This window comes from Niallia laureatilytica, assembly GCF_046613985.1.
Lineage (GTDB): Bacteria > Bacillota > Bacilli > Bacillales > Cytobacillaceae > Niallia.
Window position 1 is genome coordinate 1 of record NZ_JBKKHP010000011.1, and the last position, 115,343, is coordinate 115,343.

Annotated in this window: 114 protein-coding genes, 2 pseudogenes and 1 riboswitch; of the genes and pseudogenes, 32 read left to right on the plus strand and 84 right to left on the minus strand. The window is 34.6% G+C overall.

Features of this window, described 5'->3' with window-relative positions:
• Positions 1-43: 43 nt before the first annotated feature.
• From ACLIJJ_RS21135 to ACLIJJ_RS21165, 7 genes are all read right to left on the minus strand, one after another.
• Positions 44-1,786 carry an ABC transporter ATP-binding protein gene (locus tag ACLIJJ_RS21135; RefSeq protein ID WP_396953826.1) on the minus strand — a complete coding sequence of 581 codons (1,743 nt, stop codon included), beginning with the start codon at positions 1,784-1,786 and terminating at the stop codon, positions 44-46.
• An 85-nt stretch (positions 1,787-1,871) separates the two neighbouring features.
• Positions 1,872-3,629 carry an ABC transporter ATP-binding protein gene (locus ACLIJJ_RS21140; RefSeq protein WP_341080392.1) on the minus strand — a complete coding sequence of 586 codons (1,758 nt, stop codon included), beginning with the start codon at positions 3,627-3,629 and terminating at the stop codon, positions 1,872-1,874.
• Between the two features lie 295 nt (positions 3,630-3,924).
• A complete protein-coding gene (gene cls / locus ACLIJJ_RS21145; RefSeq protein WP_237943996.1) occupies positions 3,925-5,376 on the minus strand; it encodes a cardiolipin synthase in 1,452 nt (483 codons plus the stop codon).
• Between the two features lie 196 nt (positions 5,377-5,572).
• On the minus strand, positions 5,573-6,076 hold the full coding sequence (locus ACLIJJ_RS21150) for a MarR family winged helix-turn-helix transcriptional regulator (RefSeq protein ID WP_233315589.1): 504 nt from the start codon (positions 6,074-6,076) through the stop codon (positions 5,573-5,575).
• 312 nt (positions 6,077-6,388) lie between these two features.
• A complete protein-coding gene (locus ACLIJJ_RS21155) occupies positions 6,389-7,060 on the minus strand; it encodes an NAD(P)H-dependent oxidoreductase (protein ID WP_411411586.1) in 672 nt (223 codons plus the stop codon).
• A gap of 102 nt (positions 7,061-7,162) precedes the next feature.
• The gene (locus ACLIJJ_RS21160; protein WP_233315591.1) at positions 7,163-7,456 is read right to left on the minus strand and encodes an HPr family phosphocarrier protein; all 294 of its coding nucleotides are present in this window, start codon (positions 7,454-7,456) and stop codon (positions 7,163-7,165) included.
• A 344-nt stretch (positions 7,457-7,800) separates the two neighbouring features.
• Entirely contained in the window at positions 7,801-7,995 is a 195-nt protein-coding gene (locus ACLIJJ_RS21165) for a hypothetical protein (protein WP_411411587.1), read from the minus strand.
• A gap of 297 nt (positions 7,996-8,292) precedes the next feature.
• On the opposite strand from ACLIJJ_RS21165, the pseudogene ACLIJJ_RS21170 reads away from it, so the two are divergent.
• Positions 8,293-9,038 (plus strand): annotated as a pseudogene (locus ACLIJJ_RS21170) (SDR family oxidoreductase).
• 173 nt (positions 9,039-9,211) lie between these two features.
• Here the strand turns inward: ACLIJJ_RS21170 and ACLIJJ_RS21175 are convergent.
• Both ACLIJJ_RS21175 and ACLIJJ_RS21180 read right to left on the minus strand, forming a co-directional pair.
• A complete protein-coding gene (locus ACLIJJ_RS21175; RefSeq protein ID WP_411411588.1) occupies positions 9,212-10,294 on the minus strand; it encodes an RNA-guided endonuclease TnpB family protein in 1,083 nt (360 codons plus the stop codon).
• Between the two features lie 346 nt (positions 10,295-10,640).
• Entirely contained in the window at positions 10,641-10,895 is a 255-nt protein-coding gene (locus ACLIJJ_RS21180; protein ID WP_233315595.1) for an HPr family phosphocarrier protein, read from the minus strand.
• A gap of 318 nt (positions 10,896-11,213) precedes the next feature.
• On the opposite strand from ACLIJJ_RS21180, the gene ACLIJJ_RS21185 reads away from it, so the two are divergent.
• From ACLIJJ_RS21185 to ACLIJJ_RS21195, 3 genes are all read left to right on the plus strand, one after another.
• Entirely contained in the window at positions 11,214-11,624 is a 411-nt protein-coding gene (locus ACLIJJ_RS21185) for a MerR family transcriptional regulator (RefSeq protein WP_233315596.1), read from the plus strand.
• 195 nt (positions 11,625-11,819) lie between these two features.
• Complete coding sequence (locus ACLIJJ_RS21190; protein WP_411411677.1) at positions 11,820-12,995, plus strand: MFS transporter; 1,176 nt, start codon at positions 11,820-11,822, stop codon at positions 12,993-12,995.
• A gap of 29 nt (positions 12,996-13,024) precedes the next feature.
• Positions 13,025-13,732: an SDR family oxidoreductase gene (locus tag ACLIJJ_RS21195; protein ID WP_411411589.1), complete on the plus strand. Its 708-nt coding sequence runs from the start codon at positions 13,025-13,027 to the stop codon at positions 13,730-13,732.
• Between the two features lie 52 nt (positions 13,733-13,784).
• Here ACLIJJ_RS21195 and ACLIJJ_RS21200 read toward each other — a convergent pair whose 3' ends face one another.
• The 5 genes from ACLIJJ_RS21200 to ACLIJJ_RS21220 all read right to left on the minus strand — a co-directional run bounded on the left by ACLIJJ_RS21200 (position 13,785) and on the right by ACLIJJ_RS21220 (position 17,364).
• Positions 13,785-14,681, minus strand: coding sequence for an EamA family transporter (locus ACLIJJ_RS21200; RefSeq protein ID WP_233315599.1), 897 nt, complete (start codon positions 14,679-14,681; stop codon positions 13,785-13,787).
• Between the two features lie 240 nt (positions 14,682-14,921).
• A complete protein-coding gene (locus tag ACLIJJ_RS21205) occupies positions 14,922-15,875 on the minus strand; it encodes a sensor domain-containing diguanylate cyclase (RefSeq protein WP_233315600.1) in 954 nt (317 codons plus the stop codon).
• A 101-nt stretch (positions 15,876-15,976) separates the two neighbouring features.
• Positions 15,977-16,171 carry a hypothetical protein gene (locus ACLIJJ_RS21210; protein ID WP_233315601.1) on the minus strand — a complete coding sequence of 65 codons (195 nt, stop codon included), beginning with the start codon at positions 16,169-16,171 and terminating at the stop codon, positions 15,977-15,979.
• 136 nt (positions 16,172-16,307) lie between these two features.
• On the minus strand, positions 16,308-16,856 hold the full coding sequence (locus tag ACLIJJ_RS21215) for a GNAT family N-acetyltransferase (RefSeq protein WP_233315602.1): 549 nt from the start codon (positions 16,854-16,856) through the stop codon (positions 16,308-16,310).
• A 46-nt stretch (positions 16,857-16,902) separates the two neighbouring features.
• On the minus strand, positions 16,903-17,364 hold the full coding sequence (locus ACLIJJ_RS21220; protein ID WP_411229193.1) for a GNAT family N-acetyltransferase: 462 nt from the start codon (positions 17,362-17,364) through the stop codon (positions 16,903-16,905).
• A 100-nt stretch (positions 17,365-17,464) separates the two neighbouring features.
• On the opposite strand from ACLIJJ_RS21220, the gene ACLIJJ_RS21225 reads away from it, so the two are divergent.
• Positions 17,465-18,286 carry a MerR family transcriptional regulator gene (locus ACLIJJ_RS21225; RefSeq protein ID WP_411411590.1) on the plus strand — a complete coding sequence of 274 codons (822 nt, stop codon included), beginning with the start codon at positions 17,465-17,467 and terminating at the stop codon, positions 18,284-18,286.
• 104 nt (positions 18,287-18,390) lie between these two features.
• Here ACLIJJ_RS21225 and ACLIJJ_RS21230 read toward each other — a convergent pair whose 3' ends face one another.
• The 10 genes from ACLIJJ_RS21230 to ACLIJJ_RS21275 all read right to left on the minus strand — a co-directional run bounded on the left by ACLIJJ_RS21230 (position 18,391) and on the right by ACLIJJ_RS21275 (position 26,602).
• On the minus strand, positions 18,391-19,023 hold the full coding sequence (locus ACLIJJ_RS21230; RefSeq protein WP_267913364.1) for a hypothetical protein: 633 nt from the start codon (positions 19,021-19,023) through the stop codon (positions 18,391-18,393).
• A 554-nt stretch (positions 19,024-19,577) separates the two neighbouring features.
• A complete protein-coding gene (locus ACLIJJ_RS21235; RefSeq protein ID WP_396953853.1) occupies positions 19,578-19,781 on the minus strand; it encodes a YjcZ family sporulation protein in 204 nt (67 codons plus the stop codon).
• A 145-nt stretch (positions 19,782-19,926) separates the two neighbouring features.
• Positions 19,927-20,778 (minus strand): protein-glutamine gamma-glutamyltransferase, encoded by an 852-nt coding sequence (locus tag ACLIJJ_RS21240; protein ID WP_411411591.1) that lies wholly within the window; start codon positions 20,776-20,778, stop codon positions 19,927-19,929.
• 217 nt (positions 20,779-20,995) lie between these two features.
• On the minus strand, positions 20,996-21,382 hold the full coding sequence (locus tag ACLIJJ_RS21245; RefSeq protein ID WP_411411592.1) for a collagen-like protein: 387 nt from the start codon (positions 21,380-21,382) through the stop codon (positions 20,996-20,998).
• A 401-nt stretch (positions 21,383-21,783) separates the two neighbouring features.
• A complete protein-coding gene (locus ACLIJJ_RS21250) occupies positions 21,784-22,710 on the minus strand; it encodes a stage II sporulation protein P (RefSeq protein ID WP_411411593.1) in 927 nt (308 codons plus the stop codon).
• On the minus strand, positions 22,700-23,236 hold the full coding sequence (locus tag ACLIJJ_RS21255) for an RNA polymerase sigma factor (protein ID WP_411411594.1): 537 nt from the start codon (positions 23,234-23,236) through the stop codon (positions 22,700-22,702). The genes ACLIJJ_RS21250 and ACLIJJ_RS21255 overlap by 11 nt, the downstream gene beginning before the upstream one ends.
• Positions 23,237-23,663: 427 nt before the next feature.
• On the minus strand, positions 23,664-24,107 hold the full coding sequence (locus ACLIJJ_RS21260) for an ASCH domain-containing protein (protein WP_237943049.1): 444 nt from the start codon (positions 24,105-24,107) through the stop codon (positions 23,664-23,666).
• A gap of 172 nt (positions 24,108-24,279) precedes the next feature.
• Entirely contained in the window at positions 24,280-24,732 is a 453-nt protein-coding gene (locus ACLIJJ_RS21265; protein WP_248574499.1) for a CBO0543 family protein, read from the minus strand.
• 153 nt (positions 24,733-24,885) lie between these two features.
• Entirely contained in the window at positions 24,886-25,665 is a 780-nt protein-coding gene (locus ACLIJJ_RS21270) for an SDR family oxidoreductase (RefSeq protein ID WP_411411595.1), read from the minus strand.
• A gap of 346 nt (positions 25,666-26,011) precedes the next feature.
• Positions 26,012-26,602, minus strand: coding sequence for a hypothetical protein (locus ACLIJJ_RS21275; protein ID WP_411411596.1), 591 nt, complete (start codon positions 26,600-26,602; stop codon positions 26,012-26,014).
• 561 nt (positions 26,603-27,163) lie between these two features.
• On the opposite strand from ACLIJJ_RS21275, the gene ACLIJJ_RS21280 reads away from it, so the two are divergent.
• Both ACLIJJ_RS21280 and ACLIJJ_RS21285 read left to right on the plus strand, forming a co-directional pair.
• The gene (locus tag ACLIJJ_RS21280) at positions 27,164-27,346 is read left to right on the plus strand and encodes a hypothetical protein (RefSeq protein ID WP_411411597.1); all 183 of its coding nucleotides are present in this window, start codon (positions 27,164-27,166) and stop codon (positions 27,344-27,346) included.
• A 333-nt stretch (positions 27,347-27,679) separates the two neighbouring features.
• Positions 27,680-28,507 (plus strand): STAS domain-containing protein, encoded by an 828-nt coding sequence (locus ACLIJJ_RS21285; RefSeq protein WP_411411598.1) that lies wholly within the window; start codon positions 27,680-27,682, stop codon positions 28,505-28,507.
• Positions 28,508-29,804: 1,297 nt separating this feature from the next.
• Here ACLIJJ_RS21285 and ACLIJJ_RS21290 read toward each other — a convergent pair.
• The 3 genes from ACLIJJ_RS21290 to ACLIJJ_RS21300 all read right to left on the minus strand — a co-directional run bounded on the left by ACLIJJ_RS21290 (position 29,805) and on the right by ACLIJJ_RS21300 (position 32,271).
• Entirely contained in the window at positions 29,805-30,278 is a 474-nt protein-coding gene (locus ACLIJJ_RS21290) for a hypothetical protein (protein ID WP_411411599.1), read from the minus strand.
• A 304-nt stretch (positions 30,279-30,582) separates the two neighbouring features.
• On the minus strand, positions 30,583-30,846 hold the full coding sequence (locus ACLIJJ_RS21295) for a hypothetical protein (RefSeq protein ID WP_411230194.1): 264 nt from the start codon (positions 30,844-30,846) through the stop codon (positions 30,583-30,585).
• A gap of 912 nt (positions 30,847-31,758) precedes the next feature.
• Positions 31,759-32,271 (minus strand): DUF3231 family protein, encoded by a 513-nt coding sequence (locus ACLIJJ_RS21300; protein ID WP_411411600.1) that lies wholly within the window; start codon positions 32,269-32,271, stop codon positions 31,759-31,761.
• An 879-nt stretch (positions 32,272-33,150) separates the two neighbouring features.
• Between ACLIJJ_RS21300 and ACLIJJ_RS21305 the strand changes: the two genes are divergently transcribed.
• Positions 33,151-34,542 (plus strand): amino acid permease, encoded by a 1,392-nt coding sequence (locus ACLIJJ_RS21305; protein ID WP_411411601.1) that lies wholly within the window; start codon positions 33,151-33,153, stop codon positions 34,540-34,542.
• A 55-nt stretch (positions 34,543-34,597) separates the two neighbouring features.
• Here ACLIJJ_RS21305 and asnA read toward each other — a convergent pair whose 3' ends face one another.
• A complete protein-coding gene (gene asnA / locus ACLIJJ_RS21310) occupies positions 34,598-35,611 on the minus strand; it encodes an aspartate--ammonia ligase (protein ID WP_411411602.1) in 1,014 nt (337 codons plus the stop codon).
• A gap of 225 nt (positions 35,612-35,836) precedes the next feature.
• Here asnA and ACLIJJ_RS21315 point away from each other — a divergent pair, with 225 nt between their 5' ends.
• A complete protein-coding gene (locus tag ACLIJJ_RS21315) occupies positions 35,837-36,463 on the plus strand; it encodes a LysE family transporter (RefSeq protein ID WP_411411603.1) in 627 nt (208 codons plus the stop codon).
• A 159-nt stretch (positions 36,464-36,622) separates the two neighbouring features.
• On the opposite strand, the gene ACLIJJ_RS21320 is transcribed toward ACLIJJ_RS21315, so the two are convergent.
• The 3 genes from ACLIJJ_RS21320 to ACLIJJ_RS21330 all read right to left on the minus strand — a co-directional run bounded on the left by ACLIJJ_RS21320 (position 36,623) and on the right by ACLIJJ_RS21330 (position 37,801).
• A complete protein-coding gene (locus ACLIJJ_RS21320; protein WP_411411604.1) occupies positions 36,623-37,027 on the minus strand; it encodes a VOC family protein in 405 nt (134 codons plus the stop codon).
• Positions 37,028-37,301: 274 nt separating this feature from the next.
• A complete protein-coding gene (locus ACLIJJ_RS21325; RefSeq protein WP_411411605.1) occupies positions 37,302-37,601 on the minus strand; it encodes a spore coat protein in 300 nt (99 codons plus the stop codon).
• On the minus strand, positions 37,601-37,801 hold the full coding sequence (locus tag ACLIJJ_RS21330) for a hypothetical protein (RefSeq protein WP_411411606.1): 201 nt from the start codon (positions 37,799-37,801) through the stop codon (positions 37,601-37,603). Before ACLIJJ_RS21330 ends, ACLIJJ_RS21325 begins: the two co-directional genes overlap by 1 nt.
• Positions 37,802-37,939: 138 nt before the next feature.
• On the opposite strand from ACLIJJ_RS21330, the gene ACLIJJ_RS21335 reads away from it, so the two are divergent.
• Positions 37,940-38,767 carry a manganese catalase gene (locus ACLIJJ_RS21335; RefSeq protein WP_411411607.1) on the plus strand — a complete coding sequence of 276 codons (828 nt, stop codon included), beginning with the start codon at positions 37,940-37,942 and terminating at the stop codon, positions 38,765-38,767.
• A 146-nt stretch (positions 38,768-38,913) separates the two neighbouring features.
• Here ACLIJJ_RS21335 and ACLIJJ_RS21340 read toward each other — a convergent pair whose 3' ends face one another.
• On the minus strand, positions 38,914-39,093 hold the full coding sequence (locus tag ACLIJJ_RS21340) for a DUF2187 family protein (protein ID WP_411411608.1): 180 nt from the start codon (positions 39,091-39,093) through the stop codon (positions 38,914-38,916).
• A gap of 231 nt (positions 39,094-39,324) precedes the next feature.
• On the opposite strand from ACLIJJ_RS21340, the gene ACLIJJ_RS21345 reads away from it, so the two are divergent.
• Positions 39,325-39,507, plus strand: a complete 183-nt coding sequence (locus ACLIJJ_RS21345) for a hypothetical protein (protein WP_411411609.1) — start codon at positions 39,325-39,327, stop codon at positions 39,505-39,507.
• 659 nt (positions 39,508-40,166) lie between these two features.
• Here the strand turns inward: ACLIJJ_RS21345 and ACLIJJ_RS21350 are convergent.
• The 5 genes from ACLIJJ_RS21350 to ACLIJJ_RS21370 form a co-directional block, all read right to left on the minus strand.
• Positions 40,167-40,493: a hypothetical protein gene (locus ACLIJJ_RS21350; RefSeq protein WP_233317188.1), complete on the minus strand. Its 327-nt coding sequence runs from the start codon at positions 40,491-40,493 to the stop codon at positions 40,167-40,169.
• A 732-nt stretch (positions 40,494-41,225) separates the two neighbouring features.
• On the minus strand, positions 41,226-41,786 hold the full coding sequence (locus ACLIJJ_RS21355) for a hypothetical protein (protein ID WP_233317189.1): 561 nt from the start codon (positions 41,784-41,786) through the stop codon (positions 41,226-41,228).
• Positions 41,787-41,912: 126 nt separating this feature from the next.
• Entirely contained in the window at positions 41,913-42,428 is a 516-nt protein-coding gene (locus tag ACLIJJ_RS21360) for a thioredoxin domain-containing protein (protein ID WP_411411610.1), read from the minus strand.
• 225 nt (positions 42,429-42,653) lie between these two features.
• On the minus strand, positions 42,654-43,166 hold the full coding sequence (locus tag ACLIJJ_RS21365) for a DoxX family protein (protein WP_233317190.1): 513 nt from the start codon (positions 43,164-43,166) through the stop codon (positions 42,654-42,656).
• 280 nt (positions 43,167-43,446) lie between these two features.
• Positions 43,447-44,667 carry an MFS transporter gene (locus tag ACLIJJ_RS21370; RefSeq protein WP_233317191.1) on the minus strand — a complete coding sequence of 407 codons (1,221 nt, stop codon included), beginning with the start codon at positions 44,665-44,667 and terminating at the stop codon, positions 43,447-43,449.
• Positions 44,668-44,906: 239 nt separating this feature from the next.
• Here ACLIJJ_RS21370 and ACLIJJ_RS21375 point away from each other — a divergent pair, with 239 nt between their 5' ends.
• From ACLIJJ_RS21375 to ACLIJJ_RS21385, 3 genes are all read left to right on the plus strand, one after another.
• On the plus strand, positions 44,907-45,482 hold the full coding sequence (locus ACLIJJ_RS21375) for a TetR/AcrR family transcriptional regulator (protein WP_411411611.1): 576 nt from the start codon (positions 44,907-44,909) through the stop codon (positions 45,480-45,482).
• A 323-nt stretch (positions 45,483-45,805) separates the two neighbouring features.
• On the plus strand, positions 45,806-46,906 hold the full coding sequence (locus ACLIJJ_RS21380) for an NAD(P)/FAD-dependent oxidoreductase (protein WP_411411612.1): 1,101 nt from the start codon (positions 45,806-45,808) through the stop codon (positions 46,904-46,906).
• Complete coding sequence (locus ACLIJJ_RS21385) at positions 46,900-48,564, plus strand: nucleoside recognition domain-containing protein (RefSeq protein ID WP_411411613.1); 1,665 nt, start codon at positions 46,900-46,902, stop codon at positions 48,562-48,564. The genes ACLIJJ_RS21380 and ACLIJJ_RS21385 overlap by 7 nt, the downstream gene beginning before the upstream one ends.
• Positions 48,565-48,744: 180 nt before the next feature.
• Here the strand turns inward: ACLIJJ_RS21385 and rpsN are convergent, their stop codons facing one another.
• From rpsN to ACLIJJ_RS21405, 4 genes are all read right to left on the minus strand, one after another.
• Complete coding sequence (rpsN, locus tag ACLIJJ_RS21390) at positions 48,745-49,014, minus strand: 30S ribosomal protein S14 (RefSeq protein ID WP_233317195.1); 270 nt, start codon at positions 49,012-49,014, stop codon at positions 48,745-48,747.
• Between the two features lie 67 nt (positions 49,015-49,081).
• A complete protein-coding gene (gene rpmG / locus ACLIJJ_RS21395; protein ID WP_233317196.1) occupies positions 49,082-49,231 on the minus strand; it encodes a 50S ribosomal protein L33 in 150 nt (49 codons plus the stop codon).
• A gap of 23 nt (positions 49,232-49,254) precedes the next feature.
• Positions 49,255-50,415 carry a GTP-binding protein gene (locus ACLIJJ_RS21400; protein WP_233317289.1) on the minus strand — a complete coding sequence of 387 codons (1,161 nt, stop codon included), beginning with the start codon at positions 50,413-50,415 and terminating at the stop codon, positions 49,255-49,257.
• A 479-nt stretch (positions 50,416-50,894) separates the two neighbouring features.
• Positions 50,895-51,233 (minus strand): hypothetical protein, encoded by a 339-nt coding sequence (locus tag ACLIJJ_RS21405; protein WP_411411614.1) that lies wholly within the window; start codon positions 51,231-51,233, stop codon positions 50,895-50,897.
• 531 nt (positions 51,234-51,764) lie between these two features.
• Between ACLIJJ_RS21405 and ACLIJJ_RS21410 the strand changes: the two genes are divergently transcribed.
• Positions 51,765-52,775 carry a DUF3231 family protein gene (locus tag ACLIJJ_RS21410; RefSeq protein ID WP_233317198.1) on the plus strand — a complete coding sequence of 337 codons (1,011 nt, stop codon included), beginning with the start codon at positions 51,765-51,767 and terminating at the stop codon, positions 52,773-52,775.
• Between the two features lie 93 nt (positions 52,776-52,868).
• Here ACLIJJ_RS21410 and ACLIJJ_RS21415 read toward each other — a convergent pair whose 3' ends face one another.
• The 6 genes from ACLIJJ_RS21415 to ACLIJJ_RS21440 form a co-directional block, all read right to left on the minus strand.
• The gene (locus ACLIJJ_RS21415) at positions 52,869-53,045 is read right to left on the minus strand and encodes an SE1832 family protein (RefSeq protein ID WP_233317199.1); all 177 of its coding nucleotides are present in this window, start codon (positions 53,043-53,045) and stop codon (positions 52,869-52,871) included.
• Positions 53,046-53,425: 380 nt separating this feature from the next.
• Positions 53,426-54,706: a Na+/H+ antiporter NhaC family protein gene (locus ACLIJJ_RS21420; RefSeq protein ID WP_411411615.1), complete on the minus strand. Its 1,281-nt coding sequence runs from the start codon at positions 54,704-54,706 to the stop codon at positions 53,426-53,428.
• A 102-nt stretch (positions 54,707-54,808) separates the two neighbouring features.
• Positions 54,809-54,916: riboswitch (SAM riboswitch) on the minus strand.
• 171 nt (positions 54,917-55,087) lie between these two features.
• A complete protein-coding gene (locus tag ACLIJJ_RS21425; protein ID WP_233317201.1) occupies positions 55,088-55,540 on the minus strand; it encodes a hypothetical protein in 453 nt (150 codons plus the stop codon).
• Positions 55,541-55,542: 2 nt separating this feature from the next.
• Positions 55,543-56,313 carry a hypothetical protein gene (locus ACLIJJ_RS21430; protein WP_233317202.1) on the minus strand — a complete coding sequence of 257 codons (771 nt, stop codon included), beginning with the start codon at positions 56,311-56,313 and terminating at the stop codon, positions 55,543-55,545.
• 402 nt (positions 56,314-56,715) lie between these two features.
• Entirely contained in the window at positions 56,716-57,714 is a 999-nt protein-coding gene (locus ACLIJJ_RS21435; RefSeq protein WP_411411616.1) for a DUF3231 family protein, read from the minus strand.
• A 246-nt stretch (positions 57,715-57,960) separates the two neighbouring features.
• Positions 57,961-58,506 (minus strand): TetR/AcrR family transcriptional regulator, encoded by a 546-nt coding sequence (locus ACLIJJ_RS21440; RefSeq protein WP_411411617.1) that lies wholly within the window; start codon positions 58,504-58,506, stop codon positions 57,961-57,963.
• Positions 58,507-58,678: 172 nt separating this feature from the next.
• Between ACLIJJ_RS21440 and ACLIJJ_RS21445 the strand changes: the two genes are divergently transcribed.
• Positions 58,679-60,130, plus strand: coding sequence for a DHA2 family efflux MFS transporter permease subunit (locus tag ACLIJJ_RS21445; protein WP_411411618.1), 1,452 nt, complete (start codon positions 58,679-58,681; stop codon positions 60,128-60,130).
• A 107-nt stretch (positions 60,131-60,237) separates the two neighbouring features.
• On the opposite strand, the gene ACLIJJ_RS21450 is transcribed toward ACLIJJ_RS21445, so the two are convergent.
• Positions 60,238-61,428 (minus strand): Ger(x)C family spore germination protein, encoded by a 1,191-nt coding sequence (locus ACLIJJ_RS21450; RefSeq protein WP_411411619.1) that lies wholly within the window; start codon positions 61,426-61,428, stop codon positions 60,238-60,240.
• An 835-nt stretch (positions 61,429-62,263) separates the two neighbouring features.
• Here ACLIJJ_RS21450 and ACLIJJ_RS21455 point away from each other — a divergent pair.
• Together ACLIJJ_RS21455 and ACLIJJ_RS21460 are read left to right on the plus strand one after the other, a co-directional pair.
• Entirely contained in the window at positions 62,264-63,364 is a 1,101-nt protein-coding gene (locus tag ACLIJJ_RS21455) for a YibE/F family protein (protein ID WP_411411620.1), read from the plus strand.
• Positions 63,361-64,137: a YibE/F family protein gene (locus ACLIJJ_RS21460; RefSeq protein ID WP_411411621.1), complete on the plus strand. Its 777-nt coding sequence runs from the start codon at positions 63,361-63,363 to the stop codon at positions 64,135-64,137. Before ACLIJJ_RS21455 ends, ACLIJJ_RS21460 begins: the two co-directional genes overlap by 4 nt.
• 75 nt (positions 64,138-64,212) lie before the next feature.
• Here the strand turns inward: ACLIJJ_RS21460 and mnhG are convergent, their stop codons facing one another.
• From mnhG to ACLIJJ_RS21495, 7 genes are read right to left on the minus strand one after another with little or no spacing between them, the layout of a single operon-like run.
• Positions 64,213-64,572 (minus strand): monovalent cation/H(+) antiporter subunit G, encoded by a 360-nt coding sequence (gene mnhG, locus ACLIJJ_RS21465; RefSeq protein WP_233317209.1) that lies wholly within the window; start codon positions 64,570-64,572, stop codon positions 64,213-64,215.
• On the minus strand, positions 64,556-64,825 hold the full coding sequence (locus ACLIJJ_RS21470) for a Na(+)/H(+) antiporter subunit F1 (RefSeq protein WP_396953849.1): 270 nt from the start codon (positions 64,823-64,825) through the stop codon (positions 64,556-64,558). The genes mnhG and ACLIJJ_RS21470 overlap by 17 nt, the downstream gene beginning before the upstream one ends.
• Before the next feature lie 14 nt (positions 64,826-64,839).
• Complete coding sequence (locus ACLIJJ_RS21475; RefSeq protein WP_341080322.1) at positions 64,840-65,316, minus strand: Na+/H+ antiporter subunit E; 477 nt, start codon at positions 65,314-65,316, stop codon at positions 64,840-64,842.
• 4 nt (positions 65,317-65,320) lie between these two features.
• On the minus strand, positions 65,321-66,802 hold the full coding sequence (locus ACLIJJ_RS21480; RefSeq protein WP_411411622.1) for a Na+/H+ antiporter subunit D: 1,482 nt from the start codon (positions 66,800-66,802) through the stop codon (positions 65,321-65,323).
• Complete coding sequence (locus tag ACLIJJ_RS21485) at positions 66,795-67,136, minus strand: Na(+)/H(+) antiporter subunit C (RefSeq protein WP_233317213.1); 342 nt, start codon at positions 67,134-67,136, stop codon at positions 66,795-66,797. Before ACLIJJ_RS21485 ends, ACLIJJ_RS21480 begins: the two co-directional genes overlap by 8 nt.
• Positions 67,136-67,558 carry a Na(+)/H(+) antiporter subunit B gene (locus tag ACLIJJ_RS21490; protein ID WP_233317291.1) on the minus strand — a complete coding sequence of 141 codons (423 nt, stop codon included), beginning with the start codon at positions 67,556-67,558 and terminating at the stop codon, positions 67,136-67,138. Before ACLIJJ_RS21490 ends, ACLIJJ_RS21485 begins: the two co-directional genes overlap by 1 nt.
• Positions 67,545-69,944: a Na+/H+ antiporter subunit A gene (locus ACLIJJ_RS21495; protein ID WP_411411623.1), complete on the minus strand. Its 2,400-nt coding sequence runs from the start codon at positions 69,942-69,944 to the stop codon at positions 67,545-67,547. The genes ACLIJJ_RS21490 and ACLIJJ_RS21495 overlap by 14 nt, the downstream gene beginning before the upstream one ends.
• 183 nt (positions 69,945-70,127) lie before the next feature.
• On the opposite strand from ACLIJJ_RS21495, the gene ACLIJJ_RS21500 reads away from it, so the two are divergent.
• Positions 70,128-70,361: a hypothetical protein gene (locus ACLIJJ_RS21500; protein ID WP_411411624.1), complete on the plus strand. Its 234-nt coding sequence runs from the start codon at positions 70,128-70,130 to the stop codon at positions 70,359-70,361.
• 497 nt (positions 70,362-70,858) lie between these two features.
• Positions 70,859-72,310, plus strand: coding sequence for an alanine/glycine:cation symporter family protein (locus ACLIJJ_RS21505; RefSeq protein WP_411411625.1), 1,452 nt, complete (start codon positions 70,859-70,861; stop codon positions 72,308-72,310).
• A gap of 83 nt (positions 72,311-72,393) precedes the next feature.
• On the opposite strand, the gene ACLIJJ_RS21510 is transcribed toward ACLIJJ_RS21505, so the two are convergent.
• The 8 genes from ACLIJJ_RS21510 to ACLIJJ_RS21545 form a co-directional block, all read right to left on the minus strand.
• The gene (locus ACLIJJ_RS21510) at positions 72,394-73,194 is read right to left on the minus strand and encodes an SMI1/KNR4 family protein (RefSeq protein ID WP_411411626.1); all 801 of its coding nucleotides are present in this window, start codon (positions 73,192-73,194) and stop codon (positions 72,394-72,396) included.
• Between the two features lie 72 nt (positions 73,195-73,266).
• Positions 73,267-74,187, minus strand: coding sequence for a hypothetical protein (locus tag ACLIJJ_RS21515; RefSeq protein ID WP_411411627.1), 921 nt, complete (start codon positions 74,185-74,187; stop codon positions 73,267-73,269).
• 4 nt (positions 74,188-74,191) lie between these two features.
• Positions 74,192-74,728 carry a sigma-70 family RNA polymerase sigma factor gene (locus ACLIJJ_RS21520; RefSeq protein ID WP_411411628.1) on the minus strand — a complete coding sequence of 179 codons (537 nt, stop codon included), beginning with the start codon at positions 74,726-74,728 and terminating at the stop codon, positions 74,192-74,194.
• 200 nt (positions 74,729-74,928) lie between these two features.
• The gene (locus ACLIJJ_RS21525) at positions 74,929-75,678 is read right to left on the minus strand and encodes an ABC transporter permease (RefSeq protein ID WP_237943735.1); all 750 of its coding nucleotides are present in this window, start codon (positions 75,676-75,678) and stop codon (positions 74,929-74,931) included.
• On the minus strand, positions 75,679-76,440 hold the full coding sequence (locus tag ACLIJJ_RS21530; protein WP_411411629.1) for an ABC transporter ATP-binding protein: 762 nt from the start codon (positions 76,438-76,440) through the stop codon (positions 75,679-75,681).
• A gap of 234 nt (positions 76,441-76,674) precedes the next feature.
• On the minus strand, positions 76,675-77,016 hold the full coding sequence (locus ACLIJJ_RS21535; RefSeq protein WP_233317221.1) for a DUF1048 domain-containing protein: 342 nt from the start codon (positions 77,014-77,016) through the stop codon (positions 76,675-76,677).
• A 51-nt stretch (positions 77,017-77,067) separates the two neighbouring features.
• A complete protein-coding gene (locus ACLIJJ_RS21540; protein WP_233317292.1) occupies positions 77,068-77,388 on the minus strand; it encodes a PadR family transcriptional regulator in 321 nt (106 codons plus the stop codon).
• Positions 77,389-77,713: 325 nt separating this feature from the next.
• Positions 77,714-78,871 (minus strand): sulfite reductase subunit alpha, encoded by a 1,158-nt coding sequence (locus tag ACLIJJ_RS21545; protein ID WP_341080305.1) that lies wholly within the window; start codon positions 78,869-78,871, stop codon positions 77,714-77,716.
• 598 nt (positions 78,872-79,469) lie between these two features.
• On the opposite strand from ACLIJJ_RS21545, the gene ACLIJJ_RS21550 reads away from it, so the two are divergent.
• On the plus strand, positions 79,470-80,474 hold the full coding sequence (locus ACLIJJ_RS21550; protein ID WP_237943717.1) for an aldo/keto reductase: 1,005 nt from the start codon (positions 79,470-79,472) through the stop codon (positions 80,472-80,474).
• Positions 80,475-80,558: 84 nt separating this feature from the next.
• Here ACLIJJ_RS21550 and ACLIJJ_RS21555 read toward each other — a convergent pair whose 3' ends face one another.
• Positions 80,559-81,404 carry an aldo/keto reductase gene (locus ACLIJJ_RS21555; RefSeq protein ID WP_411411630.1) on the minus strand — a complete coding sequence of 282 codons (846 nt, stop codon included), beginning with the start codon at positions 81,402-81,404 and terminating at the stop codon, positions 80,559-80,561.
• Between the two features lie 439 nt (positions 81,405-81,843).
• Positions 81,844-82,725, minus strand: a complete 882-nt coding sequence (gene pdxS / locus ACLIJJ_RS21560) for a pyridoxal 5'-phosphate synthase lyase subunit PdxS (protein WP_233317225.1) — start codon at positions 82,723-82,725, stop codon at positions 81,844-81,846.
• Between the two features lie 146 nt (positions 82,726-82,871).
• Between pdxS and pdxR the strand changes: the two genes are divergently transcribed.
• Positions 82,872-84,293 carry a MocR-like pyridoxine biosynthesis transcription factor PdxR gene (gene pdxR, locus ACLIJJ_RS21565; RefSeq protein WP_411411631.1) on the plus strand — a complete coding sequence of 474 codons (1,422 nt, stop codon included), beginning with the start codon at positions 82,872-82,874 and terminating at the stop codon, positions 84,291-84,293.
• A 90-nt stretch (positions 84,294-84,383) separates the two neighbouring features.
• On the opposite strand, the gene ACLIJJ_RS21570 is transcribed toward pdxR, so the two are convergent.
• Positions 84,384-85,022, minus strand: a complete 639-nt coding sequence (locus tag ACLIJJ_RS21570) for a YcnI family copper-binding membrane protein (RefSeq protein WP_237943713.1) — start codon at positions 85,020-85,022, stop codon at positions 84,384-84,386.
• A 256-nt stretch (positions 85,023-85,278) separates the two neighbouring features.
• Between ACLIJJ_RS21570 and ACLIJJ_RS21575 the strand changes: the two genes are divergently transcribed.
• The 3 genes and pseudogenes from ACLIJJ_RS21575 (at position 85,279) to ACLIJJ_RS21585 (ending at position 87,742) form a co-directional block, all read left to right on the plus strand.
• The gene (locus ACLIJJ_RS21575) at positions 85,279-85,851 is read left to right on the plus strand and encodes a DeoR family transcriptional regulator (RefSeq protein WP_237943711.1); all 573 of its coding nucleotides are present in this window, start codon (positions 85,279-85,281) and stop codon (positions 85,849-85,851) included.
• A gap of 47 nt (positions 85,852-85,898) precedes the next feature.
• Positions 85,899-87,245: pseudogene (locus ACLIJJ_RS21580) on the plus strand (PepSY-associated TM helix domain-containing protein); the annotation flags it as partial.
• Between the two features lie 26 nt (positions 87,246-87,271).
• Positions 87,272-87,742 (plus strand): FixH family protein, encoded by a 471-nt coding sequence (locus tag ACLIJJ_RS21585; RefSeq protein ID WP_237943709.1) that lies wholly within the window; start codon positions 87,272-87,274, stop codon positions 87,740-87,742.
• An 89-nt stretch (positions 87,743-87,831) separates the two neighbouring features.
• Here ACLIJJ_RS21585 and ACLIJJ_RS21590 read toward each other — a convergent pair whose 3' ends face one another.
• Entirely contained in the window at positions 87,832-88,191 is a 360-nt protein-coding gene (locus ACLIJJ_RS21590; protein WP_237943707.1) for a MerR family transcriptional regulator, read from the minus strand.
• Positions 88,192-88,326: 135 nt separating this feature from the next.
• Here ACLIJJ_RS21590 and ACLIJJ_RS21595 point away from each other — a divergent pair, with 135 nt between their 5' ends.
• Positions 88,327-89,169 carry an SDR family NAD(P)-dependent oxidoreductase gene (locus tag ACLIJJ_RS21595; RefSeq protein WP_411411632.1) on the plus strand — a complete coding sequence of 281 codons (843 nt, stop codon included), beginning with the start codon at positions 88,327-88,329 and terminating at the stop codon, positions 89,167-89,169.
• A gap of 125 nt (positions 89,170-89,294) precedes the next feature.
• Here the strand turns inward: ACLIJJ_RS21595 and ACLIJJ_RS21600 are convergent, their stop codons facing one another.
• Positions 89,295-91,373, minus strand: coding sequence for a methyl-accepting chemotaxis protein (locus ACLIJJ_RS21600; RefSeq protein ID WP_411411633.1), 2,079 nt, complete (start codon positions 91,371-91,373; stop codon positions 89,295-89,297).
• A gap of 216 nt (positions 91,374-91,589) precedes the next feature.
• Here ACLIJJ_RS21600 and ACLIJJ_RS21605 point away from each other — a divergent pair, with 216 nt between their 5' ends.
• Positions 91,590-91,952, plus strand: a complete 363-nt coding sequence (locus ACLIJJ_RS21605) for a hypothetical protein (protein WP_233317234.1) — start codon at positions 91,590-91,592, stop codon at positions 91,950-91,952.
• A gap of 116 nt (positions 91,953-92,068) precedes the next feature.
• On the opposite strand, the gene ACLIJJ_RS21610 is transcribed toward ACLIJJ_RS21605, so the two are convergent.
• Together ACLIJJ_RS21610 and ACLIJJ_RS21615 are read right to left on the minus strand one after the other, a co-directional pair.
• On the minus strand, positions 92,069-92,509 hold the full coding sequence (locus tag ACLIJJ_RS21610) for a cell wall hydrolase (RefSeq protein ID WP_233317235.1): 441 nt from the start codon (positions 92,507-92,509) through the stop codon (positions 92,069-92,071).
• A 113-nt stretch (positions 92,510-92,622) separates the two neighbouring features.
• Positions 92,623-93,978: a TrkH family potassium uptake protein gene (locus ACLIJJ_RS21615; protein WP_411411634.1), complete on the minus strand. Its 1,356-nt coding sequence runs from the start codon at positions 93,976-93,978 to the stop codon at positions 92,623-92,625.
• Between the two features lie 278 nt (positions 93,979-94,256).
• Between ACLIJJ_RS21615 and ACLIJJ_RS21620 the strand changes: the two genes are divergently transcribed.
• Entirely contained in the window at positions 94,257-94,763 is a 507-nt protein-coding gene (locus ACLIJJ_RS21620) for a CBO0543 family protein (protein ID WP_411411635.1), read from the plus strand.
• 121 nt (positions 94,764-94,884) lie between these two features.
• On the opposite strand, the gene ACLIJJ_RS21625 is transcribed toward ACLIJJ_RS21620, so the two are convergent.
• The 7 genes from ACLIJJ_RS21625 to ACLIJJ_RS21655 form a co-directional block, all read right to left on the minus strand.
• Complete coding sequence (locus ACLIJJ_RS21625) at positions 94,885-95,295, minus strand: MerR family transcriptional regulator (protein ID WP_251647876.1); 411 nt, start codon at positions 95,293-95,295, stop codon at positions 94,885-94,887.
• A 106-nt stretch (positions 95,296-95,401) separates the two neighbouring features.
• Entirely contained in the window at positions 95,402-96,580 is a 1,179-nt protein-coding gene (locus ACLIJJ_RS21630) for an MFS transporter (protein ID WP_411411636.1), read from the minus strand.
• 271 nt (positions 96,581-96,851) lie between these two features.
• Positions 96,852-97,712, minus strand: a complete 861-nt coding sequence (locus ACLIJJ_RS21635) for an EamA family transporter (RefSeq protein WP_411411637.1) — start codon at positions 97,710-97,712, stop codon at positions 96,852-96,854.
• Between the two features lie 282 nt (positions 97,713-97,994).
• Complete coding sequence (locus tag ACLIJJ_RS21640) at positions 97,995-99,014, minus strand: hypothetical protein (RefSeq protein ID WP_411411638.1); 1,020 nt, start codon at positions 99,012-99,014, stop codon at positions 97,995-97,997.
• A gap of 13 nt (positions 99,015-99,027) precedes the next feature.
• The gene (locus tag ACLIJJ_RS21645; protein WP_233317243.1) at positions 99,028-99,519 is read right to left on the minus strand and encodes a hypothetical protein; all 492 of its coding nucleotides are present in this window, start codon (positions 99,517-99,519) and stop codon (positions 99,028-99,030) included.
• Between the two features lie 664 nt (positions 99,520-100,183).
• On the minus strand, positions 100,184-100,513 hold the full coding sequence (locus ACLIJJ_RS21650) for a PadR family transcriptional regulator (RefSeq protein ID WP_233317244.1): 330 nt from the start codon (positions 100,511-100,513) through the stop codon (positions 100,184-100,186).
• A 1,351-nt stretch (positions 100,514-101,864) separates the two neighbouring features.
• Entirely contained in the window at positions 101,865-102,716 is an 852-nt protein-coding gene (locus ACLIJJ_RS21655) for a helix-turn-helix domain-containing protein (RefSeq protein ID WP_411411639.1), read from the minus strand.
• A gap of 264 nt (positions 102,717-102,980) precedes the next feature.
• Between ACLIJJ_RS21655 and ACLIJJ_RS21660 the strand changes: the two genes are divergently transcribed.
• From ACLIJJ_RS21660 to ACLIJJ_RS21670, 3 genes are read left to right on the plus strand one after another with little or no spacing between them, the layout of a single operon-like run.
• Positions 102,981-104,141: a Gfo/Idh/MocA family protein gene (locus tag ACLIJJ_RS21660; RefSeq protein WP_411411640.1), complete on the plus strand. Its 1,161-nt coding sequence runs from the start codon at positions 102,981-102,983 to the stop codon at positions 104,139-104,141.
• Positions 104,142-104,168: 27 nt separating this feature from the next.
• On the plus strand, positions 104,169-104,906 hold the full coding sequence (locus tag ACLIJJ_RS21665; RefSeq protein ID WP_411411641.1) for a ThuA domain-containing protein: 738 nt from the start codon (positions 104,169-104,171) through the stop codon (positions 104,904-104,906).
• Between the two features lie 34 nt (positions 104,907-104,940).
• A complete protein-coding gene (locus ACLIJJ_RS21670) occupies positions 104,941-106,032 on the plus strand; it encodes a Gfo/Idh/MocA family protein (protein WP_411411642.1) in 1,092 nt (363 codons plus the stop codon).
• A 126-nt stretch (positions 106,033-106,158) separates the two neighbouring features.
• Here ACLIJJ_RS21670 and ACLIJJ_RS21675 read toward each other — a convergent pair whose 3' ends face one another.
• The gene (locus ACLIJJ_RS21675) at positions 106,159-107,409 is read right to left on the minus strand and encodes an MFS transporter (protein WP_411411643.1); all 1,251 of its coding nucleotides are present in this window, start codon (positions 107,407-107,409) and stop codon (positions 106,159-106,161) included.
• A gap of 101 nt (positions 107,410-107,510) precedes the next feature.
• Here ACLIJJ_RS21675 and ACLIJJ_RS21680 point away from each other — a divergent pair, with 101 nt between their 5' ends.
• Entirely contained in the window at positions 107,511-108,323 is an 813-nt protein-coding gene (locus ACLIJJ_RS21680; protein WP_411411644.1) for a MerR family transcriptional regulator, read from the plus strand.
• Positions 108,324-108,978: 655 nt separating this feature from the next.
• Here ACLIJJ_RS21680 and ACLIJJ_RS21685 read toward each other — a convergent pair.
• The 6 genes from ACLIJJ_RS21685 to ACLIJJ_RS21710 form a co-directional block, all read right to left on the minus strand.
• Entirely contained in the window at positions 108,979-109,254 is a 276-nt protein-coding gene (locus ACLIJJ_RS21685) for a hypothetical protein (protein ID WP_411411645.1), read from the minus strand.
• 163 nt (positions 109,255-109,417) lie between these two features.
• The gene (locus tag ACLIJJ_RS21690; protein ID WP_237943660.1) at positions 109,418-109,555 is read right to left on the minus strand and encodes a hypothetical protein; all 138 of its coding nucleotides are present in this window, start codon (positions 109,553-109,555) and stop codon (positions 109,418-109,420) included.
• Positions 109,556-109,938: 383 nt separating this feature from the next.
• Complete coding sequence (locus ACLIJJ_RS21695) at positions 109,939-111,990, minus strand: beta-galactosidase (protein ID WP_411411646.1); 2,052 nt, start codon at positions 111,988-111,990, stop codon at positions 109,939-109,941.
• A 51-nt stretch (positions 111,991-112,041) separates the two neighbouring features.
• Complete coding sequence (locus tag ACLIJJ_RS21700; RefSeq protein WP_411411647.1) at positions 112,042-112,782, minus strand: carbohydrate ABC transporter permease; 741 nt, start codon at positions 112,780-112,782, stop codon at positions 112,042-112,044.
• 86 nt (positions 112,783-112,868) lie between these two features.
• A complete protein-coding gene (locus ACLIJJ_RS21705; protein ID WP_341081598.1) occupies positions 112,869-113,723 on the minus strand; it encodes a carbohydrate ABC transporter permease in 855 nt (284 codons plus the stop codon).
• A gap of 133 nt (positions 113,724-113,856) precedes the next feature.
• The gene (locus ACLIJJ_RS21710; protein ID WP_411411648.1) at positions 113,857-115,167 is read right to left on the minus strand and encodes an ABC transporter substrate-binding protein; all 1,311 of its coding nucleotides are present in this window, start codon (positions 115,165-115,167) and stop codon (positions 113,857-113,859) included.
• Positions 115,168-115,343: the final 176 nt, after the last annotated feature.

The following is a 115,343-nucleotide window of genomic DNA, read 5'->3' on the forward strand; positions in this document are numbered from 1 at the left end:
ATATATCTATAGACTTTTACTAATTAATATTTTTGTAATCTTTTTAAGATGCCTCTTCAAATTGGCTATTATATAGTTCTGCATAGAAGCCGTCTTGGCTGATTAATTCTTGATGGTTACCAGCTTCGATAATATCGCCATCTTTCATTACTAAAATCAAATCGGCATTTTTTATCGTAGACAATCTGTGCGCGATAACAAAGGATGTTTTTCCTTCCGTTAGTTTATCCATTGCTTGCTGGATAAGCACCTCTGTGCGCGTATCGACTGAGCTTGTTGCTTCATCGAGAATAAGTAATGGCGCCATTTTCACCATAGCCCGGGCAATGGTAATCAGCTGCTTTTGTCCTGCAGATAAACTTGACTTGTCATTTAAAATCGTATCATATTTATCAGGCAATGTTTTAATAAAGTGATCTAGCCCTACTGCTTTGCAGGCTGCTTCTACCTCTTGATTTGATACATCATCCCTTGAATAAACAATATTATCGCGAATAGACCCCTCAAACACCCATGTATCTTGAAGCACCATACAGAACAGATCATGCAAACACTCTCTTGTCATTTGATTAGTCGAAATGCCGTCAATCGTGATTTCTCCGCCATTTAATTCATAAAATCGCATCAGTAAGTTGATTAGCGTTGTTTTTCCCGCACCTGTTGGCCCTACAATAGCAACTTTTTGCCCTGCTGCCACCTTTACAGAAAAATCCTTAATAATTAACTTATCTTCGTCATAACCAAATTGCACATGCTTAAATTCCACATTTCCATTAACATTTTCTAACTTTTCTAATTTGTTGCTTTCTTTCGCAAGCTCTTCTTCTCCTAAAAATTCAAAGACTCTTCCACTCGCTGCCGCAGTAGACTGTAAATTAGTGGCTGCTTGGGCCAGCTGTTGAAGCGGTTGTGTAAATAGCCGAATATAAAGCATAAATGCAACAATTACACCAAAGGAGATCGTGCCATTTACTGCAAGGGCAGCCCCAACAATACAAACGACTACATATCCAAAGTTTCCGATGAACATCATGAGTGGCATCATAAGACCTGACATGAATTGGGATTTCCATGCACTATCATATAATCTTGTGTTAATGACAGAAAAATCATTCTGCGCTTGTTTTTCGCCATTATATGCCTTTACCACATTATGCCCTGAATAAGTCTCCTCAATATGACCATTGAGCTTACCTAGGTCTGCTTGCTGCTGTGCAAAGTAGGTTTGAGATTTTGATATGATAAAGACCATCAATACAAACCCAACTACGGTTGAAAGCACAGCTGAAATTGCCATAATCCAGTTTGTGTAAAACATCATAATTAATGATCCTACAAACATAGTAATGGCTGTAATTAAACCACTGATGCTTTGGTTCATCGTTTGACCGACCATATCTACATCATTAGTTACTCGGCTTAACACATCTCCTGTTGTAGTCGAATCAAAATACTTCAAGGGAAGACGATTTATTTTCTCGGAAATATCATGTCTTAATTGCTTAGAAACTCTTTGTGTAACAGTCGCCATAATATAGCCTTGGATATAGTTGAAAATGAATCCTACGCCATACAAAAACACAAGTAAAATAGCAACATCGAAAACAGCGTCCATATCAATACTGCCCACTAAACCTTCTGTGATAAGATCTGTCATCTTGCTTAGCTGATTAGGGCCAACGATACTAAAGATGGCAGCCGCCATAGCAAGAATTAAGGCAATAATTATTGCTGGGAAGTAAGCCTTCGAATACGAGGCAAGCTCATTTAAGCTTTTTATATTCATGCCTTTTTGCGCGCTCTGAATGTTAGCATCTTTTGGTTGTTTATCTGGTTCCATGTTTGTATGCTCTTGACCAGCTTGACTTTTTTCATCCAATTTCAAGCTCCTCCTTTGACAATTGTGAATAAGCAATTTCTTGGTATACATCACATGTCTGCATTAATTCATCGTGTCTGCCAATTCCTACTATTTTGCCTTCATCTAGGACAAGAATGCGATCCGCGTCTTTGATTGTACCGATTCTCTGCGCAATAATAATGGAAGTAGCATCCTTAATTTCCTGCTTTAACTTAGAACGGAGGACACGGTCTGTTTTATAATCTAAAGCAGAAAAGGAATCATCGAATAGATAAATTTCAGGCAATTTATAGATGGCACGTGCAATGGATAGTCTTTGCTTCTGACCACCTGAGAGATTGGTACCACCTTGTGAAATAGCTGCCTCGTATTGCTGATCCATTTTTTCAATAAAGTCTTTTCCTTGCGCTATCTCTACGGCTCTCTTTATTTCGCTTTCAGCTTTTATGCTTTTGTCTGCTTCACCAAAAGCAATATTGGAAGAAACGGACCCGCTGAACATAACCGCCTTTTGGGATACATAGCCTAATTTATCTCTTAACGATTCTAAATTATATTCTTTGACATTAAGACCATCCACAAGAATTTCGCCTTCTGTTGCTTCCATAAAACGAGGAATCAAGTTAACAAGGGTACTCTTTCCGCTGCCTGTAGAACCGATAATAGCAAGCGTTTCTCCCTTAGACGCTTTGAAACTTACATTCTGTAAAACATATTCAGATGCCCCAGGGTATTTAAAGCTGACATTTCGAAATTCAATTTCTGCTTCTGTAGTTCCTTCTGTTGCTGTTCCATCCTTAATGCTGACTTCCGTATCGAGAACTTCATTTATCCTCTTTGCAGAAACAGCTGCACGAGGCAGCAAAACAAAAGTAATGGAAACCATCATAAATGCCATAATTATCTGCATCGCATAAGAAGAAAATACGACCATATCAGAGAATATCGTCAGTTTATTTGTCATTGGCGCATCATTTATTAATACGGCGCCAATCCAATAAATCGCAAGACTGATTCCGGACATAATAAGCGAAATAGTCGGCATTAATATAGCCATTGTTCTCGTTGTAAACAGGTTTGTGTCTGTTAAGTCGTTGTTCGCTTTTTCAAATTTACTTTGATGGAACTTAGTAGAATTGTAGGCATGAACAACACGTATTCCCGTTAAATTTTCTCTTGTAACCATGTTTAAATTATCTGTTAATGTTTGAATAACTTTGAATTTAGGTAATGCGATTAAAACTATGATAGCAATTAACACCAATAGTACGAACACAGCGACTCCAGTCGCGGCAGTCCACTGCCAAGATTTCCCCATAATCTTCAAAATAGCCCAAACCGCTAGTATCGGGGCTTTCAAAACAACTTGCAACCCAAGTATGATGAGCATTTGAACCTGCATAATATCATTTGTGGAACGTGTAATTAAACTTGCCGTAGAAAAACTAGAAAGCTCCTGCATCGAGAAGGATAAAGTTTTATCAAACACCATTCCCCTTAATCTGTTTGAAAATCTCGCTGCTACTTTTGCGGCAAAATACACAGTGATGATGGAAGCGGCCATACTTCCCACCGCACACAGAAGCATAAATCCGCCTTGGGAAAGAACATCACTAATTTCACTTCCCTCTGTTTGAACAAGCCTAGTAATTTCCGACATATAATCTGGAAGCTTCAGATCAAGCCAGACTTGCATAACAATGAATACTAACGCACATGTAATTAACAGCCAATCTTTTCTTTGAAAGTGGCTAAATATTTTTAACATTGCTGAAATCCTCCCTTTGCATAAAACCTGCTCCTTTTGTCCATTTCAAAGTCTTGTTAGGTGTTAGTTCATTTCTGATTCCGAACCTTTTAATGCTTCAACATAATGTGCTTTTTCACCTGCTAAAACACAAGTGAATTTTTTACAGTAGTAACAATTTGCAAACTACATCGCACAGGATATATCGTATAATATGCATCTTATACGATATAATTTCGATTGTCAATTTTTAATAAAAGGATGTATTTTCATTAAAAAAACGGAAACTCTTCCGTTTTCCGTTTCCGTTTCCATCTTATAAAATAGGCGCTAAAAGCCTTGATATAGCTTCTTTAAATTTTATGCTTAGTGGTCTTTCCTCATATCTTTCTATTGTTAAGTGGGAGCAGTTTTTTATATCCTCATGAAAGATATGTGCAAGCTCGTCTGCAATAGCTTTGTCATATACAGTTGCATTAACTTCGAAATTCAACTTAAAGCTTCTATTATCTATATTGGTCGTTCCAACAGACGATGTCTTTTGATCGACTACAATTGTCTTAGCATGCAAGAAGCCTTTCTCATACAAATAGATTTTAGCTCCATATGATAACAGTTCACCTGCAAATGCCCATGTGGCCCAATACACAAAGGGATGATCAGGCTTATTCGGAATCATAATACGCAAATCCACACCAGATAAAAGGGCCATTTTACATGCGTCCATAAAACTCGCATCTGGAATAAAATACGGTGTCTGGATATAGATACTTTTCTTCGCAGACATAATAAGTCTTACATACATATTTTTTAAATGCTCTGTTTTTGAGTTTGGGCCGCTTGAAACAATTTGAACAGGACTGTTTCCGTTATGCTCCCCTTTTGTAAAGGAGAAATCCTCTCCAGCTACTTGCTCAGCTTTACTTGAATAAACCCAATCCAAGATAAATCTCGCCTGCACGTGATTAACCGCATTACCCGTAATTTTCAAGTGAGTGTCACGCCAATATCCAAACTTTTTTTTCATGCCCATATACTCATCACCAACATTAAATCCGCCTATATAAGCAATATTTCCGTCAATAATACAAAGCTTTCGATGGTTGCGATTGTTAATACGAAAGTTAATTAATCTTAGAAAAGAAGGAAAAAAAACTTCGACCTCTCCGCCATTCTTAATAATCTCTTGATAGAAAGAGGGTGATATTTTCTTCGAACCAATTGCATCAAAAAGCAAACGCACTTTAACTCCTTCCTTCGCTTTTTGAACTAATAAATCTCTTAGTTGTTTACCAAGATTATCAGGTTGAATAATATAGTATTGTATATTCACTTCTTCTTTTGCCTTCTTGATATCCTCAAAAAGTGAAGCAAATTTTTCCTGCCCAGTGGTAAAGATATTAATTTCATTATCAGTAGTTAAGAATGCATTAGAAGAGTTTAAATTCATATTAATTAAATCCGAATATTGATCCAGCATTTCATTATGCGAATAATGTTCTTTTACCGCTTCTAGCTCCCTATTAACAGCCATCTCAAAATCACTTTTTTCAAAATCAGTTAACTTATAAAAATTCTCTTTTCTCACTTGGCGGCCTAAGAAAATATAAATAAGAAAACCTACGACCGGAACAGTAAACAGTATTAATAACCAAGCCCATGTATAGCCAACATCCCTTCTTTCGAAAAAGATAACAGCAATACCAAGCGCTATATTTATAAAAGAAATTAACGAAATTAACAGCGTTATTATGTTGCTTGTTTCCATATATTCAGTATTATCCTTTCTCCTGCAATAATCATTAAAAGTTATCCATACAAAAAAACGCTATTCATGATGAAAAGCGATTATTTTAAGTATATTGCTACTTGTAAACTTATATGTATGAGGCTTGAATGCTAATTCACCTAAAGTCTTTCATCATGCCCACTACAAGTATTGTTAATAACATTACAATAGAAAATTATTGTTTATTTTCATGAGTAGGAAATAGCATTACATCAAAGGACTCCTTATAGTTCATTCCTTCTGATGTCATTTTATCTTTTACGGCTCCGACGAGCAGCTGCATTCCCTTCATAACGATTTCTTGTTCTTCGGCATTAAGCTGACTCAGCGCACCGGTTATCATTTCATTTAAATGGGTGTAATCCTTTTTGTTTATTCCATCTTCTGCACCCTTCGTTAATGTGATAACCACTGAGCGTTTATCTTTAGGATTGGGAGTTTTCTCAAGTATGCCTTTTCCGATAAGTCTTTCCACTATATCAGAAACAGAACTTTGGGTCATTTTCAAATTATGAGTTAATTGCTTAATACTTGAAGTTTTATTTGTCATTACTTCCGCAATAACCCTAATCTGAGGCACTGTAAATCCATAGCCCTCAGCTTCCTTCTGCATACTTTTTGCTATAAACCGCTGTAAAAAATCGATCGACTCTCGAAGATAATCAGCTCTTTCTAACATTTTTTCAATCCTCTCATTAACATCAGTTACGATACATCGTGTTAGATATATTTATTAAAATACATCTTACATGATGGATTTATTAATGTCAATTGCCTATCTATGGTATAACTCTTTTAAGCACATAGTATTACTTGTTTTTTTTATAATGAGAAATATAGCCAAATTTACTACTACTATTTGTTTAATTTACGCTTCAGCGTTTCCCCAAGTTTTATCTCATATTTCCCCCTTATTCTTTGTGTATATGCAAAAAATAAGTCCATGCAGCCCAAACAATCGCTGCACAGACTTCTTAGTATCGTTTATCCATTAGTCTATCCACTGTACTACATCTTCCATAGCTCGGCGTGTTTTCGGACGGTCTGGATTTTCTGCGCGATAGCCAAAAGCAACCATAGCAGATACCGCAAGCTTGCCATTCTCCAACAAACCTTTTTCCTCCAAAAGCTGATTCACTTTTTCAGGACTAAAGCCTTCAATTGGACAAGAATCAATTCCGACTTGTGCCGCTGCTGTCATCATATTGCCAAGGGCGATATATGTTTGCTTGCTAGCCCAGTCAAACAATGCTCTATCGCTTTCCAACAGCTTCATACCCTCTTGAAAACTTTTGTACGCAGACTTCATCTTTTCAAATATATCTTCCGGTATGTGCTTCACGTTTTTTTGCAGTTGCCATACATACTCAGAATCGTATCTTGCATCTGTCCGTGCAAGAATGATAACAAAATGACTAGCAGTCGGAAGCTGACCTTGCGCTCCCCATGCAACCTCCTTCAATCGCTCACGAAACTCCTTATTTTGCACGATAAGAAATTTCCATGGTTCATAACCAACAGAGCTTGGAGATAAACGACCAGTTTCTAGGATAAATGAAAAGTCCTCTTTAGAAATTTTCTTCGTAGGGTCAAATACCTTTGTAGCATGACGAAAGTTAAATGCATCTAAGATTTCCTGCTTTTTTGTTTCGTAATTACTCATGATCGATTCATCTCCTTCTTACTGGATTTATCCAGTTGAATATGGATATTGTATCGGGTTTTACATGCCACAAACAAAAAATTTGCTCTATGACTTCTTCCCTTAACAAGCATTAAACTTCTTATAATTGTCTCCAAGCCCTTTATCACCTAAAAGAAAACCTTTAAGAAAATACAATGCCTTTTGTTCATCCGTTCCTTTCGCAATAATCGTTATTTCCTGTCCCTTTTTCACGTTCAAATCCATAATTTCCATTATCTCCATACTGCTTGTAACGTCCTTATATGTAATGGTAATTTCACTTGCAAAAGACGATGCAATCGTAACGAAATCAACAGTGTTCTTAGCAGACTGAAGTCCTCTTGGAAGACTAACTATAACTCTACTTATCAACATAATCTTCATCCTTATACATTTAATTAGTTTTATATCCGTTTACAAAAGAATTAAACTCAAGATTCATCTTAACTACAGAAAATAAAGGGCAACTTATATTAATATCATAATCCTAACGTATTACTAAAGTAAATAAAGGCAACTAGTCTGAATTAGACAAGTGTCTTAATTAAATTTACTATTCTTGCAGGAATATATGGTGAATTAAATCCAATAGAAAGATAGTTTTACAGAAATATTTGGAACATCTACGGCTGATCCATGTATCACAATTAAGTTGCATACATGTTGAAACTTTTCCTTAAGCAGTTGATAAAATGCTGGATTATTTTCAATTAAAATAATTACTGTGTCCTTATTTCTTCTTTCGATAACCTTTCGGTGAAAACGCCTGTTCCTGGGCCATATTCAATAATGTATTTTGTATCCTTAAAATGGATTGCTTCTATCATTTTATTACTGAGAAATTGCGAACTGGGCCGGACTGCCCCAACCGTCTTTGGATTAAATATTGATAAAGAAACAAACTTTTTTTTCATATAACTGCTCCTCTTCAGTGTTGATTTATAGATAAAATATAAATGCAAATTCTGAAGGGAAACTCCATAAAACCTTAAGAATGCTTAAGATTAATTTCTCTTTTTATGCCTTTAGTCCAACATTCTCTGCTAATTTATTACAAATATCCCCATTATTTATTACTTATTTCATCCTATTTTATTGAAGGTATTATCTTCTCAAAAGTGAGATAGTTTAAAAGTTTTTCAAGCTTCCCCCTTGTATTAGAGTTAACTCTATCCTTTAAACTCTACCTAAATGTAAAGGAGGAATGAAACATGGCAGTGGAAAACAAAGTAGTTATCATAACTGGAGCATCTTCTGGAATCGGTGAAGCACGGCAAAATTATTGGCCAGAAAAGGCGCTAAACTTGTTCTAGGAGCGCGCCGTGAAGACAAATTGAAGGCTTTGACTGAAGTTATTCAAAAGGCTGGCGGACAAGCGACATATCGTGTTACAGATGTAGTTAACCCTGATGATAATCATCAGCTTGTTCAATTGGCTAAAGATACTTTTGGTGGTGTTGATGTTATATTCTTAAATGCTGGATTAATGCCGAATTCACCGCTTTCTGCATTAAAAACGAACGAGTGGAACAGCATGATTGATGTTAATATTAAAGGTGTTTTAAATGGGATTGCGGCAGTATTGCTGTCATTTACAGCGCAGAAGTCCGGGCATATTATTACTACTTCATCGGTTGCCGGACTAAAAGCTTATCCAGGTGGTGCAGTATATGGTGCAACAAAGTGGGCTGTTCGTGACTTAATGGAAGTATTGCGCATGGAGTCTGCCCAAGAAGGCACAAATATCCGTACAGTCACTATTTATCCAGCAGCAGTCAATACGGAATTATTGGATACGATTACGGACGAGAATATTTCAAAAGGCATGACGGCAACGTACGAGCAATATGGTATATCACCAGATTGTGTTGCTAATGTTGTAGCGTTTGCGATTGACCAGCCTGAGGATACGAATGTTAATGAGTTTACAATTGGACCAACTAAACAACCTTGTTGACACTCCCACAGCTAAAGCAATGGGATTCTAAAGTGCTATTGCGTTCGCAATTCATTTCTGCTTTGAACTAGCCTTTAGTTAAGGGGTATGTCATTACCCCATCCTGTTACGTTCTATACACCTTTGGTGTATATGTACCTAAACAGGCGGTGCTGCTTTTACCACAACACTAGTTAGGATGCTTTTTTCTTTTTAGAAATACCACTTACAGATTTTGATATATTAAGTCCAGCATTCACATCAGCATGGCTTTTATATCCACATTTTCCGCACTGAAATAGATGACGGTTTCTATTATTTTTATCAACATGACCACATTTACACATCTGCGATGTGTTATAAGGATTTACATATTGAACTTCCATGCCTTCCATCTTTGCTTTGTATTCAATGAAAGTTTGAAGTTGATATTGTGCCCAAGAATGTAGATTTCGACCTGCTTCTTTCTTTGATTTTGCTGTTTTTCTAATGCCTGTTAAATCTTCCATTCGTATTAGACGAACACCGTTCTCTAATGCGAAGTTTACGATTTTTCGGCTTATGACATGATTTAATTCCTTCATCCATTGCGATTCTTTGTTTTTGGATTTGCGAATAGCATCCAACTTTTTGTTCTGTCCAAGGACTCGTCTTTTCGAAGCATATTTCCTGCGAATAAATGCTGCCTCATTTCCTTTAAAAAACAACGAAGTTGTTCCAACCATAGCAACAGCAAGATAGTTTAACCCTACATCAATGCCCATTATTGGAGGTTTAATAGATTCAAATTTCGGTGTTTTTGGTTCAAAAGAGATAGAAATGGAAACATACCAACGCCCCTTTTTCTCATACAACTCCGCTGCTCCTTGTTTTGCTTTCCCTTCCAAAACTTTATCTAACCAATGTTTTTGGTATGTTTCTATTACAACTGGTACACCAACACGTTTCTTAAGAGTAGGAAATGAAACTTTATAGAGGTTGTTTTCTTTCTCTACTTTCAAATTTTGGTTGTTGAACCCACACCAAAAACGGCGAAAAACCTTCGCTTTTTGATTATTTTTCTTAGATTTAACCTCTCGAATGGTTTGGTTCACAATAGCCGAGGAGAATTTCCCATCAGAAAACAACTTATAAACTTTCGATGTTGCATCCTTTAGACCTTGATATTCCAATAACCAGTTCGCAAAAGATGTATTGATATTTGTCATTTCTTTGTACATCTCTTTTTTAGCTTTAGTAGGATTTAATAATTCTAGTTTCAAAGAAATTGTTTCCAAGTTAGTTCACCACCCATCGAACGTACGTTTCTTACATTATAACAACAAGAGATTCAAATGCCTAGTGGATTACTCTGAAAAATAAAAAACCGTTCACTTTCATCCCACACCTCAAGGAATGGGCTTTCTCGTTCCGTAAAATCTGTAATAAGAAAAAGAGGGGTACCAATTCATTGGTTATTCCCCTTTTCTTTATGATTAACTTCAGCTGTATTTTCTGAATAGGAAAACTTCGTCGTCATGGACAGATGTGATATGAATTATCGGAATAACGTTCTTGGTAGTGAGTCTTTTTTGCAGATTGGTCATAGAAAATTCCAAGTACATAGACCCTTACTAAATATTTCTACTTATTAAATAGAAAATTTTTTAATGTATGGATGGCGTTCTTCTCATCTGGTCCATCGACTAACAAGGTGATTTCATCACCAGTGTTTACATTTAAGTCCATTACCTTCATAATTTCTTTTCCATTTGAAGCTTTACCATTCTTAGTTAGAAACACATCACTACTAAAAGAACGGGCTTTAGCAACAAATATCGTCGTATTTCTTGCTTGCAGTCCCCGGATCAGTCTTACCGTTTCCTTTGTTACCAACATGATAATCACCTTCCTATTAGAAATTCAGTTAACTGTTTTGGATATAAAATAACACCTAATAAAAAGCAGTTAACTTTCATGTTAATAATTTAGTTTAAACACAAAACAAATTACACTATATTCCTAGTTAAAACTTTTACTAGCAAATATGATAAACCTTAAAGTTAACTCTAAGTCAAGTAAATTATCCATTTTTATGATAATTTACAATATTTTTAAAATCAGCTTTGACAATCAGTAAAAAACCATGATAGAATTGGCCTCGCGTCCTAGAGTTAACTCTAAATCTATATTTATAGAAGAATAAGGAGTGAAACAATGAACACATACTCTATTAGTGAAGTAGCGAAAGAATTAAACCTTACCACCTATACGCTCCGTTATTATGACAAAGAAGGCCTTTTGCCTTTTGTAGAACGAACAACTAATGGAACAAGATTGTTTAAAGAGTCGGATATTGGCGCATTAAGGATCATTGAATGTCTGAAATCTACTGGGATGCCTATAAAGGAAATTAAAAGTTTCATTGATTGGTGTCAGGATGGAGATGCTACCCTCCAGCAGAGATATGACATGTTTTTAGAACGGAAAGCCGCTGTTGAAGCACAGCTGGCAGAAATAAATAAAACGATGGAAATTATTAAACATAAATGCGACTATTATAAGACTGCCTTAGAGGCAGGCACAGAAGATATTCATAAAACTGAAAAAATTGGCAGTTTAAATTAACATAGAGCCATCTAACCTACAACCAATAGGTTAGATGGCTTTTTTTATTAAATGCCCCTCCCTCCAAATAAAAAAAACAATTTTTTTCAAAAATACTTCTTGAACTAGAGTTAACTCTAACCTTTATACTTACAAAAAACTTGTCATCGCGTAATACCTTTGCTGCACCGGTAAAATGAAGAATTTTATGGAGGGATTTTTTTGTATAATAAAAAATTATTAATATTCATCTTAACTATAGGAGTTTTTGGCATCTTAAATACCGAAATGGGGGTTATCGGGTTATTGCCCTCGATTGCTGAACAATTTAATGTCAGTGTATCAACTGCCGGCTTGCTGGTGAGTCTGTTTGCACTTGCGATTGCTATTTCTGGTCCAATAATGCCGTTATTGTTTTCAGGGATAAATCGAAAAACAGTCATGTTAATTGTTTTAGGCATGTTTGTGCTAGGGAATATTGTGTCTGTATTTACTACTAATTTTACTGTTTTATTATTAACACGAGTCGTTCTAGGTTTTTTTCATCCTATTTATTGTTCGATGGCTTTTACAGTTGCTGCTTCCTCTGTCAGTAAAGAAGAAGCTCCAAAAGCTGTTTCTAAAGTATTTATTGGCGTATCTGCGGGTATGGTAGCCGGTGTGCCAATCGCAAGTTTTATTGATAGTGTCCTATCTTATGAAATGGCGATGGCATTCTTTGCTGTTGTTACTGTTATAGTCTTTATTGCGACATTCATTTTTGTCCCTTCTATGCCTGTCGAAGTAAAACAATCTTACGGTGCACAGCTGTCTGTCTTAAAGAAATCAATAATCTGGATTTCTATTGTGACAGTTATTTTATTAAATGCATCTGTATTTGGAGTTTACAGCTACTTCACGGAATATTTGAAGACAGTAACGAATATGTCTCCAAATACAATAACTTTAACGCTGTTTATTTTTGGCGGGGCCAATATGATTGGTAATATTGTCGCAGGAAAGCTGCTTACGCAAAACCCGATTAAATCTGTAGTATATTTCCCTCTACTATTAAGTGCTGTTTACATCCTCTTATTCTTCACAGGACAGTATCCGCTGCCAATGGCAATGCTTACTTTCATTTGGGGAATTTTAGCAGGGGGAATAATGGCGAATATTAATCAATATTTAATTACGTCTTCAGCCCCTGAAGCACCTGATTTTGCTAACGGACTCTTTATCTCTTCTTGTAACGTTGGGACAACTGTCGGGTCAGCTGCAGGCGGACTTTTAATAGCATCAATGGGTACGCAATATATTGTATTAGTTGGAATTCTTTCATTAGTGTTAAGTTTAGTAACTATTGTACTTAGAAACTATATGATGACTCCTGTACATCAAGTGTCAAGATAAATTCCATTCTTTTCAAGGAGGATAATAATATGTTTACAGACTCAAAAGTTGCCCTAGTCACTGGCGGTAATCGCGGAATTGGCTATGAACTGGTCCGCCAATTGGCTTTGAAAGGTTTTAAAGTTATCTTAACAAGCCGAGACTCAAAAAAAGGGCTAGAAGCTGTTAAAAAACTCCGCAAATCAAATTTAGAAGTATCTTTTCTCGAGATGGATGTGAACAATCATGAAAGCATTCGCCAAGCCGCCATCACGGTAGATCAGCACTTTGGAAGATTAGATGTTTTGATTAATAATGCAGGTGTTTATTTAGACGAAGATGACAGTTTATTAACTATGGACCCTGCCATTTTGGAAAAAACAATGGAAACAAACTTTTTTGGGGCTTACTATACCATTCAGTCCTTTCTGCCTCTCATGGAAAAATACGGATATGGAAGAATTATTAATATTTCTTCTGATTATGGCCGTTTAAGCCAATTAACATCTCCAGAAGTCGGAGCGTATAAATTGTCTAAGTTTGCTTTAAACGGTTTAACACAATTAATTGCGGGAGAAGTCAAAGATGATATCAAAGTAAACGCAGCCGATCCTGGCTGGGTAAGCACAGATATGGGTGGAACTTCTGCTCCAACGACACCGAAGCAAGCTGCTGAGTCCATTTTATGGTTAACTGCTATTGGGTCTGACGGACCATCGGGAAAATTTTTCAGAGGCAAAAACAGTATTGATTGGTAGCATGCCATAAACTGGAGCTGTCCATTAATTAATGGACAGCTCCGCATATCCCTTACCAATTGGGACTTGAAATATTTCTTGGTTTAAACATTTTGACATTACTCACCATAATGCCTCCTAATATGAGAGCAACACCAAACCATTGCCAAACACCTACTTGTTCACGCAGTATTAACGCAGACATTAATACAGCTACCGGAAGCTCTGAAGCTGTCAGGATTGTGCCGAGTCCTGGGCCGACTTTAGGCATACCAATGGATAATAAAAGCGGCGGAAGCACTGCACCAAATATTCCTAGTATTAATCCATATTGTATAAATCCGCCTAGAACAGACACATCCACAAAATAAACTGGTGGAAAGATGATAAAAACAACGATTAAGCCGCCTGAGGAAAGCAGTGCGCTTTTCAACAGCGGTTCCGTATTATGTCCAACTGTACCGCTCAGAAAAATAAACGTTGCAAAGGTTATAGCAGCAAGCAGTCCCCACATCATACCTTGCCATGTAATGTGAACACCAGTTTCCGAGGTAATCCCCGCAGCTAATAGCGACCCTGCCAGCAGAATACCTATTGCTATTAATTTTTCCTTCGAAGGCTTGTTCTTTAAAAACACCATTTCTAATAATGATCCTATCCAGATATATTGAAACAAAAAGATAATGGCTAATGAGGCATGAAGTGTTTGTAAGGATTGATAATAAAATATGCCTGTCAGTCCAAATGGAATGCCCGATAAAATTAACTTTATGGCTTGATTACCAGAAACTCCCCTCTTTTTCATAAACAAAACGAGTATCCAAATAATTAAAGTACCAATAAAATATTGTCCCCCCGTTACCTCGTTAACAGATAACCCAGCTCCGTATGCAAGCTTTACAAACGTAGATAATATTCCGTAACTGCAGCCACCTAAAAAAACAAATAATACATAATGCCATTTACTCAAATTTAAATCCCCCTTCTGCGCATAAAAAAAGCCACACAAATGTCTCACAACATTTGTGTGGCGAAAATAGAGTTCACTCTAGAAAAATCCACGACCTAAATAATTTTAGTATTCGAATTTCGTTTTTCATTATAATTACAACTAATGTAGAAGTCAATAAATAATTTCCCTGCTTATTTGCTTAGTTTTGGATATTTTTTGTGCTCTACTGGTTCTGCACATATAAATCTCATCCAAAAATCAAAAAAAGCAGTAGGTACTTTTCCCACTAGTTTTCGCCCGATATAAAGCATTATCTGCTTTTTTCAGCAGTTTATTTAACGTCAGTTTCATTGTATTTGTGTATTGAACAATGCCAATGCTCACAGATAAGTTAAACTCCTTGATTTGAAAATCCCAGGACGATAATCTTTCAATAAAAGCCTCTGCTATTTCCTCGATTTCTTGAACGCTTAATTTTCCAACTAAGTTAATAATAAATTCATCTCCGCCTAACCGAAATACCGCTCCATTTATATTCCTCTGCCGCATGACTGCCTCCATTCTAAGGGCGACTTCTTTTAATATCAAATCACCTGTATCATGGCCAAGGCTATCATTTATCTCTTTAAAACAATCTAAATCTAGAAAGAAAATTGCGCCATCCTCATGGGCAAATTCATTAAAATATCTTTCAAGAAAATGCCGATTATAACTGCCTGTTAAATGGTCTCTGTATGCTAATTGCTCTAGCTCTAAGTAATAAGAAAACATTTTCGCAATTTTTTCAATCAGCTTTATACTTTTCTCATTAAACTGTGCAGCCTTCTCATGAACAGCACATAAAGTCCCAAAAACCTCGCCATCCCTTAAGATTACCGGCACACCTAAATAAGCGTTCACATTCGTGTTAGAGTATATTCCCTTGATATCATCTAGGCTAGATTCCTTACTTATATCCTCATAGACTAATGGGATACCTTTAGTAAAATCAATCCTGCTGCAAACTGCCACTTTCAGCGGGAGCGATATTCCCTCTCTAATGTTAATATGCTCCGTATTAGGAGAAGTCTTCAAAATATGCTGTTCATTATTGACAATGGCACTTAAAAACAGAAAGCTGTCTGGTAATATCTCTTTTGCCAAGGTTAAAATATCAACGGCAAGTTCATTAAAGTTATCATATAATAGATACTCTTTTATATTAGTTATCATTAGTGTGCTCCCCAAAGTTTAGATACGTATTACATTTATCTACTTTTATTATACTCGTTAAGCCTTCATTGACAAAACCAGCCAAAAGTTATAAAAATACGTTAATTTCCATCTGCCTTTTGAAAGGACGAAGCGGACAATAATAAGGAAAGGCCAATAGGAATAAATAAGAAAGGCTCCATCTCCACAAAAAAGCTGCCTGGCAAATATCCACTAAAAAAAGCCAATATCCCCATTAGTACAAATAGCGTACCTGCAATTAAATTTATCTTTCCGATAGTCGATAGTTTTTTCATTTTGATTTACCTCCTTTTGGTTCAAGAGACTTTATTCGTAATAGGCTTTGTTTACATATACGAAATATAGAACAATAGGTTTCAGACATAAAAAAAGATCAAAGCCAATTTTTACATTAGCTTTGATATGTTGAATCTATCGGATAAATTTCGGCTTAAAAAATAGATATAGCAATCTTCCAGTAAATCGCTTTAACAGATTAGCGTATTCTGCTACTGTAACATCGCTGTTATTTACTAAAACTTCAAATAAATCATTACTATTCTCTTCTATCATAAGACTAGCGTTTTTAAACCCATTATTTATATAAAACTTCTTTCTTTTAACTCTTTGCTCATAATTACTTGCATTTTCTTTAACTGCTTCTATGTTAAGCATGATTCGATTATTTGGGCAATACTCCCTCAACTTACTAATTGCCATACTACCAAACCCCTTTGATCTATGCTTATTATCAATAGCAAAATACAAAACAAAGGTTAAATCTTTATGTGTAATTAAATAAATAAAACCTACTAACGAATTATCAGCATATACACCTAATAGGTCTACGAAGTTTTTCTTCGACTTCCATAGAAGAAACCAAAATGGAATTTGCTCATTTCTAGGGAATGATTCGGAGATTAATGCTTTCACTTTATTAAACTCCTTTGTAGTTTTAATAGCTTCGATTTTAAAATGCATTTGCTTATTGCTCCTTTTTTTCTGGTCTAAAATGATACATAAAAAGCTATACGATTAATTCCATCACTTTTTCTCCGTTAAAATCCAATTCTCCATTAAAGGTGAAACCATAGCGCTTATAAAGGCTTAAAGCATGTATGTTAGTATCATAAATACTTAAAAAAATCTTTGTGCATGCGAATTCATTAATTAACTTGCTGATTAGCGTTTTTAAAAATATACTGCCTAGACCTTGGCCTTGAAATCTTTCATCAATTAAATACCGATCTAGCCATACTTTTCCCTTTTTATGATTTTCATCATATTCAGGAAACCATCCGTACATGGCAAAACCAACTAAAACACCTTCCTTATAAAGACCGACAGGCTTGTAGTAAACGCAATTTTTTGCGTCTTCTAAACACTGTTCGGTTGTTTCAATATAGTGCCTCTGGCTTTCATTGACTTTTAAGGCTAGAACTTCTGAAGCATTTGCTTTGGTTACTGGCCTAATCTCAATAGTTTTCATATAGACATCTCCCTCCTTAAATGTGGACTACATAATGATTGATTTTGAAATCATCTTAATGTATATAGTAACTATATAGTCAAGAAGGAGATTCAAAAATATGGAACATGAAAATTCAAAATATTTCACTACTGGCGAGTTTGCCAAACTATGTAAAGTTAATAAGCAAACAGTAATTTATTATGATCAAATTGGCCTTTTATCACCTGTTATAAAAGACTCTAAGGGCTATCGTTACTATTCTATTCGCCAATTAGAGTTATTTATTGTAATTGATTTATTAAAAGATTTAGGAATGTCATTAAACGATATCCAACAATATACGCAGAATAAATCACCAGAAGAATTTTTATCACTAATGTATCAACAAAAAGATTTATTGATACAAAAAAGGAAGGAATTAGAGAAAAACGAGCAGATTATCGAAGCAAAAATTAAGCTAATGGAACAAGCCTCAAGCCTCAACTTTGAGCAAATATCACTAGAACAAATTTCTGTAGCTAACCTGTATTTAAGCAGGAATATAAAAGACATACCTGATGAAGAATTTGTGGAGGCTGTGTCTGATTTTATTACCGAACTATATGTGAAAGAACTAGATACAGGCTATCCAATCGGCGGTATGACTATGCGTGAGGAAGTACTAAAAGGAGAGTACACTAACTATACTTATTTATATATGGAGCAACCGAAACAAAAAGACAGCTACACATTCTATCCATCTTTAAAGGGTTATTATTTAATCGGCTACCACATCGGTTTAGAAAAAGACATCGATAAAACATATACGCGTATTTTTGCTGAAATGAATCGTTTAAATTTAACCTTAGGAGAGTATGTTTTTGAGGAATATATATATGATAATGTGGTCAAAAATCGAGAAGAAGAGTACATCACAAAAATTATGGTTCATGTCATTTAGTATTTAAAACCATCGATCATTTCTCTAAATGGAAAACCCAAAAGGCATCAACCTGATGATTAATGCCGCTAGTAGTTTAATCCATTTACTGAAAAAAAAACGCATTAAAAGGATTTTTCTAATTTGGGAACTAATTCTCTGTATCTAATAAAAAATTCCTCAATAGCTAAAACTGCAAAAGAAGGAGAGGACGGACTATTAGCTAATAAACATTTGTCATAAATTAAACTAATGTACAATGAGTTTTGTGGAGTTTTTCCCCTTTCTTTCAGTAAATTAGATAAATCCTCATATAATTTTCCAATCGTTGATGAATCAATGGATCTTTCCAGTGAAAAAGATCCTGCCAAGCTGTTCCACCATGCTTGAAAGCTTTTATAAATCTGATTAAAACATTCGGGGGCCTCTGTCTTACCCTCCAATAATCTATCGTAAAATAATTTTTTATCTTCATTGGATAGTTCATATATATAGCTATTATCTAGTTTGACCTTTTCTGTAATAGCCTTCCATAATTGTTCATATTGCTTGGGAAAATCCTCTTTAAAGGCTATTTCTGTTGATGAATAAGGGAATCTTATTTCTTCATCTGTTTGATTTTGATTGAGATAGATATTTTGTATATAAATTAAAAAATTTAATGTAAAAGATGTTCCTGTAACCAATAAAAGTGTATTTTCCACTTCTACTCTCCTCCATCCCCTTTTTGTTCCATTATTACCAATATGAAGTTTCATTACAACTATCTTGTAATGTCATAGAAAAAGCACTCCTATTCTGAGTGCAATTGTTAATGTTTTTTTCTTTTTCTATTTATTTCCGAACAAACCTAAGGCAGCGGCTACACCAATACCTACCGCAAACCATGAAGCGGTACTTTATATATATTCTTAAAAATATATAGATTATAGAATTTCTTTAATAGTTTAATTTTTTATTCACTATAACTATGGATGCGTAAATTCTATATTATTTGTTTTCTTCAACTAACGCCCCTATCGAATTATAAGATCAGCCAGAATTTCTTAATCAGTAAGCTTTTTTTAAAAATAGAATATGTAAACTGCCTTTTCAACAATCTACCTATTCGCATACAAAGAAAAGCACTCCCCTTTAAAAAAAGGAATGCACTCCCCCACTTTATCTCTTACGTTTTTTATTACAGCTTTGCCACGACATTGCTAGGGGGACTTTCTATATTCTCTTGCATTGTAATTGTAAATCTCATTGTTACCGTATCTTTAATACCACCAAATGTGCTATATTTTTTCTACCTAAGCAGAAAAAATATTTAACAGATACATGCTCCAACAATGATTAATAAAATAAATAACACGACAATTAAGATAAAGTTATTATTTTGATATGTTGGACAGGCATAACTGTAAGCTGGAGCCGTATAGGATGGGAATGATTGAACAAAAGTAGGGGCCGTAGTCGGTTGAGGAGGAACATTTGCTCCTACAGTTGGAGGTGCGTTCACGTTTGCATACATATTTAAACATCCTTTCTTTTTAAGTAAGCTTATCACTACATGATACGCTCAAATATGAAAATGGAGCCCGTCTACTGAAAATTGGGTTTTTACCCGGTAATTAAAAATGCAATTTATCGTATAATTTGCTTATGCTTATTTTATCTTAGAAGAACTGATATCCCAATGAAATTATATAATTATAATAATTTAGTAATGATATGGAACTCCGGTTATGGTGCACGACATGTTGTTTTATTTTGAAATCACTGCTAGTCTGTTGTCTGTTTGTTAATGCTGATAAACGGGAAAAAGAAGGTCTTGTCAACAAACTTGTCAGGACTGCGGACTGTTTACTCCCTTCCATTCTCTTTTTATTTAGAACCTGAACAATTTCTTCATCTGTCTTAATGGAAAATCCATGTCCGAAATATCTCCAATCATCTAAAAGTATGGCATTTACCCCTCTAAACCATGGTGTTTGTGAATTATAGTCAGGATTATCAAAATAAACAACGTCACCAGGTAAAAAACCATCTGAATAAAACGTAACTAGACCAAGATCTGTATCTGTATGCCAGCTATATAGATAAAGTTCTTGAAAATGTGCATTAAATAAATGATGTCCAATGGTCTTTAACGTAGCATAGTAATAGATAATCACAGAAGCTGTTGCACATTCAAACGCATACAGCGAACTGTTCTTAAAAATGTCCATAATTGCATCAGAAGGCCTTACATCCTTTCTTAACAAAAAACCACCAGCCTTAGTTAATTGCCAGTAATTCCGGTTACATCGAGCTTGCTCAAAAATAGTAAATTCAGGCTTGGTTTCATTCATTTCTTTTGCACTTTTAATAATATTTTTCCGTAATTTAATTTCAAAAAGTAATTCTCTCGAAGAAATATAAGAATATACGATATGATCTTCTTGCATATATTGCAGTATATTTTTTTCAACTTGATCCAATTCCAAATTCCCTTGGAATTCAAAGGATTTACCCATTACTTGTATCACTTTTATTCCTCCATTCTCTGCTTTTTTATTCCCGTCTTCTTTAAAAAATGAAATCAAATCTTGTTGGTAGGAAGCTATTTATGCATAATGACTAAGTAAATATTAAATCCTTGATTAAGTTGCTCCCTCAATAAACAGATTCTTTAATCTAAATGCCAATTCATTCTTAACTAAGTAAAAGGGCGATGCTCTAATGAAAGCATCACCCTAAATGTATTTAGTAACATGTAAATGAAATAATTCTTCTTGTGTCAATACCAAAAATCACCCAAGTCCTTCCATTCCATCTGAAACCAGCAACAGATCTTGGACCTACGAATACGGGATAAAACCAAAATCCTGTACCATTACTTAGCCAAATAAAAGTATTACGAAACAGGCAAAATCTTATTGCTCCAGGATCCACAGCAAATGGTGAAGCAGCTGCTTGTTGAGGAATAAATGGTGGAGGAGGAGCTGTTGGAGCTTGTGAAGGTTGTAATGGTGGTAGACCTGATGGACCTCCAAACCCAGGTCCCGGGAAACCAGGTGGACCTGATGGGCCTGGAAATGATGGTAATAAAAAGTTTAGAAATTGTCGATCATCATTTATATTTTGATACATTTGAAACATCGCCACCTTATTTTAAATAAATCTCTAAAGGTATTGTATGTTTTACTGTTTTTTGTGAAGCTTATTCGCCCTAAACTTAGGCAGTGAAATTATAAAAGTTCAAAACCTTTAGGAATATAAAAAGCCTCTTAAAACGTCATTAAACGTTCTAAAAGGCTCATGCAGTTGATTGATAACATTGCATATTGATTCTTTTATTACATTTTACTATAAATTTTCACGGTTCGCAGAACTTCACTGTTGATTTTACTAAAAAAAAGAAACACGAAAACACCTTGTGTTTCGTAATTCTTGTTTAACTATTGCCCCCTATAGTTTAAGTGTAATACTTCACAAAGTTTTGCCTTGTAACAAAAAATGCTGCCAATGGCAGCAAAGTGAAATTCCAACATTTATCTGTTTTCCTTCAATAACATTTCAATAATTTCTGCTAACGCATCAACAGTATTGTATCCCTCTTCTAATGAATTCTCTATCCCACCAATTTCAATAATAACGGACTGGCTTAAAAGATCTTGGTTATAATCACTTGTCATCTCTGTGGACTTACCAAATATTCCTCGAGAAAGTCCAGGATACAATTCTTGTACTTTTTCATGGAATTCTCTTGCAAATTCCATATTCTCCTTATACTTTTCATCTTCTTGATTTACAACAAATGCAAGCTTTGAATAACTATTACCGTTTATCTCTACAGTGGTATTTCTTTTTAGTGTAGTATCTCTGTGGAGGTCAAAAACCATTTGTATATTATTATATCTAGTTAAAGTTTCTTCTAATTTTTCTCTGGATACGTTATAAGCATCTTTTCTAGACAATCCACGTTGTTCAACTAACTTCATATTATTGGTTGTATCAACAATATTATTAATATGTCTATTTTTAAGAGCCTTACTTAATCTTTGTCCGACTAATGTAATATTGATATTTTCGTCATAGCTATTCTCCTGATCGAATTTCCCTTTTGGATTCACAGTTTTCAATTCGGGGATAAAGGATTCATCATTATGAGTATGATAAATATAAACAAGTGGTTCTTTACTATTGTTAGAAAATGAAGATATATTATTTTCAATGTTAGGGGTAGAAGTAGATAAGTTTATTAACGGTTCTTCACCTTTTTGGATTACATAAGTGAAAACAAACAAACAAGCAAGCAATGCACTTACTGAAATAATCCATCGACTATATGTCTTCTTTCTTACTAACCTTCTTGCTTTTTCTCTTAATAAATTTTCTGTTTCTAAAACAAACTCTTCCCTTGGATTAAGTGAAAAAGATTTTTTAATTAATTCAGTTAATTCCCTGTCATCTTGCATTACTTAGCACCTCCATTGATATTGGATTTAAAATCTTTTTTAGTTCTTTTAATGCTCTGTGATAATCAACCTTCACCTTCGATTCACTACATTGAAGAATATCAGCAGTTTCCTTTATTGAACATTCATTAATCGCTCTAAGTATTACAACTGACCTAAAATGGGGTTTTAATTTAGCAATTCCTGCATGAATACCTTTTTTTAATTCGTCTAACTCTAAAATGTCTATTGGCTGATGTCCACTTGCTACGTTTCTTAAAATCTTTTCATTAATCAATACTTGCCAACGTTTTTTTCGATAATGATCAATTGCCGTATGTCTTGCAATAGAAAGTATCCAAGCTTTTAAGTGATGAATTCGATTTTTATCCGCGAGATTTTTGAGAACCCGAATAAACACTTCTTGTGTTAAATCTTCTGTATCATTGTGATTCCCTGTAAAACAAATTAGATATCGGTATACATCCAAATAATAAAGTTTATAAATTTCTATTATTTCATCTTCGGTTTTGTCATTATTAAACACAATCTCCCCCCTTTTTTATACAAATATAAATCGTTTGAACTTGGTTAAAAGTTACAATTATTTTTAATTTTTTCCTAAATAAAAAAAACGTCTCTAAGACGGATTATTAAATGAATTTCAATTTTCAAGTTAGAATATCCTGTTTTAATTTAGTTCGGTTTTCTAAATCTTCTTTAATTAACCTGCCCTGTTTCTACCATAAGCAAGTTTTCATTTATTACAGGAATGCTGCCACGTTTCTTCCATAAGCTATGTTTTCATTTTTCACAGGAATGCTTCCCTGTTTGTGGTACAAGAAAAAATATTTATAACAAGGATGATAAACTTTTAAAATAAAAAAACAAGTTGGCTATATTCAACTTGTTTTTAGGAATAGGGTACAACTATTAAATCAAATGTTATTATTATTCTTTATCATTTGATTTGCTTATTTAGGATATACTTTTTTAAATCGTTCACACACAACTAACATATTGGGTGTAAATGCTATATCATATTCTTTTAATAATTCTGTAAAGAACTTCCGGTGAGCATCCCACCAAAATTGATAATCACCTTCACCCTCGGCTAAAGCAAATTCCTCGGTTACCTCATTCATTGGAACAATTTGAACAGATTCAATTTCAATAACAGCAACTGGATTTTCCTTACCATTTAAAACAATATAATGTTCACCAACTTTAGGAATATCTTCTTTTTCTTTTTCATAAAACACGAAACCGGAAGTTGTAGCTGTCTTTTTTCCATTAACAACTAATTCTGCTAACCAATCAGCAGAAGCACCAAAACGGAAAGCATCTATATATTGAACCCCTTCTTTTTGGGTGTCTATACAAAATTGATTCCAAAATTCTTTAACCCTGTTATTCATTTGACTACTTCCTTTATTAATATTTTAAATCCTTCAATCTAAATACTTATTCTAGGTTACTTTGAATTATCCTTCTTGCACTATCCTCCCTCGTTAGTGCCAAAACAAAAAAGGAACATTAGTCCTTCTTGGATTAATGCCCCAGTTAATTTAAGAAGAAATTGCGACTTTATTACTGAGTTTCTCTTCTATCCGCCGTGTATTCCAATATGAAATAAAGGATGTACATTGAAATAAAGTAAACCACCGCCGAATAGATTATATTCCATTCACCATAATGTAAAACTTTAATATAAACTGCATACAACTCAAGCAGTACAAGAATGCATGTCCATCCCAAGATATATATAAATTTCTTAATGGCATTTGATTTCAGGGGAAAATAATTAAAAAAAATTACTAATACAGCAAGCTCACCTAGGGCTACAGCTAGGTACGACCACTCTATTTGTTCTTTATCAAAATACCAATACAATTTGTACTTTAAATCAAGATATAAATCAGTTACAAAATTCATTAATAATGCAAACTGTATTGTAGCTAGTAATTCGTGCCTAGTTCTTCTTCTGGGCATTTTTAGGGCAACTAAAAGCACTAATATAACTGTCACTATAAATAGCTTCACCAAGAGGAACACCTCATTTCTTTAAACAACAATATCAGATATATTATCATTATTTATTCGATGAATTATTCTTCTTTAGCTAACCTGCCTTTATAGTTTCAAAAGAATCCCATAAAGAAAGGAACTACCGTAGTAGTCCCTTTCTTAGTAAAACTATTTACCTAAAAATCCACCTTCACACCTAATTGTTTGGCCTGTTAGCCAATAAGAATCATCACTGGCTAGAAATGTTATTACTTTTGCTGCGTCTTCAGGCTTCCCTATACGGCCAGTAGGAAACTGAGGTAGTAAATAATCCTTTATATCTTCATTAATCCATCCAGAATCAGTTGGTCCGGGATTAATGGAATTAACCGTAATTCCAATAGGTGCAAGTGCTACGGATAATGGCTCTGTTATCGCAATAATCATTCCTTTAGTGGCAATGTACGCTAAATTATTGGGATCTGGCCCACCAGAAACAAGATTTATTATTCGACCATCTTTTTTATTCACAAATACTTTTTCATATCTTTTAGCAAACTCAACAGATAACATAAGTGTACCGCTATTATTTACTTTATAATGTTTATCTAACATTTTTGTATTCAAGTTACGAAAATTTGATGGAGATTCATAGGTTGCATTATTAACTAAAATACAAGCCGTTCCAAGAGTTTCTTCAACTACTTCTAACAGTTTTGTTGGAGATTCATCTAAGCTCAAATCTAATGGTATATGTTCTGATCTTACCCCAAAACTTTTTATCTTTTCACTTAGAATGGTTGGGAAACCGACTTCTAATCCATTGCCCTCTTTCTCATCAAATTTAGACCAATGCGTAAAGAATATATCCGCACCTGCTTTGGCAAGAGAGAGACAAATAGCTGCCCCAATACCAGTTGATCGACTTGCTCCAGTTACTATAGCTACCTTTCCATTTAAAGGCTTCATGTTTATCCTCCTTTTAATGAGGACGCACTTAAAGAGATGAGTATTCAGTTATATAGCACGTCCTAATGCTTTTAAAAAATGACACACTTCTCCCGTTTGGGGAATAAGGATTTTAAATTTTTAAAAAGTCATAGGATAGTTGCCATCATAATTCTCCTTATATCATCTCTAATAAGATAATAACATTCTATATTGCATTTGGGAATCTTTGTTAAACTAACCTGCCATATTTGTGACACAAGACGGATTCCCATCATTTATTACAGGAATGCTGCCATCAGTGTTATATAAGTAGAGCTCTGTATATTTACCTGTAGGATCAGCCACAACATTTAATCATAAAAATTTAAAACACTTGTTTTGCCTTAAAACTTTTTGCCACAACGAAAGAATCCTCAAACATAAGCAACTTAAATGGTCCACTTTCAGTGTTTGAATAATCTATAACAGTTGTCTTAAATCCATTGTTAGACAATACCTTTTCGTGTACCTTGATTATATTAAGTGGCCCTTTACTAAATAACCCTTCTCCCTGCTGTAATAAATCCACCAAATCTCCAGTGAGATTTAGATATTTTTCCATAGGTAGCTGTCCCTTTACTTTATTAGAGTGATTAATATACAACTCTCTTACCACTTGATTAATATCATAACAAACTCCCTTAAAAAATAAATCCGCTAAAGGATTATTGTATTTCCAAAGATACACGTGATCATCTAATACCTTAAATTCTTCGAAATAGTGTACATTTAACTGATGCTCCCTAAAATCTGTACAGGTCACTTTCCATAGCTGTAGTACTTCATCATTATTTTCATAAGTTACCTGAATAGTTAACTCTAAATCATCATTATTAATTTTTATTCCATCAAGACTTAGATACACATCACTTAAAAATTGGCCATCTTCTAACGCTTTTGAAATGTTTGATATCATTCTTTTATTTCACCAACATTTACCTAATTTATTTTCATTTATTACAGGAATGCTGCCACTTTAATAACAGTATATATGATTAAGTTTGAACATGTTTAATAAATGAGATATTCCTTTTTTTTATATATTATTAAGGATTGGGAAAAAGTAAGAAGAAGAAAGGTGTGAATTCACTTGGTGGAATGGTGGAATCATTATTGGTACATGATTATCCCGTTATTGTTACTACTGGTTTTGTTCTTATTTATTTACAGAAAGATGGATTAAATATTAATAGGATATACTCCCTTAAATATTTTGAGGAAAATTTGATTATTTTCTTATTACGTTAACCTGTCTTGTTTGTGACATAAGAAGTATATTTCTCAGTTGATACAGGAATACTGCCCTTTTAGCGACTTTAGAAAGGGAATTCCTTTTCTTTAAGGGAATTGATCTCAAATTTAATAATGAATTGGTAATCAAATGTAAAATTCATGGGATTGAATTAAAATTTCTTTTCTTTCTCTAGTTTAGCTGATATTATTCCTGTATATACAGTAGGAATAGTGGGTGTTTCGGATGTCTTTTTATGATGATTTACCAAGTGAGGTTTTAATTCTGTTTTATAATGAAGTGGTAATTAAGATTTTAAAAACTGTTGATCCTAAGAATCACTACTATTGTGAATTAGAATTAATACTAGCCGCAGCATCAAAAAGAGGATTAAATTTAGAAAAAAAGCATATAGGAAAATGTTGTTAAAATAATGATACATTTTATTCTGAATTTCAAACTCACCTTTCTATTCAGATCATATTAAATGTCAATCTCTATAAAATTGTATCTAATAATATACCTAAGTCTTATTTGTCTTTTCATGAATCTCATCACCAAGTAAGCTTTATATAATATTACGAGGCAAAATATTGCTAAAAGATTCTTATTTGCTAAACTGCCCCGTTAGTGGTAGTTTTTAAATCTCTCATTAAGAAGTTGATTCAGAGTTGATGAAGCTACCATTATTATTTGTTTGAATTCTGAATATAAGATTTTTGGTATAATTATTATATATGAACTAGCAAAGGTGGTTTTCTAATGAGTATTTCAACAAATATTGTTGTACAAAAAATAACTACAGAAATAATACACAAAAAATCCAGTTTAGCAGTACAACGATACACCACGGATTTGAATCATTATTCAATGGAAGTTGATAAGGAACTCAAAAAGTGGAGAGAAAACCTAATTGATATTTTTGCAAAATCTATCTCAGATGATTTAGAAATGACCTATCAACATTTAACACATTGGGGTAATGAAGGCGTAAAATTGTTAATAAAATTAAATTTACCACTAGATGTAGGTGTAGAGGAAGTTAGATTCTATCGTAATGAAATTGGAGAAATTATAAAAAATGAAGCTATCCAAAATCATATGTCTCTTTCTGAGTTCTACAAAATAATTTCTAATTTTGATTCGGTTGTTGATCGAGCTGTACATTTACTAAGTTTATCCTATTCTGAAAATTTTCTTTCACGAATAAAGGCAGCTGAAATAACAGCAATGGAGTTATCTATACCGGTCATTCAAATTACAGAAAATATAGGAATTCTACCATTAATAGGAGATATTGATACCCAAAGGGCTCAGGAACTTATGGAGAAGGCTTTAGAATCTGCTTCTAAGTTAGGGTTATCTCATGTTTTTATTGATTTATCAGGGGTTCCTATAATTGATACAATGGTAGCAAATCATCTATTTAGAGTAATAGATGCATTAAATTTAGTAGGTGTAAAATCAATACTTTCCGGAATACGTCCAGAAATCGCCCAAACGATGATGCAATTAGGGATTAAAACGCAAGATCTAACTACATTTTCAAGTTTGCATAAAGCAATAAAGTATATCAATATCAATCCATAATATTTGGTATATAGAATTAAGGTTTAGTATAAAAGAATTAATGATATTAAAATTAGTCTCCCATAAACTAATCTAAGTATGGAGTAGTTTCATACATGAAATGATTCAGACTTTTTTATTTAAGATGCTTAAATTTGTCATACATACTGACCAAATCAGTAAGTTTATTCCTACTTAATATTCATATCTTCATAATCGGGATTATGTTATCCTTGAATTACTCCAAAATAATATTACATACAGCTATACATCACTTTCTGTATAAATCAAATATTATTTTTTTGAATACCATTTTAGGATGATGCCATATTGAATTCGGTCAGACAGTTATATATAGGAGCAGAATCCACTTTGTTTTTTTTGACTATGAAAACGGCTTGTTAGAAGTCCAAAATCCAAGAACTAAAGCGATAATCTTAACAAAATATGAGGATATAATTATTCGAATAAAATAATGCCGTCTTCGACGGTTTTTTTATTGGCCCCTTATAGGAATTAATGAAACTAACCTACACCAAGCTCTGGAAAGTCTATAGGAATTATGAATTAAAGTATCCAGAGGAAGAGTAAAAGAACGAGTTACATATATGGTTCTTTTAACTATCAATTTCGGGAAACTTTGCGAAAGATTGAACTTAAACTATACTGCCCCTTTAGTAACATAAAAAAATAATTCTAAATGTGAGACTATTTTTCAGTTTAATTTCTATCAGTTGATAAGTAAAACGGGATTTACTTATAGGCAAGTACTATGTTACGGTTTCTATACATCACATATTATATTGGGTTCTATTAGACTTTTCTTAGTCACCTTCCCTTTATACAGTGAAGGGGGCTAAGAAAATATTGTCATGTCAACAGCCAAGTATTTAGACCATATTAGTATTATCTCGTTCGGTCAAAAAGTTATATACAACAGTAAAATACACTTTTGTTTCTTTGATCATGAAAATGGGTTATTAGAAATTATAGATCCTGATACAAACTCTATTTTTTTAGTTAGACAAAAATCACTCATCTATAGGATTAAGTAAAACCATCAATAGTTAGCATTGATGGTTTTACTTAATCCTTCTTTCACTAACTGCCAAATTTTTTATTTAATACTGCCAATGCTGATAGTATTCAACATCTAAACTTAGTTCACTATTCTATAACTAGTTATCTGGTCTAAACTGTAATACTTGGTTTCTCAAAGACATATTCTTCACCCTTTCATTTGGTTTAGTCCTTGCTGTTGGAAAGTCGGAACAATGAATGTTAATAACCTTCCTTTCTCCAAAATAAAAAGGCGTCATTACAGACGCCCTACTTTATCTCTTATAAACTTTTCAGATTCTTCAAGTGAATCATTCTTTATATTATGAAACTCAGTCATTAAATAAACTTCAGCTATTAGAGCTTCTGCAATTTTCCAAGCATTTATTTCTAATGTCATATAGTCATCAATTATTTGCTGCCTTTGATAACTATAATCATTTCCAGCTCCGATGTTATTAATAATAGTTTCTTCGTGTACAGCAATTCTTTGCATTATTAAGTCCATACTGCCATCTAACGCATGACCTATTTCATGATACATAATAATAACTATGTATTCATCGAAACTTAATCCGTAACTCGTATTCTTATAATCCTTGAATAAAGTATAACTGTTAAATCTAATTGTTTTATAACGATGGTTATAAGACATAACATAAGTTGGATCATTAAATTCCTCTAAAATAATATTGTCCAGATTATGTTTTTTTAATATATCCTTACACAACATTTCTATATGAATTTTAGTATTTATCTCCTTTACCTCCCCTCCCCTTAATTATTAGAGAAAGGAAATAAATGGACAAACATTATTGCTCGTCAAATAACGACATATCATAAGGAAAACTCATTAGTAAATATTATGAATAAATTTTTATGTTACTGGACAATTTAAATTCTGTAGAGCTGATTTTTCTACATCACCTTTGTTGCTCACTTCATTCCATGCCAAAGATTGGGTGAGCAACCCTTCTTCTTTAGAATAAAAAGCACCCAAAATTATGAGCACTTTCCTTAAAATATTTTCAGATCCTTTAGTATGGCTCTTTTTTTATCTTAATCGTAATAGTTCGTTCTTCTCTAGAGAATTTATCTTCGAATTCAACCTTTATTCCAACTATTCTTTTTACTACACTTTTGAAGGTTAATAGTAACCCATTCAAGTTAGTTCCATCTTTAATTATTAATTGTGGAGTTAATAGGGGATTAGCAGCCAAAAGTATTTCTTCTGTAAAATAAATTTCTTTATTTAAGTCCAAATCAAAAAACTTAATATTAATTTTAATTTCTTTTCCCATATTACATCTCCATTTCCTATTAATTATCAAGGAAAGGATCTAATAAGACAAATAAAATTTTCCAGATAAAGAAATCAAGTAGACTTAGACAATCTCTTTGATTATTTACAAAATCCCACAAAGTTTTTTTGCAATTCCGTCTTTCATGAAACTGGCCATTTAGTGACGTATTCAGGATTTTCTTTGTTTATTACAGAAAGCACTTATCTTTTTCACAGACTACCTCACAAAAATACGCCATTTGGACAAGTGCCGTTCAAAAAAATTAAATAAATGAATAGACTATAGTGTGATGTGGAAGTCACAAGTCATTTTTTCAATTTTCTCCAAACCCATTATAGGGTAAGGTGTGCCAAAAGGTTGCTCTTAGGAGAAGTCAAAAAAAGAACTCTACTGCATCTATAGAGTTCTTTTTTGATTCTTCATTAAAGGAAAGCTTAAGACTAAATAGTCTCAATATATTATTCAATAAGTTTTGTTTTCGATACTTGTTCTAAAAAACTTCGTAAAAGTATCTGGTCAAGCTTCTCCTAACTCTTAGTTACTGGGTATACCTCTTTTCCTTATGTAGGGGACACCCCCACCAAGGTTGTCTCCGAATACAATTGAGTGATGGAATCAATATATAATATGTTAATAAAAGACATTGCTAAAGGCTAATTAATTATTTATCTTCATTATTTATCCTGCCTTTGTTTTTCTTTTTCAAAATACTATTTGCTCCATATGTTCACAAAAAAAGGGGCTACATAAGCAACGATACGTTTATTGCAATAATAAGTTTAAAAACTACTTTAGTATAGTTGTGAATAAATGTAATTAAACAAAACTGCCCTGTTTAGCACCAGAGTATAAAGAAGCATTAATCCTTCTTGGATCAATGCCTGTTTAGTGAGTGAACAGTTTTGTTGTTTAGTAATCACCTGATTTGTTTAAATGCAACGGAGGAGGTATTATCCAGCCTTTTTCTTTATTCAAGCGCAGCATTTTTGTGGCAAGTGCAGCTTTTTGTGTATGAAATTGTTCATACATCATTCCCACATCTTCTCTGATTGCTTTGGCCATGATTTGACTCATTAAAACAAGTCCTGCCGCGGTATCAAGAGATAATGCACTTGCAACTGCTGGATCAGGTAGTCTTGCACCTGCAGGAATATCCTCTAAACATGCCTCTGGCTGTTCAGGCATGCTTGGCGGCAAGGCAATCCCGTTTTCTTTCAAAATGTTTTCCAATTGTTCTTTTTGCTTTTTACACAGGTTGACTGCTTCATCCAACAACTCTTGTAAGTCACTATCACCAGTATGATTCTTCATAATCTGATAACTTGCAATCATCCCGTTTGCACCAAATACTGTTGACCAAATATCAAAAACTTCACCATAATGCAATGGTTCATCTTTTGGATTACCGCTTAAAATTCCCATAAATCAACCTCCTTTAACCTCACTTTATACTTCATATGGTATCCACTTTCTAAATAAATATTTGTGAACAATTCAAGAAGATTAGATAAAAAGACGGTTCGTTCTGCAGACAATAAAAAGGAGGCATTAACAGATGAATATTCAAACCCTTTCAAGCAAAAAAAATACCCTACTCCGAAGAGTAGGGCAAGTACAATTTATATATAGATAAATGGAGATACCTATATAATATGTAATACTTAAAAATGGCACTTGGACAAGTGCCGTGATCTATCCTTCTGCAATGAATATCTTATTATTGTGATGTGGAAGTCACAAACCTCTGTCGAAGGACAGGCCGTACTCGCATAAAAATCTCCTCATAGTTGGTGTACCATTTAGGTGCACCCTTTTCATTTCTTCTTTTGTCGATCATTTTTTATTATTTACACTTTCTTGCCACTTTTTAGGTTAGCAATATTCCATAGAAAAAAAGATAAAGACATAAAAGAAAGGTGTAAGTGGACATTGTACACCTTCGAGGAGGATGCTCTATATACTTTTGCGTTACCTAACTCTATATAATACCCCTTATCCAATTCGGCCACGGCACTTGTCCTATTTTTTCCCTTACTTTCATGACTGTATAAAATAGAAAAAACAGTAAAAACTAATGATGAACCCCCTTAGTTCTCAAAGGTTTTTTTAAAACACTCCAAATAAAGGAGAGTCTTTAAAGGTGGTTTTATACCAGTTCTTTATGGACTCTTTTTTTCGTGCAAGAAGCCATGTTGTAATAACTTTTTATTAGTTACAATAGCTAAATTTCTTATTTCACACTTAAGCATTTAAGGGATAAATGCTGTTTTATCGAAAATAATAACCCTCAAGGGGGTTATTATGGATTATTTTATGTTTAAATCGGATACAAACAATAAATCGTCTAAAGGGAAGCAGTCTGGAAATTTAACTTGGTGGCAGCTATCATTGATAGGCATTGGTTGTACAATAGGTACAGGCTATTTTCTCGGTTCTGGAATTGGTATTAATATTACGGGACCTTCCATGGTTATATCTTTTATTTTAGCATCTATCGGAACCTATATTGTTTACCACTTTCTAGCCAAGATGACTACTGCAGATCCACAAGAAGGATCGTTTTGTTATTATGCAGGGAAGGCTTTTGGTCGGTGGGCAGGCTTTAGCTGTGGTTGGAATTATTGGAGTTCCAAAATATTAATAATGGGTAGTCAATTAACTGCATTATCTATTCTTTCTAAATTTTGGTTTCCTAATGTCCCCTTATGGGTTTTTGCAGCAATATTTGCGTTACTAGCTATCATTATTGTTTTATTAGGGTCAAAAGGCTTTAATAAAATTGAAAATATATTGGCTGTCGCAAAAACTGCAGCAATTGTCATGTTTATAATTTTAGCTATTATTGCTTTATTTGGTGTTTTTCACTGTGAGGATTGTAATCAACCAGGACTTCCTAAATCAATTGGTAAGATTTTCCCCGAAGGATATCGAGCCTTTTGGTCGTCTTTAATTTATGCATTTTATGCATACGGTGGAATTGAAACAATAGGTCTTTTATCTATGCAGCTAAAAAAGAAAGAAGATGCCCCTAAGTCAGGAAAGGTTATGTTAATTGTACTTACCGTTATCTATGTAATTTCCATTATATTAGCTGTTAGTATGGTGTCTTACCAATCGATTAACCAAAAGGAAAGTCCATTTGTAACAGCGATGGATAGCTATAATTTGGCTTTTTTTCCCCATGTGTTTAATGGAGCAATTATTATTGCTGGATTTTCTACTATGACTGCATCGTTATTTGCTGTTACGACTTTACTTGTCACATTAGCTAAAGGTGGAGATGCTCCAGCTTTTTTAGGGAAAAAGATAAAAAAGCTAAAAGATTTGCCTCTTCCATCTCTAGGACTAGCAACTGTTGGCTTAATTGCTTCCATAATAACAGCCTTACTTCTTCCCGGAAAAATTTATGGATATATTACAACGGCAGCAGGAATTTTACAGATGTATAACTGGGCGTTTATTATTATTTCAGCTATGAAAATTCTGGAAGTTAAATTGGGAGATAAAGTCCTCTCCACTTTAGGGCTCTGCTTATTACTTGCTGCTGTTAGTGGTACTATTTTTGAGAAAAGCATTCGCTTTGGTTTCTTTGTCAGCCTTATGCTAATCGCTATTATTGGAATTGTCACCTTTATCATGAACATAATTTGGAAAAGACATAAAAATAATAATAAATCAGAGCAGCATACTTAAAAAAAATAGCCGATTCTTTAGGGATTCGGCTTAAACATAATGAAAAAATTTAAATTTACAATAGTGGTATATTTGCTTTCCTACATTCTTCTAATATTTCATCATTCCATACAGATACTTGAACCTCACCAATATGTGCTTTCCTAAGTAGGAACATACATAGCCTAGATTGCCCTATTCCTCCGCCTATTGTATACGGTAACTCTTTATTAAGAACTCCCTGGTGATATTCAAGCTGTTTTCTATCCTCATTTCCAGACAGTTTTAATTGATTTAAAAGTGCTATTTCATCTACTCGAATTCCCATAGAAGAAATTTCAAAAGACCTTTCCAGTAGTGGATTCCAAAGAATAATATCTCCATTAAGGTTCCAGTCATCATAATCTGGAGAGCGCCCGTCATGTTTTTCCCCAGATACTAAGTTGCCACCTATATTCATAACAAAAACCGCACCAAACTCTTTTGAAATTTCATCTTCCCGTTGCTTTGGTGTTAGTTGAGGATACCTGTTCTCTAGTTCTTGTGTAGTAATAAATTTAATTTCCCTTGGAAGGATAGGATCGAGCTGAGGATATATATTACATAAGTAATCCTCAGTTGTTTTTAAGGAGTAATAAATCTTTTGTACCTCAGCTTGTAAAGTTTTTACGTTTCGTTCCTCATAGGAAATAACCTTTTCCCAGTCCCACTGATCTACATACATGGAATGCAAATTATCTAATACCTCATCTCTTCTAATAGCATTCATATCTGTATAAAGCCCTTCACCAGCGTTAAATCCATATCGCCCTAGGGCAATTCTTTTCCATTTAGCTAAAGATTGTACCACTTCAATTTTAGAGTGTTTTATATCCAATGCATCAAAAGAAACAATGCGTTCCACTCCATTTAAGTTATCGTTAATTCCATTGCCTGCTTTTAAAAGAATTGGTGCTGACACCCTCGTTAAATTAAGATTTTCAGCAAGGTTACTTTCAAAATAATCTTTTACCTGTTTTATCGCCCTTTCAGTTTGCAAAAGACTTAGTTTAGGTTGATATACCCTTGGTAGGATAAGGGGTTTGGACATCTAGAAAAACCTCCATTAGTTACTAATTTTCTCTTTAGGTGTTTACCATGTTCACTATATGTTTAGTAGTGGAATTTGATATCCGCTTTTACCTATATTATGAACCGCAATTACACATAAGGGGTTTGAGCCTTTTCATTATTTTTAGTGGACATGATATAGTCGATTTTTTCATAAAATGTACAAGTTATTACTAAAGTCAGTTTTGAAGTGGAGTGTTGTTCATTGAATGCCAGCATTTTAATTGGTTACATATTTTTAGGATTTACACTGGCTGCACCAATTGGTCCAGTAAATTCTGCTCGTTTAGATAAGGGCATAAAGAACGGTTTTTGGCATGCATGGATTGTTGGAGCCGGTTCAATGGTTGCAGATGGCATATTTATGTTGATGGTTTATTTGGGTATGGTTAAATTCCTTGAATTTTCTATGGTACAGATTTTCCTCTGGCTATTTGGTGGATTTATTTTGATTTACTCAGGAGTAGAAAGCATCAAAGATGCAAATAAAATTACACTTAACTACAGTAGGGAAAAGGAATCCTTATTTAAGTGTTTTCTTGTAGGGTTTTTTATGTCTATAACAAGCCCATTATCTATTTTGTTCTGGTTAGGCATATATGGGTCTGTTTTAGCTAAGACAGCTCAAATGAATGGAACAGATTCACTTATTATTTACAGTAGTATGATTTTTCTAGGACTTACATTATGGGATATACTTATTGCTGCCTTAACTACTGGTTTCCGAAAGCTACTTACTATTCAAAGCCTTATACTTATATCAATTATTTCAGGTGTTTCATTAATTGGTTTTGGATTGTACTTCGGATATCAAGGCATAATTGCTCTTTAGTATTGTCTTGGAGGAAACACAAGGGAAAAATTGTGAAATAACTACTTTGCACCCTATTTATAGTAACTGAAATTCATAAAAAAGTTGCCTATGGCAACTGAACTTTTAAATATCTATATTCTCTCGTTTGCAAAAATTATCTTTTAAAGGATTAATTATTTATGAATGATATGCTAAATTCACATCATAGTAGTAATTAAATTCAAGTATATTGTTTGAAGGGTCAATCAAGAAAAAATTAATATGCTCTCCTTGTTTACCTTGCAGGTGAACCATTGTTTCTTTGAAAAATAACAAATCATGTTTATTTGCTGATGCCAAAATATGATCAAATTCTTCTTTGTCTGAAAAAGTCATTCCATAATGTCGAGAGTACATTTTAGGCTCAAAATCAATTCTATCTGGATCTACGTGGCAAACTAATAGATCTCCATAAAAATTAAAAGTAACCTTCTGAAAATCTCTTTTAATAACACTACAACCAAGCTTTTCATAAAAGTCAATCGTTGAATCTAAATCCTGACATGGAATAGCAAGGTGAAAAATTTTATTTGTTTCTCCCATTTAAATTGTTCCTCTCTTTTTAAAATAAAATAGTTAATTACAATTTTTTTTACAGGTCTGGTTTAGGTAATAAATAAATACTCTTTTGCTTGTCTGTCATTTTAGTCTGTTCTTATTTAGCTTTAACCATAATTATATGGAGATGTTAAACTATAGTGCCTTTCCCTTTTTAATAATCTATATCTTAAAATGGATTCCTATAAATCCAAAAGAGCCTTTTGTGTTATACAAAGGGCTCTTAAGTAGGATAAAGTGGATTAGTATTTATTTACTTTTAAAGTTGTTGCAAATTTAAAGCTGTTTGTGATGTTTGCAAATCAACAAGTTGCTGTTCATCTATGTTAGTAGGTCGATAAAATCCTTTTTTAACCATGTAATTCGTGATTTTTTCATGTACTGTTACTGCATCCATAAACTGCTGTGTAAGTTCTTGTCTCAGTTCCGGAGTATAACATTCAGATATAGCTAAGGCATAATTTTTAATTCCTGATTTTGCTGAGATCAACAAGTCTGTGGCAATAACTTGTTCCGTCATTGCACCCATACCCGTCAGATTCTGAACGCTTTCATTCATTATTGTATACCTCCCTTCGTCATGAAATTTTGAAGACTTTGAATATGTTTTGTACTTAAAGCTGCATCTTGGCTTAAAATTCGTTTTAATTCCTCATCTTGTACAAGATTATTCATTGTCGATGACTTTGTTAAACATAAACTTTTAAATGTAAGTAATTCATGCACTTCCAATGTTTCATGTAAACCTAATGTTGCCATTGCTTTCCCTCCCTCCGTGACCTAGTTAATATGTCCACAATAGTACATTTTTTGTACTGGTATATTTCTCCTTACGTTAACCCTTTTCTCCTTAGTGAATAGCCTATATAGAGTTTTATTTATGAGGAGGAAATTTTAATGTTCTATCATATAAAGGAAATGGCTTATCAAGCGAAACCAGAACGGCCAGATCCAATTATGGCAAGAAGGTTACAGGAACTAATCGGAGGACAGTTTGGAGAAATGTCTGTCATGAATCAGTACTTGTTTCAAGCATGGGGTACAAGAAGCCATGATAAGTATCGTGATTTACTTTTAGATACTGGGACAGAAGAAATCGGACATATTGAAATGTTAGCTACCATGGTTGCTCGTTTGTTGGATGATGCTCCTGTAACAGAGTTGGAAGCTGCAGCAGCAAAGAATCCTGCCATGGCAGCTATTATTGGAGGAATGGACCCACAACATGCGATTGTGTCAGGCTTAGCAGCTACTCCAAAAGATAGTGATGGAGTTCCATGGAATGCAGGTTATATTATTGCCGGTGGAAACCTGTTAGCTGATATGCGGTCTAACTTGCATGCAGAATCACAAGGTAGATTGCAAGCTGTTAGAATTTATGAAATGACAGATGATCGCGGCATAAAAGATATGTTATCCTACCTAATCGCAAGAGACACGATGCATCAAAATCAATGGCTAGCAGCTATTTATGAATTAGAACAACAAGAAAACGTCGTAGTACCAAGCACTTTCCCAAAAGAATTAGAAAAAAGAGAAGTTTCTTATTTATTCTTAAATCATTCAATGGGAGATCAAAGTAGTACGGGCAGATGGGCATCCGGACCAAGTATGGATGGATTAGGGACCTTCCAGTATGTAAAAGATGTACCTCCTTTTGGTCCAGCTCCAAAACTAAAGCCAGCACCTCCTGCAGAACATGATACTCCACCAAATGTAATGTAAAATGTCATTAAGGAGGCTTGATACTGCTAAGCTTTAAAGTATCAAGCCTCCTAATATAAGAATTATTTAATAATTGCATTTTGAAACTTCATAATTGAGACAACTAATATCAGAGCTATGCAACTGTCCCATTCTCGACTATAATCTCATAATTTACTATGGTTCACTATTGTTAAGTTGTTTTCGTATTTTAACTTCATAGCAATATCACTATTAATTTTAACTACTACACTATTTTCCCTAACAATAACAACATACCCCAAAACATTTAAACCTTCTCTTTTAAATATAATTTGATTACCTATTGAAGCTCTTATTCTTCTCATTTGTCTTTCAGCCCTTCTAAAATGTTATAAAAAAGAAGTGCCTTTAAATAGACACCTCCTAGTCAGCAAGCTAGAAATTCATAGCCTAAATGTATTATGTTTAAAATTTTTCTCTTTATACATTTACGAACAGATCACCTCATCTATATAGTATGAATAACAATAAAAAGAGCAAAATAAAAACATCTACTATACAATTATTATTAAATTAGCAAGAGAAGGTGACCTAGCTTGAAACAAGTGCAAAAGATTAGTGCTGAGAAAGAATTATTTGAAGAAGTATTAAATGTTTATCTAAGGAATAATGCTAATAAAAACATAACGGATATAAAAATAATAACCGAGATAGTCCAGAGATATGAAAGGTATACTGCATTTGTTTTTTATGACGACGATAATAAACAAGCTAAATAAATTTTTAGAGCTTAAGGAATTAGGAAAAAATTTAAACACAATGCAGATCTTCTCAAACGAAAAAGCCCCCCTTTGACAAAGGAGGCTATTTCGAGCAAGTTGTATTATTTATTTACACATAAGATTATATGAACTTAGTGTATGATATATTCTAAAAAACCAATTTTTAGGACAAGCTTTATTTGAATATATACTTAAATAAGGAGATAACTATGTTCAGGAGAAAAAGGCTAACAGACGTAATATGGATTACCGTCCTTGGTGCAATTATTTCTATTTTAAACAATCTCTGGATTAGATCTTCACTATTAAAAAAATAGAAAAATTCTTAACTATCTTCCTTATGCCTAGTTAAGTTATTTATTAATCTTACCTGCAGTATTCCTCAACTATCTAACTGCCATTTTTCTGTCATTAGTTAGTTTATTTAATTTATGCTACTCTGTTACACATAACACCTCCTATAAATATCATATACTACCATTCGGCAGCTAGCTGTTTACTAAGCACATTTCTAATTTATAGATTTATCATTAACTTTGTGAAGGAATACACTTAAACTATCCTGCCATGTTTCTTCCATAAGCTAAGTTTTCATGTATTACAGGAATGTTGCCGATGTAGTGATGTAGTACCAACCAGATGATAACTCTTGCTGATTAAATCTTTCTCCTGTTAGTCGACAAAGATTTAAACAATCCTTTTTCTTTCCATTGGTCGAAATACTTTTGATAGCCCATTTCTTCAGCAGTCATTGTGTAATTTTCATCTCCCAATTTAAAAGTATGAGTTCCTGACAAGGCTTCATAGGTCGGATTACCTTTTGCATCCCCAAAAAGCGTTTCGAATGTATTCACATCCACTGAATTTGTTGTTCCGTTCTCATAGGTTTCAAGCAAAATGTAATCAACCTCCTCTTGAGCAAGTGCTGCTTGCCCCTTAAAAATCAATCCAGCTTCATTTAATGACAAATATAATTGATTCATGTCAACATCTACTCTCCCTAAAAATTGCTACTTAAATGGCAACTCGTTCTTGTGCTATTGAACCAAAAATTCGCCAAGACATAGAAAAATCCTTCTTCAACATAACTGCCATGATTGTGACACAAGAAAGGTTCTCTTCATTTATTAAAGGAATGCTGCCCCGTTTCTGCCATAAGCTAGTTTTAATTAATCAGGAATGCTGCCCTTTATAACCTTAAAATGATTAAACTACAATTGTTGAGTATATATTCATTATATTAAACAAAGCATAAAAAAACCTATGAGTTAACCAACTATGTTCAGAAGACAAAGGCTAACAGAAATTATATTGATTCCCATTATTGAGGCAACCGTATCCATTTTAAAAACTCTATGGCTAAGATCTTCCCTTTTAAAAGAGATAGAGAAAATCGCAAAGATAGATGAACCTAATATATTGAGAAAATCAGGAAAAGTGACTTTGGACAGATATGTGTAAGTTTAAATCCTCCTTTTTTATTACAATATAAACCCAGCAGTTTTCGAACTTAACAGTTTGAAGACTGTTGGGTTTATTAGGTAAAGTTTTAAATTAAACTACAGTACGTAGTTGCAAAAGTTCTTTCGTTTACGTTATTTATAAATTTCATTCTTTCCAAAAATTTTTAAAATACTTTAAGAAAAAGTAAATTCCAAAAAACAACACTCCTAAGGTAGTAGCCCCAAATCCAATAATTATAATTATAGGGATAATCATTTTAAATATCCTAATTGTTTACAAGCCTTTTTGATCTGAGAATACTTTTTCCATTTACTACAATATCCTGACATTGAAAGTTTATACAAATCATTTATTATATTCACAATAATAGCAAGGGCAACAAATGCAGCAACTGTTGTAGCTGCTGCTAGTAGTACAGCTGGTATAGCTCTACCATTCTTTTTAATGTCGTCTTTTGCTAATTCATCGTCAACCACAACCTTATCAACTTCAGCAATTTCCCCTTGAGTAAGAAAGTTTGAAAATAATGCATCAATATTTTCAATCTCCTTTTCAGTTAAGGTTGTATCTTTAACTAGGTTTTTGTCAAACTTGTACACTCCATTTTCAATAGTAATCCCATCATTTATTGCTTGTACACTACTATTAAATTGCTCATCAGTTATTTCTTCCATAATACCTAATAAATCATTTTCGTCACTTGAAGCGCTTACGATTGATTCCGCAGAAACACTTTGATTATATTTAGGTAAAGCAGCCCCTAAACATAATATAATTACCACTAATACAATTAGTTTTTTCATTTTTTTCATTGATATACCTCCATTTATTTGGCTTCTAACAAAGTATATCAATATCTTTTTCAAATTAATTGAATTAATAGAAAAGTTCAATTAATAGCCATAACACTGGAAGAATTGGTAATAAATATAAGTCCTTCACTTCAATAAATCTAAAGCTTCGATAGTCCCAACACTAAATTCTTCCGTTCTTCCTTCTTTAACTTTTATCATAGTCGGTGTACCTGTAATTTCTATTTCTGCACTCACAATCGGTTTTGTATTACCAAGTGGTGTGTTATGAACAGCTACTATCCTTTCATCCTCTGTTAATTCAATGGACCACTCAACCTCACGATCATACAAGAATTCATCCATATTCACATGTCCATTTATTATTTCTTTGCCATTTTTAACCTCGCCAATAACCTGGTCGTATTCTTTATGATGCTGTTCCCAATCATACCAAGCAGCTTTATTCTTATCATTTTCCATATCGACAATATAAAGGGGATACTTTTCCCTATACTCTAATACTGTTTGTTCTATTTCTTTACAAGAAGAACAAGTTTTCTGCCAAAAATACACGATATATTCCTTTTCTTCCTGATTAAAAGTTTCTTCTGCACGAATCCTGTTTATATCATAAATTGTTCGTTTCTGATCTTTCTTCAATTCAACTGGTATGAAAATAACAGCAAATGATAAACACACCAAAAATGCAAGCGACCCATTTCCATTTAGTATTCATTGCAGCCTCCTTTCAATTTATTTCTATTTTATCGAAAGAATTATTTCAATTACATAGCCAAAAAAGCGTTCTAATTAATTATTATTAGCTTAAAAAAAGATACAAAAAAAGCCAGACATCGCTGCCTGACTTCTTTACTATCATTTTACTTATACAACTGCTGCATCTTTTTTTCTTTTATTTGTTTTGTTTGTAAGAACATTTTTAAGATAAGGCATTGTATATCTGTCTAATCCGAATTTACCTGCATTTGCTCCTGCTACTACGACGAAGATTGCAAGAAGAATCATTTGGGCATTTGTGCTTACTGTACCGCTGAATAAGAAAGAGAAGTTCATCATCATTCCCATAATGGCTGCAAAGTTAGTGAATAAACCTAGAATTAAGGCAATACCTACAAGTAGTTCTCCCCATTGTACTAGGAATGTGAACAGACCGGCATTCGGTAATGCAACGTTTTCTAAGAATGCTGCCCACCAGCCTTGTACCGCAGGATGATCGCCTGTGCTAGAAGCAATTGCTCCTTGAAGGAAACCACTTGCATCAAAGCTGCCGCCCACTATTTTTCCATAACCAGCATGAATAAATTGATAACCAAGATAAATGCGGAATACTGCTAAAATACCTGCTGCGATATTATTTTTTCTTAATAGGTCTAACATTTTACTCCAGCTCCTCTATTTTCATTTGTTCACTACTTCACAAGATCTTGTATGTTTTTACTACACTGTTATTGTAGCATGTTTTTTTCTATTGAATAAAAAGTACTAGTAAGCTTCACATAATTGCAATATTCTCTTGTATATTCTGTGAATTTTTTATTTAAAGGGTTTCTTTTCTTCTCATTACATGATTTTCTGTGTCTTACAAGGAAGTCTGTAATAGATGAAAAACCATCCCCTTTTCGTCATGGGATGGTTTTTTCATCTATTATATATGGCGTCACTTTCTCGCATGCAACAAGTCTTTTTTCTTTTTTTCAGTGGCAAAATAAAGTATTGCGATAATTGGAAATGCCGCTCCAATCCATAACACAGCACTCCAGCCGCCTTTTGCGTATGTCAAACCTCCAACCGCAGAGCCGATAGCGCCTCCGAAGAAGAAAATAGCCATAAACAACCCATTTAAACGACTGCGGATTTCTGGACTTAATGAGAAGAGAGTGCGCTGTCCAAGAACAAGATTTGCCGATACACCTGCATCCAATAGAATCGCAGAAACGACGAGTATAACTATTCCTGTATTGGAACCAGTATGAATCTGCAGCGGCAACAGCAGGGAGATGATGACGGTGGCGAGTGCCACTCCTGTTGCTGGTCTGGTCCACCCCCTATCTGCCAACCGCCCAGCTATTGGTGCAGCAATTGCACCTGCTACACCGACAAGTGCAAATAGTGCAATCTCTTTTTGTGAAAAATCAAATGTTGGACCTGCTAAAAACATTGGCACTGTTGTCCAAAATAAACTAAATGACGCAAAGACAAATGCATGATAAGCAGCTCTTCGTCTTAATATTGGTGTTGTTTTCAGCAAATACCACATCGAACCGAGCAAAGCTTTATAGCTTGTGTTTGTAGTAGGTTTTCTTTCTGGCAGCACCTTTAATAGTACGAAAGCCAAAAGCATTACTGCTGCTGCAGAAAAAGCGAAAACAAAATTCCAGCCAAAATAGTCAGCTACCAAGCTTGATAATGGACGGGCAAGCATTATGCCTAGTAACAAACCGCTCATCACATTGCCGACAACACGGCCTCGAGAAGAATCGGATGCAAGGTATGATGCAAAAGGCACAAGTACTTGTGCTGCGACTGATCCTAAACCGATGAAAAAGGAAGCTGCTAAAAATGGGGCCTCCTGCTTTGTTACTGAAGTGATGGCAAGGGCTATCCCGGTGAGAAGCAGCGCGAAAAAAACTAATTTTCGGTTCTCCATAATATCACCTAAAGGCACTATAAATAACAAACCTATAACATAACCAAACTGTGTTAAAGTTACAATCAAACCAGCACTGGTTGCAGACAATCCGATGGACTCACTGATGATTCCCACTAGTGGCTGTGCATAGTAGAGATTAGCAACAATAATACCGCATGCTGCAGCTATTAGTATGGTTAACCACGACGGGATATTTTTTTCCATTGATTGAGATTTAAAAATAGACATTCAAACAACTCCTTATAAAATATGGTTTTATTCATTCCTGCTACTTCTTTTGGAACTTGGTTTTAGTCCCTCTCCTTTTAATTTTAAATACTAAACGTTTAGTTCATTAATTAATGATTAAATAATATACTGAACGTTTAGTTTTGTAAATAGGCAAACCGGATTTTATTTTGGATACTTAACTGATATACTGAACGTATAGTTTTTTTATAGAATTAATGAATGAAAGGAAGATCTTCATGAATGGAAAAAGAGGCCGGCCCCGCAATGTGGAAACACATAAGGCTATTCTTTCCGCTTCTTATGAATTATTATTAGAAAACGGCTTCCAAGCCGTTACGGTTGATAAAATAGCCGAGCGTGCTCAAGTCAGCAAGGCAACGATTTATAAGTGGTGGCCGAATAAGGCTGCTGTAATAATGGAGAGTTTCCTAGATGCTGCCACTGCTAGGTTGCCTGTGCCTGATACTGGTTCAGCATTAGATAATATTGTCATTCACGCTACTAACTTAACCAATTTTTTAACCAGTCGAGAAGGGACAATCATAACGCAGTTACTAGGTGAAGGACAGTTTGATTCAGGATTGGCAGAAGCCTATCGAACTCGTTTTTTTCGCCCTCGACGACTGGAGGCAAGAGGTCTTTTGGAGCAGGCAATCGCACTAGGAGAATTGAAAGAAGGACTCGACATTGACATATGCATTGATCTCATTTATGGGCCGATTTTTTATCGATTGCTTGTTACTGGAGATACATTGGATGAAACATATGTCCAGTATTTAGTAGAAAACGCCTTTGCAGGAATTCGTTCTTAAGTTGTAGTTTATTGTAAGAACAATGTACATAAGCAAACTCATAACACTGGAGGTCCAACTTAATAGCGGTCCTCCCCCTTTCTAACTTTTAACGATTGCTCACATCCTATCTACCTTGGCCAACTCTATTAAAACTCCTTAGCTTTTTAAAATAATTAGAAACAATTAGTTGACTTATTTTTTTAAAATGCTTAATATAAAACGTAATGATTACGATTTATATTAATTTATACTACAAATCGTAATCATTACTATTTACATAACATTCGAGGCAATCTATATTAAATTTGCTCTCTTATATTTAATCAGGAGATGACTTTTCAATGAAATTAGTTATTGTAGGTGCAGGGCCATCTGGAATTGGCTTAGGTATCTTATTAAAGAAAATGAACTTTGAGGACTTTGTGATTTTAGAAAAGGAAGAAATTGGTGCCAGTTTTCGAAAATGGCCAAAGGAAATGAAGCTGATTACCCCTTCCTTTACAGGGCATGGATTCGGGATGTTAGATTTGAATGCCCTGACTCCTGAAACTTCTCCAGCGTTTACTTTCGGGAAAGAACACTTAACAGGCAATGAATATGCAGATTATCTTCAATTATTAGCTCACCACTATAAATTGCCAATAAAGAAGGCTTATGTTGATAAAGTAGTTAAAGATAATAATAAATTTCTGTTATATACAGACAAGCAAATGATAGAAGCACCTTTTTTAGTTTGGGCAACAGGTGAATATCAAACACCTAATTTAAAACCCTTTGAGGGTGCGGAGCTTGCTCTTCATAACAGTTTAGTTAAATCGTGGGATAACTTGCAAGGAGATGAATTCACCGTTATAGGCGGATACGAAAGCGGAATAGATGCTGCCTATCATCTTACAGCAAATGAAAAGAATGTTACAGTCATTTCTAGAAGTGCTCCATGGGACAATGTTGAGGCTGATCCGAGTAAATCCTTGTCTCCTTTTACAAAGGAAAGATTAGAAATTGCTGATGAGACAGGTCGGTTAGAACTGCTTGATGTAGAGGTTTTAAAGATCTCTAAAAGAGATGATGACTATGTATTATATTTGTCTGATGGAACTACTCATGTTTCAAAAACCCGACCAATTTTAGCTGCTGGTTTTATTCCTGGTGTTAAACAAATTTATTCTCTTTTTGAGTGGGAAAATGAACAGTCGCCTAAATTAACAGATAAAGATGAATCTACTATTACTGCAGGGGTATTTTTAGCAGGACCAAATGTTAGGCATCAGCAGGTTATTTTCTGCTATATATATAAATTCCGCCAAAGATTTGCTGTGATTGTTAAAGAAATACTTGATCGTACTAATTTCCAATATCCAATCGAAATTTTTGATTTATACCGAAAAAACAATCTGTTTTTAGACGATTTATCTTGTTGCGAGGTGAATTGTGAGTGTTAGAGGAGAAAATTCAAACCCAAAGCCTAAATTCATTAATTTTAGGCTTTGAATCTTCTGGAAAATCAACCTTATTTACTAAGTTAGCTGGTAGGTCGATAGGTAATGAAATAAATGTGAAAGGATCAACTATCCATAATGAAAGTACTTATTTTGTGAATGGAAATTTAATTGATACACCCGGCATTAATAACGCAAATTCACTAATACAGACAAAACTTTATGAAGATATATATAGTGCTTCTACTATTATTCTTGTAATAAGAGGTACACATTTTGCAGAGGAATTGGAAAAGCTTTTTCCTTATATTGAAAAAGCAACCAAAAAGATTCTTTTATTTGTTACCTTTTCAGATAAAATGTCTCCTGAAGGTAAGAGTTTGCTTCTTAAACAAATAACAAGAAAAAAGCTGCCTATCTTTATTGTAGATACCCGAAAAGTAGAAAAGGATACTGTTAACTTATTTAAAGAGTGTTTAAAGGAAAATGATACGATAAATCAATCACAACTAAAGGAACTTATAAACTTACCGATTTCTAAAGTAGACCCTCCTACTCTGTTTTTTGAGAAAAGTTACTTTGGCAAAAGCTTCGTTGCTTTATTAAGTTTAGTAGCCATGTTTTTGTTTCCTGTTATCGTCGCATACCAGTTTTCTAACTTGTTACAGCCGTTGATTGAAAAGTATATACTCAGTCAACTTACACTATTCTTTACTAGTGCTCCCAGCATTATTAAAGAAATTTTCGTAGGGAACTATGGACTATTAACACTCGGAATTTATTCCTTTATTTGGGCCTTTCCAGTTGTGTTGATGATTAGCTGCAGTAAAGCAATGACAGAAGAATCCGGCATAAAGGATCGCATAGTAGATACATTGGAACCAATGTTATATAAAATTGGTTTAACTGGCAGAGATATACTACCGATCATCACTGGGTTTGGCTGTAATGTTGTTGCAGTCTTTCAAAGCAGAGGTTGTCATACTTGCAACAGGTCCCAATGTATCTCGTTTATCTCTTTTGGGTCTGCATGCAGTTATCAAATTGGTGCAACTTTATCGATTTTTAATTCAGCCCATGCTGTTCGGCTTTTCTTTCCCTATATTTTCCTGTTACTTATAGGGGGTATCATTCACAATTATCTGTGGTTTAAAAAGCAATCATTCCCTCCATCAACTATTACTCGAAAAGCCTTTATTCAAAAACCAAAATTAAAAACGATAAAGCTTCAAGTAAGTAGTGACTTAGCGCAATTTTTTAAGCAGGCAATGCCTATTTTTCTACTTATTTGCATTACTGCTAGTTTGTTGCAATATATGAATATCATTTCGTTTATTGCTTTACTGTTTCATCCTTTATTTCAACTTTTCCATTTGCCAGTAGAAGGCGCAGCAGCTTTGGCTTTTTCAATAATAAGAAAAGATGGAATCCTTATTTTAAATGAAGGAAATGGCGCGCTGTTTTCTATCCTTACTAATTTCCAATTATTCTTATTAGTGTTTTTAGCCTCTACATTGACATCATGTGTCGTAACCTTGGCTACAATATGGAAAGAGTTAGGATTTATACAAGCTTTTAAACTTATAGGTCAACAATCACTAACAGCGATTTTACTTGGATTATGCTTAGTAGCAGGTAATCATATCATTCACTTTATATAAAAACTGTACAATTGTTGATGCAGACAATAAAGATGAAGCCAAAATGAAAGTGGAGCAGTATACGGTATATGTACACCAATTATGAGAAGTTTTTCTATCCGCCACCATAATCTTAACAAGTTAATGATAAATGCCCCCCTACTCCAAAAATAGGGGGGCATTACTCTGGTTATTAACTTATTACCAACTTGCTTTCTTAACACCTGGAATTTGCCCTTTATGAGCATACTCTCTGAAGGCAATGCGGGACATTTTAAATTTTCTTAAGTACCCTCTAGGTCTGCCAGTAACTTCACATCTGTTTTTTAGGCGTGTTGGAGAGGAATCTCTCGGAAGTTTTCTAAGTCCTTCATAATCACCTTTTTCCTTTAATTCGATCCGAATAGCTGCATACTTTTCCACCATAGCTTGCCGTTTTTTCTCTTTTACTACTTTAGATTTTTTTGCCACTTATTTTAACCTCCTTTTATAAATCGAAACTATTACGATTTAAAAACTATAACTAATTAATCAATACTTATTTTGTTTCTCTATGCAAAGTTCGTCTTTTTAAACGTGGGCAATATTTCATTAATTCTATTCTATCTGGATTATTTCGTTTGTTTTTTGTAGTAATATAGTTTCTGTCTCCTGTTTCTGTACATGCCAATGTAATATTCACTCTCATTTTTGTTCCTCCTGATTCTTTTATTAGACGTTAAATGATGGAAATGGGTCTAAAAATTTGGTCCAATCTTTAGCCATTTCTATCTCTGTAAGAAGACACTTATCTAAATCATTTTCTAGTTGCTTTTGATCCATTCCAATGCCAATCAAAACTAACTCTGTCATTCGGTCACCATGCACAGGATCCCATCTTTTTTGCAGCACAGCATCTTCCTCTAGAATTTGGTTAATTTCCGTATCCGGGTATGTAGCTACCCATTTCCCAGCTCCTTGAATCGATAAAGATGTGCCTGCTTGTGATAACAGCCCAGAATCATTATTCCTAGTCGCTAGCCATATAAACCCTTTAGCACGTACCACTTCTGCTGGCCATGTTTCAATCCAAGCCATTAGTCTAACTGGATGAAACGGCTTCTTTCTCCGATATACAAAAGAAGATATTCCATATTCTTCTGTTTCAGGTATATGTTCCTCATTAAGTTCTTTCATCCAACCTGCACTTTGGCTAGCAGCTTCAAAATCAAAAAGGCCTGTATTTAACACTTTATCGAGTGGAACTTGTGAAAATTCACTTCTGTATATTTTCGCTTCAGGGTTAAATTGTTTAATGATTGCTGTTAATTTTTCTTGATTTTCTTTTGAAATTAAATCCATTTTGTTCAGTAAGATAACGTCGGCAAATTCTATTTGATCTATTAGCAGATCAGCTACTTCTCGAACATCCAGTTCATCAACAGCTTGTTTACGATCCAGCAAGCTTTCCCCTGAACCATAATCATGCCAAAACCGATTAGCATCTACTACCGTTACCATAGTGTCCAGTCTACAAAATTCAGTTAGATCAATCCCCATACTCTCATCCACATATGTAAATGTTTGCGCAACCGGGATTGGCTCACTAATACCGCTGGATTCAATTATAATATAATCAATATCACCGTTTTGGGCGAGTTTTTCCACTTCTATTATTAAATCCTCGCGAAGTGTGCAGCATATACAGCCATTTTGCATTTCTACCAGCTTCTCGTCTGTTCTCGAAAATCCTCCCTGCTTTACCAATGATGCATCAACATTAATTTCACTCATATCATTTACGATAACAGCAACTTTAAGATTTTCTCTATTAGATAAAATATGATTAAGCAGTGTTGTCTTACCTGAACCAAGATATCCGCTTAATACCATTACCGGGATTTTTTTATTACTCAAAAATTTTCACTCCTTACAATAACAACTACTATTGCATTATACACGGATATTATGTAAATCGCAATAATTACGATTTACATTATAGATAATTTAATTCTTCTACCTGTTAATCAATAATGTATAAACGAATATAACAGGTATTAAACGACTTATGACCAAATTACTTCTGTACCTTTTATATATCGTCTTGCACTACCAGCTGGCTGCTGGATTTATATAGGACTAGTCAGCTTCATCCAATAAATATAATTCTGACTCTACTATTTTATTTTCAGTAATAATAAATTTGTGTGAAGTCATTAGTGAAGTGTGAAGCGTATGAATTCAATCGCCGGCATAAGCACATACTAGGCTCATACCACCTAGTCTCACAAAATTATCTGCTTCCTTTTCAAACTCTTTCAATATATTAAAAATTCCTTCCTGCTCGCCCCATTCCACATGTGCCCAACACTTTATGGATATATTTTCTCTACAAAAGGAGACAGTATTTTTGTAAGATTATTGAAGATTACAGAAGGTTGAAAGCTTCCTGTTGAAAAATAATAATCAAAATTATTTATAGTATGCACATATGATAATTGTTCTTTCGTCAATATGTTTTCTAACTCCTTGTGTAGTTCACGTATTAACCTTTCACTTTCGAAGACTAAAATATGCTTTTCTTGTTCTATGGCAGAGAGGATATAATCAATCACCTTATTTAAATATTCTTTCTGGTCTGTTATATTATTAAAAATATGAACATAATTATTATTTTTTATGATGCTAGAAAATAATGCTTTCACTGTCATTTTCCTTTTTCCAATCGTTCCATTAATATGTATACACTATAACAAAAAGCCAGACTTCCTAACAGCTTACGATTTATTACTTCCATAATTCTTCTGTCTTAATCACTTTATCATCTACATTTTGTACCGTAAATTTCATACTTGAATTATTAGGATACGATGCAATTCCATCATAGAACTTCATTTTCATTATTTCTATAGTGCTTTCCCAAAAATCAATTGCTTCATTCATACTTCCCTATCATGATGTTGGGAAGTAAATCCAATAAGCTGTCCATCTGGTATTGCTCCCGCAGTTAAGTAATTTTGTTATGCTTCCTCCTCAACTGTTTTTTGCACCTGAATAATCTGAAGAAGTTTGGAAAGAATCATCAGACGTTCCCCACACACATGCTGTTAAGATGATACTAAAAAGAACGATACCCACTAGCCTCTTTTTTATGAATAAATCTCCTTTAAAATTTAGTATTTTCTCTTCATTATTGCAAAGATTATATATTAACTGATTATACAGGATGGGAGGTATACTTCTTGAACAAAAGCAAAACGATAAGTGTTTCAGAAATAGGATCTCTGTGGCAAACATATCAAGAAAAAACATTAATTATGAGGATCTTAGAGTACTTTATTAAAAAATCAGATGATATGGAAGCTAGAAACATCCTAGGTGGCTTATGGCAAGAACTTAATTTTTTTGTTATGGAAATAGAGGAGCTTTTTTCCGAGCAAGGAATAGTAAAGCCAGTAGGATTTACTTCAGAAGATGTAAATTTGGAAGCTCCTAAGTTATATGATAATGGGTTTGATATTATGTTTATTCGTGTGCTAAAGGAAGTAAGTATGGGATTATATACATTAAATATGAACATGTCTTACAATAAAAGAGTGATGCAAATATATGAAGGACTTACTACTGTAACTCAAAAGATTTACAAGCTTTCGACATGTTACTTGCTTGAAAAAGGAATTCTTTCCCTTCCTCCTCAAGTGACATTGCCGAAAAAAACCGAATATATCGAAAGTAAAAAATATCTGGAGGGTTTTAAGCTAACTGGTGATAAAAGAGCTTTAAACGATCTAGAAATCGGCATTCTGCATCATAATCTTCAGTCCAATAACATTGGGGTTCAGCTGATTACCGGCTTTGCACAATGTGCACAAAATAATGAAGCAAGACATTACTTCCAAAGAGGCAAGAAACTTGCGAAGAAACAAATAAAAATGATGGAGGAAATTCTTCGAGAAGGTGATGTTTCATTTTCCACCTCGTCTGCAGGTTCGGTCACCACATCAACAGTTCCGCCCTTCTCTGACAAGCTTATGATGCATTGTATCTACATACTTAATGGATTTGGACTTGTTGGAGCAGGGACAGGTGCTTTCTTTAGTTTAAGAAATGATCTTTCAATGAAGTCGATTATGCTTGCGAAAGATGTATATTTTTTCGCTCAAGAAGGCATTAAAATTAAAATTAAGCACGGATGGTTTGAAGAACCGCCTCAAATGGAAGACCGCAATCAGATCATTAAGGATAAGAGCTGAGTTCTGACATTATCTTATTACTTTAAAAGCCATCCACTTGTAAAAAGGGATGGCTTTGTAATTACCTTCGTTAATCTTGGAACTTACATTCTTTTAAGCTTTGCTTAACATCTGATTAAGTGATTTTAATTCTTCCTCCATTTCAGTGAGCCTTTTTTGTAAAGGAGCTAAGTTTCCTTTTACATACTCCAATTTTTCTAAATTATCTTGAACCTGTAAATATTCGTTCTTCAATTCCAGAATTTTATATTCAATGTCTTTTTTATTCATTTTTTCCTCCCTCTATGTCGTATATAGTTATCTCATTTCCAGTTTAACTTTTTGTTCGCAATAATCGCAATATATTTAAAGTTACGATCATAGCAGCTTCTGTATCACTTCATACTGCCATTATCTCCTGTTAACATAACTGTTTGCATAATTCCACTATATACTAAGAGTTTCTTGCGCAAACGCGAAGTTTTCACGGAAAGTATCTGCCACCGATATTACTGCAAAATAACTACTGTCTTCTCCTTTTTTCACACTTGATTTACATAGGCTTTGACTTTACTTAATGAGACATTCATAAGCGGTTCTTTTAGGTCACTAAATTGCTAAAAAAATTAGCTGCCAAATTGGCAGCTATTTTATGTGAAAATCACTGATGTTTATATCTTCTTTTTTTTCGGATAGCCAATAAGAATAGCAATAATACCGCAGATGCCGATGAGAATAGGATAAAATGAATACTGCATGATACTCACTGGAGATATTCCGGCTACGCTTGCCGCTGCCAGTATTTGAGCTCCGTATGGTAGAAGACCTTGGAACGTACATGAGAAGAGATCCAATATACTTGCAGACTTTCGTGGTTCTATTCCATACTGATCAGCGATATTTTTTGCGAGAGGACCTGTAATTAATATAGCAATAGTATTATTAGCCGTTGATATATCGGCTAAGCTCACTAAACCTGCAATACCAATTTCTGCACCCTTTTTGGATTTAATTCTCTTAGTCACGAGATGCAGCAGAAAGTCGATACCACCGTTAAACTTAATAACTTCCACCATTCCAGCTATTAATATTGCCAGAAAGGCTATTTCATACATGCCGGCCATTCCTTCTCCAATCTTTTGCAGAAGGCTCATTATTTGATAGCTGCCATCTAATAAACCAACGGCTCCGGCGAGAACAGTCCCTAATGCTAAAACAAGGAATACATTCATACCTGCTAATGCAAAGATAATAACTAGAAGGTATGGAACGATTTTTACCCAACTATAGCTTAAATGCTCAACTTGCGACGTTCCCCCGATTGTAATAACTCCTAAAATAATGCTCGTTATAATAGCTGCTGGCAATACAATCCAAAAATTAACTTTAAATTTATCCTTCATTTCTGCACCTTGTGAACGAACAGCCGTAATGGTTGTATCGGAAATAAAGGATAAGTTATCGCCAAACATTGAACCACCAACAATACCAGCCATTACTAAAGCCATGGAAATATCGGTATGATCGCTTATCCCAACACCAATTGGTGCTAGTGCAACAATTGTTCCCATTGAAGTACCCATTGATAGGGAAATGAAGCAGGCAATGATAAATATACCTACGACAAGCAAGTTTTGCGGAACAAAGGATAAAGTCAGATTAACAGTGGAGTCCACCGCTCCCATACCTTTTGCTACTTCTGAAAATGCTCCGGCTAAGAGAAAAATGACAACCATCAGCATTACATTGGAATTTCCTGCTCCTTTGCAAAATATATCAACTTTTCGTTCAAAAGTTTCCTTACGATTCATCGCCAGTGCCACAGCACCCGAAATAACGATGGCTACTAGGACAGGAAAAGCATAGAAATCACCTGTAATAACCCCTGAACCAATAAATAAAATCAAAAAAACAACAAATGGAATCAACGCCCATGGATTCCCTTTCTTCATTCAAAAACCTCCAAAGAATATGAAATAAAACGTTTTTTTGCAACAAAAAAGACCTTATCTTGAACGACAAGAAGAGGTCTTATATTTATCTATAAAACACTCCTCTTATCTTTCAAGCTGGTGCTTGCTGGATTTGGCACAGCAACTTAAATGTTAAGTTCCGCTGCCGAGATATCATCGGGCCAGTCCCTCCATCTCTCTTGATAAGAAGATATTAATTTATTTTTTGTCACAATAGTTAGTAGAATACCATGATTGTGAATCACTTTTCAACCTATTTTTTTAGATCATCTGGTTTCTTGATGAAAAGTTCTAGTAGGACTATGCTTTAGGCAGCTAGTTTTTAAACCTCTCTGCTTTGATGTTTCTGGATTTCTTTTGTTAATTTACTTTGCCCACACTTAATGCAAAGTGTTTCCAAAGAATTTTCTCCACTTCATTGTGTTCTGAATCCATACATTCAATTATAAGAAGAACTTCCGTTTTTTTGCCTTTTACTCTAACGCTTACTTTTTTTCTCCGGTGGATAAATAAATCGATAATTAAACCAAAAATAAAACCAGATATCGCTCCAATTAACCCCCAATAAATTGGCCCCCACTCTAGTTCAAATCCCCTGCTTGCTCCTAACACAGAAAAAAACACAGAAAAAACTATTCCTTTATTTATTAAGGAGACTCCATCTGACTGATGGATTGTATCAAAAAGCCCAACGCTCTCTGTATTAATAGAATCTAAAGGGACAGTTAAAATATTATGAATACCTTTTTGTTCAATCTCTCTTATTGCTAGTTCCAATTGAAGAGAATATTCAAAAGTAGAAAAAACTTGCATCGTTATTTCACCCGGTTACTTTTAAATTTTAAGTTAAAGGATTGATAATTATTTATTAAAAACATCTTTTGTTCTGCTGCAAAGAGTTTATTATTCTCAACAGTATTTAAATACGTTTCATAAATATTAAAGAAATATAATGACGGCAAATAAAAGAACCATTGTTTATCTAAGATATCTGTTGATTTATGAATATCTCCTAATAATAAGTAATGAAATGCAGCAATTACATGGGAAAAATGTACAAAGAAGACAGTTGTTATAAGGACGAAGATGGCTGAAAATATTTGATGCAAATATAACTGACCCATACCCGGTATACTTAATGACCAAATGACTGCGATGAGTGGATCTCTTTTATCCACATAATTTATTTCAAAGGGTTTTACAGTGATCGCTTCAATTGGTGGTTCTTCTTTTTCAGCTAATAAATAAATATTATTTAATTCTACCGTTGCACGGTAACTGTCCCATATGGCAAACAAATAAACAGGTATATACATGTACACATAATTAACATTTAATACATCTTTTGCTAACTGAATTTCTCCCATAAAGGAATAGGCCATCGCGAGGTTTAATTGAGATTTCTGGTTAATAAATACTTCCCAAATAATAAGGGCAAATCCTCTTATATATTTATGAAGTAATAAGTGCCCATAGCCAGGAAAAGTAACAGACCACAAAGCTACTATATAAGGGCTTCTCGGATGGATATAGGTTGTGCCCCAAATACTTATCTTGGCTAGTTTGCGACGAACTTTTTTAGTCATAGAGGTTCCTCCACGAATTTACTCAGGCTTACAACCTCAGAAATAATTAAGAATTTGAAAATTTGAAATACGCCCTTCGGTTTTGTATTATAAGTATGCTTCACAATGAGTATGAATATTTATTACTAACTAATTTTCCTTTAGTTTGCACATATAGGGTGTACCCGCACATCCTGAAAAAAACAGACAAAGCTGATATATCATTCCAATCCTTGAATTATTCAGACAACCAAAAGCCATATAACAACATGTCTACTCTTTGTTATATGGCTTTTTATAGTCAAAAAAATAAGATGTAAACCAGCATTAACAATTAGATTAAATTATTAATAAGGCCTGTACATTTCGTAAAGAGGGTTATTTTGCATATTTATGTACTGAACCTTCCTCTTTAGTAAAGGGTTAGTTCATTAACTGATTTCGGTCAGCGGCAAATGGCGGTCTCTCTAACCATTCATTTTTAATAAGCAGATTCATACCATCCTCTGCATAGAGACCAATTTCTCCTAACAAGCGTGTGTAATCAGCACCTATGTCACGCCTCATTGAAGCAGAGAGTGCTGTCCCATAATTACCAACGCCAGCAGCAACCATTAAGGAGATATGAAACATCATTAATTTATCTGAAAAAGGAGGCTCTTTTATTGGCTGAATATGTGCATCCCAAGTTGTAGGAGCAGGCAAATCATTTTTAATTAAATACTTACTGAAGATTTCCACATGTTTCTTAGAAATCTCCTTTCCTCGTTTCATATACTTTTTTACTTCGTCTGATTTGACTACTTGTCCAAAAGCAGTAGCCATTGCTGACCCCATATGATTCGTTTGGATATTTGAGAATAAGTGAGTAACCTCACTAGCCGTTAATGTTCTTTGCTTTCCCCACCATCCTGCTATAAACCCTTGTTGCTCTACCATATCTACTTCTTCTAAATAAGGGATATAGGGAGAACGAATTTCAAGTCCTTTAGATAATAATAAACTTGCCGCCTCATTGAACAACTCCATAGTCGAAGAAATACAAGACATAAAATGTTCCTTCACATCCTTACGAAAGGTATGTGGCAATATGACACTGTAAGTTGCTAAAGCTCCCTTAGTCATCTGTCTTGTATATAGAAGGAAAAATTCATCAGAAAATAACCGAGGAGAATTTACATTAACATCTTCATCTGTAAAACCATGTGGTATAATATGACCTTCTTCTTTAAATATGTCTGAGATAACTTTTACATGCTGTTGTGACAAATCTAATGCATGCTCCAACACTGTTTTGATTTCTGCATCTTCTACTTTTGCTAAATAATACCTATACATACAAATGTAAAGAGAATCACTAAGATAATTGGCCCATAATCCACCAATTTCAGATGATGTGAGACGAATATGATGATTTTCCAAAGTAGTTCCCTCCGTTTTTACTATAGCCCTTTACTTACCATAGCTCTTCTTCTCATTGTCTTTCAGTTCTAGGACATTTTCTAATTTGAATGACATAATAAAAGAAATTCCTAAATTATTCAGACACTCCTAGCTTTATTATGTTTTAATTAATACTCTTTATACCTCAATGAAAGCAATACATAAGGAATCTGCTATCCTTGAAGATAAATATATCCCAACTGAATATTTTATAATTTCAAAATATTACCCTCTGTACAGCAAGCTAATTTGCTTTGCAATATATTCTGAGCTATATTGAAGTCCATTTCTTATCCACCACATAATAATTCCTACCAAAGATGCTGTTTTAATCTCAACTGTTACATAATCTTCTGGTAAATCTGTATGGGAGTTGTCCCTTCTCGTTTTTACTAAACGTTTTAGCATACCAAATAGCTGCTCTTCAAAGTCATCCATACTAAATAATCGAAGCAAATAAATACGATGAGCATAAAGATTATCAAGCATTTGGGTTAGTTTCTGTTTTTCTGATAAATCTTTTGTGTGGGTAAGTGCCGTAATTTTTTCAGAAAGGCTATTTAGAAGCTCGTCAGCGATTTGTGCAAGTAAATCTTGAATGTCCTGATAATGTAAGTAAAAAGTTGTGCGGTTTAAGTTAGCTTTCGTTGTAATTTTTTTTATCGTTAAGTCTGTAACAGAATGGTTCTCAGCTAATAGTTCAAAAACGGCATTTTTTATCATTTCTTTAGAACGAATGGAGCGAGGATCTTCCTTTTTATATATAGTCATTTTTAACTCCTTTGTAGTTTTTCTACTAGTTTCATCGACACTTAAAGTTATGATTGTCGAGTAATAGACAAAGTCTAAAAATGTGTTCATGGTCATGGAATACTTATTTTGATACTATGAACTTTATCGACACGATGTCGTAAAACTAATTATGAAACAAAGGAGTTATGAGATGCAAATGGAAATAACAGATAGAAATAAAAAGATTTTAATGGTTGTGCTCATTGCAGGCTGTTTTTTATCTACCTTAAATCAGACTTTATTAAATGTTGCACTAAGCAGTTTAATGGATGTCTTTAAGGTGAATGCTGCCACTATTCAATGGTTATCAACGGGCTTTATGCTAGTAAATGGCGTCTTAGTTCCTATTACTGCTTTTTTAATGAAGCGGTTTACTACTAGACAATTATTTATTAGCTCTATGTTCTTTTTGTTGGTTGGTTCGATATTATGCGGAATAGCCACGAATTTCAGCATCTTGCTAGTTGGACGAATGATTCAGGCTATTGGAGCAGGTATAATTATGCCTCAGATGATGACAGTTATTTTATATTTATATCCTCTTGAAAAGCGTGGAAGCATTATGGGAACCATTGGTTTTGCAATGATTTTCGCTCCTGCAATTGCCCCGACCTTATCTGGGTTTATCATTGAATATGTGTCATGGAGATGGCTGTTTATTGGATTAGTTCCGTTTGTTGTTTTGGTGATATTGTTAGCATTCAAATTTTTGATGAATGTTTCAGAAACTTCAAAAGCAAAATTAGATATACTCAGTGTTACTTTATCAACGCTAGGGTTCGGGTGTATTTTATTTGGATTCAGCAGCGCAGGAAGCAAAGGCTGGGATCATCCAGTGATACTGACTACTCTTGTAATTGGAATAATTGTGACTACCCTTTTCTGTATGCGTCAATTAAGAGCTAACGACCCTTTACTCAATTTAACTGTTTTTAAGTATAGAATTTTTAGCCTTACATCCTTTATTAACATACTGATTACTATGATTATGTATGCAGACCTTATTCTTTTACCTATTTACCTTCAAAATGGACGAGGGTTTAGTGCATTTGAAGCTGGCCTGTTACTGTTGCCTGGAGCTGTGATTAATGCGTTTTTATCTCCAGTCACAGGTAAAATGTATGACAAATACGGGGCTAGACCTCTCTTTGTAACTGGTTTAGTATTTATCATTATTTCTATGTGGGGAGCTATCGATTTAAGTGAATCAACTACTTATATGTATTTAATGGTTCGGACTATTATTTTAAGAATCGGACTGAGTTGTATTACAATGCCTTTAAATACGGCAGGATTGAATGCTTTACCTAGAAACTTAGGTTCACATGGATCAGCAGTTAATAATACAATTCGTCAATTAGCTGGTGCCATCGGAACAGCCGTTGTCATTACTGTCTATACAGTACAGGCAAGTTCACATGCTACAGAGCTGGCCATAAAAGATGAAAATACGTCTGCTGCAATGCTTGCTAAATTAGCCTCTATTTATGGCTCAAGTGATGCTTATTTATTTATGTTAGTATTATCCTTTATAGCACTCGTTGTAGCATGCTTTATGCCTAAAAAGGCTGCTGTTATCGAAACAAAAGTAAATCAGACATAAATAATCAGCGATAAGGAAAGCATATCTGTTCTTCTCAGATATGCTTTTTAATGTTGGTATTCATCTTCCAATCACATTACTATATAAGAAGTAATTTACACTAATACTTACTTTTTCATTAAGTATGGATTTTTTCTTAAGCCTGCTCTTTTTATTTCAGAATTAAAATCAATATATATTTCGGCTTTTGCATACCCGTCATCCCAAGTATCTTTATACTTCTTGAAATGTTGATAGTCTTGTTCTCTAAGGCTTTCTCCTAATCCAAAAATATCAGCATTAAACTCTTCTTTTGTTTTAACAATAAATTTCTTAATGCTTTCTTCCATCATATCATTCATCGCTTTTTCTAATCCTTCAAAGGCACCAGCTTCACTAATATCCTCTAGGCAATTATTACCTTCCAAATATCCCTCTGTCTTTATTTTTATATAAAATTTTGGTATTCCGTTTGTCTCCTTTGCTGTAATTTTTGTTTTAGTATGAGTAATATGATAACCAAACCTTTTTTCACTCTTTTCACATTTTGCCGTTAGCACTGTATTTTTTATCTTCCCTTGTACAAAGAGCATATCCCTAACTTCATTTAAATTCGCATACCCGGCAAGTTTGCCCATTTTGAATACTGCCATAGAATCTACTATTATTTGACTATCTGGTACCTCTGTTTTTAAGTTATCAGTACTTCCGCCTTTTTTAGGATCTCCTTGTATGTGAACTGCAGGTAAAACAGGAGCTTGTCCAAACGAATTATATATACGAACATAATCGTTAAGCTTAATATCTGGTGCCCCGCCCCACTCCTTTTGCATCGTGTTTAATTGTGTAAATAATTTAAGCGAAGGGCTTTTTTTGTACATATTAGTTACTTTTAATATATCTTCAGCGTTGCTTCCTTGTACGACGACGATCGCAAAATCATCTCGAATTTCTCTGTTTCGATCAAAGAAGTCCATAAAATCTAGGATGCCATCCTTGGCTAATTCCTCACTTATCGCTAACAATCTCGTATGTGAGAATACAGGATGAGTAGCATTAACAATATTAAATTTAGAAGCAATCTCAGCCACAGTATTGCCTTCCAACGAGGAAACATTTGACGGAGCCGAACCAGTTGCTGTTTGGGTTGTCATTTCTCTTGCTTCTGTTGTTTCTATCGTTAGTCTATATTTATGTGACTCTCCTTTATCAACTCCTATACCTGTAACAATAGAAAGCTTTGACATTTCATTTCTATCCCAACATCCTGTTAAAAGAAAAAGTAAACATAGAAGGGAAAAACAATTTAAGTACCTCATAATTCTATCTCCCCAGAATACACCTGTAATCAAGTGACTAATAATATTTGTAAGGTCTTAAACAATAAATCCTCTTATCATCTTTGAAGAATAATTATTCACTTTTTAGTACCGTATCTTGCCACCTTTGATATACATACATAATGAGAGACATGACAGTCATCAAAAGCACTGATTCAAATCCATTCATTTCTTGCCGTTCAAATAAATGAAGCTTCCCGTAAAAGGGGGTTACAATATAGCTCTGGAAGATATCAAATAGCAAATTAATAATAAAATACAACAGGAAATTTCCATATGTAAAATAAAAAATCAATAAAGTCCCTACAGCAAACATCCCATAAACTGATGGAGATATATTAGTTAAAAAAGGCAAATTTCTCGTAACAGTAAACCAATTTAGTTTTTGTGCTAACTGATATACGACTGAGTTTAAAACAATGGATAATAACAATACTGGAAAGAATCTTTTTACTTCTGCTTATCAAAAAACGGTAAAATTAGTAAGGACCACCATAATATTTGACTCATTATATTATCACCTATCATCTATACTTTACTTTTAATATGTGTACCGGTGGTAAGATTAATACAAGAAGTAAACTAAGACCAAAGTGAAAACATAGCTTACTTATTTTATTGCTAGAAATGAATCCCTATCTCACAGAGAATTAGGAATCTTTTCTTTTTTATTCTTCTTTGTAATTATCTACTGAGTAGTGTTATTGTATCTATAGGCAAAATGTTTCCTTCACGAAACATTTTGAAACTCAGTCAAACTTACTAACATTTTATAAGGTGGTGAAGATGCTTGTTAAGTAGACTATCTAAACAGATGCCAACTAAAAATAAGGTATTGTATACCCTTTTATTACTTTCCTTTGTACTCTCTATTATTTTTGTTCAAAATAACTATTCCTTATATGAAAAACCTATTGCTAAGGTCATGAAAACAAATATAGAGGAAGTGACTGCAGTAAAAGATGCAAATAATGAAGATCGGATACATGTACAAAATATCGTTGCTGAATTACAAAATGGCAGTGACAAAGGTAAAAAGATATATTTGATTAATGAATATTCAGATTCTAAAGCTTTAGATAATAAACTTCATGCAGGTAATGATTTATTTGTTTCTCTCCATGATAACCATAACGGTAAATTAACTGGCACGATTCTTGATGTGAAACGTGATAAATATTTACTGATGATTGCATGGGTCTTTATAATAGTTTTACTTTTGATTGGAAAAAAGCAAGGGCTGCTGTCCATTATCAGTTTAATTGTTAATGCTTTCCTTTTATCTTACGCATTAGATTTATACATTAATAATTCAACCTTGAGCTTAGTCTGGATTTGTGTCTTTAGCGTTATATTATTTACTATAGTTACTTTATTGTTAGTAAATGGATTTAATGAAAAGACATATGCTGCTATTATTGCCACTCTGCTTGGAACCTTTAGCTCCTTATTAATTACGTATCTAGTTCTTTTCATAACTGGTGAGAAGGGACTTCGCTATGAGGAACTGCAATTTATTACGCGCCCATACAAAATGGTTTTTATGGCTGGTTTATTCATTGGTTCATTAGGAGCTGTAATGGATGTAGCCATTACAATGTCCTCTACCGTTTTTGGATTGTATGATAAAAACAATCATATACCGATAAAGGCTCTTATTAAATCTGGCATGGAAGTTGGCAGAGATATTATGGGGACGATGACTAATATTCTGTTTTTTGCGTATGTCAGCGGTTCGATTCCTCTTCTCATTCTCTATTTTAAAAATGGCTCACCATTTGGCTATACTCTTTCCCTGAATCTATCATTAGAAATTGCTAGAGCTTTAGCCGGGGGCATAGGAATAGTACTAACAATTCCTATTGGCCTATACACAACTATATTTTTTGTGAATCGAAAGAGGAAAAGTCTATGAATGTATTAGTATTGCTTGCCGTTATATTATTTCTCTTAATGTTCATTTTTGGTGGAAGAAAGGGTTTAAAGTCTTTTTTTGCTATATTTTTGAACTTTGGTGTCATTATTTTCACGGTTATACTAATGAACGACGCAAATTTCAATCCAGTTATTTTAACTATTGTTGCATGTGTCATAATTAGCTGTATCAATTTGTTCTATATAAACGAAGTCAATAATAAGACAAAGCCGGCCTTTATATCAACACTTATTTCTACAGTTTTATTGCTTATAATTATTATTTACACAACTAATAAGGCGATGATTCAAGGGTTTGGTGAAGAAGAAATTGCAGAGCTTGGTATGTTTTCCTTTTACATAGGCTTAGATTTTGTAAAAATTGCAGCATCTGTCATTATTATGAGTACGATAGGTGCGATAACAGATACCGCTATAGCCGTCTCTTCCCCTATGCGAGAAATGCAATATCATAACCCAAACATAAGCCGAAAAGAGTTATTCCTTTTTGGTATGAGTATTGGAAGAGATATATTAGGAACGAGTACAAATACGTTGTTTTTCGCCTTTGTCGGAGGATATTTGGCTTTGTTAATTTGGTTTAAAGATTTGGCTTATTCTATTGGAGAAGTAGTAAATTCAAAAATTTTCAGCTCCGAAATGATTACCATACTTTGTTCTGGTATTGGAGTTGCGATTGTTATTCCTATCACTGCTTGGGTAACTGCGTACTTTTTAACAAAAGCTAATAAATCAAACAATACAGTAAGTTAAAACAGTTAGCTTATTTTAGTAACTCCAAAACCCTTCCATCTATTTAAACGGAAGGGTTTGAGTTATTTATATTCCTTATTTCTGAAGTCTCTTTTCGTCTTTACTACTCTTTAGATCATCTTGTATACTTTTATCCCATAGCTCTACGCCTGAATTATAGGCAGCTCTACCGATTAAATGCCCTGCAACAGGTGACGTTAGAAAGAAGAAAACAATCCCCAGTAAAATCCTTGAATTAAAATGACCATTAATAAAATAAAAATATAGAAAAGTAGCAAGTAGAATAACCATGATTCCAAGTGTTGATGCTTTGGATGCTGCGTGATTCCTTGTATATACGTCTGGAAGTCTTATAACACCTAAAGCAGCTACTAAATGAAGAAGAACTCCAATGGCAATTAATAAGCCAACAATCACCTTAACTATCTCGGTCATTTTCAATCACCTCTCCCTTCTCTAAAAACTTAGAAAAGGCTACAGTACCAATGAATGCCAGAATACCAATGACTAAAATAACTTCAAGAAAAGCACTCGTATTTAATACAATGGATATTAGTGCGGTAAGACCTGCTAAGCTAATACCGATAGCATCTAGTGCAACCACTCTATCAGGTGTTGTTGGGCCTTTAATTGCTCTGTAGGTAAATCCTATCATAGCAATGACGATTAACAATATGGCAATATACATAAATGTTTCAAACATTATCGCCCCACCTCCAGAATTGCTTTCTCAAATGTGTTTTTAATAGAGTCAATGGATTCTTGTGCATCATTAATATCCAAAGCATGCACATATAATATTTTGTTATCAGGAGATACTTCAATCACTAAAGTTCCAGGTGTCAAGGTGATCAGATTTGCTAAAATGGTTATCTCCCAATTCTTTTCTAAAATGGTGGGATATGCAAAAATACCCGGCTTCATATCCAACTTTGGCTTTAAGACCGTTTTTACAACTGCTATGTTTGAGCTGATTAATTCTCTAATAAAAATATATGTGAGATTCAATACAGCAAGTATTCTAAAAAGGTAAAATCGAGATGAAAAGAAATTCCTGAATATATAGAGGATTAGCAAACCAAAAAGATATCCTTTAAAAAAAGCAACAGGTTCAAACGATACAGTCATTACCATCCACATAAATCCAAGAAGCACGTTTAATAATAGTTGAAATGCCACGTTATCACTCCTTTAAAACTGCATCAATATAAATTTCTGGTTTAACCAATGTCTCAGCTGCCTGTGAGATATACGGATAAACCGCTTCAGCTCCAACACCATAAAGAATCGAAATCATAATTAGGATTATTGGTGCAATCATTAAAGTCTTCACTGGTACTTTCTCCTCCCCATCATAGGAACGAGGTGTACCCCAAAATCCATTTATAAAAATTTTCATAATCGAAAGCAATATTAGAAGACTAGATAGTAATACAATAGCAGCACCAAGGTAATTCTCTGCTTCAAAACCACCTTTTACAATTAAAAGCTTTCCGATAAAACCGCTTAAAGGAGGAATTCCTGCAAGGGATAATGCACTTAAGAAAAAGGTCCAGGCTAAACCAGGGTATTGTTTAATCAGTCCACTAATCTCTTTTAAATTACTAGTTCCAGTAATACTGATCATAATACCTACTAATAGAAATAGCGTGGCTTTAATAATCATATCGTGAATTAAATAAAACACCGAACCTGTAAGCGAATCTGGTGTCATCGCAGAAATACCAAATAGAATAACGCCAACTGCAATTATAATATTGTAAATAATAATTTTTTTGATGTCCGAAAAAGCAAGTGCACCAATTAAACCAAAGATAATACTCAATATGGCCAGAATGGCTAAAATCTTGCTAGTATAGCCAGTATCATGATAAAAAAGTAAAGTGTATGTTCTCATAATCGAGTATATCCCTACCTTTGTCAGCAAAGCCCCGAATAACCCCATTACGGGAATAGGCGGAGCATAGTAAGAACCTGGAAGCCAGAAGTATAAGGGGAAAACCGCTCCTTTTAACCCAAAAACCACTAAAAATAAAATAGCAATGACTGTTACAATTCCCGGCTGCCCCACTTCACTAATTCTTTCCGAAATATGGGCCATATTCAGTGTCCCAACAACTGAATACAAATAAGCAACTGTGATAACAAATAAAGCAGAAGAAATAATATTCACAAGAAGATATTTTATAGATTCACGCAGTTGTATTTTTGTTCCTCCAAGTACAATAAGGGCATAAGATGCCATCAACATCACTTCAAAAAATACAAACAGATTGAAAATATCTCCTGTTGTAAATGCACCATTTACGCCAACAATTAAAAAGTTAAAACATGGATAGTAATAGAACCTTTCCCGCGCTTCTCCAATACTTCGGAAAGAGTAAAGGAGAGTAGTACATGCAACAATACTAGTAGTAAGCACAAGCAATGCTGATAACATGTCAGATACGAGCGTAATTCCGAATGGAGCTTCCCAGCTAGAAACATCCAGTGTTTGTATACCATCCTGTCTAATCTTTTGTACTAATAGGACAGATACAATTACATTTAAAATGGAGGATATACTTGAAATCCACCTTTGAGCAATAACGTTTTTCGAAAAGAAAATCAGAATAACTCCCGTAATTAAAGGAATTAGTATGGGTAAAAGTAAAAAATTAATCATTGCCATCCATTCCTCTCAATTTTTCCATATTGTCAGTACCAAGCTCTTGATACGCACGATAGGCTAAAACTAAGAAAAAGGCTGTTACCCCAAAACTAATGACAATAGCCGTTAAAATTAATGCCTGAGGAATTGGGTCTGTATAGGTTTCTGCATTTTCCCCAAGTAATGGCGCAGCTCCCTTTTTTAAGCCTCCCATTGTTAAAATAAGCAAATGAGCTCCATGACTTAATAACCCAGTTCCTACAATAATGCGCAGCAAACTTTTGGAAAGCATTAAATAGGTTGCACACATAAACAATATCCCAATAACAAAGATCATGATTATTTCCATTATTCATCTCCTCCAATCGTTTGAATAATAGTCATTGTTACTCCTACAACTACTAAGAAAACACCTAAATCAAAAATCGTAGCTGTATGCAGGGAAAGGTCTCCTAAGATTGGAATATCTATATGCGTATACGCATGCGTAAGGAAGGGAATGTTGAAAAGCAATGCCCCTGCTCCTGTTCCAATGGAAAAAAGAAGCCCTGTTGCAATCATGTACATATAATTAAATGGCAATATTTTTTTTACCGTCTTTAAGTCAAAAGCCAATAGTAATAATACAATAGCTCCAGATGTTAATAGCCCCCCTACGAAGCCTCCTCCTGGTGTGTAATGACCTGTGAAGAAAATAAACACAGAGAAGATAAGAATGATAAATAATACGATTTTCGTTGTGGTTTGTAAAATTACATCATTTGTTTTCAGTTTTCTTCCCTCCCTTAAGGCGTAGCTTAATTAATCCAAAAATACCAATTGCAGCAATTGCCAGGACAGTAATTTCAAACATGGTGTCAAGTCCGCGGAAATCAACTAAGATGACATTTACCATATTCTTCCCCGCTGCCTCTTTATACGTGTTTTCAATATAATAGTGTGCAATCGAATCAAATAACTTATTGCTGTGTGCTGATAAGCCAATCAGAATAACAATGGCTCCGACCCCTATAGAAATAAGGGCATTTGTTAATTTAAACGAAATTCGTTCTTCGCGCTTCTTTAGCTTTGGCAAATGATAAAAACAAAGCAAAAATAACGCAACAGATATTGTTTCAATAACAAGTTGAGTTAATGCCAAATCAGGAGCTCTGTATATCACAAAAAATAAGGAAACAGAATAGCCAACCGCTCCCAATAAAATAATTGAAGTCAATCGTGATTTAACGAAAAGAATGCTTATCGCTACAATGCAAATACCGACAGCAAGGATGACCTCAGCAATATGAATGTTTGATATATTACTTGTATCAAACTTAAAGGCATCCTTTATAAATAACGTAGTTCCTAGAATAAGAATAAAAAATATAAACAAGTAGAGAAGATACGTTCTAGAAGATCCCGTTAAGATACTGCTGGTTATTCTGCGAGAAACCTTTTCTGTCCTATTTAATGCACCATCATAAAGATGGTTTAAGGACAGTTTCTCAGGGAAAATCTTATAAACCTCTCTCCATCTTGGATAAGTCTTGTACAGCAAGAAACCAATTGCAATAACACCAATAGTCATATATAGCTCCGTATTAAAACCATGCCAGAATGAAATATGAACATCGACTGCAAAGTCAGGCATGATAGCAGAAACGGCTGGTGAAATAATGGTATTTGAAAGAACATTAGGAAAAAATCCAAATGCAATAACAAGTGAAGCCAAAACAACCGGTGGAATTAACATGCCAATTGGAGCCTCATGCGGCTTTTTCTTAAGCTTCTCAGGCTGAAATTTGCCAGTGAACGTTTTGAATACTAAAATCATGCTGTACACAAAAGTAAAAATACTAGCAATCCACGCGATAACAGGAAACAGTATTCCAATCGTTTCCATATTTAAGATATCCATGCTTAACACACGTACCATAGCAGTGAAAAACATTTCCTTACTTAAGAACCCATTAAAAGGCGGAAGACCAGCCATCGAAAACGTCCCAATAATCGCAACAGTAAAGGTAATTGGCATGAATGGCATTAATCCACCAAGCTTACGGATATCTCTTGTTCCGGTTTCATGATCGACAATTCCAACTACCATAAATAGAGCACCCTTAAAGGTGGCATGATTAATTAAATGGAATACAGCTGCTGCTGTAGCGACCATATAATAACTGTCTTTAATAGAATCGAAGTGTAACGCAGCTCCACCAATACCAAGCAATGTCGTAATCATCCCGAGTTGACTAATCGTTGAAAAGGCAAGGATGCCTTTTAAGTCTGTTTGTTTAACTGCTGAGAAAGAACCCCAAAACAATGTGACAATCCCAAACCCTGCTACTAACCATACCCATAGAGCCGTTTCAGCAAAGACTGGACTCATTCTCGCTACTAAATAAATCCCCGCTTTCACCATTGTTGCTGAATGAAGATAGGCACTTACAGGCGTTGGAGCTTCCATAGCATCAGGTAACCAAATATGAAATGGAAATTGAGCTGACTTTGTAAAAGCTCCAAGTAAAATACAAAGCATTGCTGGTATAAATAAGTGATTTGTCATTAGTTCTGGCGATTGCTGAATGATCGCAGAAATGCTGAAGGTCCCTGTCATTACGTAGAGTAGAATGATACCTCCTAACATGGAAAGTCCGCCAAAAACAGTAATCAGCATTGATTTTTGGGCGCCATACCGTGATTTTTCACGTTTGTACCAATAGCCAATTAGTAAAAAGGAAGAAAAGCTAGTGAATTCCCAAAAAGTATACAAAACAATCAAGTTATCTGACAGAACAACACCGAGCATTGCTCCCATGAACAGCAGCAAATATACATAAAAATTATTTAACTGTTCTTTATCCTTTTGTAAGTAATACACAGAATAAAGAACCACTAAAGAACCAATACCTGTAATTAAAAGTGCAAATAACAAAGCTAAACCATCGACCTTAACCGTAAAGTCTATTCCTAGAGATGGAATCCAAGCAAAGGATTTGGTGACAGTTTGTTGAGCAGAGGTGATTGATATAAAAGATAAAAAATAACTGAACAAAAGAACTGACAATGTAAGAACAAACCACCCCGTATGTACTCGCCTAAAAACCTTAAACAGGATAGGTACAAAAATAGCAAGTAAGAATGGTGAAATTACCGCTAAATGAAGCAAAGACAAAGAAATCCCCCCTAATATAAATATCTATTGTTATAAACAGGAACAGCAAATTATGTTTTTCTTAATAATCCTACGTTGTGACTCTTTAGTAGTGTCTTCTTCAGACTAACCAAATATGTGAAAACCTATATAGATTGGTAATTTGTATAAATTACTGCCTATAAACCAAACCTAATACTGGTGGTGCAGATCAGGATAAAATGGAAAAAATCTATCTCTATTTTTATACTTGTTTTACTTTTTTTAAGTTTTTGGCAACTGGCTGAAAAGCAGAAACGTGAAACTTCTTTACTCACTCATGTTTTAGAAATGGAAGCCCTAATCCCAACTACTAATGAACTAGAAAAGGTTTTTCAAAGTAAAATGCATGCCTCTTTTCAATCAAGAGAATATGTTAGAGTTAATAAAGTTTTATAAAAGTACAATAAAAAAAGCCTGTCATTAGGGCATAGTTATCCCCTAGTGACAGGCTCCTCCATTTTTTACTCACATTATCATTTAACTTTCGTAACTTCAATTCTTATCTGCACCATTTTATCCTAAAACCAAATTCCATTCAAGTACTTATCTTTAATACCCCTTTTTATCTATAAAAAAAACTTAAAAAAATTTTTAAGTTAGTCTCCCTTTTATAACTATATGTTTATAATGTATTAATTATAAATAGACATTAAAAATAATCGTAATGAACCCTTTCTCCATATAGACCCATGATAACTACATACAAAATGATAATATAAACAAGAAAATCTTCCATGTATTTTTATTGAGAGGTTTTCTTGCTGTTTTCCAAAAAATAATTAAAATGTTTTCAACCTTTACAATAGGGCAATAATTTTTATTGTTTTATAGCTTTTAGTAAAATATAATATAATTCAGAATTTTAAAAAATAAAGTGGTAAAGGAGTGTGTTTATGGAAGAAATAGTAACTTTTATTAACGGGATATTATGGAGTACTCCAGTCATTTATATTGTACTAATAGTAGGCCTCATTTTTACATTTGTCTCTAGATTCCTTCAAATTCGACTTGTGAAGGAAATGATCGTCCTAATGTTCCAAGGAAAAAATTCAGAAGCAGGTGTCTCCTCTTTTCAAGCACTTTCAATTGCTTTATCTGGAAGGGTCGGGACAGGCAACATTGCTGGAGTTGCAACCGCAATTGCCTTTGGAGGGCCTGGTGCTGTGTTTTGGATGTGGTTTATGGCATTTATTGGAGCTTCCACAGCATTTATCGAGTCAACACTTGCTCAAATATATAAAGTAAAACAAGACGGGCAATATAGAGGTGGACCTGCTTACTATATCGAAAAAGGAATTGGCTCAAAGTGGTTTGCCTTTCTTTTTGCAGGGGCAGCAATCATCTCCATGGCAATATTAATGCCTGGGGTACAGTCAAATTCAATAGCTGTTGGAATGAAGAATGCCTTTAATCTTCCTACATACATTACAGGAATATTGATAGTTGTGCTGCTAGGATTTATTATATTTGGCGGTGTCAAACGGATAGCTAATGTAGCACAGGTAGTTGTTCCAATCATGGCCCTTGGTTATATACTTTTATCCATCATCATTGTTGTCATTAATATTCAAGAACTGCCAGGTGTTTTTGCCCTAATATTTAAAAGCGCCTTTAACCTTGAGGCTACATTTGGCGGCATGATGGGCATGGCAATTGCCTGGGGAGTTAAACGGGGAATCTATTCGAATGAAGCAGGTCAAGGAACAGGACCACACCCTTCAGCAGCTGCAGAAGTTACTCATCCAGTAAAACAAGGGCTTGTACAGGCATTCTCTGTATATATCGACACATTGCTTGTCTGCTCAGCTACTGCCTTTATGATCTTGTTTACTGGAATGTACAATACAGAAGCACCCAATGGAACAATGATCGTCAATAATGTGGAAGGCGTAGAGGCAGGACCAGGATTTACCCAAGCTGCGATTGACAGTATAATCCCAGGGTTTGGTTCCGGTTTTGTAGCAATTGCCCTCTTCTTATTCGCATTCACGACAATTATGGCTTATTATTATATCGCAGAAACAAATTTGACTTATTTGCTTCGCAATAAAAATAATAGATTATTCTCAGACTTGTTGAAACTGGTTTTACTTGCTACAACCTTTTATGGCACTGTAAAAACAGCCAGCCTCGCTTGGGCTCTTGGAGATGTTGGTTTAGGATTAATGGTATGGCTTAACATGATCGCTATCGTAATACTGGCAAAACCAGCTATTATTGCACTAAAAGATTATGAAAAACAGAAAAAGCAAGGCTTAGATCCTGTGTTTAATCCTGAACCTTTAGGCATTAAAAATGCGGACTTTTGGGTAAAGGAAGATAAAAAGAACGATAAAGCTGTTTAATAAAACTATGAACCACCCGTTTAAGTTGAGGGTGGTTTCTTTACGAGTCAATAATGAACTAGATTTATTTTTGTATTAAGAAGTTAATTTATATCTTTAATAGTTTCTTCTATTTCTTCAAGAAAATATTGAATGGTCGGATCATTATCATTTTTAAGTTCAACAATAACTTTCTGAATTAAAGATTTATCTATTACATATTGTGCAGTTACTACTCTCCATACCGCTTCTGCTGCATAATCTTTTAAATCTTCATTTCCACTTTTTATAAAATTCATTACATAAACAAAATATTCCTCATGGATACTTTCATCATATATAAACGAATTAAATATATCAAAACCCTCTATAATATCATCCTCTTCGGTACTATTAATTAACTTTCTAGCATCCTCAATTGTTGGAAGCGGCGTTGTTCTTAAGCCTTCCTCTTCATCATGCTCATGTACGTATAAGTGGTTGATGAATTCTTGAAAAGTATCATATATTTGGGTGATTCTTTCTGTATCTGTTTCAATATATATAACCTTTGGTTCTTCGCCATGATTGTAGTCTAGGGCAAACCAACTATGACCATCCCCGCTGATTAAAATAATATTACTTTTCCTAATCCCCCACTCTTGTTTGAAATAATCTGTTTCCATTATCCCTTTATCTTTTTTTATTCCACGAAGATTATCTATTTCTAAATAGTCATCTCCATCCCATCTATTTAAAGCTAAAGGTAATGCATTATATATTAGTGTTCCACCATTTTGTTTTTTTAATAGTTTGATGTAATCAGCAGGTAATTTAACTCCAAAATAATCTTCTGCCAAATGTATATCTTCATCTGACAGATTATCCAATCTGTATTGGCTTGATTCAACATGCCAAATGTCCATTTAAAACCAGCCTTTCCAACGAATATAGTTTTTTCTTGTCACTTATACTGCCACATGTAATCTCTTGTATTACTAATCTACTAACAGTTGCTCAACCATTCCATCCAATTTATTCAGTAATGTTGTTCTCTTTGCGTTTTCTTTTTCTATTTCAATTTGATTGGATATTTCTGCGATTTCCTCTAACTGCTCTTTTACAGATGTATTTTTCTCTAACGCTGCAAAATGCTTAGCATATGCTTTAGCAGCACGGCCTATATCATTTTCATATTCTCCACGTTCACTAAATGGTTCATAGGAATCAGCATGAATACTTTCTTTTAAACTGCTTAACCAACTATCTAAGTTTTCAAATTCAGTTTTTTCTATAATATTATTTCTTTCATCTATAATTCCATGAGCTTCTGCAATCATTATCAATTGGTTAACTACTCTTTGTAGCTCTACAATATCTTCCATTCTTTTTTCATCATTATCTGCCTTTTGTAGACTTTTACCTAGTGAACCTATTTCCATCAATTTATCTGCAATCGTTGTCTCTTTCTCCTTTGAAGTATATTCACCAGAAAGATTTTCGGCAGACCTCCCCACTTCGGTTGCGTAATCCTTTCCAATCGGAGTTCTTGTAGCCGCATCACTTAGCTTAAGGTTTAGTTCATATAAAAAACTTGCTAAATTTGAATTATTACCTTTTTGTTCTTCCCTTTTACTATTTGTTTTTTCTTCATTCTCCTCTTGATTGTTAATTAGAGCCAGTTGATTTTGCTGATTTTCCGTGTTTTCCATTTGCTTAAATACAAAACTACCAATAAAAAGAGCAAAACAAGCAATAGCAGCAATTGAGAGTACGGGTGCAAAAGAAAAACCTTTTTTTGAGTCTTTATGATAAATAACAGTTTGATACAATCTTTCCTTGTCAGCAATACTCATTTTCCCATGTTTCAGAACAGTACTATTCAAACTCCTTCTTAAAGACTTCAAATCTTCACTCATTCCCTTAACCCCTTTCTACATTCTTTTGAAGCATTTGTTTTCCTCGCCTTAACCTAGTTTTAATAGTATCAGCATTCAAATTTGTTAAAGTTTGTATTTCTTTAATTTTTAACTCTTCATAATAAAATAATATAATAATTTCTCGATACTTAGTCGGCAGGGTTAATACCTTTTGGGATAATTCTAAGTCATCAAATTTGTTTATTACTTGATCTTCAGTAGAAAGTTCCTCCGTTGTTTCAATCTTTTCTTTCATAAAATCTGTAGGAATAAACGATCGATACCATCTACTTTTCAAATAATCTTTACATTTATTTCGGGTAATCTTATAAAGCCATGTCTTATATGTACTATCCCCTCTGAAACCTTCCATTTTTTCATAACACTTTATAAATACGTCTTGTGTGATATCCTCTGCAGCTGACCAGTTTTTCACATATGTATAAGCTAACATTTTAATACTTTCTGCATAGAGATAAATAAGTTCTCTTAATATTTCCTCACGTCGCTTTGAATGGAATTCCTCTTTGCTTAATATCATTACGCAATAAAACATCTCCTTCTGGTTGATTTAACTATTGACGACTCAAAACAATAAAATGTTTCACTTTCTCCAGAATAGAAGGGAATCCATCGAGAAAATTATGAATTCCCTTCATGTTAATTAATAGTTGAAGCTTTAAAGAGTCTTTCTGACTGAACAGTCGTATTGGCGAACTGTAAAGTAAGATGATACGTACCTTACCCTAGCTTCCGTTTAAATTCTTTACTAGCAAAGAAGTACGCAAGGACCATAATGCCGACACACCAGGCTAGCGCTAGCCAAATATCATGGCCAACAGACTCTTCATATAAGAAAGCTCGAATCGTATTCACGATTGAAGTAACAGGTTGGTTTTCAGCAAACGCACGGACAATTTTAGGCATGGTCTCAGTGGGAACAAAAGCTGAACTGATAAACGGCAGAAAAATTAGCGGGTACGAGTATGCTGTTGCTCCTTCCATAGAACTTGCTTTCAATCCAGGAATAATCGCTAGCCATGTCAATGCTAGTGTAAACAATCCCAGGATTCCAGCTACGGCGAACCAATCCAAGATATTAGCGCTTGAACGGAATCCCATTAAGAGTGCAACCAGGATAACTATCACAACTGTTAACGCATTAGAGAAAATAGACGTAAACACGTGAGCCCACAATATCGAGGAGCGCTTAATCGGCATCGTAATGAAACGAGCCATCAGACCGCTTTTCACATCTGTAAAGAGCCGCAAAGATGTGTAGGCAACACCACTTGCTATAGCCATAAGCAAGATTCCCGGCAATAAATAATTAACATAATTGTCTGTTCCTGTCTGTATAGCTCCGCCAAACACATAGACAAACAACAACATCATCATTATTGGTGTAATTGCTACTGTAATAATTGTGTCAGGGCTGCGCATTATATTACGCATTAACCGCCCCAGTAACACCCCAGTATTATTTTTCATTTAAATACCCTCCTTTTTACCGATGATTGTGAGAAAGATTTCCTCCAATGACGGCTGCTTTTCGATATACTCCACTTTAGCTGGTGGAAACATCTCTTTTAATTCTGTAAGAGTACCTGTAGTGATGATTTTTCCACTATGCAAGATGGCGATACGATCCGCTAATTGTTCTGCTTCTTCTAGATACTGGGTCGTAAGCAATATAGTCGTACCGCTGCCAGCAAGTTCCTTGATAGTATCCCAGACTTCAAGCCGTGCTTCAGGGTCAAGCCCTGTCGTCGGTTCGTCTAAAAAAATAACAGCTGGTTTTCCAATTAAACTCATGGCGATGTCAAGCCGGCGTTTCATTCCGCCAGAATATTTATCTGCCCGAAGGTTGGCCGCTTCACGCAGACTGAATCTTGCAAGCAGATTGTCAGCAACTTCGGAAGGATTAGAAACTCTCCGCAACTTGGCAATTAATATTAGGTTTTCACGTCCAGTGAGCATGTCATCTAATGTGGCGAACTGTCCTGTTAAGCTGATACTCCGGCGAACATGTTCCGGCTGACCCCTGACGTCAAATTGGCAGATACTCACTTGCCCTTCATCAGATTTCAACTGGGTTGAGAGAATATTGACTATTGTCGTCTTACCCGCTCCATTTGAGCCAAGCAATGCAAAAACTTCCCCTTGCTTCACCTCAAAATCGACTGCTTTTAAAACTTCCTTCTCTTTAAATGATTTTTTTAATCCTTTTACAGAAATAACGGCATTGCTCATTCTTCTTCCTCCTTTTATAAGACAGCAGGATTTGTTCAACAATCACAAGCTGCTGCCTTTTAGACAATGCGAAGTATTTATCTGTTATTTTGTAGAGGCAACCAATTATACTCCGCTATTTAGTCTGACTGATAATCAGTGATACTTAGTACTGACGTAAAAATTTAACTGAATAACGAAGGTGGCAAATTTTGATTTCAACCAGCTATTCAGTCTGTATTATCGCTTGTAATTTTATTTTTTTCCTAATCGATCAATGATGCTCTTATTCAAATCTTCACGGTATTTAGCGACATAAGTTTTAGCATTAGCCACTAGTTCGTCAGCAAAGGAAGCAACATCTTCCCCAGTAATCTCTAGCACTTGCCTTCCTTCTGCGGAGCCTGCTTCGAATAAATCAATTAATTCATATTGCATATGAAGCATATCCATACCATTGCCCGCTGAGAATTTCCACATATAGTCTTGAATTTTCTTAAATACAAACTGGTAGTCCTCCGGAAGTGCCTCTACCCTTGCCATCATCATCTTGTATTCTTTTTTATCACCAATTAATTTTTTAAATAATTCCATCATGTTTATTCCTCCTTTTAATAAGCAGAACAATGCACACGTGATATCTTATCGTTAAGTTGTCTTTAACATATTAATTTTTGACGAAACAAAATCCCATCTTTTCCAAAACAATGTTAGTTCCTGACGGCCTGCTTCATTAAGTGAATAAAACTTGCGTGGTGGTCCCATATCCGATGGTTTCTTCTCGATATTCACTAGTTTCTTCTTTTCTAATCGCATTAGAATGGTGTAGACCGTTCCTTCGACGACTTCAGTAAATCCAAGGTCGTTCAGGCGGCGAGTAATTTCATAGCCATATGTTTCTTGACGGCTGATGATTTCCAACACGCATCCTTCTAACGAACCTTTCAGCATTTCCGTTAAATTTTCGATGCCCGGCACCTCCTCTATAATGTAAGACTTATATTCAGTATCACTTAGTACCTTAGCTAACCTATTTACTCAATAGCTTTGGCCATCTCGCTATTAAGTATTACTTATTACAAGTACATTGTATCACCGAGTAGCTAAGAGTGTCAATTGGATTTATTACATATTTTAAAAACCAGCTAATACCCATTTGCTTTCCCTGCCACCTTGAAGGTCTCTTTCAAGAAAACAATATTATCAACATTTTAAATACAAAAAAGAACATTAATCTATCTTAGATTAATGTTCCCGGAAAATACGCTCATTTACTTAGCATTATCGCAACTAATTAATACACATCTTTTTGGTATCTTTTAGTCTTTTGCAGTTCTTGCACTTTTTCTTCTGCTTCTTCTTGACTCATATTTCCTTCTTTTGAGAATATCTCTATCAAAGTGTTATGAACGTCTTTAGCCATATATTCCTTATCACCACAAACATAAAAATGCGCTCCACCTTGTAACCATTCATATAATTCCTTGCTAGATTCCAGCATTTTATTTTGGACATAAACTTTTTCATCTGTATCACGAGAGAAAGCTGTAGTTAATTTTGTAAGAACCCCATTTTCTTGGTGTTTTTCTAGCTCTTCTTTATAAAGGAAATCTGTTTGTGAATGTTGCGCCCCAAAGAACAGCCAAGTCCTTCCACTGCCTTTGTTAATAGAACGTTCTTGAATAAAGGAGCGAAAAGGAGCAATTCCCGTTCCTGGGCCAACCATAATGATATCTGTCTCATTTGACTCTGGCAGTCCGAAGTGTTTATTCGCCTGAATGTAGACAGGAAGTGTATCTCCTTCAGAAGTTCGTTCTGAACATTGAACAGAACAAACACCATTTCTGTCTCTGCCGTGAGATGTATATCGCACAGCACTGATTGTTAAATGAACTTCATCTGGGTGAGCCGATTGACTGCTAGAAATCGAATACAAGCGCGGCGGCATCTTTCTTAATAATGTCACAAACTCTTGAGCTTCAATTTGGCATGGTCCGAAATCTTGAATCATATCTAATAAATCCCGACCATACATATACTCTTTTAAAGCTGAAGCATTTTCTATAGCAACAAGACTATTTAAATTCTCATTATCAACCATTTTAGAAAAGTTCTGTAATACTTTCTTAGTTAATAAAGTAATTTCAAAGTATGTTGTTAAAGCATCCTTTAAAGGAAGCTGATCACCTGTTTTATTTATAACAATGTTTTGATTTCCATCCCACTTCATTTCTTGAAGCAGGGACTCTACCAATACTGAATCATTTTCCGGGTATATACCTAGAGCATCACCTGGATTATAAGTAATTCCTGATCCTTCTAAAGATAATTCCAGATGTCTTGTTTCCCTATTTGAACCTGTGCTATTTAGGTTAATATTCTTAAGAACTTTAGCTTGAAATGGGTTATTTCTGGTGAACGCTTGATTTGTTTGGCTTGCAGGTGTATTCATAATTTTTATCTCCTAAAATTTGATTATGCTTAAATTGAGGTTCTTTATGAAAAAACCACTTAATTAAGGTACCACTATAATTTTAATTATAATTTAGCTTTCAGAAGTTTTTCAACCAAAAAGTATAAATAGTTATTTATCTCTATCGTATTTGTAAATTTTTATACCATTTTGACTTTTAGCTTTTCTCTTTTATGTTAACCAAACACACCTAAACTCCATAATAACGCAATAAAAACTGCTGCTTGTTTCGCAACTGTAATAATTGAAGGAAAAATCGCTTGCACTTATTAATAGAAAAATTCTTTTTCCTATACATCCAACGCCCACATATAAAAAAAAACGCCCTACTCAAAAAGAGTAAGGCTGTTAACAGTGTTGTGCATAAAACTGTTATCACTTATTATGACCATTTCTTCCATACTTATACATATAAATAAACAAAAATTTTTTTCCCTTTCAACCAAAGATAATGTACATTTCCGTTAAGACTGTTCATTAATATACATATTCCAATCATTTAACAATTGTAAGAATGCTGTATAATTTTATACTAGTAATGAAAGATTAAAAACATTTGGGAAAGTGAGGAATTGCAATGGATTATACGAAACTTGGCAACACAGGATTAGATGTATCTAGACTTTGCCTTGGATGTATGGGTTTTGGTGTGAAGGAACGCTGGATGCATCCTTGGGTAATTGATGAAGAAAGCAGTCGTACGGTTATTAAAAGAGCGGTTGAGTCCGGCATTAATTTTTTTGATACTGCCAACGTCTACTCAGATGGTACGAGTGAAGAATTTCTCGGACGTGCTCTTAAAGATTTTTCTAATCGAGATGAAGTTGTGATTGCAACAAAGGTTTACTTCCCATTAGGCAAAGATTTAAACAGCAAAGGTCCAAACAGTAAAGGGCTATCCCGAAAACATATTATGAGTGAAATTGATAAAAGTCTTAAACGTCTTGGAACAGACTATATCGATTTGTACCAAATACATCGCTGGGATTACAACACACCGATTGAAGAGACGATGGAAGCTCTTCATGATTTAGTGAAGGCTGGTAAGGTAAGATACATAGGAGCATCAGCCATGTATGCATGGCAGTTTTTGAAAGCGAACCATACCGCTGAGAAGAACGGGTGGACGAAATTTATCTCTATGCAAAATCACCTTAACCTTATATACCGGGAAGAAGAACGAGAGATGCTTCCATTATGCAAAGAAGAAAAAATCGGCGTAATTCCATACAGCCCGTTAGCTTCAGGCAGATTAACACGTGATTGGTCAGAAGATACGCTCCGTTCTGAAACAGATGCAACGCAAAAGTCTAAATACGGTTCAACAGAGCATAACGACCGTTTAGTTGTGGAACGAGTTGCCGAGTTAGCAGAAAAACATGGTGCAGCTAGATCCCAAATAGCACTTGCATGGCTGCTTCAGAAAGAACCAGTAACAGCTCCTATTATAGGTGCTACGAAAATTTCTCATCTTGAAGATTCAGTCGGTGCGTTATCAGTGAAGTTAACCACTGAAGAAGTTGCATATTTGGAAGAGCCTTATGTTCCACATCCTGTGGTTGGTGCTTTAAATTCTAAGTAAAAAAGCCATATATAAGAAAACCCTAATTTCCTATAAGCAGGACATTAGGGTTTTTACTGTTAGTTTACTATGTGAAATCCTAGGTTATCTTACTAGCCCTGTCAAAAATTCAACTGTTTCTGGATCATAATGAGAGAAAAATAAACTCTTTTCCTGGTCAAGTTTTTCAATCTTGTTCATATCTTCTTGTGATAGAACAAAATCAAAGACTTCAAAGTTCTGAACCATTCTCTCTTTCGTTACCGTTTTCGGAATAACAACAACCTTACGCTGGATTAAGTAGCGCAGAGCCACTTGGGCCACAGATTTGTCATATTGCTCCCCGATTTCTTTTAACGTTTTATTATGAAAGAAGTCATTTTTCCCTTCTGCAAAAGGTCCCCAAGATTCAATTTGTGTTCCGTACTTTTCCATTATTTGTTGGGCCTGTTTTTGCTGGTTGAACACATGTGTTTCCACTTGGTTAACCATTGGTGTAATTTCACTAAACTGAGCAATATCAATCAAACGGTCTGGATAAAAATTACTTACGCCAATTGCTTTGATTTTCCCTGCTTTATAATACTCTTCCATTGCACGGTACGTACCATAATAATCATTAAATGGTTGATGAATTAACATGAGGTCAATATATTCTGTTTGCAGTAAACGCAAGGATTCATCCATTGATGCTTTAGCTTTTTCATAGCCAGCATTTGAAATCCATACCTTTGTAGTAATAAAGAACTCTTCACGAGGTATACCACTTTTACGTACTGCACTACCAACTGCTTCTTCATTCCCATAAGCTTGAGCAGTATCGATTGATCGATAGCCAACTGCTATTGCTTCGCCTACTACACGCTCACATTCTTCCAGGTCATTAATTTGATAAACTCCAAACCCTAAAATAGGCATCTTTATTCCATTTGATAAAGTTACAGTTTCCATCTAATATTCCTCCTAAAAGTTTACTGCCTTGCACTTCATAATCTTACTAGATTCGTGTTACTCTAAGTCAACACAGGAAGTTAAAAAATTACTTCTGGATAATTCACAGATGGTGCAAGGAATATCAGCAAAAAAAGTTTTAACCCTTTCATTATCCTTTATATAAAAAAAGAATAGGTACCACATTTCTATCAAATGATTACCTATTCCTCTCAAACAGTACGGTATACTTTAATTACTGGTTGCGATAGTCTTGACTGTATGGCTGAAAGGCTTAGAAAAAAGATTTTTATACTTCTTCCTTGGCAAAAGATATATATCTTTTTAAATAACTTGATGCATTGCCAATCTCTTTTTTATTTCTCTGCTATTCCTTTAGCGCAAAAAAAGCCAAATCCCCCATACTGGTGAATTTGGCTTTTTTTACTATATTATCAGTTTACCAACCGCGCTCTTGCATGCGAGCTTCCGGAGCAAGACTAGCAATTTCAATCCCTTTCATTGCTGTTCCTAGATTTTTAGAGATTTCAGCAATTAATTTATAATCTTGGTAGTGAGTAGTTGCTTCCACAATTGCTTTTGCAAATAGAGCAGGATTATCTGATTTAAAGATACCTGAGCCGACAAATACTCCGTCTGCTCCTAATTGCATCATTAATGCTGCATCTGCAGGTGTTGCAACACCTCCTGCTGCAAAGTTAACTACTGGCAGGCGCCCTAAGTTTTTAATTTCCAGTAAAAGCTCGTAGGGAGCACCTAGTAATTTTGCTTCTGTCATTAGCTCATCTTCATTCATATGAACTACTTTACGAACTTGTGCATTTACTTTTCGAATATGACGGACTGCTTCCACAATATTTCCTGTTCCTGGTTCGCCTTTTGTGCGGAGCATGGAAGCACCTTCTCCGATGCGTCTTGCTGCTTCGCCAAGGTCACGGCATCCACAAACAAATGGTACTGTATATTCATTTTTATTTAGGTGATATTCTTCATCTGCAGGAGTTAAAACTTCACTTTCATCGATATAATCAACGCCTAATGCTTCAAGCACTCTAGCTTCCACAATATGTCCAATACGTGCTTTAGCCATAACAGGGATAGATACTGCATTCATAACTTCTTCTACAATAGAAGGGTCAGCCATTCTCGCTACTCCACCTGCAGCACGAATATCAGAAGGAACTCTTTCAAGAGCCATTACTGCTACTGCTCCTGCCTCTTCAGCAATTTTCGCTTGCTCGGCGTTAATAACGTCCATGATAACGCCGCCCTTTTGCATTTCAGCCATTCCACGTTTTACTCGATTAGTACCAGTTTTCATTCATATTCCTCCTATAGATTTAGTATGTAATCAACCTTTATTTTTTCAAATGCGCATTGTAAACTAATTATAGTAATTAATCTGGAACTATTAAAAGAGCCAGATATTAAAATTCTTCAGGTACCAGTTTGATGGAGGTCAAAACCATGTTAGAAATAACTCCCATTTTAGATACTCAAAGTGATGCACCCGTATATATACAACTTTATCGTTTTCTTAAAAATGAAATACAATCAGAAAATATTCCTCCTCATAGTAAATTGCCTTCTCAAAGGAAATTAGCAGTGCATTTAAACTTAAGCAGAAACACTGTTAATGCTGCGTATCAGCAGCTCCTCGCTGAGGGTTATATCAGAAGCGAAGAAAGAAAAGGTTTATTTGTTGAGGATATAAAGCATGAGCTGTTTTTAGACAAAAACGCACATGCTATCCATGATGAAATCTTGAATAACAATTGCAGTCAACAAGAAGAGCAATCTTCAAGAATTCTATATGATTTTAAATATGGAGAAATAGATTTAAAGCATTTTCCATTTAAATTATGGAGTCAATTAACGATGAAAAGCATATTTGCTGAACAAGGAAAGCTGTTACTATATGGCGACCCACAAGGTGATCTAGATCTTCGTAAGCAAATAGCAAGATATCTGTATGAATCTCGCGGAGTTAAATGCTCAGAGCATCAAATTATCATAGGAGCTGGAACACAATATCTGTTAAGTATGTTATGTAAAATCATTGGCAGAGAATACACATATGGGATTGAAGAGCCTGGTTATAATAGAGTCCGTATTGTTTTACAGGAATATGGCAAAGCAGTGCATCCGATTCCCCTTGATAGTTATGGAGTTGATATAAAGAAATTAACAGCAAGCGAGGTCAGAGCTGTCTTTGTCACACCTGCACATCAATTCCCTCTTGGAATTGTTATGCCAATCCAAAGACGATTAGAATTAATTAAATGGGCGAAGGATTCAGATGGCTATATAATAGAGGACGATTACGATAGTGAATTTCGATATGAAGGCAAGCCTATTCCTGCCCTTCAAAGCTTAGACAGTTATGAAAAAGTTATCTATATGGGGACTTTTGCTAAATCGCTGATTCCATCTTTGGATTTTAGTTATATGGTTCTTCCAAGACATCTATTAGCTACGTACCATGAGAAGTATATTGGTTATAAACAAACCGTTTCCAGACAGCATCAATATACATTAAAACTCTTTATGGAAAGCGAGTATTGGTCAAGACATCTGAATAAAGTTAGAAATGTCTATAAGAAAAGACATAATGCATTGCTAACATCTCTTAAAGCGAACATGTACAATCAAGTCAGAATTATGGGTTCAGGTGCCGGATTACATATAGTAATAGAGCCGCGTAATGATATGTCAGAGCAAGAGCTAATTGACACAGCTAAAAAGAATGGCGTGTTGGTGTATCCTGTTTCCTCCTTCTATGAACAATTACCAGATCAAAAATATCCTCGAGTTCTGCTTGGTTTTGCTGGTATGGATGAGAGTAAGATTCAAGAAGGCGTAATATTGCTTTCAAAGGCATGGTTCTAAGCAGCAAAAAATTAATAATGCATTATTTCTCTCCATAAATAGGAAGATAACAAAAAAAGCTGCCTACCCAGGCAGCTTACCTAATTTATGTTATTTTCGTCTCACAAAAGTCAAGATAATAGCAAGAACAGAAACGATTATGGCAATGATTGATAACACTGTGCTTGTAGAGCTATGCTCATGATCATCTTCTGCACTTGCCGTATCTTCATCAGCAGAATCAGCATCATGTGTATGTCCATGGCTATCTGTAGTTGCATCAGACTTAGCAATTTGTGTTACAGAATGAGGAAGTTCTGCATCCGCATCTCCAGTCCATTCTACTATGCTTCCATCTGCATAATATTGAAAGGCATCCCAAACAACTTCTCCTGCATCAGACGGGTTTTGTGCTGTAAAGCTGAATCGCTTATACTCACCTGGCTGAATAGCTGATTGATCATTCTCTGCTTCCCAAGTCACAGTAGTTACCTTATCACTATCATTGGTTTCGGTTGTTACTTTCCAACCATCTACTGGTTCGTACATTTTAAAATCCACATTATCGGCTATCTTAAGTGTTACCTTCGTTGTCGCAATGTCCTTCTCAACAGGTATTTTTACTGTATATGTTTCCCAAGCCTCTGTTGCAGACTCTGAAGGATTAACAGTTACATGTGCACTTGCTGGAAGTGCAATAAGAAAAACGGCAGCAAACGCTGATAAAAACGCAAAAAGCTTCTTCTTCATATGTATACACAACTCCTCTTTTAAAATGTTCCCATTTATACACTGTATAAATCTTAGTAACTAACAATCATAATCATAACAAATCTAACTATATCTTAAAATGCTCCTTTCCCTAACTTTGTGACTTTTTTGTGAACATTTGTTATTATTAACATCATTTTAACATTATTTATCATATTATCTCTTGTCAAATAACCAGTAAATAAATTACCCTGTTTCTAGGTTGAATTATTAGAAAGAATGGTGGAAGAAACCAATGTTACCAATAGAACGACAAAAACAGCTATTATCATGGCTAACGGAAGAAGAAACATTAAAGGTATCTGATATCAGCAGAAAATTAAATGTATCGGAAATGACGGTATATCGTGATATTAAACAACTTATTGACCAACAGAAAATTGTAAAGACATCGAACGGCATTTCCCTGACTAAAGAAACCATTACGCCCTCCAATCATTGTTCCTATTGCTATAAAGGAATTAATACAAGATTATCTGTGCAGTTAATAAAAACAAATCACCAGGTAGAACAAACATGTTGTATTCATTGTGGATTGCTTAGATATCAAGAAACTCAAGCAGAAATATCTCAAATCATATGTCGTGATTTTCTTCATGATACAACACTGAGTGCTAAAACTGGCTTCTTTCTGATTAATCCAGACCTTCATTCAAATTGCTGTCAACCACAGCTTCTTACTTTTAACTCAATGGATGAAGCCATTAAGTTTCAAACAGGATTTGGAGGAGACATCTATAACTTTGAGCAAGTATTTACAGCTTTGAACTCACACATGCAAAGCTCGAATTGCTGTCACCCAAAATAGGAGGAAAAGAATGGAGTCAATGAAAGCAGAGAAATCCGTGCAAAAGGGAAAAAACGAAACAAACAAAAGCCTCTTTATATAAAGCCGTATGGAGATGGCATTTTTATGCTGGGATAATCTTTGCACCGTTTCTCCTTATTCTTTCTGTCACTGGATCTATATATTTATTTAAACCACAGATTGAGCAAGTTTTATATAAAGATTATTACGAGGTTACGAAGCAAGAAGACAGAATGACCCCGTCAGAGCAAATTAACATCGTGAAAAGTGAATATCCCGGTGCAAATATAACAAGCTATCTGCCTGGGGATAGTGAAACACGTTCAAGTGAAGTGAATATAAACTACCAAGACGAGTCTTTAACACTATTTGTTAATCCTTATACAGGCAAAATTCTCGGTGAGTTGAATAGTGAAGACAGAATTATGGATAGGATAGAAGAATTTCATGGTGAATTAATGGCTGGCACTTTAGGTGATAGAATAGTAGAACTAGCTGCTTGTTGGGCAATTGTATTAATTGTCACTGGAATATATTTATGGTTTCCGCAACAAAAGAAAACAGGCTTTGCTGGAGTACTATTCCCGCGACTGCATAAAGGAAAGAAAATTTTCAGAAGAGATATACATGCCGTGCCTGCGTTTTGGATAACAGGCGGATTGTTATTTTTAATCTTAACAGGATTACCTTGGTCAGGGTTCTGGGGTACTTATTTCCAATCTTTAGTTACTAATACAGGAGATGGCTATCCTCCATCAGTTTGGGTAGGAAGTGCTCCAACATCATCAGTACAAACAAAAGATATTGCCGAAGTCCCTTGGGCTGCTGAAACGTTAGATGTGCCAAAATCAGACATACAAGGTTATACCCCTCTTTCTATTGATGATGTGGTCGATATTGCCAATCGAGAAGGAATGCACCCTAGCTATTCTGTTATTTTCCCTACAACCCAAGAAGGTGTTTACACATTTTCTGCCTTTCCGCCAAAAGCAAAAGATGAAGCGACCATTCATATTGACCAATATACCGGGGCGGTGTTAGCTGATTACCGTTATGATCATTACGGACCATTGGGTAAGTTGATTGCTATCGGTATTACCTTGCATAAAGGCACAGAATTTGGTTTGATTAACCAATTAATCAGCCTTCTAATATGTCTTGGTACCATTCTTGTAGCTATTACCGGTGTTTATATGTGGTGGAAACGTAAACCTAAACAAGAATTAGGAGCACCAAAGGCTCCAAGTATTAAAAAAATGAGATACCTTCTTTTCATACTGATTATATTAGGCATTGTGTTCCCTTTAGTGGGATTATCCCTTATTATTGTATGGGTTGTTGACTTATTGATTATCCAAAGAATTCCGGCCGTGAAAAAGGTATTAAATGCTTAATAAGATAATGAAAAGGTGGCTTATTCGTGAAGAAGTTTAGAAATAGCTTGGTAGTTGCTTTAACTTTACTCTTATTAAGTGCATGTTCACTTAAGGAAGATGCAGCTGCTTTATATAAAAAAGAAACACCCCTTGAAGCTCAATTAGAAATCCCCTCTTCTTTAAAAGCAAAAGAACCAGCTACCATTAAGGTGACACTTACTCAAAATGGTGAAAAAGTAGAACACGCAGACTATGTCCATTATGAGGTATGGAAGCAAGATGGCACTATCCAGAAAAATATGAGAGATGCTAAGAATGAAGGGAATGGAGTTTATAGTATAACGGTAAAAATCGACAGTGATGGTCTTTATTTTGTAAAGCTACATGCTAGTAATAACGATTCAATCATTATGCCGCAAAAGCAATTTATTGTCGGAGAGCTTTCGGACAGTGAACTAGAGTATTTACAAAAGGATGTCAAAGTACAAGAAGAAAGTCAGGAGCACCATCATTAATAGTAGACTTTGAAAAAGAGCGGAAAAGCTCTTTTTTTGTGCCAAAAAAGCCAGCTTATGTATGGACAAATTCTTTAGCATACAAACTCTTATGCTTTCTTCTTTAGCCATGTTCCTTCAGCTAATTTTTCATCAATAAAATCTAATACAGTCTGCAATTGAGCCATCTGTTGTTTTATTTTTTCTTTATGCTCGAGCATACCTGTTACCATTTCAGGAATCATTTTACTTGATTCCGTTATATCAAGATATAATTTTATCTCTTCTAAACTAAGATTTACTTTTTTCATACAGATGACCATTTGCAACCGTTCAATATCGGATGGTGAAAATGCACGATGTCCATTTGGTAGTCGTTTAATCTTAGGAAGCAAGCCTGCTTTTTCATAATATCTAATTGTATCAATGGTTAACCCAGTCAGTTTGCTTGCCTGCTTGATTGTATACACGACAATCGCCTCCTTCTTTTAGATGTAATTATAAAACATGAAGTCAACTCCAGGTCAAGCTATAATCTTTACTCTTGACCTGAAGTTAGCTCCATGTTTTATACTACAGTCATTCATTAATAGGAGGTTAAAAAAATGGTACAAACACAAAAAAGAACAGCTCTTGTTACTGGAGCAAACAGCGGAATAGGCTTGGAGCTGACGAAGAAATTAGTCGAGAATGGCTGGGAGGTAGCTGCTTTAATACGCTCTGAATTTCCAGAGGAAGAGCTGGAGCTCCAACAAAAAATCCGTCAACAGGATATCCGAATTTATACTGCCGATTTATCTGATTTTACGAAACTAAAATCTGCTTTAAGGCAAATAAAGGAGAACGAACCGAAGCTGGATGCTCTCTTCAATAATGCAGGAGGCAGTTTCCCAAATCTCCTCTTTTCTCCGCAAGGACGAGAATTGCATTATGAACTCCAGACAGTCGTTCCCTTCATTATCACGATGGAACTGCTTGACCTTTTGAAAAAGGGATCACCGGGTATCGTTATCCAGACTAGTTCAGAGGCATTTAAATTTAAAAGATCTTTCGTCCCGGAGGAATTGGCAAACCCGCCTAAATTTCAGAAGCTGATTGGTCCTTATGCAACGACTAAGCTGGCAATTACGTTGTGGACATATGCATTGGCACCAGAGCTGAAGCGAGAAGGCGTGACAATTATCAGCGTTGATCCGGGCAATAACAATACAATGCGTAAAGGCAGAAATGGCGGCTTGCCACTGATTATACAGCCGTTCATTCATTTGTTTGGTCCCCATCCTAGTATAGGAGCCAGCCATTTGTTTTCTGGGTTAAACAGATCCCCGGAAGAAGCTGGATTGTATATATCTAAAGGAAAGCCTGCTTCGTTCAAATTCAAACAGCACGGATCTCAAGTTTTACGACAAGTACAATCTGTATACGAAAAAGAATATTTGCCTCTATGAGTGAGTACTGCAGGCAGTCGAGACTTTCTAAGACAGCCTTTTAATTATCTATTATCGGCAATGTTAACTTACAAAAAAAACAGGTACGAATATAAAGCTTCGCACCTGTTTACATAATATTTTTATTAATTACTACTTCTTTTCTCTATTTTGAAAAAGTTTATTTTATGTTTCATTTCAGTGGTCATCTCACCTAAGCTTACAGCTGATGCACTGACCTCTTCAATTGAAGCAGACATCTCCTGAGCTGATGCTGAAATTTCCTCAGCTGATGCAGCTACATCTTCTGCAATCGTTCCAGTCTGATCCAATTCCTTCATTATTGTACTCTTATCATTCTGAATTTTGATGGACGATTCTTTAATTTCTTTTATTTTAGGAGATACTTCCTCTACTGCATGGATAATTCCTTCAAAAGAGTGAATAGTTGTATCTAACTGTTCTCTTTGTAATTGAAGTTCTTTGTTTACATCTTCTGCTGATTCAACCATTTGTGTAGTATCTTTAGACACACCATTAATAATAGAATCAATTTTTTCAGAAGACTCTCTGCTTTTTTCTGCCAAGTTTCTTATTTCATTCGCAACTACCGCAAAGCCTTTTCCAGAATCACCAACTCTAGCTGCTTCAATCGCCGCATTTAAAGCTAAAAGGTTCGTTTGCTCAGAAATGGAATTAATTATTTCTGTCATCTCGTTTACATTGCGGATGTTTAGTTCTACTGATTTCACTCGTTCTATCAATTCTTTAAACGTTTCATTCAGTGAGCCGAAAGCCTTAATCATCATATTCATTTCTTGACTGCTTTCATTAGCCATCATTAGTATGGAATTAGTGCTAGAATCAACATCATTAATGGATTGCGCCATAGAATCCAAGCTTGTTCCAAATTCATTCAGCCCTGAATTTACACTTTTTAGTCTCTGATGTTGCTCTGTTGCTCCTTCAGCTACAGTCGTTATAGCTGTCGCAACATTTTCTGAAGTGGCAGACATTTGCTGAGAAAAAGAAGACAGATTTTGAGCATGATCATCAATACTTAATGCATTAGCTTGAAAATTATTAATAACATCTGTTAAGTTATTCTGCATGTTGCAAAGAGATCTTCCAATATCGCCCAACTCATCTTTTCTAGCTAAATCTTTCTCTTCAAATTTGTTCACTAACCCACCATCAGCGACAACTTCTGCTATTTTGCTATATTTCCTAGCTGTTCTACCCATACGGTTTGAAAAAACAACTATCGCTAAAGTTACCAGCACGATGGAGACAAAACTAGATATAACGAATATTTTTAGCAAGTCATTTAAGCTGTTAAAGAGATGTGTTTCACTTACACTGATCCCTATCTTCCAGTTTGTATTAGGAATAGTCGAGAAGTAGAAATAGTACTTTTCATTATCAGCTGTATATTCTGTTTTGCCAGTTTCGTTCGCTAACATGTACTTAGAAGCAGCTGCAAGAGAATCATTTTGATCATCCAATATGCTTTCCTTTGTTAACCGCTTCTCATCTACACCACCGAGAAGTACCCCATCACTCTGTACCAATAAGGCCTTTCCTTCATAATCAATTTCTGCTTCTGTAATTAATTTTTGAATACTGCTAATATCCACATCTACTGTAACTACACCCATTAAGTTACCGTTTTGATTGTTAAATGGATATGCAGTTGTAACCATCGAAACATTAGTAGCAGGGTCAGTATATGCTGTCGTCCAGCCACCATCTGTTTGAGAACCAACTTTATACCACTCTGTCGACCAAATATCAACGTCTCCAGTAGTATATGAATCATCAAGGATAATCTTATCTCCATCCTTGTATGCATATGGTGCATATTTCTGCTTGCCTTTAACGGCATTCGGTTCAAACCAAACACACATACCAAATGATTCACTATACATAGGAACATAATTTTTCAACAAATCATCATAATCCTTTTCCTTTAATAAATCTGAATTTACTTCAACTGTTTTGGCAAGACTTTGCGCTAAACCATTCTCTTTTTCCAAAATAATGTTAATACCTTGAGCAGTTTCCTCAAGCTTTGTATTCATTGCATAGTCCAACTGTCGCTTAATAATTTGTTTGGAAAATGTATATCCAATGGACGAAATAACGACTAGCGCAACGATAATAATAGGAACAACAAACGAAATCAATGATGTTGCAATACTCTTCTTACGATGTTTGATTCTCATAATCTCTCCTGTTTACTTTAATTTTAGAGTGCTATATTGATACTATCGTCAAGGGATAAAGAATAATGAATACATTAACGAAAAAACCGCAATTTTCGACATATGTTTTTTTTGAGAGTATTACGTATCATAAGAGGTAAAAAAAGCAGGATTGTCGAAAGTAGTCGTTTTATGTATTATGATACCAGTAGTTATTTTTACACATTGGAGGAAAAAATGGGGAAGCTATATACCTTTGAGTTGGATGAAGAAAAAAGCACGTTATTTGTAAAAGTCGGCGGTTTCTTTAAAGAAGAAGATGCAAAAATATATTTAAGCGAGTTTCAAACCATCGTTAATACGATTAACCCTTCAAGGTATAAACTAATTATTGATGGACGCGGTCAAGAAAAAGTGGCTGGTCATGTGGTGGAAGATATCACATTCGTTTTAAAATTATATGCGATGGCTAATTTTAAAAAGATAATCATTATTAATCCTTCCACTCCAGCTTCAAGAATGCAGGTTGAAAATTGTGTAAAAGAAATTAACTTTCCTGGAATTTTTGTAGATTCTATTGATGAAGCGTACAGTATATAAGGTTAACGTTCATTGTTAATTGTAACGGGGTCAGTTACTGACCCCTATTTACATCCAAATTAAAAAAGCCGAAAATATGCAAAAATAAACTTGCATTTTTCCAGCTCCTTTTCATTTCATCCTCTATAAACACTTTCGCATGTTCCAGCCGCTGGTTCATAAAAACAATGTTCTTTAAATTGCCCCGTAAAAGGTTGGTTATACCAGGTTGGGGGACATGCACCACTTGGATTAAAGTACCATAAAGCAAATTTCGCTGGATGATCTCTCCAAAACTTCACCGTTTGCAGTGCTAATCTTCTTTCAGACTCTCTTGCTCTTTGATAAAACACATTGCCCTTTTGAACAGCTTCAAAAGAGTAATTTCCTCCTTGAACTTGAAAAATGACTTGTTGAACATTTCTTAAATCTTTAAAGTCTGTACAGTTGGCGACAACACGGTTTACAATGACATTTCCAACATAGAGCATGCCTTGATTTCCTTCACCCTCAGCTTCAGCTCTCATCATTCTTGCCATTAAGTCAATGTCTGAATCTCTGTACGCTATTCTGGCCATTTTTCCACCTCCAAAATATTGTATGAAAAAAAAGCCAGCTTATATGACATTGTTAATGAAATATTAACAGATAAATTTATTACTTCTTATACATTCTTAGAAATATAACATTATTATCCTATAATGATACGCTCTTTTGGATAGTGATACGGATGTTTAACTGATTTGCCTCCCATAGCGAATAGGAAGGTAAACATTCCGATCTTCCCGATAAACATTAATAGCATGATTACACACTTACCAGCAGCACTCAAATCTGGAGTAATTCCAAGCGAAAGGCCTACAGTGCCAAAAGCAGAGGAAACTTCGAATAAAATTTCCATTAAGGAAAACCTTGATTCGATGCATGTAAGAATGACAACTGCTACACTGCAAAGTATCATAGCTGTAGTGAATACAATGAACGACTTAATGATATCTTCCTCATCAATCTCTCTTTTAAATATTTTTATTGTTCTATTTTCGTTTGCATAATTGTATATCGTTAGCAGCATCACAGCTAACGTTGTGGTCCTTATCCCCCCGCCAGCACTGCTTGGAGATGCTCCTATAAACATAAATATACTCATTAACAAAATGGTAGGTAGCGATAGTTCGTTCACATTGCTGATCGCCATTCCGCCAGTTCTTGAAGATATGGAATAAAACAAAGCATGGAAAAAGGATTGATGCCAATTCTTATCTGCAAAGAAATGATTGTACTCAAACAAGTAGATGATAAAAAATCCAACAACAATCAGTATGAAAAAAGTTGCTGTTGTAATTTTTGTGAACAACGAGAATTGGAATGTGCTCTTCCCCTTATGTCTGACCCACTGACTTACCTCCATTAACACAGGAAATCCAAGGGATCCGATAATAAAAAGGACAATATTAAAGGTTAGCACAAAATAATCATCTGCGAATGGAATTAGTGACTTTCCAGTAATATCAAAACCAGCATTGGTTGTAGCAGCAACAGAAGCGAAGAAACCTTGCAAATAAGCCTCTTGCCATGTAGGGAAATACTTCAGAAAATATGTACCGATGGCAATAGCCCCTAATAGCTCAACCGTGACAAAGAAAAAGAAAATCAATCGTATAAGCCGAACGATTCCGGAAAAAGTCGGGCTGTTCTGTTCTGTAGTCATGAGTATTCTTGCTCTTAATCCGATCTTTTTTCCAGATACAAGCCATAGTATTGTACCGAATGCCATGACTCCAATACCACCAAACTGGAGGATGACCGAAAATATAAACGTACCGGGAACACTAAGCAGCTGGCTCACATCTACCGTAGCTAATCCTGTAACTGTTACCGCACTTATTGAAATGAAGAGCGCATCAATTAGTGCGAGCTCTGTATCCTGCTTTTGAGTTATAGGCAGCAGCAACAAAATGGTTGAAATCATCACAGCTACTATGTAATAAAAAACAATTATTTGAGCAGCAGATAGTCGTTTTGTTAAAATCTTTATTTTACTTTTCATTTTTCTCCAACTTCTTTATATTTTCTGACGAACTTATATACTTACATTTATTTTGTCCTTTATATTGGATAATAAACTGAAATACCACGTAAGCAATATAAAGAAAAAGTTAGTTGCTAATATTCCATACTCCCTTACCAACTGCAGCTCTGAAAAAGAAGTTTTTCTAATCGTGTTACAAGGGCTTTCTAAAGGATTTCCCTCTTAGCAGGAACAACGGATAATTTTCCATTAACAGTTAAAAATATATATATGACAACATGTACAAGGAGTTCCTTATGAAAAGCAATCATGTTTTTGACGATTTTGCTAAAAAACAACAACTGCTAGAAGATGAAAAATTACAAATGTGGTTTGATCATTCCCTTTTTACATTCCAATGGTGGTTCGGTGCTTTATTGCTTATCATTTTAATCGTAATATTTATTATATTTAGGAAGAGAAATAGCACAGACCGCCTACTTTACGTAGGAACTTTTACTGCCTTGCTATCCTCCTTACTTGATCTAGTTGGCAATTCTCTAGGTTTTTTTCATTATCATTATGAAGTCATACCATTTACAGATAATTATTTTCCTTGGAGTATTTCCATAATACCAGTTTCAATCATGTTCTTATTGCAAGTAAAACCTAATACAAGTCCCTATATTAAAGCACTTGCATTATCAATAATAGTATCTTTTGTCATCCTGCCATTTCTTAAGTTCATTTGGGATATATCACCCTGTTCATTGGAAAATGTATTATTCGGCTCCCGTAATATTTATTATTTATTTAATTGCTGATTATTTATCTAAAAAGGATAGATTTACGAAGTTGAATGAAGAGTAAAGGGAGTATGAACCTGAACATATAAGAAAAAGTCTGCCAATTCCAACATGGCAGACTTTATTCATTATATATAATTTACACTTCTGATTTTAAATTACTTTCGTGTTTAGAATTTTGATTAAATTCTTGCTCGAGGTTATCAAAATACTTTAACTTAACCTCTATTTTGTCAAAGGCTTTATCTAGTTGCCTTTGTTTTTCTTTTAGAACTGCAAATTGTTTTAATAATATAGACCGTCTTGAATCAAAATTATTTTCTCCATTTACTGTTAGGGTAATAATTTCTCTTAAATCACTTACTGGCATTCCAGTTACTTTTAAACAAACAATAAAATCTAACCATCCAAGGTCTTCTTCTCGAAAAACACGATAACCATTTTTATCTCTTTTTACGAATGGTAATAACCCTTCTTTTTCGTAAAAACGTATAGTATGAGTAGGTAATTTCATCTTTTTTGATACTTCTTTAATCGTATACTCTGCCATAATGAAACCTCACTTATGAGTGTTATATTCTGCTTCTGTAAACAGTATAAACTTTAAAGTAAACTTTAACGCAACCTAAAAAACCATATCTAGTAGTCATCATACATTAGATTTTTAGTAGTTTTTTTCTAATTGTAAGTCTTTTATCTACCAAATAACTAATATATGCAAGTATTAGACCTACAAATGATTGAAGAGCACCAATATAGAAAATATAAGCTAAACTAAATGAATCTATAATGATTCCCCCAAAGAAGGAAGCAAAAGAGATACTAATATTAAAAGCTGTATTAGTTAAAGTGGAAGCAAGGTTTGGAGCATCTGCTGCTAGAAGTACTAGCCGGGACTGGATAGTAGGTAGAAGCGCATATGCAATTAACCCCCAAATAAATGTGATAGGAATAACTAATACTTTATTTGAACTAACAACCCCATATAAAATCATTACTAATATAAGTAAAACGATATTTATATTAAGCCAAGGCATTAGCCTCCAATCTGACAGTTTTCCACCAATAATACTCCCAACAGTTGAACCTACTCCAAATATTAACAGTATCCATGAGATACTACTAGATTCAAAGTGAGTTAAGTTTGTTAAAATGGGTGTAATGTAAGTGAACGCTAAATACATTCCTCCAAATCCGAAAAAAGTAATGAACAATGCCAGAATTATTTGTGGATTGATTGAAGCAAGAATTTCTTTTTTTACATTAAATTCTGCTCGATCTTTACTGGAAGGTACAAACATTATAATTCCGAGAAATGAAATGATTCCTAGAATTGTAATAACCGCAAAGCTATATCTCCAGCTTAATTGTTGACCGATAAACGTCCCTATTGGAACTCCTAAAACGTTTGAACTTAAAAGGCCTGCAAAAATAAAACTAACTGCACGTCCGGATCGTTCTTTTGAAACTAAATTAGTTGCTAATAGTGCACAAGCACCCATATAGGTTCCATGTGTAAGCGAAGCGATGATACGAAATAAAATTAAAGATTCATAATTAGGCGCAAATGTCGAGCCAAGGTTTCCAATCATAGAAAAAAGAATCAATAAGAGAATTAATTTCTTTCGAGGCATTTTTAATGTAAGCAAGGTCATAATTGGACCACCTATAGCAACTCCTAGGGCATAAACAGAAACAAAGTGCCCCGCTTTAGAGATGGGTATATTTAAGTCCTGTGCAACATCAGGCAAAATACCCATTAACACAAATTCAGTCATACCAATAGCAAATGCTCCTATTGCTAAGATAAATATAGAAATTGGATAATTTCTCATTTGTATCAAGCCTACTTTCCAAAATATTTAAAGCACTTGGAAAGTAATTATACAGTTTGAAGTTTACTTTAAAGCAAGTACATGGTCGTTGCTTGTAAGAAAGAAGCAGCTATTTTATATAAGGGATGACTAACGATTGTTAATTCTTACACCTATAAGATAAATGTTAGTTAGAAACATTTAATTCAATTAAGTTAGAAGCCTTTAAAACATTATTAGACATAAAAAAACCCTTCCTTAAATGAAGGGACATAACAATTATGAAATAAACTCAGAATAAAAGAAAAATAGTTCCTATTGTGATAATAAAACATCCGAATATGGTATTCTTCGTCGGCTTCTCTTTTAATATAATGATACTTAAAATCATCGTGATCACCACACTAAATTTATCTATTGGTGTGACTATAGACACTTTCCCGATGGAAATAGCTGCAAAAAAACATAACCATGACAGCCCTGTTGCCATACCAGATAAGATTAAGAATATATAGCTTTTTCTAGTTATGGTTTTCATTTGAGTATGTGTACGTTGAAAGAATACAATCCCCCAAGCAAAAATAATAATTACGATGGTACGTATGAAAGTAGCTGTATTTGAATCTACATCTTCTATACCAATCTTCGCGAGAATCGCTGTTAGTGCGGCAAAGATTGCTGATAGGAAAGATAATAATATGTATGAGTTGGAATAGGACGTATTTGAATTTTTTTTGAGTCTTCCTATTAATATAAATGTACCTATTGTAATCAGAGTATTACCGATAACAACCATTGTTGTAACAGGCTCACCTAAAATAATAAATGAAAGGAGTATTGTCATTACTACACTAGATTTATCTATAGGCACTACTTTTGAAACATCCCCTATTTGTATTGCTTTAAAATAACAAAGCCATGATAGTCCAGTTGTTATTCCAGATAGTACAATAAAGATAAAGTCCTTCCAATTAATTAGAAAAATATTATCTAAGTTATTATTAACCACAACCATTAAGAAAGACATGATTAATACAACAATAGTTCTAATCGCTGTAGCCAAATTAGAATTTACATTTTTTATTCCTATTTTTGCTAGAATCCCCGTTAATGCAGCAAATACTGCTGCTAATAATGCCAATATAATACTCATGCTATCATCTCTTTATCTATTTATTTGGAACAATGGATACTCATTGATATTAATCGGTAAACCTACATCTTGTATCGTACATTTTTATAGATATATGTGCAAATTTAAGAAAAGAACAAAACTAACAATAACAACAACCAAAGGCCTTTTCTAACAATCCCTTTCCGTTTTTTATTTAACTAACATTCTCGTTTGGCTCAACAGAGGTTAAATAAAAAAGAGCATTAATCCTATTAGATTAATGCTGCCATTTTTAGAAAAAGTAATCCAGATAGTAACCAATTAATCAACAACTTCTATAGTGAATTTATATGCGGTTTCGATCGGAAAATAATTATCTTCATTTTTTCTATTTTCTGGATTAGGTATTATAAAGGCAACAAATTCATATAACCCTGCTTTATCTGGTGCAGTGATATAATATGTCCCATATTCTGGATTTATGGAATTTTTATCTAATAATAAATAGGAGTGACCATTCATTTTAATTTGTTTCCAATCCAGCATAGATAAAATCAAATAATTTTCTACTTCCTCAGGTATAGATTGAGTTAAATTTGCAAAATATGCTAGTTCTATTCTCTCTTCTTTTTTTACCTTTATTGAATATGGTGGGAATAAAGCTTCGTCCATATTTCCAATATTATTATTAATTACTAACCCTTCAAAAGATATATCATCAAGTGTTTTACTTATTGTCGAATCTTGATTTTTTAAAGATATTGTTCCATTATCTTCATAAAAAATTTCATAATCTAAAGTCATCCCGAAAAAATTTGTCATTAATTTTTGGATTTTAGTATGTTCATTTGGAGAAGCATATATACCAACTGTAAGTTTATGTGATTTATTATCTTTTAATATATCTCCATTTAACTCAAAGGGTAATGTAATGGTATTTCCGGCCTCTAATTCAAATATATATGATGAATCAAACTTATTTTCATCCAAAGGTTTAAATTTAATTTCTTCATAATCATAGAAAATTTTAAGGATAAATTGTTCGTCTCTTAAGTTATTTGAAAACGAAACTTCTAAAATATCTTGTGGTGTATCCATTGAAATTCTTCCATTAACATTATCTATACTTTGATTGGCATTACTGTTCATAGGAATATCAACACCAAGAGAATAACCTTTCCCTAAATCTAAAACGTCTTGCGGTGTATCAGAAATCATTTCAGAAGATTGCTCAGTGGGCTTTATACTTTGTTTATTAATATAATAAGAAGAAAAGAAGAAAATAGTAATTACTAGCAAACAAAAAACTATTTTCTTCCCTTTTGAAAATTTCTCCATCATTTTAACGACTAGCTCAATAAGTTAAACTAGTATTAGCAGTAGAAAACCAGCTTGAAGAACTAGTAATTTTCATTTGATGATATCCAGTAAATTTTGCTTTAGTAGTATTAGCTATTAGTTGCCCACTATTTGCTATAGAAGTATTGTTTAACGTTTTCCATCCAGATGAAGAAGTACTAGTTCCATTATTATTACTATCTACTTTTGCTCTAATTGAATACACATTTTGACTTGTACTAGTTTTTGCTGTTGCACGAGGCTTTAAAAGAGGTGGCTTGGAACCTGTTAAGTTTCCTTTAATTGTTACTGTGGCTCTACTTACATTATCACTAAAAATAACTGTAGATTCATCACTTAATACAATATCTTTTTCTATTATTCTTGATTCAGCTGTCACTTCTGGTTCAGCTGCATGTCCTACAACTGGTAAAAATCCGCCCGTTAGAATACCTGCCGATAAAGCAACCGCACCAAATTTATTCAACAGATTTCTTTTTTTATTCATTGTTTTCCTCTCCTTTATAACGTATTAGTTCTTTCTGCATGATACAAATGGTGAATAATTAAAGCTATCGTTTTACTATTTCTCTTAAGATATAGTTAATTAATTGCTTGAACCATTTATCGCAGTAAAATCACATTCCCCCTTCACCAATCTCAATAAGTACTAAGGTACTTCATGAACACACATTGCTTATACCAATTAAAGGAACATTACTCAGCAACTAACGAAGGGATAGTTCTAACCCTTTATTAATGAAGTAATACTTATAACATTTTGAATTAATTTTGATCCATTTGTTTATTTTCCTTAGTTTCCTTATTAAAAGCTGTGTTCAATTCCTATTCCTTTTAATTGGTATATTCTCAAAATACTATCGAAATAATGGAGGTTCAATATTTTGTTTATAAAGTAGTATCTTATGTATATTATGGTTTAAAGCATAGTACTCTCTATGGGGTAATAGAAATTACTTAACATAAATAGGATTATAATAAAAAAAAGGCATAGCTCGGTACATTACCGGTTCCATGCCTACACATTACTTAATACACTTTTAAAACCAACATTATTTCCAAGCATAATATAGTATATACAGTGTTAATCCTTTAAAATTTCACATATCTACTCTTTGTTTTTTCATTTTCATTCATATACTCCAAAAAAATTAATCTTGTTTATATTTATCATTCTCTTCAATAAAGCAGTTAATTATTAGAAAAAATTCATTCCATTCATATTTCAATGTTTCTAGTTTATTAATCCCATCCTTTGTAATACTATAATATTTTCTAAATGGCCCTTCTTTAGACTCCTTATTATATGTGGTTAGGTTTTTTTCTCTAACTAATCTTCTTAATATCGGATAAACAGTACCTTCAGAAATGATTATTTTAGTAGATATTTTTTTTACTAGTGAATACCCGTATTCATCCTCTTTATCTATTATTAACAAGACTATTAAATCAAGTACACCTTTTTTAAACTGAGCGTTCATTATTTATCACCAGCATCTGTTGTTTAATTTAACGCTAATAAGCATTAAAGGGTACTGTATATACTACTTTTTAGAAATACTTTTCTACCTCTATATATTTATAAGAAAGTAAAATTAGATTCCTTTTAGAAATTATATTTTAAAAATTGTCATAGCCATCCCTTCTCTCTTTTTAGTTATTTTTACTAGCATAATTATCTAATATAGCGTAATAATTAGATATAGTATTTTTATATCAAGGAAACTATTCAAATTTTGCTTTCTACTTCCAATGGGCGTAAAGTTTTAACTTCTTAATCAGTATGTTTCATTACTTCTCTCCATCTTATTTATTAAAAAAACAGCATCCAAAGGATGCTGTTGAACATTGTCATTTTTAATTATCAGAACCTTGGTATTGGGTCTGATGCCGTTAGCCTTCCCAACTTTGCTTATTACCTATCTTAGATATGTTGCCTTTATTTATATTTCCTATCATTTTTCAATCTTCCACGAATATCTAAGATTAATACTATAAGATAAAGCAACCCAAAAACTTATCTAAAATTATTAAAAAAACACTGTTGAGAATAGAAGAATCTTCGTCCTTGAAAAGCGATATTACGGAAAGTGTAACAACAACTACAAAAACAATTTGCAAAATATTAAAAATTTTGTATATTTACTGCTGTTATTTTTATATCGCTCAATTAGCGATTGTCTTTTTGACCATAAACTGGTCATTATTGATTCACAGCTCCTTTGAATATCCAGTTCTTAATAGTATATTTCTTTCCATGCTTAATACTGAATGCTTTAAAGGCATTTGTAACTACCTTAACCATACTCGTTGTAACACCAACATAATTAGAAAACCACATATATTATAAAACCGCGACCATATTACCTGTAACCTTAAGTTCTGAATTGTAGTTAGCGACACTTTAGAAAGATATATTTCCACTTACTAAAGTAAGGATTCTAAATTATTTAGACTGTTTGATTTCGGGATTATTATCACCTCTTTATGCGTTTACTTGAACAGTTACTTAATAAGTCACGTGGTTGTTCAATAAAAAGGTAACATAATTTTCTAACTCATTTTTTGAACATTCTGTTAACCAGCTAAAAAGTTCGATATTACTATCTATTAATTGATGTAAATTAACCAAAATCCATGACAACTTTGTGTAATAAGAGGTGTGGTAATCGCTCTTTCTTTACAAGCATGCCGAAAAGAGAAAGGAAAACAGGTAATAAAACCTTATCCTTTCTCTGGATTTTTTTATGGAATTAAGTAAGTCACCAAAGATAATAAAACTTTAAACACTCAGTATAAAAATGTCTAAACATCTATTTTGCTTTGAGTAACTCATATTCTGCCATATAAGTCAGTCTCGGTATCTTTATCATCAGCAGTTTTTATGTTGTGGACAGGATGCAAACCAAGAAAAAGTGATGGAAGTGTACTTCGGTATTCTTTTGGTGTACATAATACTTTTTTGATAAAGTTACGATTAAATGAGCGGATGTTTTCATATCCACAAAGATAAGCAATCTCCGTGATGTTTTTTTCTGTTGTTCTGAGCAGATGACAAGCATAGTTAACCCGAGTATCATTTAAAAACTCTGTGAACGATGTTTTGACACGGGCATTAAAATATTTCGATAAATAATTATAGCTATATCCAAGTGTGCCAGCTAAACTCTGTAAAGTAATCGGTTCTGTAAAATGTTCTTGTATGTATGTTAACAAGGTATGAAGCAATGCTGAGTCTTTTTTTTCTGTTTTAATGAGGCTTGTTTGGGCCATTAGCTCGGATAATAACAAATAAAGACTAGCTTTTTGTTCTAACAAGTTGAGGTCATCTTTAAAGAGTGTTTTTGATAGAAGTATTTTTGCCTGGACAGATAGGTCGAAAATGGGATTTTCAAGGGAACGATTTTCGATCATCTTTTGAAAGGTCGGTACATAATCAGGAGAAAAAATACAAATTTTAGCCCTTGATTGAGATACTGTCGAAATGGAGTGAATTTCGTTCGGTAATATTAGTAAATATTGTCCAGTGTGTAAATGAAAACTTCTTTCTTCAATCATCACTTCCATTTCGCCACCAACAACAAAGATTAATTCAAAACAACGATGGAGATGGCTTGGAAAGTTTAAATTGCTGGAGTCATAGTTTGAAATGAAATCAAAATGGTGGGATTCATATAATAACATTGAGGTTCACCTTTTCCCAATAGGATAATTTTTGTCTAGGATTATATAAGTTTTATCTTGTTGTGTCAAACGAAAAAATGATACATTTACCAATATTAGACACACAGACATAGGCTTTGATCTATCTCTTGCGGGCATGCTCCCCTTTTTACTATTGTTACATTTGGTATCATCACTTTTCTTAATACTCTTTAAAATGGGAAAGGTTTGTTTATCCTTCTATTTCTGTCCTTGTCTTTACATCTATCAAAAAAGGAGATTACTATGGAGAAACTCAGAATTGGAATGGTCGGCTATAAATTTATGGGCAAGGCGCACAGTCATGCATACCGAGATCTTCCCATGTTCTTCCCGAACATTGTTCATCCTGAAATGAAGGTCATTTGCGGCCGGGATGAAAGCGGTGTTTCAGCTGCCGCCAAACAATTTGGCTGGGAGGAGTATGCAACCGACTGGAAGACTTTATTGGAAAGAGACGATATTGATTTAGTCGATATCAATGCCCCAAGTGATGCACATAAAGAAATCGCATTGGCTGCAGCAAAGGCAGGCAAGCATGTTTTTTGCGAAAAACCGTTAGCGCTTACATTAAAGGACTCTAGAGAAATGCTTGAAGTAGTTGAGGCTTGTGGGGTTAAACATATGGTTGGATTTAACTATCGCTTCGCTCCTGCTGTTATACTGGCAAAAAAGCTTTTAGATGAAGGAAAATTAGGTGAAATTTATCATTTCAGAGCTTGTTTTTTACAGGACTGGCTTGTTGATCCTAACTTTCCCCTTGCCTGGAGACTGCAGAAAGAAATTGCCGGTTCAGGATCACATGGAGACCTTGGCGCTCATCTGATTGATTTGGCTCATTACCTAATTGGCGATATAGAAGAGGTAATTGGGATGAGCAAAACCTTTATTAAAGAGCGGCCAATTCCTGCCCAAATGTCCGGTTTAACTGCAAAAGGCAGCAATAGCGAGGAAAAAGCAGCTGTTACGGTGGATGACGCTACCTTATTTCTAGCTCGTTTCGCCAATGGAGCATTAGGAAGCTTTGAAGCGACACGTTTTGCTGCAGGCCATCGCTGTACGAATTCGTTTGAACTCAATGGAAGTAAAGGCAGTGTTATTTTCGACTTTGAGCGGATGAATGAGCTGCAGGTTTATTTTACTGATGATGATGAAGATGTACAGGGTTTCCGCCGCGTCTTAGCAACTGATCCAAGTCATGCTTTCGCTGAAAATTGGTGGCCGCCGGGACATACAATTGGCTATGAACACACGTTTATTCACGAAGTAGTAGAACTAATGGAAGCGTTCCGTGAGAATCGTCAGCCTGTCCCAAACTTCCGTGACGGCGTCAAGTGCCAGCAAGTTTTGGAAGCGGTTGATTTATCGATTGAGAAACGCCAATGGATTCGAATTTCCGATGTTTAAAATACTGTTGAAGGTGTGTGGTTGAAAATGAATAAAAAGGCTTTGATTGTTTGGGGCGGGTGGGATGGCCATCAGCCTGAACAAGTTGCAGACATTTTTAAAGGAATCCTCGAAGAAGAAAATTTCCAAGTAGAAGTCTCCAATTCACTAGACTCTTATGCAGACAAGGAAAAGTTACAGTCATTAGACTTGATTGTTCCTCATTGGACAATGGGAGAAATCGAAAGAAAGTATGTCTTAAATATCTCTGAAGCAGTGGCTGCAGGTGTCGGCATAGCTGGATGCCATGGTGGAATGTGTGACTCTTTCCGAAATAATGTTGACTGGCAGTTTATGACGGGTGGAAATTGGGTCGCTCATCCTGGTAATGATGGCGTGGAATACACTGTAAACATTAAGCATTCGTCTAGCCCGCTGTTAAAGGATATTTCTGATTTTAAAGTCGCTAGTGAGCAATATTACCTTCATTATGATCCAGCTGTAGAAGTGTTAGCAACTACCCGCTTTCCAGTGTTTCACGGCCCTCATTCAGCCAACAAAGCAGTAGATATGCCTGTTGTCTGGACAAAACGCTGGGGCCACGGAAATGTATTTTATAATTCGTTAGGTCATCAGGCCAATATTGTTGCAATGCCGGAAGTCTCACTTATTATGCGCCGAGGATTTTTATGGGCCGCTGCTGGAAAGGCACTGGCCCATAAAGTAGATGAAGCTTCGTCTTTCGGAAATGTGCGTACCTATACTGGTATGGGAGACAGTCAATAAAAAAGCCTTTAGACTAAAATCTAGGAGGACCCTTATGAAAAAACTTAAAGTTGGCATCATTGGATGTGGAAATATTAGTTCTATTTATATGGAAAACTGTCCGAAATTCCCTCATCTCGAACTTGTCGCCTGTGCCGATTTAGATATACAGCGGGCCCATTCTCAAGCTGAAAAATTTAATATTCCCAAAGCCTGTTCTGTGATGGAACTGCTGAATGAGCCGGAGATTGACCTTGTGATCAATTTAACCATTCCAAAAGCACATGCCTCTGTCTGTATTCAAGCACTTAAAGCAGGCAAGCATGTTTATACGGAAAAACCGCTGGCAGTTACACGCGATGAAGGCAAACAAATTTTAGAAACAGCAAAAGAAAGAAATCTGCTTGTTGGCAGTGCGCCTGATACCTTTTTAGGTGCAGGAATTCAAACAGCCATCCATTTAATAGAGCAAGGTGAAATTGGTGTGCCTATCGGTGCATCTGCGTTTATGATTTGCCGCGGTCATGAACATTGGCATCCAGACCCAGCCTTCTATTATGACGTCGGCGGTGGACCAATGTTTGATATGGGACCATACTACTTAACAGCCTTGGTTGCCTTATTAGGACCAATTAAGCGAATTTCCGGCTTCACCCGGATCAGCTATCCTGAAAGAACAGTACTGAGCGAACCAAAAGCAGGTACTACGATCGACGTAAAGATTCCCACCCATATCTCAGGTGTTATTGATTTTGCTTCAGGGGTGATTGGAAATATCACCACAAGCTTCGATGCATTTGGCGGTACATCTCTTCCACCTATTGAAATATACGGCAGCGAAGGAACATTACTAGTTCCTGATCCAAACACATTTGGTGGACCTGTTAAGATTAGAAAACGTGACGAAATTGAATTTAAAGAGGTGCCTTTAGAATACGGTCACGCTCAAAACAGCAGAGGACTTGGCGTGGCAGATATGGCCCAAGCGATTATGGATGGTGGTCACTACCGGGCCAATGGCAAGTTAGCGTATCATGTGTTAGAAGCAATGCATGGCTTCCACGATTCCTCTGATAGCGGCAGACATTATATGATGGAAAGTACATGTAATCGTCCCGAACCAGTCGCGATGAAAATACAGAAGTAATGAAGGTTACTTAGAATATATATTTACTAAGGCTACCCTTTTAAGGGCAGCCTTTTTTGTGTAATTAAATTGCTCTTGCAAAAGGTCGAAAGGCAATATCAAAAAGGTATAATCCCCTTCTTTAGCTTAGTTAGAATATTTTCCATTCCCCTTTTTGTATCTAATTGGTTTCGTTCTTAATTCAACCTTCTCTAATTGAAGTCGACTTGTCAAAATAATACAGGAAAGTGTTAAAATAGCTGATAAAACATAAGCACCAAATAAATCTACTTTAAGCACAATAAATCCTGAGCTAGCACTGCCTAAAAGCATACCTGCCATCATGAGTGGCATAATAATCCCGTTTGTTCTGCCAATATAATCAGAAGCAACTTCTTTCATCATCATGGTACTAAATATTACTTGAAAAAAAGCAGCAGACAGTCCTGATAATATCCGCGCAGCTGCAGTTAATAGTGGCCAAAATGACAAGATTTCAATAATGGTAATAAGAGAAAGAACTACTATCGTTGTTGTTAAGACATATTTACTATATTTCTCAACAAACGACGATAGTGTTACCGCAAGTCCGCCCCCAAGCAACATCCCGATTCCTTCTGCAGCAGCAAACCACTGAACACTTTCTTTAGGTAATCCTAACCTTTCCATTATCACGAACACATCTAATGGTTGGGTAATTCCAAAAGAAAGGCCAACAATTAAAAATAAGCAAGCAATATATTTTAAATTGTTATGCTTAAATACGTAAACAAGGCCCTCTTTTACGTCTATTAATGCTGATTTTGTTTCCTGTTTTGATTTATTTTTCTCTGTTTTCGGTAAAAACAATTGTAGTCCAGATGCTAAGGTGAAAATGGCAAACAATACCCAAATGGATGTTTCTAACCCTAATTGTGTATATATAAATGTTCCCAGCACCGGACCTAAAATAGTAAATATCGCCATTAAACTTTGGCTGATCCCTATAGCACTACCCACCAAATTCACTGGAATATGTTTTTTGTAAATGACTGCCGAAGATGGTTGTGAAAACTGACTAATAATTGCAGATATTACTGTCGCTGCAAAAACAGATTGCCAAACTCCATTAGATATTAGTATCAATATTAACAGCATGGAAAGAGCACTTAAAGCATCTCCATAGACTACAGTCTTTTTGGGGTTCCACCTATCAGCATATGTTCCGCCAATTAAAGAAAAGATAAATATTGGTAAATATTCTAATGTTGTTAACAAAGAGACAGCTGTAGGATTATTATTCGTTCTTTCCATAATATAAAAAAGCAAAGCCATATTACGGGTCCAAATTCCAATTTGTTGTAATAGGTCTGCCCCCTGTACTATTAGAAATACTCTATTCTTAAGAAGTTCCTTCATTTATTTAACACCAATCCTTTTTATTTAAAAATGAAATTCACTTGACTGAGTGTTATTATAAAGTGTGGAGTAACTCCATAGTAAAGAGAGGATTCATAAAGATGAAAAATAATCACATCAAAACATTTTCAACGGGAGAATTTGCCAATTTATTTGGTGTTAAAAAAGATACATTGCTGTATTACAATAAAATCAACTTATTTAATCCAGCAGGTATACACTCAAATGGCTATCGTTATTACACATTGCCGCAATTAGATACCTTTAGCGCGATCCAATCACTTCGTTCCGTTAACTTTCCAATAAATGATTTAAAATCTTATTTCGATTCCCCTTCCGTTCCTAAATTAAAGGAACTTGCTTCGAGACAAGTTGAAAATATTGAAAACGAAATTAATAAACTAAAGGAGAATCAATTATTTCTTTCTCGTTTAATTGAAGTAACAAATGAGTTGAAGAATGTAATTATTGGGGAGTTGATACTAAAAGAGCTTCCAGCAGAATCTGTTCTTTTCAGTACATCGAAAAATATTGATTGGGAAGCCTCTGTGGAAGATTTATCACATATTTATGATGAGTTTTTAAAAGAAGTAGGCGTCAATGGAGCAGCAGCATTTGGTTCCGTTCTTAATAAGAAAAATCTATTAAGTGAAAACTATCTACAAGCTGATTGTTTATTTTGTCGGATGGAAGGACCAGGAACTACTCAGAAACCTGCTGGCTTGTATGCTATCTATTATTATCAAGGATCATATGATAATATAAAAATCGCTTATTCTTACTTGTTAAAAGAAATAGCGTTCCGGAAATTAACTATAGATGGGGATGCATATGAAGAGTATCTACTTCATTCTTTGGTTTCAAAACAGGAAGAAGAAAATATTACTAAAATAAGTATTAAAGTGAAACTTTAGGAAACAAAGACAACTTATGGACACCCATGCAATTGGTTTTTTCGACTATCAAAATGGAAGATTGGAGCTTAAGATTCAAGAATGAAAGCAATAATGTAAATTTAATAGAAGGACATAATTATCCGAATCTAATAATGCTGTCTTTGGCGGATTTTTATGGCCTTATAGCTCATTTTCTTATTTAACTTTGCTCAAGGTTGATGCCAAAGCAAAAAAAGAGCATTAATCCTTCATCGATCAACACTCGCTAAAGTAGGAAAATCCTTTTTATGTGCAATTATTCACAAGTTCATCTAAAAAAATGTAATATTTAACCTTTTATTACATCTATTAAGTAACTTCCCAAAAGAATAAGATTCTTACTTACTCCTTATCTAAGGTCAGTTGCCTTTATTTATTCTTCTATCATTATCCAATCTTCCACGAATATCCAATATGGCAATTATCGTATATAATATCCAATATACAGGATATATTAGTATATCCATCACAAAGCTGTTGACAAAAGAATTATTATCCGCAAAAAGCGATACTACTATAACCGCTATAATTATTATTAAAAGAAACTCCATAATTTTATTAGCTTTAGTATATTTACTGGTGTTATTTCTATATCGTTCTGCTAACGATTGTCTTTTTGACCATAAACTGACCATTATTGATTCACGAAGCCTTTATATTTCCAGCTCTTAACAGTGTATATTCGTCCATTTTTAGTATTGCCAGCTGAAATAGTACCCACAATAGCCATACTCCTTCCGGCCAAAGCATAATTTTGAAAAGCCATATTTATTATATACCAGCACATTGAACCTGCAACGCCAATTCCTTTAATTGTAGTTAAAGCCACTTTAGAAAGATTTAATTGTACATTTCCGTTTTTCTTCGCTCCAGTCCAAACAACTTTTGTAACACCTGCACCTCTGGCCATTTTTTTAAGTTCAGCAGAAATTTCAATTTCTGAACGCTCAGCTGCCTTAATAAACTCCTCATCAGTTATGAAACAAATAGTTTCATTACCATTTGTTTCAATACTTCCTCAGAATTATCTTCGTTAATAAAATCATCCATCACCCTATTATTAGAAGCTGTATCTATAGCTTCTCCGGTAACTCTCCAATAAAGGGGAGTGCACTTTCTTTTGCAATAGAAACATGCGGTAAAATACTCCCTGCTAACAAGATGGAAGTTAACATTACACCCCCTATGCGCTTTACATTAAATACTTTCATTGAATGACACTCCTTATCTAAATTAATTTAGAGTTTCAGTGAAAATATAACACATCTATACGGGTTTATTTTTGAACATTCTGTTAATTATAAAAAAAGCCCGATAGTACTATATAAAATTGATGTTAATCGACTAACTTCTATGACAATTTTGTGTAATGAGAAGGAATCTATCATGGAAAACCTAGTAATTTTCTATCCCAATTTAATCACATATGAATTTAAGGGAATTAAAAAGGCATGAGTCCAATTAAAAATCGAACTCATGCCCCAGTAAGCAGCCAATTGACATAGGAGTCACTTCGAATCACTTGCTAACGTTAATGAAGCTCCCCTACCAAATAACTTATTATTTATATTTAATATTCCCAGCAATGATTAGCTTATTTGGTATTCTTCGATTCCAGCACCAATACACCATAAGGCTCTAAAGTAACCCCACCACATACTTGATTACCTGTTAACATATTTCTAAACTCTTTTTTGACAACAATTTCTTGTGGTTTATCAGAATAGTTTAATAAGAATGTATAGTCATTCCCATCCTTTTGTCGAATAGCTAGCTCAATTTCTTCAGGCAGCTTAAATTTGTCTTGATAGCTATTAAGTTCAAATTCATTGATTAATAGGGAAGCCAAGTCTAAATTAAATACTCCACCATAATAATAACTACTACCTAATCCATCATTACGTTTGACTAAAGCTGGTTTTCCTTCAAAATGTGCGCCCGCGAATGTACTGATTACCTCTACATCTTCTTGTAGTTGCAGGACTTCATTGAAATCATTCGCCTCAATATCATGTGCTCCTTTAAAGTTAATGCTCGGTACCTGTTCAAAAGGAGCAACTCTCGTAAACTCTTCTACTGTTATGCCCACCAAGTCAGCAAGATATCCTGGGAATTCCTTCATATATGTTTGACCCGTTTCATCTTTATAGCCTGAACGGCATCCGAAAATAATATTTCCACCTTGCTGAACATATTCACTAAATAGATTAGCTTGTTGCTTGGTGACAATTGCGGCATGTGGATAAATTAATACTTTATATCTCTTTAAATCATCAACTGTAGTTTCTGAATGCAGGTTAAGGGCATCTACTGGGATATGATTATATTGAAAAGCTTTAATCCATGCATCCTTACTTTTGGAAGCATATGGCCCATGCCATTGATCAAACTCTCCATCCCATTCATTATCATAATTCAAAATTAAAGCAGCTTCTGCTTGATAAGAGGAACCTACTATCTTCTCCCCAATTTGCTGAATCTCGCTGCTGACTTGCTCAACCTCTTTTACACGTCGGTTTGGTTGATTATGATAGTCATTGATTCCATGCCAATAAATTTCCGTTCCTTTCGTTGCCGTTCTCCATCTAAAATACATCACCATATCTGCACCGTGAGCGATAGATTGATAAGTCCAAAGTCTAAGTTGACCTGGCTTTGGAGAGGGCTGTTCAAGTCTCGTCGTCCACCCACCAGAACCAGATTGTTGTTCAAAAATAGCATAGTTTGGCGAGATACTCCTTACAACACTTAAATTCCAGCTCCATTTTCTGTCTCGTAACGGCTTTTCTGAATGGTCTTCAATCACCCTTCCAAAGTTAGGATAAGAATCATAGGCATAGAAATCAAGTATTTCATTTGTCATTTTGTGATTATCTATATGCTTGAACATTCCGTTCGTTGTAATCCAATGATTCGGTGCATGTTTACGTAAAATGTCTGCTTGTAATGTAGCATAGGATATGGCGCTGTCCGAAATAAACCGTTTTTCATCCAACATATGATGAGGGTTAGGTGAATTTGGCACAGTTTTACGAGTTAAGTAAACTTGACTCCAACTCGTATATGTTTGGTTCCAAAACACCGTACCCCAGGCCTCATTTAAGTTATTCAGCGTTTTATATTTCTCTTTTGCCCATTTTCGAAATGCTGTGTGATCTGCTTCTGAATAGAAAACATCTATCTCACAATTTAACTCGTTGTCGATTTGCCAGCCCGCGATAGCTGGATTGCTACTGTAATGTTGGGCCATTTGAGTGACGATAATCGATGATAGCTTTCGATAATTTTCCGAGTTGTAATTATAGTGGCGTCGTGCACCATGTTGATAGGAAATACCGTCTTGAGCAACATTTAGTACGTCAGGATACTTCTCAGTTAGCCAAGCTGGAGGGGTTGCTGTTGGTGTTCCCATAATGACACTTAATCCAAATTCATGAGCCTTAGCTACTGCTCGATCAAATAAATCAAAGGAAAAAGTCCCTTCTTCCGGTTCAAATATTGTCCAAGCAAATTCCCCCATACGAACATAAGTGATACCTAGGTCTTTCATGCGCTTAAAATCGTCCTCCCATAGGTCCTCTGACCAATGCTCCGGATAGTAGCATACACCAAGCTTTAATTTATTTTCTACTAATCTTTTTTCCATATTTATTCCTCCATAGATTTAATTTTATCTTACATAAAATCATAACTCCTTCTATTCCTTAATAGACCCTCCAAGAATCCCCGATACAAAGTGCTTTTGAAGAATGAGGAAAACTATCATAATTGGAAGTACAGAAATAGTTGTACCTAACATCAATTGTCCATAATCGATAGAATTAAGTCCTGCAAGGGTAGATAACGCAACAGGCAGTGTATAGTTTTCTTGTGTTGTCATGACAATTAATGGCCACATAAAATTATTCCATTGGTGTGTAAACAAGAAAATACTGACTGCAGCCAAAGTAGGCTTCATAGTTGGTAACACTATTCTAAAAAAAATATACAATTCCCCTGCCCCATCTATCCTAGCTGCTTCTAACAATGAATCTGGAATACCCTTCATATTTTGCCTTATCAAAAAAATGGCAAAAGGATAGCAAATTTGTGGTAATAGAACAGCCCGGTAGGTGTTAATCCAATCTAATGAACCAAATACTTGGAATAATGGAATGATTGTTGCTTGATATGGAATCATCATCGCAAGCAGGAAGGATGCAAAAATCAGATTATTTCCTTTAAATTTATATTTAGCAAAAGCATATCCTGCTGTCGAACAGACTAATAAACTCATAAGTACATAAATAATGGAAATGACAGATGAATTAAGAACTGCTTGAACAATATCAATTGATTCACTTAAGTTTTTATAGTTCTCAAATAAATAATCTCCTGGCACCAGTTTAGGTGGAAAGGATAACACATCCCCAGATGGGTTAGTAGCTCCTACCACCATCCAATAAAAAGGAGCTAGAGATATGACAACCCCTATTAGTAGAAAAATGTGTAAAGACGTTTTTTTCAGCAATTTATGATTTCCCATTAGTCATCCCTCACTACTTTAAATTGAATCCAAGAAAAGAATGCAATAAATATTACAATGACATAAGCAATCGCAGAAGCATACCCAAAGTCAAAGTAACCAAAGGCCTGGTTGTATAAGTAGTAGGTTAAAGTAAGTGTTGCATTGTTTGGTCCACCGCTTGTTAAATTATAAGGTTCATCAAACAATTGGAATGATCCAATTGTGGAGAGGATGAAAGTAAATAATAATACTGGCTTTAATTGTGGAATCGTTATCGTAAAAAATTTACGAATGGAGCCTGCTCCATCAATACTAGCCGCTTCATAAAGACTGTGGGGGATACTTTGCAGCCCTGCGAGAAGAATGACCATATTATACCCCGTCCATCTCCAGGTGGTTACGACGATTAAGGAAACCCTTGCCCAAAATGGATCTGTTAACCAACCAACCTTCTCCACCCCAATAGAGGCTAATAAATAATTGATTAATCCATAATCTGTATTTAACATAAGAACAAATATGACAGACGCTGCAACTAACGAAGTAACAGCTGGAGTGAAAAAGGCTACTCTGTAAAAGCCTTTCATTTTTAGTAATGTTGAATTAAGGAAAACAGCTAATATAACTGCTATAAGCAACATAATTGGAACTTGGACGATTAAAATAATGAATGTATTTCCCAAAGCTTTATAAAATAGCGGGTCACTAAACAGTCTAGTGTAATTTGCCAAACCAGAAAATGTAAACTCCCCCATAACCTTTGTCTTAAAGCTCAGTAAGAAGGAAGCGATAATTGGATAAACGGTAAAAGCTAAAAACAGCAGAAGAGCTGGCCCAATAAAGAAATAGGGTGTACTTTTAGCGGTAAGCAGCTTTTTCTTCTTTTTAGGCTGTATAACGGCTTCCGACTCCTCTTTTAAAGAACGACCTGTTTGCAATATCATCACTCCTCCATATAGTTAGAATTAGACTAGGAGGACTAGTCCGCCTAGTCTATTAGCTTTTTTATTCTGAGACTTCTATTCCTATTTGCTGCTTCGATTGTTTTTCCCCATCAATTAACATTTGCTTCGCCGCTTTATCTTCTAGTAAAAACGCTTGAAATTCACTTGTCATGATTGATCTAACCTCTAGTTCAGCTGGAGCATGGTTAATCGGTTGAATGTCTGCTACTGTATCTGAAAAATTCTTAAAGAATGGTTTATTGTTAAAATACTCTTGGTTTTCCGTTAGGATCGGACTATCATATGCTTCTAATAAGGATGGGAATAACCCCCTATTTGTTAATCCTAGAATTTGCGAATCCACATCAGTTGTGGCAAATTCTGCAAACACGTAAGCAGCTACTTTATTCTCAGACGAACTTGGGATCGCTAAAGCAGATCCTCCATCATTTGCAGCCCTAACTCCACCTTCTTCAACAGCTGGAAGTCTAAACATATCCCACTTACCTGCTAATTCGGGCATCTGTTCTAGCATAGTTCCACTCCACCATACAGCCCCTGGATGTGACGCAACCTCACTGTTTTTCATCGCAGCTACTTGACCATCCCAGTTAGTTGTATACGTAATAATCCCTGCATCCTTCATCTTTTGGATGATAGCAGCGGCCTTCTCTGCTTCAGGTGAAGTAAGATCTAATTTTCCATCTTCCGTAAAATAATATTTACCTTGTTGTTGCAGCATAATCCGCAAAAGCGCCTCACTATCAGTCCCTAAAAATGCCTTGCCTGTATGGGCAACTACTTTCTTACCAGCTTCGATATAGTCATCCCATGTTTCAATACTTTCAGGATCTATCCCTACCTCCTCGAAAATATCTATGCGATAAATTACGCCTACTGGACCCAAGTCTCTTGGTGCAGCGATAATGTTACCGTCTTGATCCTTCAAACCTTCCACCTTAGAGGTCGAAAACTTATCTTCATGTTCGCTGTAACCTAGCTTACTAAGATTTGTGAAAGCATCAGGAAATTTATTAGTAAATGAATGAACACGATTATTTTCAACCTGGACTAAATCAGGTAAACCACTACCACCACTTGATAATCCAGCACTTAGTTTTTGATACACTTGGTCTACCCCTAGATTTTCGACTGTTACTTTTACATTTGGATAAATCTTATTAAACGCAGGTGTTACATCTTTTTCTAAGTAATTGGCTTCTAGCGCCCATGCCCATACAGTAACTTCCCCTTTTACATCCTCTGGGTTTTCTGGAATGGTCAGATCTTCGGAATTTGATGCACTATTACTACAGGCACCTAGTATTAAAGACATCATCATGAAAAAACTAATAAACCAATACTTTCTCACTTGTCACTCACTCCCCTTAATGTTTAGAACATAATACCCTTGTAATGGATGCGTTTTCATTTTAAAATAATCAGCATTACAAGGAGGATTAGTTAGAATTATATATTTATTCAGAACATTTTTATGGTAGATTTTCCACTAAAATGGTACTTAATCATTTTTAAAAATATATTTTT

Excerpts from the sequence above, each read along its gene's own strand:
- ACLIJJ_RS21445 (WP_411411618.1), top strand. The coding sequence starts at position 58,679 with ATGCAAATGGAAATAACAGATAGAAATAAAAAGATTTTAATGGTTGTG.
- ACLIJJ_RS21525 (WP_237943735.1), bottom strand. The coding sequence starts at position 75,678 with ATGAAAAATAATACTGGGGTGTTACTGGGGCGGTTAATGCGTAATATA.
- ACLIJJ_RS21655 (WP_411411639.1), bottom strand. The coding sequence starts at position 102,716 with ATGTTATTATATGAATCCCACCATTTTGATTTCATTTCAAACTATGAC.
- ACLIJJ_RS21160 (WP_233315591.1), bottom strand. The coding sequence starts at position 7,456 with ATGTTGATAAGTAGAGTTATAGTTAGTCTTCCAAGAGGACTTCAGTCT.
- ACLIJJ_RS21405 (WP_411411614.1), bottom strand. The coding sequence starts at position 51,233 with ATGACAGTGAAAGCATTATTTTCTAGCATCATAAAAAATAATAATTAT.
- ACLIJJ_RS21455 (WP_411411620.1), top strand. The coding sequence starts at position 62,264 with ATGCCAACTAAAAATAAGGTATTGTATACCCTTTTATTACTTTCCTTT.
- ACLIJJ_RS21415 (WP_233317199.1), bottom strand. The coding sequence starts at position 53,045 with ATGAATAAAAAAGACATTGAATATAAAATTCTGGAATTGAAGAACGAA.
- ACLIJJ_RS21225 (WP_411411590.1), top strand. The coding sequence starts at position 17,465 with ATGGAACATGAAAATTCAAAATATTTCACTACTGGCGAGTTTGCCAAA.
- ACLIJJ_RS21250 (WP_411411593.1), bottom strand. The coding sequence starts at position 22,710 with ATGCAAGATGACAGGGAATTAACTGAATTAATTAAAAAATCTTTTTCA.
- ACLIJJ_RS21510 (WP_411411626.1), bottom strand. The coding sequence starts at position 73,194 with ATGGACATTTGGCATGTTGAATCAAGCCAATACAGATTGGATAATCTG.
- ACLIJJ_RS21470 (WP_396953849.1), bottom strand. The coding sequence starts at position 64,825 with ATGTATATTGCCATATTGTTAATCGTCATTGCTATGATAGGATTTACC.
- ACLIJJ_RS21135 (WP_396953826.1), bottom strand. The coding sequence starts at position 1,786 with ATGAATATAAAAAGCTTAAATGAGCTTGCCTCGTATTCGAAGGCTTAC.
- ACLIJJ_RS21555 (WP_411411630.1), bottom strand. The coding sequence starts at position 81,404 with ATGGAAACTGTAACTTTATCAAATGGAATAAAGATGCCTATTTTAGGG.
- ACLIJJ_RS21660 (WP_411411640.1), top strand. The coding sequence starts at position 102,981 with ATGGAGAAACTCAGAATTGGAATGGTCGGCTATAAATTTATGGGCAAG.
- ACLIJJ_RS21480 (WP_411411622.1), bottom strand. The coding sequence starts at position 66,802 with ATGATTAATTTTTTACTTTTACCCATACTAATTCCTTTAATTACGGGA.
- ACLIJJ_RS21420 (WP_411411615.1), bottom strand. The coding sequence starts at position 54,706 with ATGAAGAAAGGGAATCCATGGGCGTTGATTCCATTTGTTGTTTTTTTG.
- ACLIJJ_RS21460 (WP_411411621.1), top strand. The coding sequence starts at position 63,361 with ATGAATGTATTAGTATTGCTTGCCGTTATATTATTTCTCTTAATGTTC.
- ACLIJJ_RS21320 (WP_411411604.1), bottom strand. The coding sequence starts at position 37,027 with ATGGGAGAAACAAATAAAATTTTTCACCTTGCTATTCCATGTCAGGAT.
- ACLIJJ_RS21210 (WP_233315601.1), bottom strand. The coding sequence starts at position 16,171 with ATGAAAAAACTATCGACTATCGGAAAGATAAATTTAATTGCAGGTACG.
- ACLIJJ_RS21440 (WP_411411617.1), bottom strand. The coding sequence starts at position 58,506 with ATGACTATATATAAAAAGGAAGATCCTCGCTCCATTCGTTCTAAAGAA.
- ACLIJJ_RS21635 (WP_411411637.1), bottom strand. The coding sequence starts at position 97,712 with ATGAGTATTATATTGGCATTATTAGCAGCAGTATTTGCTGCATTAACG.
- ACLIJJ_RS21545 (WP_341080305.1), bottom strand. The coding sequence starts at position 78,871 with ATGAATACACCTGCAAGCCAAACAAATCAAGCGTTCACCAGAAATAAC.
- ACLIJJ_RS21180 (WP_233315595.1), bottom strand. The coding sequence starts at position 10,895 with ATGTTGGTAACAAAGGAAACGGTAAGACTGATCCGGGGACTGCAAGCA.
- ACLIJJ_RS21610 (WP_233317235.1), bottom strand. The coding sequence starts at position 92,509 with ATGGCCAGAATAGCGTACAGAGATTCAGACATTGACTTAATGGCAAGA.
- ACLIJJ_RS21375 (WP_411411611.1), top strand. The coding sequence starts at position 44,907 with ATGAATGGAAAAAGAGGCCGGCCCCGCAATGTGGAAACACATAAGGCT.
- ACLIJJ_RS21205 (WP_233315600.1), bottom strand. The coding sequence starts at position 15,875 with ATGATAACTAATATAAAAGAGTATCTATTATATGATAACTTTAATGAA.
- ACLIJJ_RS21165 (WP_411411587.1), bottom strand. The coding sequence starts at position 7,995 with ATGAAAAAAAAGTTTGTTTCTTTATCAATATTTAATCCAAAGACGGTT.
- ACLIJJ_RS21430 (WP_233317202.1), bottom strand. The coding sequence starts at position 56,313 with ATGACTAAAAAAGTTCGTCGCAAACTAGCCAAGATAAGTATTTGGGGC.
- ACLIJJ_RS21485 (WP_233317213.1), bottom strand. The coding sequence starts at position 67,136 with ATGGAAATAATCATGATCTTTGTTATTGGGATATTGTTTATGTGTGCA.
- ACLIJJ_RS21155 (WP_411411586.1), bottom strand. The coding sequence starts at position 7,060 with ATGAGTAATTACGAAACAAAAAAGCAGGAAATCTTAGATGCATTTAAC.
- ACLIJJ_RS21695 (WP_411411646.1), bottom strand. The coding sequence starts at position 111,990 with ATGGAAAAAAGATTAGTAGAAAATAAATTAAAGCTTGGTGTATGCTAC.
- ACLIJJ_RS21665 (WP_411411641.1), top strand. The coding sequence starts at position 104,169 with ATGAATAAAAAGGCTTTGATTGTTTGGGGCGGGTGGGATGGCCATCAG.
- ACLIJJ_RS21270 (WP_411411595.1), bottom strand. The coding sequence starts at position 25,665 with ATGAAGCCTTTAAATGGAAAGGTAGCTATAGTAACTGGAGCAAGTCGA.
- ACLIJJ_RS21630 (WP_411411636.1), bottom strand. The coding sequence starts at position 96,580 with ATGAGAAATTATCCAATTTCTATATTTATCTTAGCAATAGGAGCATTT.
- cls (WP_237943996.1), bottom strand. The coding sequence starts at position 5,376 with ATGGAAACAAGCAACATAATAACGCTGTTAATTTCGTTAATTTCTTTT.
- ACLIJJ_RS21350 (WP_233317188.1), bottom strand. The coding sequence starts at position 40,493 with ATGAATCAATTATATTTGTCATTAAATGAAGCTGGATTGATTTTTAAG.
- ACLIJJ_RS21575 (WP_237943711.1), top strand. The coding sequence starts at position 85,279 with ATGTTACCAATAGAACGACAAAAACAGCTATTATCATGGCTAACGGAA.
- ACLIJJ_RS21650 (WP_233317244.1), bottom strand. The coding sequence starts at position 100,513 with ATGAACGCTCAGTTTAAAAAAGGTGTACTTGATTTAATAGTCTTGTTA.
- ACLIJJ_RS21285 (WP_411411598.1), top strand. The coding sequence starts at position 27,680 with ATGAGTATTTCAACAAATATTGTTGTACAAAAAATAACTACAGAAATA.
- ACLIJJ_RS21355 (WP_233317189.1), bottom strand. The coding sequence starts at position 41,786 with ATGAAAAAAATGAAAAAACTAATTGTATTAGTGGTAATTATATTATGT.
- ACLIJJ_RS21220 (WP_411229193.1), bottom strand. The coding sequence starts at position 17,364 with ATGAAAACTATTGAGATTAGGCCAGTAACCAAAGCAAATGCTTCAGAA.
- ACLIJJ_RS21325 (WP_411411605.1), bottom strand. The coding sequence starts at position 37,601 with ATGAATGAAAGCGTTCAGAATCTGACGGGTATGGGTGCAATGACGGAA.
- ACLIJJ_RS21515 (WP_411411627.1), bottom strand. The coding sequence starts at position 74,187 with ATGAGTGAAGATTTGAAGTCTTTAAGAAGGAGTTTGAATAGTACTGTT.
- ACLIJJ_RS21625 (WP_251647876.1), bottom strand. The coding sequence starts at position 95,295 with ATGGCAGAGTATACGATTAAAGAAGTATCAAAAAAGATGAAATTACCT.
- ACLIJJ_RS21670 (WP_411411642.1), top strand. The coding sequence starts at position 104,941 with ATGAAAAAACTTAAAGTTGGCATCATTGGATGTGGAAATATTAGTTCT.
- ACLIJJ_RS21595 (WP_411411632.1), top strand. The coding sequence starts at position 88,327 with ATGGTACAAACACAAAAAAGAACAGCTCTTGTTACTGGAGCAAACAGC.
- ACLIJJ_RS21615 (WP_411411634.1), bottom strand. The coding sequence starts at position 93,978 with ATGAAAAGTAAAATAAAGATTTTAACAAAACGACTATCTGCTGCTCAA.
- ACLIJJ_RS21235 (WP_396953853.1), bottom strand. The coding sequence starts at position 19,781 with ATGTATGCAAACGTGAACGCACCTCCAACTGTAGGAGCAAATGTTCCT.
- ACLIJJ_RS21335 (WP_411411607.1), top strand. The coding sequence starts at position 37,940 with ATGTTCTATCATATAAAGGAAATGGCTTATCAAGCGAAACCAGAACGG.
- ACLIJJ_RS21400 (WP_233317289.1), bottom strand. The coding sequence starts at position 50,415 with ATGGTATTAAGCGGATATCTTGGTTCAGGTAAGACAACACTGCTTAAT.
- ACLIJJ_RS21535 (WP_233317221.1), bottom strand. The coding sequence starts at position 77,016 with ATGATGGAATTATTTAAAAAATTAATTGGTGATAAAAAAGAATACAAG.
- asnA (WP_411411602.1), bottom strand. The coding sequence starts at position 35,611 with ATGTCCAAACCCCTTATCCTACCAAGGGTATATCAACCTAAACTAAGT.
- ACLIJJ_RS21700 (WP_411411647.1), bottom strand. The coding sequence starts at position 112,782 with ATGGTGGTAGGAGCTACTAACCCATCTGGGGATGTGTTATCCTTTCCA.
- ACLIJJ_RS21230 (WP_267913364.1), bottom strand. The coding sequence starts at position 19,023 with ATGAAACTTCATATTGGTAATAATGGAACAAAAAGGGGATGGAGGAGA.
- ACLIJJ_RS21305 (WP_411411601.1), top strand. The coding sequence starts at position 33,151 with ATGGATTATTTTATGTTTAAATCGGATACAAACAATAAATCGTCTAAA.
- ACLIJJ_RS21570 (WP_237943713.1), bottom strand. The coding sequence starts at position 85,022 with ATGAAGAAGAAGCTTTTTGCGTTTTTATCAGCGTTTGCTGCCGTTTTT.
- ACLIJJ_RS21675 (WP_411411643.1), bottom strand. The coding sequence starts at position 107,409 with ATGAAGGAACTTCTTAAGAATAGAGTATTTCTAATAGTACAGGGGGCA.
- ACLIJJ_RS21365 (WP_233317190.1), bottom strand. The coding sequence starts at position 43,166 with ATGTTAGACCTATTAAGAAAAAATAATATCGCAGCAGGTATTTTAGCA.
- pdxS (WP_233317225.1), bottom strand. The coding sequence starts at position 82,725 with ATGAAAACTGGTACTAATCGAGTAAAACGTGGAATGGCTGAAATGCAA.
- ACLIJJ_RS21520 (WP_411411628.1), bottom strand. The coding sequence starts at position 74,728 with ATGATATTAAGCAAAGAGGAATTCCATTCAAAGCGACGTGAGGAAATA.
- ACLIJJ_RS21380 (WP_411411612.1), top strand. The coding sequence starts at position 45,806 with ATGAAATTAGTTATTGTAGGTGCAGGGCCATCTGGAATTGGCTTAGGT.
- ACLIJJ_RS21275 (WP_411411596.1), bottom strand. The coding sequence starts at position 26,602 with ATGATATCAAACATTTCAAAAGCGTTAGAAGATGGCCAATTTTTAAGT.
- ACLIJJ_RS21425 (WP_233317201.1), bottom strand. The coding sequence starts at position 55,540 with ATGCAAGTTTTTTCTACTTTTGAATATTCTCTTCAATTGGAACTAGCA.
- ACLIJJ_RS21215 (WP_233315602.1), bottom strand. The coding sequence starts at position 16,856 with ATGCATTTTAAAATCGAAGCTATTAAAACTACAAAGGAGTTTAATAAA.
- ACLIJJ_RS21600 (WP_411411633.1), bottom strand. The coding sequence starts at position 91,373 with ATGAGAATCAAACATCGTAAGAAGAGTATTGCAACATCATTGATTTCG.
- ACLIJJ_RS21295 (WP_411230194.1), bottom strand. The coding sequence starts at position 30,846 with ATGGGAAAAGAAATTAAAATTAATATTAAGTTTTTTGATTTGGACTTA.
- mnhG (WP_233317209.1), bottom strand. The coding sequence starts at position 64,572 with ATGACCGAGATAGTTAAGGTGATTGTTGGCTTATTAATTGCCATTGGA.
- ACLIJJ_RS21280 (WP_411411597.1), top strand. The coding sequence starts at position 27,164 with ATGTCTTTTTATGATGATTTACCAAGTGAGGTTTTAATTCTGTTTTAT.
- ACLIJJ_RS21370 (WP_233317191.1), bottom strand. The coding sequence starts at position 44,667 with ATGTCTATTTTTAAATCTCAATCAATGGAAAAAAATATCCCGTCGTGG.
- ACLIJJ_RS21550 (WP_237943717.1), top strand. The coding sequence starts at position 79,470 with ATGGATTATACGAAACTTGGCAACACAGGATTAGATGTATCTAGACTT.
- ACLIJJ_RS21140 (WP_341080392.1), bottom strand. The coding sequence starts at position 3,629 with ATGTTAAAAATATTTAGCCACTTTCAAAGAAAAGATTGGCTGTTAATT.
- ACLIJJ_RS21505 (WP_411411625.1), top strand. The coding sequence starts at position 70,859 with ATGGAAGAAATAGTAACTTTTATTAACGGGATATTATGGAGTACTCCA.
- ACLIJJ_RS21620 (WP_411411635.1), top strand. The coding sequence starts at position 94,257 with ATGAAAAGCAATCATGTTTTTGACGATTTTGCTAAAAAACAACAACTG.
- ACLIJJ_RS21245 (WP_411411592.1), bottom strand. The coding sequence starts at position 21,382 with ATGTATCAAAATATAAATGATGATCGACAATTTCTAAACTTTTTATTA.
- ACLIJJ_RS21685 (WP_411411645.1), bottom strand. The coding sequence starts at position 109,254 with ATGGCCAGAGGTGCAGGTGTTACAAAAGTTGTTTGGACTGGAGCGAAG.
- ACLIJJ_RS21195 (WP_411411589.1), top strand. The coding sequence starts at position 13,025 with ATGTTTACAGACTCAAAAGTTGCCCTAGTCACTGGCGGTAATCGCGGA.
- ACLIJJ_RS21150 (WP_233315589.1), bottom strand. The coding sequence starts at position 6,076 with ATGTTAGAAAGAGCTGATTATCTTCGAGAGTCGATCGATTTTTTACAG.
- ACLIJJ_RS21680 (WP_411411644.1), top strand. The coding sequence starts at position 107,511 with ATGAAAAATAATCACATCAAAACATTTTCAACGGGAGAATTTGCCAAT.
- ACLIJJ_RS21330 (WP_411411606.1), bottom strand. The coding sequence starts at position 37,801 with ATGGCAACATTAGGTTTACATGAAACATTGGAAGTGCATGAATTACTT.
- ACLIJJ_RS21690 (WP_237943660.1), bottom strand. The coding sequence starts at position 109,555 with ATGAAAGTATTTAATGTAAAGCGCATAGGGGGTGTAATGTTAACTTCC.
- ACLIJJ_RS21290 (WP_411411599.1), bottom strand. The coding sequence starts at position 30,278 with ATGTTGTGTAAGGATATATTAAAAAAACATAATCTGGACAATATTATT.
- ACLIJJ_RS21300 (WP_411411600.1), bottom strand. The coding sequence starts at position 32,271 with ATGGGAATTTTAAGCGGTAATCCAAAAGATGAACCATTGCATTATGGT.
- pdxR (WP_411411631.1), top strand. The coding sequence starts at position 82,872 with ATGTTAGAAATAACTCCCATTTTAGATACTCAAAGTGATGCACCCGTA.
- ACLIJJ_RS21340 (WP_411411608.1), bottom strand. The coding sequence starts at position 39,093 with ATGAGAAGAATAAGAGCTTCAATAGGTAATCAAATTATATTTAAAAGA.
- ACLIJJ_RS21645 (WP_233317243.1), bottom strand. The coding sequence starts at position 99,519 with ATGAATAAAAAAAGAAATCTGTTGAATAAATTTGGTGCGGTTGCTTTA.
- ACLIJJ_RS21185 (WP_233315596.1), top strand. The coding sequence starts at position 11,214 with ATGAACACATACTCTATTAGTGAAGTAGCGAAAGAATTAAACCTTACC.
- ACLIJJ_RS21640 (WP_411411638.1), bottom strand. The coding sequence starts at position 99,014 with ATGATGGAGAAATTTTCAAAAGGGAAGAAAATAGTTTTTTGTTTGCTA.
- ACLIJJ_RS21450 (WP_411411619.1), bottom strand. The coding sequence starts at position 61,428 with ATGAGGTACTTAAATTGTTTTTCCCTTCTATGTTTACTTTTTCTTTTA.
- ACLIJJ_RS21605 (WP_233317234.1), top strand. The coding sequence starts at position 91,590 with ATGGGGAAGCTATATACCTTTGAGTTGGATGAAGAAAAAAGCACGTTA.
- ACLIJJ_RS21530 (WP_411411629.1), bottom strand. The coding sequence starts at position 76,440 with ATGAGCAATGCCGTTATTTCTGTAAAAGGATTAAAAAAATCATTTAAA.
- ACLIJJ_RS21260 (WP_237943049.1), bottom strand. The coding sequence starts at position 24,107 with ATGAATAACAGGGTTAAAGAATTTTGGAATCAATTTTGTATAGACACC.
- rpmG (WP_233317196.1), bottom strand. The coding sequence starts at position 49,231 with ATGAGAGTGAATATTACATTGGCATGTACAGAAACAGGAGACAGAAAC.